This is a genomic window from Martinezella sp. CNPSo 3957 (assembly GCF_057784395.1).
Genome location: NZ_JBXSOU010000017.1, coordinates 1 through 112,603 on the forward strand (window position 1 = coordinate 1; position 112,603 = coordinate 112,603).

A 112,603-nucleotide genomic window follows, 5' to 3' on the forward strand; every position below is an offset into this window, starting at 1 on the left:
CCCTTCGGGTTCCAGAATGCAGCATTGCTCCGGCACCGGCACGAGCACCGCGCTGCTTCCAGCCGTCATCGGCTCCGATAAGGGGCCATTGGCGACGATGGCGCCGGCCGCCGTCTCACATTGATATTGATAGGCGCGGCCGAGATAAGTGCGTGTTCCCAGAACCGCCGCCAGGCCGTTGCCTTCGCGCCGAACCGAAAGCCCGTCCGCACGGCAGCCGAGAATAAAACTGTCCGGAATCGGCCCGAAATCATCCTGCGACAGAATGATCCTTGCGCCGCCTGTAACCTCGGCTGTGACGGAGGCACCCTGGCGCTCGACGACCCTCAACGGCAGCAGGTTTTCGAAGCCGACGAAGCGGGCCACAAAACTGTTGGCGGGCTTGCGGTAAAGTGTCTCGGGCGTATCGAGTTGCATGATGCGGCCGGCATTCATGATGGCGACGCGATCGGAGATCGAGAAGGCTTCCTCCTGATCATGCGTCACGTAGAGCGAGGTTGTGCCGTTGGCGCGCTGCAGCTGGCGGATCTCCACGCGCATGTCGATCCTGAGCTTCGCATCGAGATTGGAAAGCGGCTCGTCGAACATCAGGAGCGGCGGCTCGATGACGAGGGCGCGGGCGAGCGCGACACGCTGCTTTTGGCCACCTGAGAGGGCGCCGGGCAGGCGGTCGCCGAGGCCGGAAAGACCGACACGTTCCAGCATGGAGGCTGCCTTTTGCCTGCGCTCTTGTGTCGGCATGCGGCGCTGCTTGAGGCCGAAGGCTACGTTATCGAGCACCGTCAGATGCGGAAAGAGCGCATAGTTCTGGAATACCAGGCCGATATCCCTGGCATGCGCCGGCAGCGTCGTCAGATCGCGGCCGCCGAGCTTGATCGTGCCGCTCGTCGGCTTGAGGAAACCGGCGACCAGCCGCAAGGTCGTCGTCTTGCCGCAGCCGCTCGAGCCGAGCAGCGAGACCAGTTCGCCGGCCGCAACGGAAAGCGAAAGATCCTGCAGGACGGCGGTCTTGCCGTAATGCGCGCTGATGGAGTTGATAGAAAGCGATACGGTCACGGGCGGCTACTTTGTCAGGAAGGTGAGGCCCAGGGTGGCTTCGACGATCGCCATCACGGCGACGGTCACGAGCATCAACAGCACGGAGACCGAGGCGATGGTTGGGTCGAAGAACTGCTCCATATGGGCAAGGATCTGGATCGGAAGGGTGGAGATGCCTGGGCCGGTCAGGAAGACCGAAACGGAGACATCGTTGATGGAGGTGATAAAGGCGAGGATGAAGGCGGCGATGACGCCGGCGCGGATGTTCGGCAGCACCACGGTCAGGAAGGTCTTCAGGGGTGGGCAGCCGAGGCTAATGGCGGCCTCCTCGATCGAGAAATCGAAACTCGCGAGGCTGGCGCTGACGACGCGCACCGAATAGGGCAGCACCAGCAGTGCATGGCCGATCAGGAGGCTCGGAAAGATCGGCAGACCGAGCCCGATCGTGATCGATTTCATCAGCGAAAAGCCGAAGACGATTTCCGGAACGAGGATCGGCAGCACGAAGAGGGTTGAAAGCCAGCGCGGCAGTTCGACCCTGTAGCGGCTGATGGCGTAGGCCGCTGGAATGCCGATCAGCAGCGAAAGTGCCGTTCCGAGGAAAGCGAGCTCCAGGCTGGTGATTGCCGTCGTGCGGAAGGCTTGGATCTGAACGATGTTTGAGAACCAGTGCAGCGTCAGGCCCTGCGGCGGAAAGGTGAGATAGGTCGTGTCGCTGAAGGCGGCGCCGATGATGATGACGAGCGGCGCCAGCAGGAACAGGAAGACAAGGGCCGTGAAAGCGATGAGCGTGGGGTGGACGGACTTTGTCATGATCACACCGCCATCGGGTTCAGCCATCGTGCGAGACGACTCATGATTGCGACAATACCGATCGTGACCACTACCATGATGGCGGCGATCGTCGAGGCGCCGACCCAGTCGAAGGTGACCATGGCGCGCTGATAGAGGAAGGTGCCCATCATCATCTGCTTTTCGCCGCCGAGCAGCTGCGGCGTGGCATAGGAGGTGAAACTGCCGGTGAAGACAAGCACCGCGCCGACGATGAGGCCGGGTGTTGCCAGCGGCAGGATGACCTGGCGAAAGGTCGCGGCCGGCGTCGCGCCAAGGGACGTCGCCGCCTGAATGAGATCCTGCGGTATGCCTTCGAGCACGCCGACAAGGGTCAGGATCATCAAGGGCACGAAGAGATAGACCATCGCGACGATGACCGAGCCCTCGGTATAGAGCATCGATAACGGTTCGCTGATGACGCCGGCCGACATCAGGATGGTGTTGAGAATGCCGTTCTTGCCAAGAATGATCAGCCAGGCAAAGGAGCGCACGACAACGCCGGTCAACAGCGGAAAGACGGCGGCGATGATCATCACGCTCTTGGCGCGGCCCGGCATCTGCGCGATCGCATAGGCGGCGATGAAGCCGATGAACAGTGAGATCGCCGTCGTAATGAGAGCGATCTCGATTGTCCTGAAGAGCACGGTTCGGCGAAAACCGCTGGAGAAGAAAGCGACATAGGGGGAAAACACCCCCTTGGGTTCGCCGAAGGTCGCCGCGATCGTAATGACAACGGGAACGAGCAGGAAGAGCGCTACGGCGAGGATCGCCGGCGTCGCCAAACCCCATTTCATCAAATGCTTCATCAACTAAATTCCGTGAGAACGCCGCGAGAGTGTGCGGCATGCTCTGTTACATGCCGAAGATCTCGTTCCAGCGGTCGACCCAGTCCGATTGCGCTTCGATCAGCTTCTGATAGTCGATCCGGCTGAGCTTGGCGATCATCTCGGCGCCATAGGTCCAGAGCTTGGCCTTTTCCGGCGGCAGCGCCACCTTGGTCGAGACCGGGGCATCGACGCCCTGTTCGGCTTCCGCCTGCTGAACATCCTTCGACAGGACAAAATTGATGAACTGGTGCGCAAGCTCGACATTTTCCGAGCCCTTTGGAATATTGACCGTGTTGAGGACGGCGATATCGCCCTCTTTCAGGTTAGCCCAGGCCATCGTCGGGACGGCCGTGCGCAGGGATGACAGAACGAAGTCCTGCGTTATCGCCACCTTGGCCTCGCCTGTCGAGATCAGGTTCACCAGCTCGGAGCCGGTATTGTAATTCTTGACGACATTCGGCTTCAGCGCCTCGATGGCCTCAAACGCCTTTCCGGCATCGGCATAGGGATCGGCGCCTGCATGCTTGCCGGCTTGGAGCACCGTCAGCGGCCCACCTGTCGTGGTGATGCCGGGAAGCGAAATTGCGCCCTTCAGGTCGTCGCGCCACAGATCGTTCCAGGAGGTGATCGGCGGGTTCACCTTCGCCGTATCGTAGACGATGCCAATGCGGCCGATCGTGTAGGCGGGTCCGTAATTGCCCTGCGGCGCTTTGGCGATATCGTAGAGATCGGCAAGGTTCGGGATCTTGCTGCGGTCGACTTCCTGGAAGAGGCCTTGCTGGATGCCAAGCTGCGAATAGCTGTCCGTGAGATAGATGACGTCGACGCCCTTGCCGCCGCGCAGCTTCAGCTTGTTCAAGCGATCGGCATTATTGCCGGTTTCGAAAACGACGTCGCAGCCGCAGATCTTCTTGAAGGGCTCGATGATGTTGGCCTGCATCTTCTCGCCATTATAGCCCCACCAGGAAATGGTCAGCGTTTTTGCCTGGGCGAAGGCCGGCATGGCTGTTGCCGCGGCAAGGAAAGCAAATCCCGCGACGCGGGCAAGGGTGAGGCCTTTCATTCTCGAAATCCTTTTGGTGAGTGAAATCGGGCATATGTTTCAAGCTTCTAGGATACTATTTTTCGAGCACCGGCTTTACAAGCCCAACAAATGGGCAGGGCGGTGGTTTTTGCCTTTCATAAGATGAATATTCTTTGTCGTCGCGCACAATGCTGGCTTATGAAGTGCCTGAGATCATTAGGCTTCCTTGATCCGATTCGGTCGGCTTTACAGGCTCGTGCGTCATCTTTACCCTCGGCGGATCGATTTCACTGGCAGGCATGCGTCTCATGACATCCCCGAAAACAAAGCTTCCCGACGATTTGCTGATCAATGCGGCGGACGAAGTCCTCATTCGTCAGGATCTGACGCTGACCGCGCTCGGCCGCCGTCCGGCAGATCGGCTGCTGCGCGTCGGCAGGCTTTTGGATGTGCATAGCCGCACTTGGCTGGACGACCAGGAAATCGTCATCAAGGGCCGGCGCATCGCCTATGTCGGCCCGGCCGGCAGTTATCAGGGCGAGGTGAGCGAGCGCGTGCACGAGCCGCATCTCGCAGCGGTTCCCGGTTTCGGCGAGGCGCACAAGCATATCGAAAGCTCGCATCTGACTCCCGAATGGGAAGCGGCTCTGGTCATGCCGCATGGCGTCACCTGGACCTGTGAAGCAAGCCACGAATTCTCCAACGTCAATGGCGCCCGCAATCTGGAATTCTGGCTCGAGGCCCGCCGCCGCGGCTCGCCGATGAAGATATTTCCCCTGCCGGGATCGGCCGTACCGCCGACCGCTTACGAATGGGGCGGCGGTCATTTCGGCTATGACGAGCAGAAGTCGTTTCTCAATGAGAGCCTGATGGTGGCCGGCCTTGACGAGGTCATGGACTGGCCCTCGGTCAGCAATCCGGAGAATCCGGCTTACGATCGTCTCTGGGGCATGATCCGCGCGACGTTCGAGCAGCGCGGCGTGGTCGAAGGTCACGGCGCAGGCCTGCGTGATCTTGCGTCTATCAATGCCTTTGCCGGCGCAGGCCTCGCCTCCGATCACGAGGGATGGTTCCTCGACGAGATCTGGGAAAAGCTGACGCATGGCCTGTTCATCGAACTCAGACCGCATTCCCTACCCGAGGTCATCAAGGGCCTGATCGAGAAGGGATTGTCCGACTGGTCGCAGATCGCCTTCGTCACCGATGATCGCAGCGCCAGCGATACGCTGAAGATCGGTGCCACGGATTATAATGTCCGCCTGGCAATCGAGAATGGACTGGCGCCGGAAATCGCCATTCAATGCGTGACGATCAATCCCGCCCGCCATATGCGGCTGACACCATGGGTTGGCTCGATTGCACCGGGCCGCTTTGCCGATATCGTGCTGCTGGACGATGTGAAGACGCTGTCGATCGCCAAGGTCTGGGCAGATGGCAGGTCGGCATCCGAAGGCAAAGCCTTCGTCGGTGTTCGGCCCGAGATCGACTGGCCGGAATGGGCAACGCAGACTGTCCGCATCGATCGGACCGTGACGGCGGAAGATTTTCGCATAGCCGCCCCGTCGGCGTCTGACACGGCCAAGGCTGCACTGCTGCGGCCGTTCCACTGGGCCGATGATTTCGTCACCATGGATCTGCCGGTCCGCGATGGTGCCGTTCAGCGCGACCACGAACGCAATGTCACGAAATTCGCGATCGTCGATCGCTTTTCCGGGCAAGCCAAGGTCGCGCGCATGTTCTGGCTGGGCACGGGGCCGCGCACGCCGGATACCGCGCTCGGTGCCACGCTCGGTCACGATAAGCACAATATCTGGGTCGTCGGCTCCGCCGACGAAGCCATGGCGATGGTCGCCAATGCCCTTGAGGAGCAGCAGGGCGGCTGGGTGCTGGTCTCGGGCGGCAAGGTCGTCGCTCGCGTCCGTTATGAAGTCGGCGGCCTGATGACCGCACGCTCGGCTGAGGAGCTGGATGCGGAGATGCAGGCGCTGTATAAGGCCGGGGCCGAGATCGACTGGATGTATGAGCCGACCTTTTCGCCGCGCTGGTGGCCCGGCTTTCCTGAGCGTCTCTCCTTCGCGACGCTTACCTGCGCGCCTTGGCGCTGGGTGCTGGTCGCTCCCTCCGAAAGGGCGCCGGAAGGTTTCGTCAATGTCGCGACCGGCGAAACTCACCCGATCGTCTGGTAAGGATATCCGCGCAGCTTACGTCGAATATCCGCCCTTGCTCCATGGTAGGTCGATAAAGCCGCCTCTGGGGTAGAGCTGCGATCTACGCTTGACGGCGGAAGTCAGCTTCTTAATTATCCATCTGGTTACTTATGTCGGGCGGCAAGCTGTGGAGGCTGGACGTGCTCATTGGCACGTTGAGCGGCGGTAGCTGGCAAACAGGGCGGAGGAGCCTCTGATGGTGGCACTTGATAGGGACGTTCCGCGAATAACATCGGCATTTTCTACTCTGGGATGTGCGGAATTGGAACTGGTCGACGTCCTCGAACTGGCAGGGAACCACGGCATCGATGCGATAGAAATCCGAGCCCTTGGAGGTACCGTCGATCTCGTCACCTATTTCACCGAAAGATTCGGCTCTCCGGCGGGTCTGACCAAAGTGCTGGAAAGCTCTGCGGTAGGCGTCTGCGCTTTCAATACTTCGCTGCGTCTGGTCGGTGCGACAGCGCAGGCAAAGGAAGAGTTCCTGCGCTACCTTCCTTGGGCGGAGGCCGCCGGTGTTCGTTCGCTCAGGGTCTTCGACGGCGGGGAAACTGCCGATGAGGGCGAGCTGGCCGAGGCTCTGGCCACGCTGCAATGGTGGCGTGAGACCGCGGTGCGCGAAGGCTTTCGGGCCGACATGGTCATCGAAACCCATGATTTCCTTGCATTGCCGGACGCTATCCCGCGCTTCCTTGAAATAGCCCCAGATTGCGCGCTGATATGGGATACACATCATACTTGGCGCAAGGGCGGGCAGGATCCCGTCGAAACCTGGAAACAGGTTTGTCGCAATACGCACCATCTCCATGTCAAGGACAGCGTTTCCCGGCCGGGGCCTAGGCTGCCCTACAGTTACGTACAGCCCGGCACCGGCGAGTTCCCGATGGCGGCGCTGCGTTCGGTGCTCGACGCCGATGACTATAGCGGTATCGTGAGCCTCGAATGGGAAAGATTGTGGCACCAGGATTTGCCGCCTTTAGGTTTGGCTTTGCAGTCTGCGCAGCGAAGTGGCTGGTGGTCCCGCCCCAAATGGTGAATAATTATTGAAGAGCATTAATATTTTAATTTAGTTGAAAGGAAGAGTGCCGCACGGAGATTGACTTTTGCAGCGATCGTTAATTAGTCTATTAGCAATTATTAAATAACTATCTCGTACGCATATCCTCGCCGGTTGACTACGGTCTTCGGCGCAATATTTCCAGCTCGATGAAGGGAAGCCTCAATGATTGAGGTCGAGGGTGTCTGGAAGATGGAAGAGGCAAATTATAGCTATCTGAAGTCCCATGTTTGGGCGCGATATGCGCCGCGCTCGGTTGCTGCTTCCGGCTTCCCGATGCTTTGCCGCTTCGCCCCGAAAGGGAGGCCCGATGAACGGTAACGCAAGTCGCGAGGAAGAGGGGCACGGAGCCCTGATCTTGAAGGCGATTGCCGAAGGCGGGCTGGGTTTTGCTGCGCAGTGGATTCATGATGCCGCAAATCCCGGCAAGGTGTTCTATGCCGAAAGCCTGGCGCGCGTAACGGACTCGGACGGAACCGTGCATACGGCCGGCACCTTCGTTTCGCTCCTCGAGCGCCAGGATCGCTGGTTCGACCTCGACCTGCGTATTCTGGATATGGTGCTGTCCGACCTGGCGGCGGATGAGACGCTGGTTCTCGGTTTCAATCTCTCCGCCACCAGCCTGTCGCATTCGGATCGGTTCGCCGATGTGTTCGGCCGAATCAGCCGCCGTCCGGAGCTTGCCTCGCGGCTCATCATCGAGGTCACCGAGAGCTATCCCGTCGTCGGCGCGTCCATCGAACGCATGAAGATGATCCGTGCCCTTGGCTGTCGTATCGCGATCGATGATTTCGGATCTGGCTTTGCCACGCCGGAATCGCTGCTGCAGGTGCCGGCAGATATCGTCAAGATCGATGCAGCCTTTGTCTGGGATAACAGGCCTGGTCGCGACGGAAGCAATAGCCTCTCCCACATCGTCGGTTTTGCGTCCTGTTTTGCTCCTTTTGTCGTCGTCGAGGGGATTGAAACCGGCGCTCAGCTCAATGCCGCGCAGGAGGCGGGCGCAACGCATGTCCAGGGTTTCCTGCTTTCGAAGCCGGTTTCCCTGGCGCGGCTTCGACGTCATAAGCGCAAAGCTGTCTTGCGGGGGGTGGCATGAACAGTTGCGCACCGGAGCCTGTCGTTCTCGTTCTGCAGGTGATGCCATGATGCAGCGACTGGCTTTCACATCGGCCTATCAGATATCGGCGGCGCGTGCGGCGAGCGAACTCAAGACGAAGACATTGCTGCGCGCCCTGGTCAGCCGGCTTCGCATCGTCTTCTCCGGAAGCTGCGGTGAGCTGTCAGCCACTTTCGTCGGCGGAGCGGGCCCGCATGTCCTCATTTGCGATCAGACCGCCGAGGCGGTGGCCCGCGTCACCATCGATGCGGAGACGGGCCTCTATGTCTTGTGTGAACTGGGCGGTCATGCGGATGATGTCGTCATAGTGACCGCAGGTGAAAATCGATTGCTCGAGGAGATTGCTCTCCATCTTGGCGATGGCCAATCACTGCATGAACCCGTGGATGCCGCCGTCAAAACACTGGTCGGCCAGACGATGGAGGATGTCGAGCGCAAGCTCATTCTCCAGACTCTGCAGCATTGCGGCGGAGATCCCACTCACACGGCGTTCATGCTTGGCATGCCGCTCGTCACCCTTTGTAACAAGCTGGCGGTCTACTTCGCGGACCCTGCCGGCGAACTGCCGCAGTCTGCTGCGGATACGAGATAGGAGTCGAAAGCTACCGGCTGTAATTGCGCACGCATTTGATGCGGACGCATGGAACCCCGGTTATCGAACCGGGACAGCGCCCCGAAACAGGGCGCAAATCGAAACGGTGCGATGTCCGTCTGCGGATATCGTGCATGATGTAATTCGAGCGGGGCGGCGCACGAGGAACCAAATGAGATCCGGGAAAAGATCATGGATTCTTTCGAGACAAAAACCCCCGCTCCGCCGAAGCCTTCCTTATTCGATGGCTGTGTGAAGATCGTTTCGGCCTATGTCAGTCACAATGCCGTTCCCATCCACAGCCTTCCCAGGCTGATCAAGGATATCCATGAGGTGCTGCTGACATTGGATGGCTCGGCTACCACCGTCGATCGCGCCAATCTGGTGCCGGCCGTGGATTTGAAGAAATCGGTGACGAACGACTACATCGTCTGCCTCGAAGACGGCAAACGCTTCAAGACGCTGAAGCGTCATTTGCGCGTGCATTATGGCATGACGCCCGAGGAATACAGGCAGAAGTGGGGGCTTGCTCCCAACTACCCGATGGTGGCGCAGAATTATGCCAATCGTCGTTCGGAGCTTGCCAAGATTTCCGGCCTCGGTGCGAACGGCAACAAGAGGGAAACCGTCGACTGAGCAATTTCGGAACAGGCGTTTCGCACGCGCTTGACCGGCGCCGCTTGTGCGCTCCGTGAGAATTCGTCCGCACAATGCTGCAAACAAAATGGCGCCCCCGTCAGGGCGCCATCGTCTTCGGGAATAGTCTCCACTGTCGATCAGAAGACCTGGCGCAGCACGATGAACAGCACGAAGGCCAGCGTGATCGAAGCCGGAAGCGTCAGGATCCAGGCCATCAGCATGTTGCGCACTGTCGACCACTGCAGGCCGGAACCGTTTGCCGCCATGGTGCCGGCGACGCCGGAGGACAGGACGTGCGTGGTCGATACCGGCAGGCCGAGATGGTCGGCAGCACCGATGGTCAGCATGGCGACGACTTCGGCGGCAGCACCCTGGCCGTAGGTCAGGTGCGTCTTGCCGATCTTCTCGCCGACGGTCACGACGATGCGTTTCCAGCCGACCATGGTGCCAAGGCCGAGCGCCAGCGCCACGGCAACCTTTACCCAGAGCGGGATGAACTTGGTCGCGTGATCGACGGCGGCGTGATAGTTGGTCACGGCCTTCAGGTCCTCGGCGCTCATCGGCAGCAGCTTCTGCTTGTCGATCAGCTTCAGCGATTCACCGATCAGATAGATATCGTTACGGACGTTGCCGACGAGCCCGTTCGGCAGCTTCTCGACGCTTGGATAGGCCGCGATCTCCGCGCTCGTGGCATGAATATATGCTTGGAGAGCCGGCGTCGTCACGTCCGTCCAGGTCTTGGTCTTTACGGCGCTGCTGACAGTGGCCTTCGGATCGGCCGGTGCGGCGACGCCCGGCTTCACATATTTGCCGAGTACCGTCTCGACCTGCGTCGAGGCAGTTTTGTAAGCTTCGAGATAGTTGACGTCGGGCGTCTTGTTCAGCGCGAAGGCAGTCGGTACGAGGCCGATGAGGATGAGCATGATCAGACCCATGCCCTTCTGGCCGTCATTCGAACCATGGGCGAAGCTGACGCCGGTGCAGGTGAAGATCAGCAGGCCGCGGATCCAGAGCGGAGGCGGCGTGTTGCCCTTCGGCGCTTCATAAAGCTCCTTATTGCGGATCAGCACCTTGGCGACCAGCAGCAATATTGCAGCTGCGGCAAAGCCGATGATCGGCGACAAGAGCAGCGACATGCCGACGCTGCTTGCCTGCGACCAGTCGACACCGCTGGTGGCAGAGCCGGCGGGTGCCAGGAACTGGTTGGCGAGGCCGACGCCGATGATCGAGCCGACAAGTGTATGTGAGCTCGAGGCCGGCAGGCCAAGATACCAGGTGCCGAGATTCCAGATGATGGCGGCGGTCAACAGGGCGAAGACCATCGCGAGACCGGAGCCGGAGCCGACCTGCAGGATGAGCTCGACCGGCAGCAGCGCCAGGATGCCGAAGGCGACGGCGCCCGATGAGGTCAGAACGCCGAGGAAGTTGAAGAAGCCAGACCAGATGACGGCGAACTCCGCCGGCAGCGAGCGCGTGTAGATGACGGTGGCAACGGCGTTGGCGGTATCGTGAAAACCGTTGACGAATTCGAAGCCGAGCGCGATCAGCAGCGCCAGCCCGAGCAATATCCACGGAACTGCGGCGGCCTCTGCAAGGTCGCTGCCGAGAGCGTAGGCGACATAGACGAGGCCGGCCAGGACGACGATGCCGAAGAGCGGCAGAAACCATTTTGCCGAGCTGCCTGCGCCATGAATCGGATGGTCGGCATTGCCGCCTTCCGCATTGTTTGAAACGAGGTCGACCATCCCGAACTCCCTTATTGCAATGGATATTGCCGGTGTAAGCCTCGTTCATGAAACTCTCGTGACGCGGGAACAGGCTGCGGCGAACTGCAAATGCGGGCAGTGCCTAGCCCGTTCGACTGCCGGCAGGTTCTCGGGCTGATCTTGATTTGCCTCCAAAAGGCCATTTTCGGTTCAGCCGGCGTTCATACCTTCGGGGGTTAAATCCCCCATGTAAGGGACTTGGATAGAGGGCCATTAATATGAGATCGTCCGTGATTGCCATTGCTGCCTTGTTCGGCAGCCTGGTTGTATCTTCGGCAGAGGCAATGCCTATCCCGGCCGTTGGGTCAACGGCCTCCGTGCCGATTGTGAAAGTTGACTATGCCTGCGGTCGTGGCTGGCACCTGACGCGCTGGGGCGAATGCCGCCCCAATCGCTGGGGTCCGCCGCCCCGGCGCTGGGGTTACTACAGGCCGCCACCGCCGCCGCCATGGGGCTGGCACGGCCATCGCCATCATCGCGATGGCTGGGGCGACGGCCGCTGGCGCGATCGCCCGCACTACTGGTAAGATCAGAAGCACCGCCGCATCTTGCGGCGGTGTTTTGTTAAGGGCAGTTCCGATAAAAATGCGGTTCTTAAGGCTGAGCTTGCAGCCGCAACGCGCGCGCTCCGAGCCAGAGGCCTGCAAGAACGAGCAGGCTGGCCGATAAGATCGCAGCAAGGCTTTTCGCATGGAGTGCGATGTCGGCAAGGTTTGGCCGGATGAGATCGGCCGTATTGAAGCTCTCGCCGCTGAATTTACACAGGATGAGCGAGAGGCTGTTGCGCACGAGCGCGGCGTCGATATCGGAGACGAGATCGTCGACCGATGCCTTCTCCACTTTCATGACGCGCATCTGCAGCAGCACCGCCTTCGCTGCGGCGAGGTAGGCGTGGGAGCATTCGTTGAACGGGCTCTCCTCGTCGCTGACGTTGCCCGGCATCAGGCCCCATAGGCAATAAGCACGCTGTATCTGCGCGAAGTTCAAGAGACGGCGGAGGGTTTCGTCGGTATCCGATACGCTATCGGCAATCGAGATGATTCGCCCGTAATAAGGAGCGATCACTGCCATCTCGCCATGGGTAAGACTCGGAATCGGGATGCCAGCCTGGCTACCGGAGGAACTGCCATGCGCCGCAACCGAAGCCGGGCAGCCCGACAGCATGAGAAAGATTGCAAGCAGGATGGCACCTGGATGTTGGCGTAACCCGCGCATGTTGCCATGCGCGGGATGCGATCTACTTATCACGCTAGGCCCGGCGCAGGCTGGCATTGCGGTAGCGTGTCTGGGGCAGTTGGCGTTCTGCCCAGGCTCCAAAGGCAAGGCCGAGCGTCGTCCAGAGGATGGCGTGCATGCCGAGCGAGGTGATGCGGAAGCGCCAAAGCACGACGGCCGAGAATTGCTCGGGCACTTCGTTGATCGAGGGAAGCAGATATTGTATCAGCGCGATGAAGACGATGTAGCCGATGCCGGCAATGATCGTACCGTTCCAGGAACCATAACGCGCCGCCAGCCTGCGTCCGAATCCCACCGCGACAATCATGCCGACGATGGAGGCAACGATCATGATGAAGAACAGCTCAGTTCTCGCGCTGATCGTCTCGGGATTGCCGACGGCCGGCGGGTTTGCCGGATATTTGATGTCGGGCACGAGCGAAATCGTCACGAAAGCGGCGAGCGCGAGCAGTGCCGCCGTGCCGCGCGCACCCAGGGGGCTGATGCGGCCGTAGACGAACGAGAAGACCAGTGCGAACAATCCGCCTATTGCGGTCGAAAAGATCACGCTGCCCGTGAAAAGGCCGATGCCCGCCTGCGTGGCGCGGCTGACGATTTCCGGCTCCAGCGCTTCGCCGGCCGCCTGCGCGGCCTTTTCCTCAAAGCCGATAGCCCAGTCGACCAGCGGCTCGCCGAAGATGTGGGCGAATGCAAAAACGAAAATACCGGCAAGGGCCCCAACGATCATGCCGCGGAGCAAAAGACGTCCAACCATGTGCTTGACCCCTTAGTGGCAGGGGAAGCCGAGAAGGTGACGGGCATCATGCACGAATTCGTGCACATACATGCCCGAGATGAGCGAGGTCGCTCCTTCTTCTGCGCCGATGAAATAGATCGCGAGCAGCATCAGCAGGCCGGCGAAAATGGCCCAGGGCAGGATTTGGCCGAGTGGGATCGGCTGCGGAACTGCGGATGGGGCGAAAGTGGTGTCGGACATTGTATTTCCCTCGTTAAGAAAAGCGCGTTCCATTTGCGGAAGGGTTCTTGCGGGAAGGGTCTGGCTCTCGAGGGCGAAGTTTCCGTCATCGATTACAGTGGCGCGACCGCGCCGGGATTCCACCGGCTTCCACACCCGCAAGTGCAAGTTTATAGCTATCTGCAAATATGATTGTCAATCAAGCGCCACAGCGATGTGAAATCGCGACAAGAGCGCGCCAGGGGATGGAAATAGAGGAGTTTCATGAAAACGCGTTTGAGCTGGATTTGTCATGGGGCGACGCGAGCCCATCGGAACGGCTGCTTTCCGGATGACGAACCCTTGGAGGCTAAGGCGGCTCAGCAGGCTCAATCCTTGTCCTTCGGGCTCGGGGCAATCGACCGGGTCTGGGCGAGCCCGGCTTTGCGTGCCCGCCAGACCGCCGCCGTCCTCGGCCTCGATGCTATCCCGGACGTCGCCCTGCGCGAATGCGATTATGGCGATTGGCGCGGGAAATCCCTTGCCGAACTGCATGAAAGGGACGCGGAGTCCCTCACGCTCTGGATGACGGATACCTCGGTCGCCCCGCATGGCGGCGAAGCCCTGTCCTCGGTCATGAAGCGTGTCGGCGAATGGATGGGCAATCACATCGACGATACCGGTCACATCGTTGTCATCACCCATGCGAGCGTCATTCGTGCTGCTGTTCTGCAGGCCCTGCAGTCGCCGCCCGCAGCATTCTGGGCTGTCGATGTCGAGCCGTTCGGGATTGTCGAGATGACGAGCGACGGCCGACGCTGGCAGCTTCGTTTCCCGAAAATGACAATATAGAGCGGCGCCGGGAAGTGTATGGAGGAGTATGGTGCCCGGAACTGCGCGAAAACGCAGGGCAGAGCGCTTACTCTTCTGCAGCGGAAATGCTCCGGTGCTCAGTGAGCCGCTTTTGCCCGCTGCCTCTCGAAATAGACGAGATAGACGGCCAGCCCCAATGTCATGGCAGCCAGTCCATACCAGGTGATGGCATAGACGAGATGGCTGTTGTGGAAGGTAATCTGCGTTAGCCCGCCCACGGGCAATTCACCGGGATTTTTCGCATCGTCCGCATCGATGAAATAGGGCGCCACGTTCTGCAGCCCACGGGCCTCGGCAATGGCTGCCACGTCGCGTGAATACCAGCGCTCCTCCGCCGGCACGTTCGAACGCAGCAGCGTGCCTTTGGGCTCGCTGATCCTGAGCAGGCCGGTCACCGTAGTCTCCCCGGAAAGCTCGCCTTCGGCACGCGTCGTCGGATTGCGCTTCTCTGTGGGAACGAAGCCGCGGTTGACGATGATGATGGTGCCGTCTGCAAGTTTCAGCGGTGTCAGCACCCAGTAGCCCGCGCCGAGCGCAGTCGAGGCATAGACCTGTGCTTGCCTGTCGTTGAGGAAAGTGCCGCTTGCCTGGACATGCTTGTATTCGGAGTTTTCGGCCGTGATATCGGCCCATTGCGCCGGGCCGGGTGCCTGAACCGCCGGCGCATGCACGCGCGCATCGACCCTGGCGATCAGATCCAGCTTCCAGTACAGCCGCTTCACCTGCCAGGTGCCGAGGCCGGTGAGGAGGGCGGTCAGGAGCAAAAGCAGCGATACCCAGATGATAAGGTTAAGCGTCGAGCGCGGCTTGCCCTGAGATGTGCTCGAGGAAATGTCGGTCATGGCGCAGGTCTCCGGGGACGCGCTGACGCATGATTTCGGGCGGTTCGATACTCTTCGCTGAAGATCATGCGCGGTCGGGAAGATTTGGCTGCGGCTTCCGGCATTTCAAGCATGCACTGCGCAGCATCCGGCGGATTTCGCGCCGGGAGAGAGGGCGGGCCTTCGCTCGAAGGCCCGCCCTCGAATTTACGGCATGTTGCGCATCATCTCGGGCGACATGGGCATCATGTTCGCGTTGAGGTGATGCATGACCCAGAGCGAGCCGGACAGCGCGATGATGACGATCACGATCGTAAAGATCAGCGCCATCATGTTCCAGCCGCCTTCCGAGCGGGTGTTCATGTGCAGGAAGTAGATCATGTGCACGACGATCTGAATCGCGCCGAGGATCATGACGATCGCTCCGGTGACGGCCGGATCGGAGATGACCTTGCCCATGACCAGCCAGAAGGGAATGGCGGTCAGGATGACGGAGAGGATGAACCCCGTCATGTAGCTCTTGAAGGTGCCGTGTGATGCCTCGTGGCCGCCATGATGATCGTGGCCGTGGGCGTCCCCGGAATGATGCGAATGGTTTGCGTTCGAGCTCATCCGAGAACTCCCATGAGATAGACGAGGGAAAACACGCCGATCCAGACGACGTCGAGGAAGTGCCAGAACATTGAGAGGCACATCAGGCGGCGCTTGTTTTCCGGGATCAGTCCGTAGCGGCCGACCTGCACCATCAGCGTGATCAGCCAGACGATACCGGTGGTGACGTGCAGACCGTGCGTGCCGACCAGCGTGAAGAAGGCCGACAGGAAGGCGCTGCGCTGCGGGCCGGCACCGTCGAGGATCAGGTGATAGAACTCATAGAGTTCGAAGAAGATGAAGAGAGCACCGAAGATACCGGTGATCGTCAGCCATATCAGCGTGCCCGACTTGTTGTCCTTCTCCATCGCCAGCATGGCGAAGCCATAGGTGATGGAGGAGAAGAGCAGCATCGCCGTGTTGAGGGCGACGAGCGGCAGCTCGAAGAGGTCGGCCGGCGACGGGCCGGCCGCATAGCTGTGGCCGAGTACCGCGAAGGTGGCGAAGAGGACTGCGAAGATCAGGCAGTCGCTCATGATGTAGATCCAGAAGCCCAGCATGGTGCTGCCTTCCGGATGATGCTCCTCCTTCAGATAGAAGGCGGGTGTTTCGCCGTCCATGGGAGCTTGTGCAGAGTGGGTCGTCATAGTCTTACACCTGTCCTGCGAGCTGCTTCGTACGCTCGTTCTCGGTCTTGACGACCTCGTCGGCGGGAATGTGGTAGTCGCGCTTGTAGTTGAAGGTATGGCCGATCGTGATGACGATCATCGCGACGAAGGTGATGGCGGCGAGCCACCACATGTACCAGATCATCCCGAATGCAAAGCCGATGGAGAGCACGCCGAGGATGATGCCGGTGCCGGTGTTCTTCGGCATGTGGATCGGAATGAAGCCTTCGGTCGGCCGAACGTAGCCACGGTTCTTCATGTCCCACCACGCATCGTGATCGTAGACGATCGGCGTGAAGGCGAAGTTGTAGGCCGGTGGCGGCGACGAGGTGGACCATTCCAGCGTGCGGCCGCCCCAGGGGTCGCCGGTGTGATCGCGAAGCTCTTCGCGCTTCATGAAGCTGACGGCGAGCTGGATCAGGAAGCAGGCGATGCCGATGGCGATGAGGCCGGCGCCGAAGGCGGCGATGATGAACCAGATCTGAAGCGACGGATCGTCGAACTGGCTGACGCGACGGGTGACGCCCATCAGGCCGAGGATATAGAGCGGCATGAAGGCGAACCAGAAGCCGATCTGCCAGAACCAGAAGCTCATCTTGCCCCAGAAGGGGTCGAGCTTGAAGCCGAAGGCCTTCGGGAACCAGTAGTTGACGCCCGCGAACATGCCGAACAGAACGCCGCCGATGATCACGTTATGGAAGTGGGCGATCAGGAACAGCGAGTTGTGCAGCACGAAGTCGGCCGGCGGAACCGCGAGCATGACGCCGGTCATGCCACCGATGGTGAAGGTCACCATGAAACCGACGGTCCACAGCATCGGCGGCTCGTAGCGGATGCGGCCGTGATACATCGTGAACAGCCAGTTGAAGAGCTTCGCACCCGTCGGGATCGAGATGATCATCGTCGTGATGCCGAAGAAGGAGTTGACGCTGGCGCCCGAGCCCATCGTGAAGAAGTGGTGCAGCCAGACGAGGTAGGAGAGGATCATGATCACGCACGTGGCGTAAACCATCGAGGCGTAGCCGAAGAGGCGCTTGCCGCAGAAGGTGGCGACGACTTCCGAGAAGACGCCGAAGGCCGGCAGGATCAGGATGTAGACTTCAGGGTGACCCCAGATCCAGATGAGGTTGACATACATCATCGGATTGCCGCCGAGGTCGTTCGTGAAGAAGTTCGTGCCGGCATAACGGTCGAGGGTCAGCAGAGCGAGCGTGGCGGTCAGGATCGGGAAGGATGCAACGATCAGGATGTTGGTGCAGAGCGAGGTCCAGGTGAAGACTGGCATCTTCATGAAGGTCATGCCCGGCGCGCGCATCTTGACGATGGTGGCGATCAGGTTGATGCCCGAAAGCGTCGTTCCGATACCCGCGACCTGCAGGCCCCAGATGTAATAGTCGACGCCGACGTCGGGACTATAGGCGATGCCGGAAAGCGGCGGATAGGCCAGCCAGCCGGTCTTGGCGAATTCGCCGATGAAGAGCGAGATCATGATCACGATCGCGCCCGCCGTCGTCATCCAAAACGAGAAGTTGTTCAGGAACGGGAAGGACACGTCGCGGGCGCCGATCTGCAGCGGCACGACGAGGTTCATCAGACCGGTGACGAAGGGCATCGCCACGAAGAAGATCATGATGACGCCGTGGGCGGTGAAGATCTGGTCGTAGTGATGCGGCGGCAGATAGCCCTCGGATCCGTTGAAGGCGATTGCCTGCTGCAGACGCATCAGCAGCGCGTCGGAAAAACCGCGCAGCAGCATGATCAGCGCCAGCACGACATACATGATGCCGATCTTCTTGTGATCGATGCTGGTGAACCATTCCTTCCAGAGATAGCCCCAGAGGCGGAAATAGGTCAGCAGGCCGAGGAGCGCGATACCACCGATGGCGACGCCGAGGAAGGTCACGACGAGGATCGGCTCGTGATACGGAATGGAGTCGAGCGTCAGCCGACCGAAGATGAATTTGTAGAGGTCCGGGTTGGAAAACATGGATTGCCTCTGTCCCTTATGAATATCTTGTTATTGAGCGCACCGGATCAATGACCCTGATGCTGCGCCGAACCGGTCGACGAATCGGAAGAAGAGCCGTTGCCCATATCCATGCCCGGCATGGAGTTGTCGCCATGCTGCATGGTGTGGCCGGCGCCGCCGTCTGCCTTGACCGGGGTGACCTCGGCCGAGGCGCCGTCGCGGTTGTCATAGATCAGGCGCTCGCGGTTTTCGTGGCTTTCCTTGCCGCCGCCGCCCGTGGCGTCGATATGCATCATCTCGCTCATGCACATCTTGCTCGGATCGGCGCACATGTTGAGGATGGCGTTGTAGAGCCCGTCGTCGACGGCATTGAAGTAGCGTACCGGCTCGCGTTCGCTGGGCTTGGCAAGCGCCAGATATTCCGGGCGGCCGAGCGCTGTGCCCTGGCTCTTTGCCTTCTGGACCCATTGATCGAAACCGGCCTGATCCAAACCGTGGAACTTGAAGCGCATGTTCGAGAAGCCGGCGCCGCTATAGTTTGCCGACAGGCCCTGGAATTCGCCGGGATGGTTGATGACGGCGTGAAGCTTCGTCTCCATGCCCGGCATGGCGTAGATCTGGCCTGCCAGCGCCGGGATGAAGAAGGAGTTCATGACGGCCGAGGCCGTGATCTTGAAATTGATCGGACGGTCGACCGGAGCTGCCATCTCGTTGACGGTGGCGATGCCGTATTCCGGATAGAAGAAGAGCCATTTCCAGTCGAGCGCGACCACTTCGACCGTCAGCGGCTTCACGTCGGCGCTGAGCGGCTTGTCGGCGGCAATGCGGTCGAGCGGCCGATAGGGGTCGAGCTGATGCGTGCTGATCCAGGTCACTGCGCCGAGCGCGATGATGATCGCAAGCGGAGCGGACCAGATGACCAGCTCCAGACGTGTCGAATGATGCCAATCCGGCTCGTAGGTCGCTTGCGTGTTCGACTGGCGGTATCTCCAGGCGAAGAACAGCGTCAGGAAGATCACCGGAATGATGATGATCAGCATCAGCACGACCGAAATGATGATGAGGTCTCGCTGCTGCATGGCGATATCGCCGGAAGGATCCATCACCACCAGATTGCAGCCCGACAGCAGCAAAAACAGTGGGATGACAGACAAACGGCTGAAAATCTTCGATAGTCTTAGCACGTCTTAAAGCTCTTTTTGTTTCGACCCTACCGCGACTAAAGGACGGCGGTCATGAACGATATGAGGTGTTTCGTCGCACCGCAGCAAGATAGAGTGCATTGCGGTATGGAATGCTGTCCCACGTATCGGGAAAACCCTCAGAAATCCAGAAGGTTTTCTATTGAGCAATTCGCTTTTGCCGGCGCTAATATACCCGGATCGGAACAAATGGCTATCACCGGCGGTTGTTCTTCGTCCGGAACGCGGCGCCAAAGGCAGATAATGGCTCGACTGATTGCTAATTTGCGAATTATTTCATGCTGGATACTTGATATGTTCGCACGTTTGATCGACATTTTCATTACGCGCGAGTTCGTGGAGGAATTCGTGCTCGGAGAGGGAGGCTCCCGCGCATGGTCAGCGTAACGCATGAATCACTGAACCCCACATCTTCAACTCTGGAGAGCGATGCCCGCAGCATGCATGCGGGCGGCTCGGTCGCCCCCGGCAACATCGCCATCGGCGTGATCATTGGTCGCACGTCCGAATTCTTCGATTTCTTCGTCTATGCCATTGCATCCGTACTGGTCTTCCCGAAGCTGATCTTCCCCTTCGCAGACCCGCTGCATGGCACGATGCTTTCCTTCCTGGTCTTCGCGCTTGCTTTCATCGCCCGTCCGATCGGCTCGTTCATATTCATGGCGATCGATCGCACCTATGGCCGTGGCGTCAAGCTGACGATCGCCCTGTTTTTGCTCGGCGGGTCCACGGCATCCATGAGCTTCCTGCCCGGCTATTCCGAAGTCGGCGTCTACGCGATCATCCTGCTCGCCATCTTCCGCATCGGGCAGGGGCTTGCACTGGGCGGTGCCTGGGATGGTCTTGCTTCGCTCCTCGCGCTCAATGCCCCGACGAACCATCGCGGCTGGTATGCGATGATCCCGCAGCTCGGTGCCCCGATTGGCTTCATGCTGGCAAGCGCTCTGTTTGCCTATTTCGTCACAAGCCTCACGACGGCGGACTTCCTGGATTGGGGCTGGCGCTATCCCTTCTTCTGCGCCTTCGCCGTCAACGTCGTCGCGCTCTTCGCTCGCCTGCGTCTGGTGGCGACAGAGGAATTCGGCACGCTCTTGGAGCGCCATGAGCTCGAGCCCGTGAAGATGACGGAGCTGCTGCGCGTGCATGGCCGCGACGTCCTGATCGGCGCCTTCGTGCCGCTGGCAAGCTTTGCGACCTTTCATCTGGTCACGGTTTTCCCGCTGGGCTGGGTTACGCTCTACAGCGAGCAGAGTTCGGGTTCGTTCCTGCTGGTGGAATTCCTCGGCGCGATCTGCGGCATTCTCGGCATCATCTGTTCCGGTATGCTCGCCGATCGGATCGGCCGCCGCAATCAGCTCGCAATCGGCGCGGTGTTGATCGCCTGCTTCGCTTTCGTGGCACCCTGGCTGCTGGATGGCGGCGCGACCGGCCGCCACATCTATGTGGTCCTCGGCTTCACGCTGCTCGGCCTCTCCTTCGGTCAGGCCGCCGGCGCGAGTGCCTCGCGCTTCAGCCAGAACTACCGCTACAGCGGCTCGGCCCTTGTGTCGGATCTGTCCTGGCTGATCGGTGCCGGCTTCGCGCCATTCGTGGCGCTTGCCCTCTCCAGCCAGTTCGGCCTCGTCTACACCAGTCTCTATCTGCTGTCGGGCGTCGTCTGCACGCTGGTCGCAATCTTCTTCAGTAAGACGCTGGAGACGCGAGACAACTGAGACGGATCTTCGAATTCAGCGAAAGGCCGCGGCATGCAGATGCCGCGGCCTTTCGTTTTTGCCCAATGCTTGAGCGATGAGGAGCGATCCGCCAGTACATTCCTGACCGGGGTTCGGCCGCAAGGCGAGCTTTTTTGTTCCGATCGTGCCTGTCAGGCTTCGCGACGGTCGAAGATGAAATCTTGACTCCCATTATCAAACTTTTGTGATAAGCAGGCACCACCGTAAACTTGAAAAAAACGGTCAGGAAAAATATAGGCTACCGCATCGCTGCCCGATGACGGTGGCTTCCAAGCGAGAGGACTTAATGACTTTTTCCTTTTCTCATCTCACCAGCGCGCTGGCGCTTGCCGCAGGTCTTGCCGTCGCTCCGATGATGGCGCATGCCGCCGAATCCGATGGCATCGTCGTCTACAATGCCCAGCATGAGACGCTGACGCAGGCATGGGCGGATGGCTTCACTAAGGAAACCGGCATCAAGGTCACGATCCGCAACGGCAGCGATATGCAGTTTGCCAACCAGATCGTCCAGGAAGGCGCTGCCTCTCCGGCAGACGTTTATCTGACGGAAAACTCGCCGGGCATGGCTCTGGTCGATGCCAACAAGCTCTTCGCTCCGGTCGATGCCGCGACACTCGCCCAGGTGCCGGAAACCTTCAAGGCAGCCGATGGCAACTGGGTCGGCGTCGCCGCCCGTTCCACCGTTTTCGCCTATGACAAGACCAAGCTGAAGGAAGCCGATCTGCCGAAATCGCTCCTCGATCTCGCCGATCCCAAGTGGAAGGGCCGTTGGGGTGCTTCGCCGGCCGGCGCCGATTTCCAGGCGATCGTCAGTGCGCTGCTTGAGCTGAAGGGCGAGGACGCAACCCGCGCCTGGCTGAAGGCGATGAAGGAAAATGCGAGCTTCTACAAGGGCAACAGCGTCGCGATGAAGGCCGTCAATGCCGGCGAGACCGAAGGCGCTGTCATCTATCACTATTACTGGTTCGGCGATCAGGCCAAGACCGGCGAAAACAGCAAGAATGTCTCGCTGCACTATTTCAAGAACCAGGATCCGGGTGCCTTCGTCAGCATTTCCGGCGGCGGCGTTCTGGCGTCCAGCCAGCACCAGAAGGAAGCACAGGCTTTCCTGAAGTGGATCACCGGCAAGGGCGGCCAGGCCGTCCTGCGCGATGGCAACTCGTTTGAATATGCCGTCGGCAATGGCGAGGCTTCCAATCCGAAGCTCGTGCCGCTCTCCGACCTCCAGGCTCCGAAAGTTGAACCTTCGAAGCTGAACAGCAAGAAGGTCACCGACCTGATGACAGAAGCGGGTCTCATCTAACGCAAAAGCCCGCGCGCGAGCACGTTTCGCGGGCCTTCGCGTGGGCTCGGCTCTTGCATCCCGTCCGCCTGCCCTGCTAGGGCATACGAATGGCCGCAGGGTCGATCGATCGGGCAACCGCCGTCAGCGGCGGTTGCCTTCCTATTTCAGGGCGTGAAAGGCAGCTCGGATTTGCTGCAGAAGAACACATATGCCGGCGAGGCCGCCGCCATGCGAATGCCCCCGTTGACGGCTGCTCCCCGTAGCCGCGTTCGGCACGCATCCGTCGTCGCCCTTGCATCCGTCGTCGCGCTTCTGAGCCTGGTGCCGCTCGGCTTCATCGTCTGGATCACGATCGACACTGGCTGGACAGAAGTCGTTGCTCTGATTTTCCGTAGCCGCGTCGGCGATCTGCTCGTCAATACCGTCCTGCTCGAAGTCTGCACCATTCCGCTTTCCATCCTGCTGGCAGTGACGCTCGCCTGGCTGACCGAACGCACCGATATCCCCGGCGCGCGTCTCTGGTCCTGGCTGGCGGCCGCACCGCTTGCCGTACCCGCCTTCGTGCACAGCTACGCCTGGGTCAGCCTCGTGCCGAGCATGCGCGGGCTCTGGAGCGGCGTGCTGGTATCGGTGCTTGCCTATTTTCCCTTTCTTTATCTACCGGTCGCGGCAGCGCTGCGCCGGCTCGATCCGGCGATCGAGGATGCCGCAGCCTCGCTCGGCCTCGGCCCCTGGCGGGTCTTCTTCCGGGCGATCCTGCCGCAGCTTCGCCTCGCCATCTGCGGCGGCTCGCTGCTGATCGGCCTGCATCTCCTGGCGGAATACGGTCTCTACGTGATGATCCGCTTCGACACCTTCTCGACCGCCATCGTCGACCAGTTCCAGTCCGCCTATAACAGTCCGGCCGCCAATATGCTCGGCGGCGTCCTCGTCTTCTGCTGCCTGCTGCTTCTCGGCATCGAGGTATTGGTGCGCGGCAACGAACGCTATGCCCGCATCGGCTCGGGTGCCGCCCGGCCGGCCGATCGGCGCCGTCTCGGCTGGTTCGTCGTTCCCGCGGTCGCGCTGCCCATCGTCACCGCCGCATTGACGCTCGGTGTTCCCTTCGTCACCCTGGCGCGCTGGCTTTATCTCGGCGGCGCAGGTGTCTGGCGGATCGACACGGTCGGCTCGGCCCTGCTGCAGACCATTCTTCTCGCGATCGCCGGCGGCCTCCTCGCCACCATCGCAGCGACCCCGATGGCATGGCTGTCGGTACGCGCGCCCGGCCGGCTGCAGCGCATTCTCGAAGCCTGCCATTATTATGTCGGCTCGCTGCCGGGCGTCGTCGTCGCCCTGGCCCTGGTGTCGATCACCGTCCGGCTTGTCCTGCCGCTCTATCAGACGTTCGCCACCCTTCTGCTCGCCTATGTGCTGCTGTTCCTGCCGCGCGCCATGGTCGGTCTACGTGCCAGCATCGCTCAGGCACCAGTCGAACTCGAGCGCGCCGCCATGGCGCTCGGCCGTACGCCGGCGCAGGCGGTGCGGCAGATCACCATGCGGCTTGCCGCTCCCGGCTTTGCCGCCAGCGTCGCGCTCGTCGCGCTCGGCATCACCAACGAGCTGACGGCGACGCTGATGCTCTCTCCAAACGGTACGGAAACGCTGGCGACGAAATTCTGGTCGCTGACCAGCGAGATCGACTATGTTTCCGCAGCGCCCTACGCCTTCATGATGGTCGTCCTGTCGCTGCCGCTCACCCTTCTTCTCTACACGCAATCAAAGCGAACGGCCGGACAATGACCTTTCTGGCGATCAAGAATATCAGCAAGCGCTATGGTCCCGTGCAGGCGCTCGACAATATCGACCTCACGATAGCTGCCGGCAGCCGCACGGCCATCGTCGGCCCCTCCGGCTCCGGCAAGACGACGCTGCTGCGGATCATCGCCGGCTTCGAAACTCCCGATGCCGGTCAGGTAGTGCTTCAGGGCGAAACACTGGCGGATGGAGAGGCCATCGTACCCGCGCATCGGCGCGGCATCGGCATTGTCTCTCAGGATGGCGCCCTGTTTCCGCATCTGAGCGTATCGGAGAATATCGGTTTCGGCATGGAGCGCGGCGCGCGCGACCGCGACCAGCGCATCAACGCCCTCATCGACATGGTCGAACTCGATCGCGATATGCTCGATCGCCGCCCGCATCAGCTCTCCGGCGGCCAGCAGCAGCGCGTGGCGCTTGCCCGCGCGCTCGGCCGCAAGCCGCGGCTGATGCTGCTCGACGAGCCTTTCTCCGCCCTCGATACCGGCTTGCGCGAAAACATGCGCAAGGCCGTCGCCCGCGTGCTGCAGATCGCCGGCATCACGGCGGTCCTTGTGACGCATGATCAGGCGGAGGCCCTGTCCTTCGCCGATCAGGTTGCTGTCCTGCGCGAGGGCAGGCTCATACAGGCCGGCACGCCGCAGGCGCTCTATCTCAATCCGAGGGATCGCGAGACGGCACTCTTCCTCGGCGATGCCATCATATTGGCGGCCGATCTCGATCAAGGTCTGGCCAAATGTGTCCTGGGGCAGATCCTGGTCGATGCCGGGAACCGGCAGGGTCGCACTGATATCATGTTGCGGCCGGAGCAATTGCGCCTCCGGGCGATCGATGAAGCCGGCGCGGGTGCTGCCTGCATCGGCAAGGTGACCGAAATCGAGTTCGGCGGCGCCGTCTGCGCTGTTACGGTCGTGCTGTCCAACGGCTCCGAGACACTGAATATCAAGAGTTCCGGCTTCGGCCTACCCGAGGTCGGCAGCATGGTTTCGGTGAGCGTCATCGGAAAGGCACATGTATTCGACAGGCTCGATAGCTGAGCGTTAATTCGAGTTGAAGCAGGCGACGCTTTGGGGAGGATAAAGCATGACGCGCAAAAGTGTGCAGCGGTTTTGCGACAACGACATGCGTCAAATCAACGTCCTAAAGCGCAAGAAGCGAAGGATCGCGGTGCGCTTTAGGCACGCATCATCGTGCCCCATGCCGAAGGAATCTCTTCATGTCTTTTCCCCATGAGATCGAGCCGGATCTGCCTTTCCTCACCTCGCTCCGCCGCAATCTTCATGCGCATCCAGAACTCGGCTTCGAGGAGGAGCGCACCAGCGGCATCGTTGCCACCTTGCTGGAGGAAGCAGGACTGACCGTGCATCGCGGCCTCGGCAAAACCGGTGTTGTCGGCACGCTGCAAGTCGGCAACGGCACGCACCGTATCGGCCTTCGCGCCGACATGGATGCGCTCGCCATGCCGGAAAAGGCCAATCGTCCCTATAAATCCACGATCCCGGGCAAGATGCATGCCTGCGGGCACGATGGCCATACGACCATGCTGCTCGGTGCCGCCCGTCATCTAGCCGCCAAGCGCGGTTTTTCCGGCACGGTGCATTTCATCTTTCAGCCGGCGGAAGAAGGTCGTGGTGGCGCCAGGCGCATGGTGGAAGATGGCCTTTTCGATCTGTTTCCCTGCGATGCCGTCTACGGGCTTCACAATATGCCCGGTCTTGCGGTCGACGAGATGGCGGTTGTCGAAGGGCCGCAGCTTGCTTCATCGGATAGCTGGCGCATCACCTTCCGAGGCACCGGCACCCACGGCGCCAAACCGCATCTCGGCAAGGACCCGATCACGGCGGCGGCGACCTTCCTTTCCGCGTTGCAAACCATCGTCGGCCGCGTCGTCGATCCGCTGCAGCCGGCCGTCGTCAGTGCCTGCTCGCTGCAGGCGGGCGATCCCAAGGCGCTGAACGTGATACCAGATACGGTCGAGATCGGCGGCACGGCGCGCGCCTATACGCCGGAGGTCCGCGATCAGCTGGAAGAGGAGATCGGACGCCTGGCGCATGGGACTGCAGCCATGTTCAACATTGCCGTCGATTATCAGTTCGAGCGCCGCATCCCGCCCGTCGTCAACAATGCCGATGCCACGGCGCGGGCGCTGAAGGCTGCGACGGTTGTTTTTGGCGAGAATGTGCGGACCCGCTTCCCGCCATCGACAGCCGGCGACGACTTCGCCTTCTTCGGCCAGAACGCTCCCGGCTGCTATGTTTGGCTCGGCAATGGCCCGGCCGTTGACGGCGCCCTGCATCACAATACGGCCTATGATTTCAACGATGAAGCAATCGCCTCGGGTGTGGCTTTCTGGACGACATTGGTCGAGCAGGAATTGGGAGAGGGCTGAGGCAGGTCTCAACGTCCGTTACCGCGGTATCCCTCTGTTGCCGCCACTTCTCAGCGTTCAGCCTCTCGCAGCAATGCGTCGAATATGATCCGGCGTGCCCTTTCGGCGTCGATCTCCGCGGCGAAATGGGCATTGAATTGCCCATGCGAGGCGCGCGTTTCGACGACGGTGCGCCCACGCGTATGCTGTCCATGCAATTCCGCATCGATCCGGGCATGCCGAAGGGTGGCGATGTCAGGTTCGACGAAAATGGCGGCCGCTGTTGGATCGTAGATCGCCATGGCGGGTCTGCCGCGGCTGATGGCGATGTTCACATAGCCCTCTAGTAGATCCGCGAGCAGCTGCGCCTTTTCGCTGCCATTCTCACGGATGCGGGCGACATCCTCCGGCCAGGCCAAGACCTTGCGACAAATGTCGAGATCGATCATGCGCAACGGCAGGGCATGCGCCAACACAATGGCGAGCGCCTCGGGATCGGCAAAGGCGTTGAACTCAGCCGATGCCGTGTGATTGCCCGCAGTGACCCCGCCGCCCATCCAGGTCATCTCGTCGATGCGGGCGGCGAGATCCGGCCGTGCCAACGCCAAAGCGGCAATATTCGTGAGCGGCCCGAGCGCCAGGATGCGCTTCGGCCCGTCGCTGTCGGAAAGCCAGTCGCATAGCGCGGTAAATGCGTCGCTGAATGGAAGTGGATCGGCCGGCGGCAGGCTTCTGCCTGTGGTCGGAATGCCGGTCTGGCCGAGAATGTTCTGCGCCGTTTCCAGCTTGCGGAGAACGGGCAGCTCGCGGCCCGTATGGATCGGAAAGGTCCAGTTGAAGACGGCGGCAGCGCTCGCCGCATTGGCCTTAACGTGAGATAGGGGTGCATTGCCGCTGACGAGCGAAACGCCATCGATGACGAGATCCGAATGCGCCACCACCAGAATGGCAGCGATATCATCGAATCCCATATCGGTATCGATCCAGATTCCCATATTCTATCTCATCGGTCGCAGCGAAATGGCACGGCGGCGTTTCCTGCCGCCCTGGCGGGATGGTCGCGGGACGCGCGCAAGCGATGTTCGTCCCGCGGATCGCTTAGCTGGCTAGCGCATCAAGGATGCGGATCCAGGAACGAATGCCCTTGTGATAGGAGCGCAGCTCGTATTTCTCGTTCGGCGAATGGATGCGGTCGTCGGAGAGGCCGAAACCGACGAGCAGCGATTCCATGCCGAGCATCTTCTGGAAGTCGCCGACGATCGGGATCGAGCCGCCCATGCCGATGATGAGGGCTGGTTTCGGCCACTCGTTGGAAAGCGCCATCTTCGCCTTGGTCAATACCGGCGAATCGTAGGAAAGCTGGATGGCCGGCGAGCCGCCATGCTCATGAAACTCCACCGAGCAATCTCCAGGGATCTTGGAGCGCACATAGGCGCGGAAGCTCTCGCGGATCGCCGCCGGATTCTGCTGGCCGACGAGGCGGAAGGAGACCTTCGCCGATGCCTTGGCGGCAATCACCGTCTTGAAGCCGGCGCCGGTATAGCCACCCCAAATGCCGTTTACTTCCGCCGTCGGCCGCGCCCAGGTGAGTTCCATCACGGACCGGCCCTTCTCGCCCGAGGGGATCGACAGGCCGACTTCGCCGAGGAATTTTTCGGCCGTCATGCCGAGCTTCTCCCAGGAAGCCTTGATATTAGCAGGCGTTTCCTCGACGCCTTCATAGAAGCCGGGAAGCGTTATGCGCCCCGTTTCGTCATGCAGTCCGGCAAGGATGTCGGTCAGAATGTGGATCGGATTGGTGGCAGCGCCGCCGAAAAGGCCCGAATGCAGGTCGCGGTCAGCAGCGGTGATGACGATTTCCTCGCCCACGAGGCCGCGCAGGCCTGCCGAAATCGCCGGCGTATCGCCGTCCCACATGCCGGTATCGCAGACAAGGGCAAAGTCCGCCTTCAGCTCGGCAGCATTGGCTTCAAGGAAGGGCTTGAGCGAGGGCGAGCCGGATTCCTCTTCGCCTTCGAAGAGGATGGTGATGCGCACCGGCAGTGCGCCCCTCGTTTCCTTGTAGGCGCGCACCGCCTCGACGAAGGTCATCAGCTGCCCTTTGTCGTCGGACGTGCCGCGGCCGGTCAGGACCTTGCGGCCATTGCCCAAGTCCTTGATGGCGGGAGCGAAGGGATCGCTTTCCCAGAGCTCGAGCGGATCAACAGGCTGCACGTCGTAGTGGCCGTAGAACAGAACATGCGGTGCATCGGCGGTGCCGGCATCGTGATGGGCGACCACCATAGGATGGCCGGGCGTATCGCGCACGGAGGCCTTGAAGCCGAGCGAGTTCAGATAGGTGACCAGCCATTCAGCTGCCTTGCGGCATTCCGGCTTGTAGTCCGGGTCCGTCGAAATGGACTTGATGCGCAGCAGCTCGAAAAGGTTGTCGAGGCTGGAGGGAAGGTTCTGATCGGCGCGGTCGAGAACGGGCGATAGATCGGTCATATCCGACTCCTTACATGAGATTTGGAGCGACGATAGACCAAAGGCCAGCCGGTTTCGAGGCGTTAAAACCGAAAATTTACCGTAGCTTGCCTCTTTCGACGGGAGCCTGCTCTTATGTGATTAGTTGCGCATGTAGTTTACAAGTTTTTTAGATTATTAGAAATAACGTCAATCCAGAAGAGTATTCTGGAGACGCGTAATGTTTTCAGTGATTGCATGTATTCGCGACGCTCATGACTTCAGGCTTATTCTCGTGGCGGCAGCCATCTGCCTCATCGGTAGCCTTGCCACCATGCTTCTTTTTTCGCGTGCGCAGGAATGCGGGTCGCATCAGCGGCGCTACTGGATTGCGGCAGCGGCCTTTGCAAGCGGTGTCGGTATCTGGGCGACGCATTTCATCGCCATGCTCGCCTATGAGAGCAACCTTCCCATCTCCTACGGCGTTTCGCTGACCGCGCTTTCGGTGGTCTTTGCCATCGTCGGTTCATGGCTCGCGATTGCCGTTGCCTTCGAATGGGACAATCGCGCTTCCTTTACAGTCGGGGGCATGCTGATGGCATTTGGAATAGCCGCCATGCACTTCACGGGCATGCAGGCCATCGAGGCCTCGGCAAAGCTCTCCTTCGATATACCGCGCGTCGTCGCTTCAGTCGCGATCGGTGGCGTCTTCTCTTCACTGGCTTTCCTGGTATTTCGCAGCCTTCGTGGCTTCAGTCGCATCATAGTCGGCGCTCTTCTGTTGTTGCTTGCGATTTGCTCCCTGCATTTCACCGCGATGAGCGGCGTGACGCTGACGCCCGAAATTGGGATGCCGGGGCCCGCCCTCGCCATGGATCGAAGCATCCTCGCAGGCATCGTCATGGCTGCTGCGATGGGTCTGATTCTCATCGCTCTGGGCGCCATCTTCATCGATCGTCATCTGACCGACCTTCGCGGCTTCGCCAACGCTTCGCTCGAAGGCCTGCTCATCATCCGTGACGGCCGGGTTATCGATGCCAACGAGCGATTTTTCGCCATTTCCGGATGGTCGCAGCAGCAGGTGGTCGGTGCCTCGCCAGAAACCTTCCTGGCGATCGACATAGATGCCCAAAGTGATGCCGCCATTCCACTGGAGACAACGCTGTCCGGCTATGATGGCAACGCGATCCCCGTCGAAACCGTGCGTCGCTCCATCACCTATCGCGGCCACGAATGCAGCGTATTGGTCGTGCGCGACCTGACCGAGCGGCGTCAGGCGCAGCAGATGATCGAGCATCTGGCGCACCATGATATATTGACGGATCTGCCCAATCGCTCGCTGTTCGACCAGCGCATGCGTCAAGCGCTGCAGGTGGCCAACCGCAGGGGCGGGGAAGTCGCCATCTTCTGTCTGGATCTCGACCGCTTCAAGGCCATCAACGACGTCTTCGGCCATGCGGAAGGCGATCGCATCCTCTGCAAGGTTGCCGGCATCCTGCAGCGTGCGATCGAGGAGGGCGATACGGTGGCAAGGCTCGGCGGCGACGAATTCGCCATTATCCAGCCCAGGCGTCAGCAGCCCGAGGGGGCCACGCGTCTTGCCGAACGCGTTCTTTCGGAATTTGGCATGGAGATGGATACCGCCCGCGATCCGACGGCCGTCGGCGTCAGCATCGGCATCGCCATCTATCCGCGTGATGGCACGAGCGCCGAGCAGCTTTACGCCAATGCGGATATGGCGCTTTATCGCGCCAAGCATGCGGGCCGGGGCCACGCCTGCTTCTTCGATGCCGAAATGGACAAGGCCGTGCGCACCCGTCGCCAGCTTGAGAACGATCTGCGTCAAGCCATTCTGCGCCGTCAGCTCTTCCTGGAATATCAGCCGATCTACGATGTCGGCAGCGACGGTGTCAGCGGTTATGAGGCGCTGTTACGCTGGGCGCATCCGGATCGAGGCGTGATTGATCCAGAGACGTTTATTCCCATTGCCGAGGAAAGTGGATCAATCGTTGCGATCGGTGAATGGGTGCTGCAGCAGGCCTGCCAGGAGGCGACGCGCTGGAGCGAGCCTGCGAATGTCGCAGTCAACCTCTCGCCGCTGCAATTCATGATCCCGACCCTCTACGACCAGATCGAACGTATCCTGCGCAAAACCGGCCTCGATCCGCAGCGCCTCGAACTGGAAATCACGGAGGCGGCGCTGATGCGCGAACGAACGACTGTGATAGCGACATTGCAGCGGCTGCATCGCCTCGGCGTTCGCGTGGTCATGGATGATTTCGGCACCGGCTTTTCCTCGCTCAGCAATCTGCGTGCCTTCCCATTCGACAAGATCAAGGTCGACCGCAGCTTCACCGGCGCCCTCGAACACGATCCCGCAGCTCGCTCGATCGTCCGTGCCATCATCGGCCTCGGTCACAGCCTAAATATGCCTGTCGTCACGGAAGGGGTCGAAACGGAAACCCAGCGCCGCATCGTCATCGAGGAAGGCTGCGCCCAGCTTCAGGGGATATTCTTCGGCAAGCCCGATGTCGGGCCGAGCCAGTTCCAATCGGCTTTGAATAGGGTGGTCGGCCAGGGCTGAGGCGCGCTGCGCAAACGTATGAAGTGGCTTTGCGGAAAACCGCTGCATGCGTTTCCTGGGATTGCTCTAAAGCTGCCTGGCATTCTCCAGCACGCGCCGGATATATTCCAGCAGCAGCTCGCGTTCGAATTGCCGGAAATCCTTGAGAAGATCCGTATCGGCGGCCATGGCGGCCTCGATCGCTTCCGCCTGCATGGCCGCGGCCTTGTTCGTCAGGAAGACCAGTTGCGCCCGCTTGTCCGAAGGGTGCGGGCGGCGTTCCACCAGGCCGTCCCGTTCCATGCGCGACAGCGTATTGGCCATCGTCGCCTGTTCGATGTCGATCCTCTCGAGCAGCTGCTTTTGCGTCAGCCCGTCCTCGGACCACAATTCCAGCAGGATCGGAAACTGACCGGGGGAAAAGCCGAGCGTCGCCGCGCGTTGTTGTAGCGAGCGAGCGAATCCCTTCGCCATCTGACTGGCAAGGTAGGCGGCGGAGTCCATCCGATTAAATCCCATGATTGCAAATATGCCCATAATTCAGAAGCAAGACAATCAGCAATTCTTCGGGTAGATCCCCTCTGAAATAAGCAACTCAGGTGATTTTTTCACCTTTATAGGTTGCATTTTTTGATATGAAAAAGCCGCCATGGCCTGGAGGGGACGCCATGGCGGCTCATGAAAGAGGGACAAAGGCCCGGAGAGGGGATAGGCCTTTGTCCTAGTCTGACATGGCGGGGGACAGGCCGGTTGTCAGACCCGCGGCGTATCATCGCCGGTGAATAGGATTTGAGGTTTCGAATGTGGTTTTTCAAGGGAATGCGCAGATTAGATTGATTAAAAGTTAGTAACGTTTCGGTGAGAGATCTGGCCCTGTTACAACACTGCAAAACTGAAGTTTATATGGACGTTGGAAGTGCGTCACGCTATCCATGCTTCCATGAAAAAAGGTGATCATCTCTTCCTCGTCGACGGTTCCGGTTTCATTTTCCGGGCCTTTCATGCTTTGCCGCCGCTGACGCGCAAGTCCGACGGATTGCCCGTCGGCGCCGTCTCCGGTTTCTGCAATATGCTGTGGAAGCTGCTGACTTCGGCGCGCGATACCTCGGTCGGTGTGACGCCGACGCATTTCGCGGTGATCTTCGACTATTCCTCGAAGACCTTTCGCAAGGACATCTTCCCGGAATACAAGGCTAATCGCTCGGCGCCGCCGGAAGAGTTGATCCCGCAGTTCGGCCTCATCCGCGAGGCGACCCGCGCCTTCAACCTGCCTTGCATCGAAACCGACGGCTTCGAGGCAGACGACATCATTGCGACCTATGCCCGTCAGGCGGAGGCGGCTGGCGCCGATGTGACGATCATCTCGTCCGACAAGGATCTGATGCAGCTCGTCACCCCCATGGTCCACATGTATGACAGCATGAAGGACAAGCAGATCGGCATTCCCGACGTGCTCGAGAAGTGGGGTGTACCGCCGGACAAGATGATCGATCTCCAGGCCATGACCGGCGACTCGGTCGACAACGTCCCCGGCATTCCCGGCATCGGCCCGAAGACGGCGGCGCAGCTTCTGGAGGAGTTTGGCGATCTTGACACGCTGCTCGCCCGCGCCGACGAGATCAAGCAGCAGAAGCGCCGCGAAAACATCATCGCCAATGCCGAACTTGCCCGCATTTCGCGCCAGTTGGTGACGCTGAGGACGGATGTACCGCTGGAACTTGCGCTTGACGCGCTGGTGCTGGAGCCGCAGGACGGCCCGAAGCTGATTGGCTTCCTGAAGACTATGGAATTCACGACCCTGACGCGGCGCGTGGCGGAGGCCTGCGACTGCGATGCGGCGGCAATCGAGCCCGCCGTCGTCAAGATCGAATGGGGCGAGGGCGCTCATGGCCCCGATCTCGATGTCGGCGAAAATGTCGATCTCGTTGCCGGCAGCGTTGTCGAGGCCGAAGGGGCATCGGTTCCGGCGCCGTCGGCCAAGGCGCGTCTGGCTTTGGATGGCACCACAGAGCCCGAGGATCTCGCCAAGGCGCGCGCCGCAAGTTTTGCGAGCGCGCCGATCGACCATTCGAAATATGTGACCATCCGCGATATCGCCACGCTCGACCGTTGGATCGCGGATGCGCGCGAAACCGGTATCGTCGCTTTCGATACGGAAACGACCTCGCTCGATGCCATGCAGGCCGAGATCGTCGGCTTCTCGATGGCAATCGCCGACAACCGCAACGATCCCTCGGGTTCTTCCATCCGCGCCGCCTATGTGCCGCTCGCTCATAAGACCGGTATCGGCGATCTGTTGGGCGGCGGCCTCGCTGACAATCAGATCCCACTGCGTGATGCGCTGCCGAGATTGAAGGATCTGCTGGAGGATGCCTCCATCCTCAAGATCGCGCAGAACCTCAAATACGATTACCTGCTGATGAAGCGCTACGGCATCGATACGCGGTCCTTCGACGACACGATGCTGCTGTCTTATGTGCTCGATGGCGGCGCCAATGCCACGCATGGCATGGACAGCCTCTCCGAGCGCTGGCTCGGTCACAAACCGATCGCCTACAAGGACGTCGCCGGCAGCGGCAAATCCAACGTCACCTTCGATCTCGTCGATATCGACCGCGCCACGGCCTATGCCGCCGAGGATGCCGACGTGACGCTGCGCCTCTGGCTGGTGCTGAAACCACGACTTGCGGCAGAAAAACTTTCAGTCGTCTACGAACGGTTGGAAAGGCCGCTCGTGCCAGTGCTTGCTCATATGGAGGAGCGCGGAATCACCATCGATCGGCAAATCCTTTCCCGCCTTTCCGGCGAGCTGGCGCAGGGCGCCGCCGCTCTCGAAGACGAGATTTACAATCTGGCCGGCGAGCGCTTCAATATCGGCTCGCCGAAGCAGCTCGGCGATATCCTTTTCGGCAAGATGGGGTTGGCCGGCGGCAGTAAGACCAAAACCGGGCAATGGTCGACCTCGGCGCAGGTGCTGGAGGATCTGGCGGCGGCCGGCTTCGAGCTGCCGCGCAAGATCGTCGACTGGCGCCAGCTCACCAAGCTGAAATCCACCTATACGGATGCGCTGCCGAGCTATGTCCATCCCGAGACGAAGCGCGTCCACACCTCCTATTCGCTGGCCTCGACCACGACAGGGCGCCTCTCCTCCTCCGAGCCGAACCTGCAGAATATTCCGGTGCGCACGGCGGAGGGCCGCAAGATCCGCACGGCCTTCATTTCGACGCCGGGCCACAAGCTCGTCTCCGCCGACTACAGCCAGATCGAACTGCGCGTGCTGGCGCATGTCGCCGATATCTCGCAGCTCAAGCAGGCCTTCGAAGACGGTGTCGACATTCACGCGATGACGGCCTCCGAAATGTTCGGCGTGCCGGTGGATGGCATGCCGAGCGAGGTGCGCCGCCGCGCCAAGGCGATCAACTTCGGCATCATCTACGGCATTTCCGCCTTCGGTCTGGCGAACCAGCTCTCGATCGAGCGCTCGGAAGCTGGCGACTACATCAAGAAATATTTCGAGCGCTTCCCGGGCATCCGCGACTATATGGAGGGTGCCAAGCAGGCGGCGCGCGACAAAGGCTATGTCGAGACGATCTTCGGTCGCCGCATCCATTTCCCCGAAATCCGTTCGTCCAATCCTTCCGTCCGCGCCTTCAACGAACGTGCCTCGATCAATGCGCCGATCCAGGGTTCTGCCGCCGATGTCATCCGCCGCGCCATGATCAAGATGGAGCCGGCGCTGGCCGCAGCCGGGCTTGGCGATCGTGTGCGCATGCTCTTGCAGGTGCATGACGAACTGATCTTCGAAGTCGAGGATGCCGATGTCGAGCGCACCACGCCGATCATCGTCTCGGTCATGGAAAACGCCGCCATGCCGGCGGTCGACATGGCTGTGCCGCTGAAGGTCGATGCGCGCGCTGCTCACAATTGGGATGAGGCGCACTGAGGCTGCCTATCCGCCCCTGGCGTGCGGGAAAGCAAAATCAGCATTTAGCCGTCAGGCTAAGTGCTAGATTGTCCGACTTCATTTCCCAATCAGCGTTTCCAGTACCGAAATAATGGCGCGTTCCGCTTCTTCGAGCGTGCCGCTATTGTCGATATCGGCGACGTCGTAGCTGCCCTCAACGGTCAGCGAGCTTCTTTCCAGCCGCTTCAGCACGTCCTCACGGCTCTCGCGTCCACGCGCCATCAACCGCTCGGCCAGCACTTCGCGTGTCGCCGTGATGTTGATGACCTTCAGACGTGGAAATGCGCTCTGGAAGTGATACAGCGCCGAGCGTGAGCCATTGGCGATCACCAGATGGCCCTGCGCAAGCTCATCGAAGACGTCGGCCGGAATGCCGTATTTCAGGCCATGGGCTTCCCAGGAGACGGCGAAGGCGCCGGCCTGTTCCATCGCATCGAAATCCGCTTCGGAAACGCTTCTGTGGTCCTCGTTGCCCGCATCGCCATCGCGCGTGATGACGCGGCGAACGAAGTGGACATCCGGCCGGCCGGCAAAATGTCGGGCGGCCAGGTTCATCAGCGTATCCTTGCCGGCGCCGCTCGGGCCGACGACGACAGCGAGCGTGCCCGCTGTCGCATCCGTCAAGCCGAGATTAGCCGGCTCGAGATTGGCGCTTGCGCTCATGCCACCCGGCGTCCTTCCCGCCAGACGGAGCGCGTAACCGGAACGCCATGATCGCGACGGACGCGCACGAGATCAGCGCGCAGGCCCTCTGCGATGCGGCCGCGATCGTTCAGGCTAACGGTCCTTGCGGGCGTCGCCGTCACCATGGCAATCGCCTGCGGCAGCGAAATGCCCTCGACTTCGTCCGCGAGGATGAAGGGCGCATGCAACAGGCTGAGCGGCACGTAATCGGAGGAAAGCACATCGAGTACGCCGAGTTCGGCGAGGTCGCGTGCGGCGATATTGCCTGAATGCGACTTGCCACGCACGATATTGGGCGCGCCCATCAGCACGCTCATGCCGGCACCGTGGGAAGCCTTGGCGGCATCGATACTGGTCGGAAACTCCGCCAGGCGAACGCCGTAGTTGATGGCTTCGTCGACATGGGCGAGCGTTGCATCGTCATGGCTGGCGACCGTTATGCCGCGTTCGGCGCAGACCTTGGAGATCGCGTCACGATGCGGCGTGGCATACTTGGCCGATTCTTCCTGCCGCTTGGCAACGAACTTGGCAAAGGCCTCGTCGCTGAGCCCGCGCTTCTTCTGATAGTAGAAGATGTACTGATCCATCGTCTGGAACTGGCGCTGGCCCGGCGCGTGGTCCATCAGCGAGACCAGACGCACGTAAGGGTCCTTCTCGAAATCCTGGAAGTGGTCGAGAACATTGTCAGAAGAGACTTCGCAGCGCAGGTGGATCAGGTGATCGGCGCGCAGGCGGTCTTCACGCTGGGCCGCCTGGATCGCGTCGGCCATGTCGCGCATCTCGCCCTTTTCGAATCCGCCATCCTCGTCCGAGCCCATGCGCAGGCAGTCGAATACGGTCGTGATGCCCGAGGTGACGATCTGGGCATCATGCGCCTGGATCGCCGCCGTCTTGTTCCAGCGAACGCCCGGGCGCGGGGAATAATGCGCTTCCAGATGGTCCGTATGCAGTTCGACCAGCCCGGGGATCAGAAAATCGCCCTCGAAATCCTCGCCGATATCGGACTTGCCTTCGGAGATGGCGGCAATGCGACCGTCACGGATCAGCACGGAACCTTCGATGATCTTGTCTTCGAGGACGATGCGGGCGTTGGAAAGGACGGTTTCTTTGGTCATATCGGCTCTTTCATATTAGGCGCCGGCAAGCGGCAGCCAGGAACGGACGGTAAAGGGAGCACCACGCTCTTCTTCGACGAAGATGGCGAGGCCGGAAATATCGAGCGGCTTGCCGGTATGCTCGGCGAAACGTTCGCGCAACACCTCGTGCATCTCGGCCTGCCGTTCGGCCGGAACGCGTCCCGTCAGCGTCATATGAAAACGGAACTCGTCATTGACATAAGGATAGCCCCAGCGCAGCAGATTGGCGCGCTGCGCCTCCGTCAAGCCTTCCGGCTTACGCCTTGCGATGTCATGGTCTGAAAGCGGTGCGCGCAAAGGCTCGAAGGTCTTGACCACGCGTGAAGCGAAATCCTGTAACGGCTCGTAAACGGCGCTGGGCACGAGCGCGAAGAAATGACCGAGTTGGCCGAGCACCAGCTCCGGAATGGTGAAAGCCTTGGCCTGCCCGGCGAATTCGGCGGCAACTTCGAGGAGATCGCGCTCGGTCACCGAAGCGGCCAGCTCGAACGGCGCCTTCAGCGTGGCATGAAAGCCGTAGCGGCGCGGATCGGCCGTCAATTCGGCATGGCCTTCCGGCAGCGGACCCATGGCCTTGTCGGAAAAAATCTCACCGGAAAAAGCGTCGCGGCCAAGCCAGCGAGCGGCAAGCGATGTCAACGGATCGTCTTTTGGCGGCGTGAAGTAGAGAGCATAGCGCAAGGCTGCATTCCTTGGAAAAATCGGCTGCGCCGGACACTGTTGGGTGATTTGCTTCAAACCGCAAGAGCAGCAAGGCAGCAACGGTTCGAATCCGGCTAAAGCCGGCCTGACCGTTACGGTCTTGCCGGCCTGCGCTACCGGATTCCCGTGACAGAATGATGATGGGAAACGATTTTTTCCCGATCATTTTTATTTCGTTCGCGTGCCCATCAGGCGCGAGCGCAAGGCGTTGGATGCAGCGTCGAAAAGGAAGACGACGATGAGGATCAGCAGCACCATGTAAGCGACGTTTTCCCAGTTGGAATTGGTGCGCATCGCCTCCCAAAGCTTGAGGCCGATGCCGCCCGCGCCGACGGCGCCGATGATGGTCGCGCCACGCACGTTGGATTCCCACTGGTAGAGCGTCTGGCTGACGATGACCGGAACGATCTGCGGCACGATGCCATAGCGATGCACGAGAATGGTCGGCGAACCGGTAGATTTCACGCCCTCGCGCGGCTTGTTGTCGATATTCTCCAGGCCTTCGGAGTAGAGCTTACCGAGCGTGCCTGTCTCGGTGAGGAAGATCGCGCCGCTGCCGGCAAGCGGGCCGGGGCCGAAGGCGCGGGTCAGGAACAATGCCCAGATCAGCATGTCCACCGAACGCAGGAAGTCGAAGAGGCGTTTCAGCACCTGATTGAGCAACCGGTTCGGCGTGATGTTGCGGGCCGCCAGAAAGGCGAGCGGGAATGCCGCGAGCGAACCGAGCAACGTTCCGAGAAAAGCCATAACGATGGTCTGGAACAGCTTGGTCCAGACGTCGCCGTGCTGCCATGCGCTATTGTTCCAGACATTGTCGAATGCCAGCGAGAGATTGGATTGCGTAGGGTCCAGCCGCGGCCCTGAAACGATCAGGCTGATGACCTCACTCGCCGGCTTGTCGAAGAACGGCGAATGCGTATCGAAGACGAAGTTGGCCCAGCCGAGAAAGCGCTTGCGGATCTTCACGCGGTCGGTGGAAATGCTGGCATCGCCCGCAAAGCCGAGATTGACCAGGATATTGTCGTCATAGACCGTCATCCAGCTGGGAACGGGCTCGGAGCCGACGATTTTCGGCACATCGCCGGCAATATCGATCGGAATTGTGATGCCATGCGCCGTCACGATGGCCTGCGTCTTGGTGACGGTTACCGTGCGGCTCGTGCCGCTGACGGAAACCGTCATGCTGCCATCGGGGTTGGTCTTCACCCAGTCGGGATTCGGATTGTCGCCCAGCGGCGAAAAACGCGGATACTTGATGGTGATCTTGTCGCCGGAGATGCGGAACTCCGGCTGCACGTCATAGCTCACCCATTCGCTGAGGTAGATGCCGACGCGTTCCCAGCGTGCTTCCGAAATGACTTTCGGCAGATCGAAGAACCAGACTGCATAGATGCCGTAGAGGATGACGCCGAGGAATATCATCAGCGCACCGAAGCGCTGGCGGAAGGACCGGTGAAGAACCTCCGGGTAACGTGCTTCCATTTCCTGCATGCGGCTTGCGTCGATGATGGACATGGTCAACCTCAATGCTGCAAAAGGAAGGCATGTTCGCCGACCAGACGGCGGCGGAGCCATGCGGAAAACTGATCGACGGCGATGATCGTCAGGAAGAGAAGCAGCACCAGCGCCAATGTCTTGGCGCCAAAACCGCGCGAAATGGCAAGCTTCAGCTCCTCCCCGATGCCGCCGCCGCCGACGGCGCCGATGATGGTGGAGGCGCGAACATTGATCTCGAGGCGCAGCAGCGCATAGGACATGAAGTTCGGCAGCACCTGTGGCAGGGCGGCAAAGCGGACGCGCTCGCTCCAGCTCGCGCCGACGGCGCGCATGCCCTCGTCGGGTTTCATGTCGATATTCTCGACGACTTCATAGAAGAGCTTGCCGAGCGCACCGATCGTATGCAGGCCGACGGCGATGATGGCGGCGATCGGGCCGATCGACAGGATCGCCGAAAACAGTCCGGCGATGACAATCTCGGGAAAGGCGCGCAGGAATTCCATGATGCGCTTGGTCACCAGCCGGATCGGATTGGATGGCGAGATGTTACGCGCAGCGAAGAAGCTCAAAGGCACGGCAAAGACGAAGCCGATGATGGTCGATACCAGCGCCACGTTGATCGTGACGATCATCAGCTCGAAATATTCGGGAATGTAGAAATCACCCCAAACATAAACGCGGCCGAGCGGGAAATTGAACTCCTCGCCGCCGGCGCCATTGGCCCCGTTCGGGCTCTGCAGGTCGAAAAGCGCGCGGTAGACGTCCGCCCAGTCCTTGGGAATGAGCCAGCTCAGGAAATCGAAGAGATGCGGCAGGCGGTCGAAGAAATGACCGGCGTTGTTTTCGTCGGCAAAGCGCACCGAGCTGATGAAGGCGATGAGCAGGATCACGAGACCGATGCCGGTGTAGAGGCGGCGCTTGGCCACCATCTTGCTCCAGGCGTCGCCGATCTCCTTGGCGCTTTGCGGCGCGCTCGGCATGTTCGGATGCGTATCGGCGATCGTCATGAAATTCAGCCTTTGTGAATAGCAAAAGGGCGGCCGTTGCCGGCCGCCCCATTATCGGGATGCGGATCAGCCGCCGATGGCAGCCTTACGAACTTCGATAACGGCGTTGTAGAAATCCGGGGTAACCTTGATGTAGCCCTTGAAGTCGCCGCCTTCGATGGCGTTGAAGCACTTGGCGTCGGTGGTCGGCAGCTTCAGGAAGAAGTCGGCCAGCTTGGTCTGCCATTCGGTGCCGAGAGCGTTGCGAACAACGAGCGGGCCGTTCGGGATCAGCGGCGAACGCCAAACTTCGACGAGCTTGTTCGGGTCGACGGTGCCCTTGTCGACGGCCTTGCGGAAGGTGCCGGAGGTGAAGCCATCCTTGAAATTGCCGATGCCCGAGGAATCGTCGACAGCAACGTCGACCTTGCCGTCATAGGCGGCGAGCAGGTTGTTCTCATGGCCGCCGTTGAACTGGGTCGAGGCGAAGAACTTGTCATTCGGGGCGCCGGTGGTCTTCGGAATCTGCGTCAGCGGAACGAGGTAGCCCGACGTGGAGTCCGGATCGGCATAGCCGAGCTTCTTGCCCTTGGCGTCGGCGATCGTCTTGATGCCGGAGGACTTGAGAGCGAGGCCGATCGAATAGTAGCCGGTCGCACCGTCGGTCTGCTGCGTGGTCAGAATCGGGGTAACGGCCTTCGGGTCCTTGATGGCGACGGCTGCGTAGCCGGAAGCGCCGAGTTCTGCGAAGTCGAGCGTGCCGCCGAGCAGGCCCTGGATAACGCCGTTATAGTCGGCAGCCGGGAACAGCGAAACCTTCTCGAAACCGAATTCCTTCTTCAGGTGATCTGAAAGGCAGGCGTAGTTGCGCAGGCGGTCGGCTTCGTTTTCACCGCCGAGAATGCCGACGCGGAATTCCTTGAGATCTGCGGCGTTGGCAGCAGCGCCGACTGCGAGCGCAACGAGCGCCGTAGCGGCAAAGAGTGCTTTCTTCAACATGGGTTCGTCTCCTGATTAACCGGTGTCCCCGGATGTCTTCGGTCTGATAGAAGAAATGCGCCCTTGACGCGGGCCTTCGATCCCGGCCGTCCCTCTCAGAGACCGGCCAGTGCCAGCGGTTGCGGGCCGGCAGATTCAGTCGCCGCGGCTTGGGCGGCCGGATCGGCGATGTTGATGGGTGTCGACGTCATAGTCTCGTCGATGCCGGCGCCGTCCTTGTCGGTGCCGTAGATTTCCTTGACGGCGGCTGCCGTCAGATCGGTCGGCTTGCCGTCGAAGACGACTTTGCCACCTGCCATGCCGACGATGCGTTCGCAGTAATTGCGCGCCGTATCCAGCGTATGCAAATTGGTGATGACGGTGATACCTTCGCGCTCGTTGATATCCCGCAGCGCATCCATGACGATCTTGGCATTCAGGGGATCGAGCGAGGCGATCGGCTCGTCGGCCAGCATCATCTTCGGCTGCTGCATCAGGGCGCGAGCGATGGCGACGCGCTGCTGCTGGCCGCCGGAAAGCGTGCCGGCCATCTGCAGAGCCGTCTGCTCGATGCCGAGGCGCTCGAGTGCCGCGATGGCTTCAATGCGTTCCTCACGGGAAAAGACGGACAGCAGGCTCAGTACCGTCGAGCGCTGGTTGAGGCGGCCGAGCATGACGTTGGTAAGCACGTCGAGGCGCGGAACGAGGTTGAACTGCTGGAAGATCATGGCGCAATCGCGCTGCCAGCTGCGCAGCGCACGGCCGCTGAGCTTCGAAACCTCGGTGCCGGCGAAATGGATGGAACCGGAACTCGGATCGGCGAGGCGATTGATCATGCGCAGCAAAGTCGACTTGCCGGCACCGGATCGGCCTATGACGCCGACCATCTGTCCCTGCGGTATGTCCAAAGTCACGGAATCGACAGCGAGCTTGTTTCCAAACCGGCGCGAGACATTCCTGAGTTCGAACATAGTGCTTCCCTTTCGCGGCTGCCGGGCTGCAGAAATTTCAGCGGTACCGGTGCTAAGAATGGGCGCATGCCCCTGCCTCGAAGGGAGTTTCGACGGGGTCGGCGCCAATCACAAGGCAACCGATTAGTCCCGCTTCATGAAGCTCCGATGTCAGTTTTATGTAACTGCTGTTACAATTCCCGTCGTTTTTGCAAGATTAGCCGGCTGAGAGCTTTCCGTTATGTTTAGCCGTCAAACATGCCCGTCGGCAGGCCGTCCATGCTGAAGCTATTCTTCTCGCGCCGATATTCTTCAATGCCATCAGGACCCTTGGCTTTGGCCCACTGGTCGAGGCTCGGCCTCTCGCCTTCATAGGAAAAGAGCGGTACGCCGAAGCCGCAGGAGGTCTGCACGAGATCGAAGTCCAGCCATACGATCTGCCGTGCGCCGAGCGGCTCTTCGCCCGCATAGTGATCGTGCAGCAATTCCCGATATTCGGGTGTCGAGCGATGGATGATCCGGCCGCGGCCATAGAGGCGCAGGATCATCGGCGGCCCTTCGACGGCGCAGAACATGAGCGTCAGCCGACCGTCGGCCTTCATATGGGCCGATGTCTCATTGCCGCTGCCGGTGCGGTCGAGATAGATGGCGGTATTTGGGGAGATGATGCGCAGGCACAGTGTTTCGCGGGGCGAAACATTGACCCGGGACGCCGATGTCGCAGATGCCGTGAAGAAGATGTGCTGCCGCGCGATGAAATCGCGCAGCCGGTCGTCGATGCTGGAAAATTGCTTTGCCATGAAGAACTCCTCTCGATCCCGTCCTTGCAAGGATCATCTGAAAGCTGGATCGCTTGTCACCGCCTCGCAAGCCTGATGAGGGTAGAAAGCGTCCTCAGGCGTCGTAGCGATCCAAAAACTCTTCCGCAGACAGGGCGCGGAAATCGGCAAGCGCCGTGCGCAGGCGGTCGTGATTCCAATCCCACCAGGCAAGTCGATCCATGCGCGCACCGACTTCGGCGGTGAAGCGTTCGCGGATCAGCTTGGCCGGCACGCCGCCGACGATCGTGTAAGGCGCGACATCTTTGGAAACGACCGCGCCCGCCCCGATGACGGCACCATTGCCGACCGTCACACCCGGCAGGATGGTGGCACCATGGCCGATCCAAACGTCGTGACCGATGACGACCCGGTTGTCCCGCCGCCAGGTGAAGAAATCGGTCTCCATATCGGCATCCGGCCAATAGTCGGCGGCGCGGTAGGTGAAGTGGTGCAGCGTGGCGCGCCATGTCGGATGGTTGGTGGCGTTGATGCGCACGGCGGCGGCGATGTTGACGAACTTGCCGATCGTCGCGCACCAGACCGCGCCGTCCTGCATGATATAGGAATAGTCGCCGATCTCGACTTCATCGATACGGCAGCGGTCGGAGACTTCGGTATAGCGGCCGAGCGTCGAATTGCTGACGCTCGCCGAAGGGCTGATGAAGGGCGTTTCGCCCAATTTGCGGCTCATGCGGCAGCCTTCCGCGGCGAGAACTGCGAGACGTCGAGAATGCGGCTGCCGACGGCTTCACGCACTTCCTCATCATGGAAGATGCCGAGAAGTGCGACGCCGGCTTCCTTCTTCTGCTCGATCATGTCGACGACAACGGCCCGGTTGCGGGCATCGAGCGACGCCGTTGGTTCGTCGAGCAGCAGGATGGCGTGGTCGGTGATGAAGCCGCGCGCAATGTTGACGCGCTGCTGCTCGCCGCCGGAGAAGGTGGCAGGCGGCAGCTGCCAGAGTTCCTTCGGCAAGTTCAGTTGTGCGAGCAGTTCTGCGGCCCTGTCGCGGGCCTCGCTCACGGTCACGCCACGGCTGAGCAACGGCTCGGCAACCACATCGATGGCGGCAACGCGCGGCACGGTGCGCAGGAACTGGCTGACATAGCCCATGGTCTGGCGACGGACATCGAGTACGGTGCGCGGATCGGCAGTGGCGAGATCGACGATCCTGTCCCGGTGAGTAACAAGGATTTGGCCGCTGTCGACGGCATAATTGCCATAGATCATCTTCAGCAGCGAACTCTTGCCGATGCCGGACGGACCGCCGAGCACGACGCATTCGCTCGCGGCTACGGAGAAGGAGACATCGGCGACGACAGGCAGGCGAATGCCGTCGCGCAGATGCATGGTGAAGCTCTTGAAGACTTCGGAAACGACGAGTGGGGTTGCCATGTTTGTTCCTCAGACCTGCAGGATCGAAGAGACCAGCAGTTGCGTATAGGGTTCGCGCGGATCGTCGAGCACCCGGTCGGTCAAACCGTGTTCGATCACCTGTCCGTCCTTCATCACCATCATGCGATGCGACAGGAGGCGGGCGACCGCGAGATCGTGCGTGACGATGATGGCCGAAAGGCCGAGATCGTTGACGAGGCCACGCACGAGGTCGAGCAGGCGGGCCTGCACGGACACGTCGAGGCCGCCGGTCGGTTCGTCCATGAAGACGAGGCGGGGGCCGGTCACCAGATTGCGGGCGATCTGCAGGCGCTGGCGCATGCCGCCCGAGAAGGCGCGCGGCTGGTCGTCGATGCGGTCGGCATCGATCTCGACCCGCTCCAGCCAGTCGATGGCGGTGTTGCGGATATTGCCGTAGTGGCGGTTGCCGATCGCCATCAGCCGCTCGCCGACATTGGCGCCGGCGGAAACCGTCATGCGCAGGCCATCGGCCGGGTTCTGATGCACGAAGCCCCAGTCGGTGCGCATCAGGAAGCGCCGCTCGGCCTCGTTCATGCGGAACAGATCGCGATAGGTCTCGTCGCGCATGTGGTATTCGACGCTGCCCGTCGTCGGCAGCAGCCGCGTCGAGATGCAATTGAGCAGCGTCGTCTTGCCGGAACCGGACTCGCCGACAATGGCCAGTACTTCGCCGGGCCAGAGCTCGAAGGACACATCGCGGCATCCGATGCGGCTGCCGTAGAATTTCGAGACGTCCTTGACCTTCAGAAGGGGTGAGTCACTCATTCGGCAGCCTCCTGGTTGGGTGCCAGCATCGAGCCGATATGGCCGTGGGCGCGACGGTCTTCGCAGAAATCGGTATCGGAGCAGACGAACATGCGTCCGCCCTTGTCGTCGAGGATCACCTCGTCAAGATAGACCTGCTCGGCTCCACAAAGCGCGCAGGGCTTGTCGAAGCGCTGCACTTCGAAGGGATGGTCCTCGAAATCCAGGCTGACGACTTCGGTGTAGGGCGGCACGGCATAGATACGCTTCTCACGGCCGGCGCCGAACAGCTGCAGCGCGTCGGACAAGTGCATTTTCGGATTGTCGAACTTCGGCGTCGGCGAGGGGTCCATGACGTAGCGGCCGGCGACCTTGACCGGATAGGCGTAAGTCGTGGCGATGCGGCCGTTGCGGGCGATATCCTCGTAGAGCTTCACATGCATGAGGCCGTATTCCTCGAGCGCATGCATCTTGCGCGTCTCGGTCTCGCGCGGCTCGAGGAAACGTAAGGGTTCCGGGATCGGCACCTGGTAGACGAGCACCTGGTTGGAGCCAAGCTTGGCCTCAGGAATGCGATGGCGCGTTTGGATGATGGTCGCCTCTTCCGTGCGGGTGGTCACGGCGACATTCGCCACCTTCTGGAAGAAGGCGCGGATGGAGACGGCGTTCGTCGTGTCGTCGGCACCCTGGTCGATCACCTTCAGAACGTCCTGCGGACCGATAATGGATGCCGTCAGCTGAACGCCGCCGGTGCCCCAGCCGTACGGCATCGGCATTTCGCGGGAGGCGAAGGGAACCTGATAGCCGGGAATGGCGATCGCCTTCAGGATGGCGCGGCGGATCATCCGCTTGGTCTGCTCGTCGAGGTAGGCGAAATTGTAGGTGGCGAGTTCGGTCATTCGGCTGCCTCCGTCATGGGTTCCATGCCGCGATCGCGAGCGGCCTCGAAGTCGCGGCGCATGCGCCGCACCAGGTCGAGTTCGGCCTGGAAGTCGACATAGTGCGGCAGCTTCAGATGTTCGACGAAGCCCGTCGCCTGCACGTTGTCGGAATGCGAAATGACGAATTCCTCGTCCTGAGCCGGCGCAACGATGTCTTCGCCGAGTTCCTCGGCGCGTAGCGCGCGATCGACCAGCGACATGGCCATCGCCTTGCGCTCGCTCTGGCCGAAGACCAGGCCGTAGCCGCGGGTGAACTGCGGCGGTGCCTTGGCTGAACCCTTGAACTGGTTGACCATCTGGCATTCGGTCACCTGGATGCGGCCGAGCGAGACGGCAAAACCGAGTTCCGGTACGTCGAATTCGACCTCAACTTCGCCGATGCGGATTTCGCCGGTGAAGGGGTGGGTGCGGCCGTAACCGCGCTGCGTCGAATAGCCGAGCGCCAGCAGAAAGCCTTCATCGCCGCGGGCGAGCGCCTGCAGGCGAAGGTCGCGGGTCATCGGAAATTCCAGTGGTTCGCGCGTCAGGTCGCCGATCTCGTGATCGACGGGCATGGTGCCGTCACCTTCGATCAACCCTTCCTGATCGAGGATTTCGGAAACGCGCATGACGCGGCCGTCTTCCGCCGGCCGCTGCATCGGCTCGTCCACAGGCTCGTCGGTCAGAAGGCTCGGGTCGAGCAGGCGGTGCGTATAGTCGAAGGTCGGGCCGAGAAGCTGGCCGCCGGGCAAATCCTTATAGGTCGCGGAGATGCGGCGCTCGATCTTCATTGCTGAAGTGTCGAGTGGCTGGGAGTAGCCAAAGCGCGGCAGCGTCGTGCGGTAGGCTCTGAGCAGGAAGATCGCCTCGATCATGTCGCCGCGCGCCTGGCGAACTGCAAGTGCGGCGAGCGTCCGGTCATAGAGCGAGGCCTCGGCCATGACGCGGTCGACGGCGAGTGCGAGCTGCGCCACGATCTGGTCGATACCGACGGCCGGCAGCGAGCGGTCGCCGCGGCGGCGGTCGGCCAGCAGTCGGTGAGCATTGGCGATGGCGGCTTCGCCGCCCTTTACGGCAACATACATATGTTACATCTCCGTCGCAGTGATCTTGGTGGTGCGCGGCAGGCAAAGGAATTGCCGGCCCGCCGTCAGGATGAGATCGACGCCGCGCGGGAAAAGGGCGCGATTGTCGTTCCAGATGCGCAGCAGCGCATCCGGCAAGCCGATTGGCGCAATCATGGTGATGTCCTTGATCCCAGGGCCGGAAAGCGCCAGGTCCTTGCCGCCTTCCAGGCTTTCGATCTCAAGCACAATGGTCGTGGAACGGTCCGGATATTCCTGGGTGCCGATGCCGAACTGGCTGAAGGAGGAAAGCGCCATACCAGCTTCAAGAAAGGCAAAATGTGCCTCAAGCCGCTCCGATATGATGGGTGCGCCGGTATGGAATGCCAACCATTCCGGCAGGCTCGATCGCGCGAGACCATTGGAGAGCCAGACCGGCGTGTCGTGATCGCAAAGGGTGAGCCCGATGGCGCCGGCAGCGATGCCGAGCGGAGCCGGCGGCGCAATGTCGGCCGCAACGGTCTGCAGGGTGCCGGGATGCGCCATGGCGTCCATCGTCATCTTGAAGACACTCTGGGCGTCGAAAACCGGATCGGTGAAGCCGCCGGTCAGGGCTTCGTTGCCGAAGGTTGGGGTGCTGGAAAGGCTCATCAATCTTCTCCGCGAACCATGGTGAAGAAATCGACGCGAGTTGCTGCCGTCTCTTCGGCGCGCTTGCGGTCATAGTTTTCGATACGTTCGGTCACGGGCTGCAGGATCGCCTTTTCGACGAATTCCTTCGTGGCCGATTGCTGCCAGAGTGCATCGAAGATGGCCGAAAGGCGGGCCTTTTCGCGATCTGTGCCGAGCGCGTGCGCATGGCCGATCGTGTTGGATGCCAGCCGGACGGTAGCGCGTGTCACCGTGACTTCGCCGAGGTTAAAGGGGGAGCCGCCACCACCGATGCGGCCGCGCACCATGACCAGCCCGGTTTCGGGGCCGCGCACCGGCTGGACTGTCGGCTTGCTCGGCAATGCTTCCCAGGCCGCCTCTAGCTCGTCGCGTTCTGCCTGCGCCAAGAGATCGGCGACGCGCTTGCGTTCCCGCCGCTCTTGTGCCGACGCTTCCTGCCTTTGTGCTGAATTCATAGCGCCTTCCTCTAAATGTCTATTGATATAGACAACCATACAAGATATATTTATATCTATTAGTGAGTCGTGACAAGCGTGTGACAGGGCGAGTGGGCGAAATGGCAGGGCAGAAGATACAGAGGCAGACGGGCGTGGCGCTCTGGCGGCAGATTGCCGACCGGATTCGTACGTCCATCAATCACGGCGACTTCGACGAGACGGGCATGGTGCCGCCGGAAACGGCGCTGGCGCTGCAGTTCGGCGTCAACAGGCACACGATCAGAAGCGCGCTGGCAGCACTCGCCCAGGAAGGCATCGTCCGGGCCGTGCAGGGGCGCGGGACGCTCATCGAGCGCAAGGAGCGGCTGAGTTTTCCGATTTCAAGGCGCACGCGATTTTCGCAAGGGATCGGCGACCAGGTGCGCGAGACCCGCAGCGTACTGCTTGCATCAGGTGAAGAGGCTGCCAGCGCCGAATTGGCCAGGCAGCTGAAGATCAGGACCGGCACGCCGCTGATAAGGCTCGAAACGCTGGGTCAGGCGGATCATCGGCCTGTCTCGCGCGCCACCAGCTGGTTTCCGGCGGATCGTTTCGGCGATATCGCGGAGGTCTATCGGACGACCGGTTCGATCACCAAGGCATTCAAGGAGCTTGGCGTTCCTGATTACGTCCGCGTCGTCACCGAGATTACCGCGACGCATGCCGACGAAAGCGATCTCGCCGATCTGCAGCTATCCCCGGGCGCCATCGTTCTCGTCGCGCAGGCGCTGAATGCGGATCTCGACAATGTCCCGGTGCAATATTCCATCTCGCGCTTCGCCGCCGACAGGGTGCGCTTTACCGTCGAGAATTGAGAATGGGCGGTCCCACAGCCTTCCCTCCACCAACTTGTCGGGGCGAGGGCACGAAGGTAGTCCCCTCTCTCCGCTTGCGGGGAGAGGGCTAGGGTGATGGGCTTTCCAACCCAAATAAATTGCGCTCAATGCGCGCCGGACATGTCGCCGAGGACTTCCTTCGAGGCGACGGTGGAATCGGCCTTGAGCTTGTAGACCATCGGCACGCCGGTCGCGAGGTTGAGTTCGAGGATCTGCGCCTTGCTCAGGCGATCGAGAACCATGACGAGCGAGCGAAGCGAATTGCCATGGGCGGCCACCAGCACATTCTGGCCGGCAAGCACGCGCGGCAGGATTTCGGTCAGGTAATAGGGCCAGACGCGGGCGCCGGTGTCGCGCAGGCTTTCGCCACCGGGCGGCGGGACGTCGTAGGAGCGGCGCCAGATGTGGACCTGCTCTTCGCCCCACTTGGCGCGGGCGTCATCCTTGTTGAGGCCGGAGAGATCGCCGTAGTCGCGCTCGTTCAGCGCCTGATCCTTGATCGTTTCGAGGCCGGGTTGGCCGATTTCATCGAGGATGATTTTCAGCGTGTGCTGGGCGCGTGTGAGTGCCGAGGTAAAGGCGATATCGTACTTGATGCCGTAATCGGCCAGAGCCTTGCCGCCTGTCTTGGCTTCTTCGACGCCAAGCGCCGTCAGATCGGGATCCTTCCAGCCGGTGAAGAGATTCTTCAAATTCCAGTCGCTCTGGCCATGGCGAACGAGGACGAGAGTGCCGCTCATAAAATTTCTCCTTAATGAAGCAATTCCAGGAAAAGTGTGTAGCGGTTTTCCGTCCGGAATTGCGAGACAATAAAAGGCCGGAGCGGGTCGGCAGGGACCTGCCGATCCGCTCCGGGTTCGGATCAACGTGTGGAGAGCCCGAGAACATCGAGCATGGAATAGAAGCCGGGCTTCTTGTCTCGCGCCCAGAGCGCTGCCTGCAGCGCGCCGCGGGCAAACAGAGAGCGGTCGCCAGCATTGTGCGATAGCGTCAGCCGTTCGCTTTCGCTGGCGAAGATCACCGAGTGATCGCCGACCACGCCGCCGCCGCGCAGGGTCGCAAAGCCGATCGTGCCCACAGGACGCGCACCCGTATGGCCGTCGCGCACGCGCACGGAATTGTCATTGAGATCGATGCCGCGGCCCTTCGCCGCCGCCTGGCCGAGCAGGAGTGCCGTGCCCGAGGGCGCATCGACCTTGTGGCGATGATGCATCTCCAGCACCTCGATGTCCCAATCGTTCGAAGGCAGTGCCCGCGCCGCCTGTTCGACAAGCACGCTCAAAAGGTTGATGCCGAGGCCCATATTGCCCGATTTGACGATGCGGGCATGGCGCGCGGCCGCCTTGAACTTCGCCTCGTCCTCCTCCGAGCAGCCTGTCGTGCCTATAATATGGACGATGCGTGCCTGTGCGGCGAGGCCGGCGAAGGTGACGCTGGTTGCCGGCGTCGTAAAATCGATGACGCCTTCGGCATGCAGGAAAGCGGCCAGCGGATCGTCGGTGACGGGAACGCCGATCGGTCCAAGCCCGGCGATCTCGCCCGCATCCTTGCCGATGAAGGCGGAGCCGGGACGCGCGACGGCGGCATGCAGAGTTACGCCGTCGGTTGCATGAATGATGCGGATGAGAGCCTGTCCCATGCGGCCCGCCGCGCCAACCACCACCAGCTTCATCGCATCGTCGCTCATGTCGTCTCTATCGTCTATTTGCGGGAACTGCTTGAAATCGCCGGTAGCTGCAGGTTGTTGAGCCGAGCGTAGATGCCATTATCGGCCGTCGCAAGCGTCTCATGGTTGCCCTCTTCGACAACCCGGCCGTTTTGCATGACGACGATCTTCTCGGCGCGGACAACCGTCGACAGGCGGTGGGCGATGACGACGACCGTGCGGCCACTCATTGCTTCTTCCAGAGCCTTCTGCACGGCTGCTTCGGATTCCGTATCGAGCGCGGAGGTTGCCTCGTCGAGAAGCAGAATCTTTGCGTTGCGCACTAGCGCGCGGGCGATCGACAGGCGCTGCCGCTGGCCGCCGGACAGCGTCACACCGTTTTCGCCGACGGGCGTATCGTAGCCCATCGGCTGCGCCTCGATGAAATCATGGGCATAGGCAAGGCGCGCTGCCTCTTCGATCTCGGCATCGGTCGCTTCTGGGCGCCCATAGCGAATATTGTCGCGGATCGTGCCTTCGAAGAGATAGGGCTGCTGCGAAACATAGGCGAGCTGTTCTCGCAGCGACTGTTTCGTCACATGCGCGATATCCTGCCCGTCGATAAGGATGCTGCCGGCTTTCGGATCGTAGAAGCGCGGAATGAGGTTGATGACAGTGGATTTGCCGGCGCCCGAAGGGCCGACCAGCGCCGTCGTCTGTCCGCCTTCCGCCGTGAAGCTGACGCTGCACAGAACCGTCTCGTTGCCATAGGCGAATTCCACATCGCGGAACTCGATACGGGCATCGGTCACTTTAAGCGGCTTGGCATCCGGCAGGTCGCGCTGGCGCGGCTCCATGTCGAGCAACTCGTAGATCATCCGCGCATTGACGACCGCACGCTCCAGCTGCACCTGCAGCTTGGCGAGACGACGGGCTGGATCATAGGCGAGTAACAGCGAAACGATGAAAGAGAAGACGGCGCCCGGTGGTACGTTCTGGTAGATCGAGCGATAGGCGGCATAGGCGAAGACGCCCGCTACGGCAAAGCCGGCGACCGTTTCGATCAGCGGGCCATTGCGCTCGGAAATACGGGCAATGCGGTTTTGGCGGTTTTCTGCCGCGGTAATCAGCTTGTCGACCTTGCGCTCGAGTTCGCGTTCCATCGTGAAGGCTTTGACGATGGAAACGCCTTGTATGGTTTCCTGCATCGCGCCAAGCACACGGCTATTGAGAACGACGGCTTCGCGCGTGACGGCGCGCAGGCGTCTGGAAATGTGGCGCAGGGCTAGAAAGACCGGCGGAGCGATGACGAAGAAAATAAGGCTCAGCATCGGGTCCTGATAGACCATATTGCCGAGCAGGAAGATGAACGACAAAAGGTCTCGCGCCGTGGAAGTGATGACGAGATTCATCACGTCGCGAATACCGGACACGTTCTGGCTGACCCGGGCTGCGATCTGAGCAGACCGCGCCTCGTTGAAAAAGCCGACCGAAAGCGTCATCAGATGCGCATAGAGGCGCCGTTGATAGCGGGCGATGATGTCGTTGCCGATCTTCGACAGAATGACCGACTGAAAGTAACCGGCAAAACCGCGCGCTATGAAGGCTGCGAGAATTGCGAGGCAGATCAGCCACATGACCTCGGCGCGGCGCTCATAGAAGGCGCCGTTGACGATCGGCCGCATGACCGCAGCCATTGTCGCCGTGGATGCAGCGACGACGATTAGGCAGAATATTGCGACCGAATAGCCCCAAATATGCTCGCGGCCGTTCTCGGAGATTATGCGCTTCAGCATGCCGGTAATGGCTTCGCTGTCGACGTTTTTGCTTTTCGGGTCAGGCAATTTCAATAATCGGCTTCCTGTCTTGAACCAAGCGAGCCGCATCTGGCACGTGCTTTCGCGGCTCTATTAAAGAGTTAGCACGGCTTTGGCTAGACATGGCTTGCCGCGCTGGTTAAGGCCGATCACGGAGCCGGGCCCATTATAGAGGAAGGCGGCCTCTTCAAAAAGGTAGGCGCGCCGGCTGTTTTGGCGCGCCATGAGCTGTTTGGTAAGCGTTAACGCCGCCAGCGACGGCCCTCCGTCGCAAGGCCGAAGCTGGTGGATTTGCGAGCATAGGTCGCAAGTCCGGAAAGAGCTGCCAGCGGATTGACGACCACGTGCGTCGGGATCGTCTTCATCATTTCCGTGTGCGGCGCCTTGTCCTCGAAGGCTGCGCGGAATTCCGGCTTCTGAAGCGCCGGCAGGATCTTCTGCGGGATTCCGCCGGAAAGGTAGACGCCGCCACGCGCCATGAAGATCATGGCGATATCGCCGGCAACGCGGCCGAGATAGGTGACGAACAGCGTCAGCGTCTCCTCGGCCTGCCTGTTGGTGCCGGCGAGCGCGTGGTTGGTGATGTCGGCCGGCTCCTTCAAGCTCGGCTCGATGCCGTCGGCCGTGCAGATCGCATGATAGAGGTTCTGCAGGCCGCGGCCGCAGATCACCTGCTCGGCCGAGATGCGGCCTTCGATCGGATCCAGATGCGGCCAGATCTGCAGGTCGCGTTCCGTACGCGGTCCGAGATCGATATGCCCGCCTTCGCCCGGCACGGGCACCCATTGATGCTGGGTATGAACCAGAGCGCCGACGCCAAGCCCGGTGCCCGGCCCAAGCACGACGCGCGATGCGGTCATGTTCCCGGATGCTTGGCCGATGGTTTGGCGATGCTCGTCGGAAATCTCGGCAATCGCGAGCGCCTGCGCCTCGAAGTCGTTGATGACGAGCACGTCCTCGATGCCGAGATTGGCGATCATCGTCTTCGGACGGATCACCCAGGGGCAATTGGTCAGGGGAATCTCGTCGCCCTGTACCGGCCCCGCCATGGCGAGAATTGCCGAGCGCGGCTGAACCTTGCTGTTTTCGAGGGCGAGTTTGATCGCATCGTCGATCGTGGCGAAATTCGCCGTCTGCACGACCGGGAAGTGCTCCTGCTCGGAGTCCGCATCGGCAAGGATCGAGAAGCGTGCATTGGTGCCACCGATATCGCCGATCAAGATTGGGAAAGGCAAGGGGGCATCACTGTGATTGAGCTCGGGCATGGCCAGGTCCGTGGTCTGCCGCCGGCAAGGCGGATTAATGGTTCAGTGTTTTGATCAGCCGCTCGGCGGTGGATTCGTTGAGCGCCATCGGAATGTCGTAGAGAACGGCAAGCCGCGTCAATGCCTTCACGTCGACGTCGTGCGGGTGCGGAGTGAGAGGATCGATGAAGAAGACGAGCATGTCGATCTCGCCGGTGGCGATAAGCGCGCCGATCTGCTGGTCGCCACCGAGCGGGCCGCTTTTCAGACGGGTGACCTTGAGGTCGGGGCAGGCATCCAGCACGCGGCCGCCCGTCGTACCCGTGGCGACGATATTCCAATTGGCAAGGGCGGCCTCGTTGCGCCGTGCAAATTCTGCCATCGCATCTTTTTTCTGATCATGCGCGATCAGTGCGATGCATTTGCTGCCGGCCATGAAATCTTTGCTCCGCCTGATGCTTTCAATCGATTTACCCGCCTTCTATACCAAGGGGGCGCGTTTTGAAAGACGCCTCCGGCAAGGACGATCCAGGATCTATTGCTGCGGAATCTGACCCGGCGGCGTATCGCCCGAAACCGGCATCGCATCCGTCTCCGCAGAAACGCCGGCAGTTTTGGCGCCAGAGGCAGCCGGGCGTGCGGAAGCAATCGAAGGTGCTGCCAATACGGCCTGGCAAGCCTTGGGAAGATCTGCGACCATGACCTCGCGCGGCTTGACCGGCGGCTTTGTGCTGGGCTTCGGCTTGGCCCAGGGCTCGGGTCCGAACCACCAGGCAAGCGACTTGTCGCAGCCATCGCCGGCGGCGACCGGCGCCTGCCCTGTGCAGCCGACGGAGCCGGCGGGGCAGCGAAGACGGATATGGAAATGCGAGTCGTGCCCGTATTCCGGCCGCAGCTTACCGAGATTGCTGCGATCGCCCGTCCAGGTCTCGCACATCTTCTTCTTGATCGCCGGGTTGACGAAGATACGCTCGACCTCGGGATAGCTCGCCGCGCGCATCAGCAGGCGCGCATGAGCTGGCGTCCAGACCTTGTCATTGATCGACAGGAACTTGTCCTTGGCGAGCATCGTGGTGAAAGGCATGGCTTCGCGCTCTTCCGCCGTTATCTTGCGCCGTGGCATCGGCGTCAGCCAGACGTCGGCATCAAGGCCGATCTGATGCGAGGCGTGACCGTTGATCATCGGGCCGCCGCGCGGCTGCGAGATATCGCCGACGAGCAGGCCCGGCCAACCGTCATTCTTCGCCGCATCACGCGACAGCCGCTCCAATAGGCCGATCGTTTCCGGCCGGCCCCAACGGCGATTGCGCGACAGGCGCATCGCCTGCCAGGTCGGGCCGTCCGAGGGCAGGGCGACGGCGCCCGCAAGGCAACCCTTTGCATAGAAGCCGATCGATTGCGGCGCTCCCTGCGTCGGTAGCGTCACGGCGCCGAAAACAGCCTTGGCGCTGCCGGGCGAAGGGGTGGCCTGCTGCGCCAGCGCATCGCTGGCGACAAGGCCCATCCCGATCGAGGTTGCGAGGGAAAGTTTGCCGATCGTTCGAAAGGCGCGAGCCAGAAGTGAAGCCATGCATATCCTTGAAGGCGGTCGGCATTAGCCGAAGTGATTTGCGGCGAGACTATCCTGAAATGGGATGGAAGTGAATCCGCGGCAATCGCCGGTGGCCGATGGGCGGCCGCCTTTCCTCACACGGGCTTTGTTTCGGACGGATCAGTTCGCCAGGATTTCCGCCGTCTTGCGGATACGCGACAGCCGCGGCAGCACTTTCGTGCAGGCGAAATCCTGCATATCCTGCGAGAGCGTCGTCACGGCATCTTCGGCAACAATGACGGCGTAATTTGCCGCGTGGGCATCGCGCACGGTGCCTTCCACACCGAAATTGGTGGCGACACCCGTCACGATCAGCGTTTTGATGCCACGGCGGCGCAGCTGCAGATCGAGTTCCGTGCCATAAAAGGCGCTCCACTGGCGCTTGACGATGGCGACATCGGGCGTCAGCGCTGCCATCTCGGCCGGAGCTTCGAGCGCGGCCGGCGGCAAACCTCCTGGGGGAAGCGGGAAGCTTTCGTCTGTCGGCTGATTGACAGCGTCGGCATAGTCTGCGGAAAATCCGACCGTCACGAACACGGTCGTCCCGCCTTCGGCTTTCAGCCTGTTTGCGATGGCGACCGTATTGGCAATGATCTGCTGGGCGGAGTAGGGCGCAAGCGGGCGGCTGAGCACGAGGCCTTGCAGGTCGATGGAAACAAGAGCGGTGGTCTTGGGATCGTAAAGTGACATCTGGGGGCTCCGAGAAAACATGAGGGTATCCTCACAATGGAAAATATGAGGATGACCTCACAAAAATCAAGTGAAGAATTGAAGACGCGCGCGCCGAAGCGGCAGCGAGGCCACGATCGCGTTGCCGTTCTGCTCGAAGCAGCGGCGAAAGTCTTTGCGCGCAGGGGTTACGATGCGGCAACGATGACGGAGATCGCGGCGGAGGCGCATTCATCGATCGGCTCGCTCTATCAGTTCTTTCCGACAAAGCCGCTGCTCGCCGAGGCGCTGCATATCGATCGCCTGGAGCGCCTTAAGGCTGGGCTTCGTGACATGGCGGAACGGAGCATCGGGCTTTCCGCCGCCGGTAGCGGTGAGGCAATCTTCGATGCGCTCGCCGCTTTCATCGAGCAATATCCCGAGTTTCCCGTACTAGCCGGGCGTCGCGATATTCCCAAGGACCGCAAGGCGCGCTCGCGCGCGGAGTTGCGAGAGCTGATTGCCGCCTTTCTGCGGCAGGCCCATCCGCCGATCACGGACGATATCGTGCTGATGGCGGGCATCGTGCTCGAATTGCTGCGCATTGCTGTCGTCGTTTCCAGCGACCCGGATGCCGCCGAGGACCGGCGCGTCTTCGCGGAACTGCGGCTGATGCTGCGCAAACGTCTTGAGGATGCTACGGCAAAAAACTGAGCCTCGGACACGGTTTTCAGCCTTTGCAACGAGATGAGTTGTTGCGTCCTGCTTTTTGCCCTCATTTGCCGTATGCTGATTCCTCAGACATCATCAGGAGATCATGAATGGCATTGTCGCGGTTGAAAGCAGGCTTGGTCGTTTCTCTTTTTTGCCTGCTGGCAATGCCTCTATCCACGAAAGCCGAAGAGCCGCAATTCCGCATCGGCACGGCTATTCTTGGCGACTTGAAATATCAACCCGGCTTCAAGCATTTCGATTATGTCAATCCGGATGCGCCCAAGGGCGGCGAGGTGAAGCTGTCGAGCAACGGCACCTTCGATACGTTGAATCCAGTATTGTACAAGGGCAATTCGGTAGCGGGTATAAGTTCGTTAGGAGCCGGTCTCGTCTTTGACAGCTTGCTGAAGTCGGCTGATGACGAGATTTCCTCCTCTTACGGATTGCTTGCGGAAGGCGTCTCGTACCCAGACGATATTTCCAGTGCTACTTTCCGCCTGCGACCCGAAGCCAAATGGGCAGACGGACAGCCGGTGACGCCCGAGGATGTCGTCTTCAGTTTCGACAAGGCGAAGGAACTCAACCCGCTCTTCACCAGCTACTACAGCCATGTGGCGCGCGCCGAGAAGACCGGCGATCGCGACGTGACCTTCTATTTTGACGAGAAGAACAATCGCGAACTGCCGTCGATTCTTGGCCAGTTCCCGATCGTGCCAAAGCACTGGTGGGAAGGGACGGGGCCGGACGGTAAACCGCGCGATATCTCCCGCACCACGCTCGAGCCCGTTATGGGATCCGGACCGTACAAGATCGTTTCGGTCTCGCCCGGTTCCACCATCCGATACGAATTGCGCGACGACTATTGGGGCAAGGACTTGCCCGTCAACGTTGGCTTGAACAATTTAAAGACGATCTCCTACACCTACTTCGCCGATAATGATGTAGAATTCGAAGCCTTCCGCGGCGGCACTATCGACTATTGGCAGGATAACGTCGCAAGCCGCTGGGTCACCGGCTACGATTTTCCCGCCGCCAAGGACGGTCGCATCAAGCGCGAGGAAGTGCCCAATCCGCTTCGCGCCACCGGCGTTATGCAGGCGCTCGTACCCAACATGCGTCGCGAACAGTTCAAGGACGAGCGTGTTCGTGAGGCGCTGAACTATGCTTTCGATTTCGAAGAGCTGAACCGCGCCATCGCTTTCAACCAGTACAGCCGCGTCAATAGCTTCTTTTTCGGCACGAAGCTCGCTTCGTCGGGCCTGCCGGAAGGTAAAGAGCTCGGCGTTCTCAATGAAGTGAAGGATAAGGTTCCGGCTGAAGTCTTCACGACGCCTTATACCAACCCGGTCGGCGGCGATCAGCAGAAGGCCCGCGACAATCTGCGTAAAGCACTCGATCTGTTCAAGCAGGCGGGATACGTTCTGAAGGGCAACCAGATGGTGAATGCTCAGACGGGCAAGCCCTTTTCGATCGAGATTTTGCTCGGCAGTCCTTTCGTGGAAAAATGGGTTCTACCCTATGCCCAGAATTTGAAGAAAATCGGCATCAACGCTACCGTCCGCACGGTCGACTCATCGCAATACATCAATCGCGTTCAGAACTTCGACTATGACATGATCTGGACGGTTTGGGCGCAAACGTTGAATCCCGGCAACGAGCAGATTGATTTTTGGGGATCTGCGTCTGCCAATCGTAAGGGTTCACGCAATTTTGCCGGCATTTCTGATCCAGGCATCGATGCTCTTGTCAACAAGGTCATTTTCGCCAAAGACGTCGAGGAGAAGGACGCCACCGCCAAGGCGCTCGACCGTGTATTGCTCGCCCATCACTACGTGGTTCCGCTCTTTTACACCACCAACTTCCATATCGCTTATTGGGACAAGTTCGCGCATCCGGCCCAACTGCCCGAATATTCCATCGGCTTCCCCGATGTCTGGTGGTCGAAAGGCGCCGGAAAGTGAGCCTCTCTTGCAATGAGGGGCCTGCTGGCTCCAAATGCAGAGGGCTGATTCGGGTAGTTTCAAACTGATATGACTGCGCCGGTCTCGATCCGGCGGAAGGGAATGTGATTTTGATCGACGGACGGATTGAGGCGAGGCGGAACATACCCCTCTTCGAGGGAGCGGCGGACTGATGGGCGCCTATATTCTGCGACGTCTCCTGCTGATGATCCCGACCATTGTCGGTATCATGGCGATTTCCTTCACCATCGTGCAGTTTGCGCCGGGCGGTCCGGTCGAGCAGGTCATCGCGCAGCTGACCGGGCAGGGCGACAATGCCAATGGCCGCCTGTCGGGTGGCGGTACGGACCTGGCTGCCCAGCAATCCCTGGACGATAGTAGCTCGAAATATCGCGGCGCGCAGGGGCTCGATCCCGAGCTGATCGCCAAGCTCGACAAGCAGTTCGGCTTCGACAAGCCGCCGCTGGAGCGTTTCGGCCAGATGATGTGGAACTATATCCGCTTCGATTTCGGCGAGAGCTTCTTCCGCAATACCACCGTCATAGACCTGATCGCCCAGAAGCTGCCGGTGTCGATTTCGCTCGGCATCTGGATCCTGATCTTCTCCTATGCCATCTCCATTCCGCTCGGCATCCGCAAGGCGGTACAGGACGGATCGACCTTCGATGTCTGGACCTCGGGCATCATCATCGTCGGCTATGCCGTCCCGAGCTTCCTGTTCGGCATCATGCTGATCGTGCTGTTTGCCGGCGGCTCCTTCTTCGACTGGTTCCCGCTGCGCGGCCTCGTCTCGGATAACTTCGCCGATCTCAGCTGGTGGCAGAAGATCCTCGATTATCTCTGGCATCTGGTGCTGCCGCTGATTTCGCTGTCGCTCGCCGCCTTCGCCACCACGACGCTACTCACCAAGAATTCCTTCATCGAGGAGATCAAGAAGCAATATGTCATCACCGCCCGCGCCAAGGGTCTTTCCGAACGGCGCGTGCTCTATGGCCATGTCTTCCGCAATGCCATGCTCATCGTCATCGCCGGCTTTCCCGGCGCCTTCATTTCCGCCTTCTTCACCGGCTCGCTTTTGATCGAAAACATCTTCTCGCTCGATGGCCTGGGGCGCTTGAGCTATCTCTCCGTCGTCCAGCGCGACTATCCGGTGGTGTTTGCGACACTCTTCATCTTCTCGCTGCTCGGCCTCGTGGTCAGCCTCGTCTCCGACCTGATTTACACCTGGATCGATCCGCGCATCGACTTCGAGCGGAGGGACGTGTGATGGACGCAGCCAATCAGCAGACGCTTCCGACAACGGTGAAGCCGCCGCGCAAGGGGCTGTTCTCGCCGACCAATGTCCGCCGCTGGGAGAACTTCAAGGCAAACCGCCGCGGCTACTGGTCGCTCTGGATCTTCCTGGTGCTGTTCGTCCTCAGCCTCGGCGCCGAATTCATTGTCAACGACCGGCCGATCCTCGTCTCCTACAAGGGCGAGATCCTGGCGCCGGTCTTCGTCGATTATCCGGAGGAAAAGTTCGGCGGCTTCCTGGCGCAGACGGATTATCGCGCTCCGGATATTCAGGATGAGATCAATGCCCATGGCTGGATGATCTGGCCGCCGATCCACTATTCCTATCAAACCGCCAACTCCAATCTTCCCAAGGGCATGTCGGCGCCGACGCCGCCTTTCTGGGCGATGAGCAGGGAGACACGCTGCTCGGGCTATCCCGGCGGCGTTGCCGATCCGAATTGCAACTGGAGCAATTTCAACTGGCTCGGCACTGACGATCAGGCCCGCGATGTGCTCGCCCGTTTGGTCTACGGCTTCCGCATCTCGGTGCTGTTCGGCCTGGCGCTCACCATCTGCTCGGCCGTCGTCGGCGTCTGCGCCGGCGCGATACAGGGCTATTTCGGCGGCTGGACCGATCTCTTGATGCAGCGCTTCATCGAGATCTGGTCGTCTATGCCGGTGCTCTATATCCTGCTGATCATTGCCTCGGTGCTGCCGCCGGGTTTCTTCATCCTGCTCGGCATATTGCTGCTGTTTTCCTGGGTCGGCCTCGTCGGCGTCGTGCGTGCCGAATTCCTGCGGGCGCGCAATTTCGAATATGTGCGCGCCGCCCGCGCGCTCGGCGTCAACAACCGTACCATCATGTATCGCCACCTGCTGCCGAACGCGATGGTCGCGACGCTGACCTTCGTGCCCTTCATCCTGTCAGGCTCGATCACCACCCTGACCTCACTGGATTTCTTGGGCTTCGGCATGCCGCCCGGCTCGCCGTCGCTGGGTGAAATGATCGCCCAGGGCAAATCCAATCTGCAGGCTCCCTGGCTGGGGCTTTCGGCCTTCTTCACCATGTCGATCATGCTGTCGCTGTTGATCTTCATCGGCGAGGCCGTGCGCGACGCCTTCGATCCGAGGAAGACGTTCCGATGAGCGAAAATTCCACTCCGCTGCTGTCAGTCCGCAATCTCTCCGTCGCCTTTCATCAGGGAGGGCAGACGTCGATTGCCGTCGATGGCGTCTCCTTCGACATCCGCAAGGGCGAGGTGCTGGCGCTGGTCGGAGAATCCGGCTCAGGAAAATCGGTTTCGGCCAATTCGATCCTGAAGCTCTTGCCCTATCCGTCCGCAAGCCATCCTTCCGGCGAAATCCTGTTCAAGGGCAAGGATCTGCTGAAGGCATCGGATAACGAGCTGCGTGCCGTGCGCGGCAACGACATCACCATGATCTTCCAGGAGCCGATGACCTCGCTCAATCCGCTCCACTCCATCGAAAAGCAGATCAGCGAGATCCTAGCCCTGCACCAGGGTATCGTGGGCGAGGCCGCGCGCAACCGCACGCTGGAACTCTTGAACCAGGTCGGCATCCGCGAGCCGGAAAAGCGCCTCAAGGCCTATCCACATGAACTGTCCGGCGGCCAGCGCCAGCGCGTGATGATCGCCATGGCGCTCGCCAATCGCCCGGAATTGCTGATCGCCGACGAGCCGACGACCGCGCTCGATGTCACCGTGCAGGCGCAGATTTTGGAATTGCTGCGCGACCTCAAGGGCACGCATGGCATGTCGATGCTGTTCATCACCCACGATCTCGGCATCGTCCGTAAATTCGCCGACCGCGTCTGCGTCATGACCAAGGGCAAGATCGTCGAGACTGGCACGGTGGAGGACGTCTTCACCCGGCCGCAGCATGACTATACCCGTCATTTGTTGGCAGCCGAGCCGCGCGGCGAGCCGCCGGCGAGCGATGCGAACAAGCCGGTGGTGATGGAAGGCAGCGATATTCGCGTCTGGTTCCCGATCAAGGCTGGCTTCATGCGCAAGGTCGTCGATCACGTGAAGGCGGTCGACGGCATCGATCTGAAGCTCAGGGCCGGCCAGACGCTCGGCGTCGTCGGCGAATCCGGCTCAGGTAAGACCACGCTTGGTCTCGCACTCGCCCGGCTTATTTCCTCCAAGGGTCGTATCGCCTTTGTCGGCAAGGATATAGCCGGCTATTCGTTCCGCGAAATGCGGCCGCTGCGCAACCAGCTGCAGGTGGTCTTTCAGGACCCCTACGGATCGCTGAGCCCACGCATGTCGGTCGGCGAAATCATCGCCGAGGGGCTCAAGGTGCATGAACGCTCGCTTTCGGCCGATGAGCGCGACAAGCGCGTCTGCTGGGCGCTGGAGGAAGTCGGCCTCGATCCATCCACCCGCTGGCGCTTCCCGCATGAGTTTTCGGGCGGCCAGCGCCAGCGCATCGCCATTGCTCGCGCCATGGTCTTGAAGCCGCGTTTCGTCATGCTCGATGAGCCCACTTCGGCGCTCGACATGAGCGTGCAGGCGCAGGTGGTCGACCTGTTGCGCGACCTGCAGCAGAAGCACGATCTTGCCTATCTCTTCATTAGCCACGATCTGAAAGTGGTGAAGGCGCTCGCCAACGAGCTGATCGTCATGCGCTTCGGCAAGGTCGTCGAGCAGGGCGCATCCGCCGATATTTTCCGGGCGCCGAGAGAGGACTACACCAGGGCGCTGCTTGCCGCCGCCTTCAACATCGAAGCGGTTCCGACCGCCGCCATTCAGCAATAGAGACCACCATCATGCCGGCCAAAAGCCCCGTTCTCGTCGACCTCAAATTCGATCCTGTGTCCGTTGCCAAAGCGGTTGAGACGGCCTTTGCCGATCGCGGCAGCATCAATCTGGCCGATCCTGCCAATAAAAGCGCTGATCTCTCCCATGTCGACTACGCGCTTTTGTGGAAGCCGGATGCCGATCTTTTCGAGCGCGCACCCAATCTCAAGGTCATCTTCTCGGGCGGCGCCGGTGTCGATTCGATGATGTCGATTATCGGCCTGCCTGACATTCCCGTCGTCCGCTTTGTCGATCGCAGCCTGACGGTGCGCATGAGCGAATGGGTCGTGATGCAGTGCCTCATGCATCTGCGCGATGTGCAGGGGCATTTCAGGAATCAGCGCCAGCACGTCTGGGCGCAGCAGAATGGCCCTGAAGCCGCCGAAGTTACCGTCGGCGTGATGGGGCTCGGTGTTCTCGGCTGCGATGCCGCAGCCAAGTTGAAGGTCATGGGCTTCAATGTCATCGGCTGGTCCCGCAGCAAGAAAGAGATCGACGGCATGGAAACCTTCGATGCCGCCGGGCTCGATGCATTCCTGGCGCGCACGGACATCCTGGTCGGCCTCCTGCCGCTGACGCCGGAGACGACGGGTATCTACAACGCCTCGCTTTTTTCCAAGCTGCACCGCGGCGGTCCGCTCGGCAAGCCGGTCTTCATCAATGCCGGCCGCGGCAAGAGCCAGGTTGCGGCCGATATCGCTTCGGCTGTTCGCACCGGCATTCTCGGCGGCGCCTCCCTCGATGTTTTCGCCGTCGAGCCTCTGGCTGCGGACGATCCGCTCTGGGACTTGGAAAATGTCATCATCACGCCGCACGATTCCGCCATGTCTGACGAAAGGGCACTGATGCGCCATGTCGAGGAGCAGATCGCCCGCTTCGAACGCGGTGAACCGCTGCAGCATCTGGTAGATCGCAACCGGGGTTACTAAATCCGGTAGGATGCGGGGGAAGTTGCGGCGCTTCACTTCCGCCGGCAAAATGCGACCCATTTGCCCTGGTATCAATTTTCTTTCAGCGACTGGACTTTCGCTCAACATTTTTTGATAACAGGGCGCTACAACCGCATGCCGGCAGGATGGTCGGCGGCGAGCATGACGTCCGTAGGGCAGGAGACGGGGCAGGAACGACATGACCAAGACGGATATCGCCACCCGCGTCTATAACCATACCTGGAAGCTCGATCCGATCATCCGCAGCTTGATCGATACGGATTTCTACAAGCTTCTGATGCTGCAGATGATCTGGAAGCTCTATCCGGATGTCGATGCCACCTTCTCGCTTATCAATCGCACCAAGAGCGTTCGCCTTGCCGAAGTGATCGACGAGAAGGAATTGCGCGAGCAGCTCGACCATGCCCGCACGCTCCGCCTCTCCAAGAAGGAGATGATCTGGCTGGCGGGTAACAGTTTCTACGGCCGCGCGCAGATCTTCGAACCGGAATTCCTCGCCTGGCTGTCGAATTTCCAGCTGCCGGAATATGAGCTCTCGAAGCGCGACGGCCAATATATTCTCGACTTCCACGGTTCGTGGAAGGAAACGACGATGTGGGAAATCCCCGCACTCGCCATCATCAACGAGCTTCGCTCCCGCTCCGCGCTGAGGGCGCTCGGTCCCTTCACCCTCGATGTGCTCTATGCCCGCGCGAAGGCCAAGATGTGGGGAAAGGTGGAGCGGCTGCGGGAACTGCCGGGCCTGCGCATTTCCGATTTCGGCACCCGCCGACGCCACAGCTTCCTCTGGCAGCGCTGGTGTGTCGAGGCGCTGAAGGAAGGCGTGCCGCATGCCTTCACCGGCACGAGCAACGTGCTGCTTGCCATGGACTCTGATCTCGAAGCGGTCGGCACCAATGCCCATGAACTGCCGATGGTTGCCGCAGCGCTTGCCAAAAACGATGAAGAGCTGGGCAAGGCACCCTACAAGGTGCTGCGCGACTGGAACCGTCTCTATGGCGGCAATCTGCTTGTCGTGCTGCCCGATGCTTTCGGCACGGCTTCCTTCCTGCGCAACGCTCCGGAATGGGTGGCCGACTGGACCGGCTTTCGCCCCGACAGCGCCCCACCCATCGAGGGCGGCGAGAAGATCATCGAATGGTGGAAGAAGATGGGCCGCGATCCGCGCCAGAAGCTGCTGATCTTCTCTGACGGCCTCGATGTCGATGCCATCATCGACACCTACAAGCATTTTGACGGCCGCGTTCGCATGAGCTTCGGCTGGGGCACCAACCTCACCAACGATTTCGCCGGCTGCGCTCCGACCGAACTCAAGGGCCTTAACCCTATTTCGATCGTCTGTAAGGTCATCGAGGCAAACGGCAGGCCGGCTGTGAAGCTCTCGGACAATCCTCAGAAGGCGACGGGTGAGCCTGCGGAGGTCGAGCGCTATCTGAAGTTCTTCGGCGCAGAGGATCGCGTCGATCAGGAAGTGCTGGTTTAAGGCGTTTCCAGGAAAAATGCCTAGCGCAGTTCCAGCAAAAGTGCGAAGCGGTTTTCCGTCCGGAATGCGTAAAACGTCTAGTGGCGAATGGCCGCTTCTATCCGGGTGACGCGGCGAAATAGCGTCCAACGGCCATTTTCCCAGCGATATTGATCCGGCGAAATAACGTAGGGCACGTCGCTGAGATCGGCGCTGATCAGCTCCAGAAGCTGTAGGCCTTCAATGTCGTTCTCATGCGTGAAGAACACCTTGTCGCGCGACAGGAAGGCGGCGATCGGCGCCGCGCCGCCGGATTGCTCCTGCACCTGCGCCCAGAAATTCGGCAGAAAGGCGATGCTGGATTCGAACTGGCCGTCCACCTCGACATATTGGAACCGGCTGCGTTTGGCGATCTGGACGCCGGTCTTGGCAAGGAACTTCTGCAGGTTGGCCTGTGCCATTTCGGCGAGTTCCCGGACATCGATGCCCCAATCGTCGAGTGCTTCGGCCATCACATAGTTGACCGTCGTCTCGCCGTTGACGACGAAGAGCTTGATCAGGTTTTCTGCTTCTTCGAGGTAGACAAATTGCGGCGGATTGGGCTCGTCCTTGACGGCCTGCATCATCTGCTGCCGCGCAACCTCGACGAAATCGCGCGCTTTCAGGACCGGCAGGACCTTGGCGAGCTCGCCGCTGTCGACCATGGCCTCCGTCATGTTGAGATAGTTGAGGAGCGCCTGCGCGCGCGCCGGCCCACGCTTTTCCCGCAGCGCCAGCAGCGCATTGCTCAGGAATTTTGTCATCGTATCACCGTTGCGGCTGTGCAGCGTCAGGCTGCCGGCCGCAGGATCGTAGTCGACGCGGATCAGGTCACCGAAGAACGGCAGGCGTTCCTGCAGATAGGCGGCGAAGGCCGCTTCATCCTGCAAGGCTTCGTCGGGAATGTTGAGATCGAGAGTTTTGGCAGCCGCTGTGTTCTCTGACTCCTGCATTGGGAAGGCTCGGCCGGTGCGCACGTCTGCGCGCTCGCCTCTGCCGAAGAGCCTTTTCAGGAAATTGAACACGCGCATCCCCGAGTACCGAACGGTATTGCAGCAGAACCTAGCGCGACAGCCGTTGCGGGGCAATGGCGACATGATCGGGATTGGGAGCCGTAAGTGCCTGCTTGCCCGTGTCAAAAACGCGTATAGTCTGCAGGAGCGGGCCGGATGGTCCGATGGCAAGAAGGGCAGCGCAGATGAAGAATGTCAGGGGCGGCAGGTGGACGATCGGAGGCCTGCTTTTTTGTCTTTTCGCACTGGCTGTGCCCATGGCGGTCTTCGCGCAGAATGCGGCCGTAACGCAATCGGTAACGCCGCCGCCCGACAAGGTTCGCGAGCTGATGCAGCTGCTGAACGAGCCCGATGTCAGGCAGTGGCTTACCACGCAGCTCAACACTCAGCCTGCGTCCGCCAGCGATAAACCCGCACCCGCCAGCGATCCGGCTCCGGCCGACGGCAATCAGATGTCGGTTCTGTCAGGCATGCTCGGCCACACGCGGCATCACCTCGAGCTGGTCTCTGGCGCTGCGATGACTTTGCCCTACGAGGTCATGACCGCATCGGAAAAGCTGGAGGGGGAGGGCAAGTCGGTCGGCCTCGTGCGCATCATCGTTCAGATTGTCCTTCTGTTCTTCCTCGGATTGGTGGCCGAACTCGCCGTTGCCCGTTTCATCAACACCAGGCATATGCAGCGCACCGAGAGGGCTGCCGGTACCGAGACGGAACTGCAGGCAGCGCGCTTCCAGTTTCTGGGCGGCGTCGTGCCCGCCATCATCCATGGTCTGGTGACGCTTGTTCCGCTTCTTGCCTTCGACTGGCCGCCGGTCATCGAAAACTTCGCCATCGCCTGCGTCATCGCGATGGTATCGATCCGGCTCGCGATCTCCATCGGCAAGCTTGTCATGGAATTGATCGCGATGCGTCGCGCCAATGACGTTCTGGATGAGGACGGCGGTGTCGCCCGCATCGCCGAACGGCGGCGCGTGGCCTATTACTGGTATCGGCGATGCACGCTGTTTGCCATTTATTTCGCCTGCGGCTGGGCGGTCATACAGGCCGTCACGTCGCTGGACTTTTCTGCCGGCGCGCGCGACCTCATCGGCTACACGCTCGGCATCGGTTTGTTCCTGATCGCCACGGCTGCCGTGTGGTCGAGGCCACTCCCGCCGGAAAAGCGTGGGGCGAAGACGGTTTCCTGGCTGTTGACGATTTTCTTCGTGGCGCTCTGGTGCCTCTGGGTAGCCGGTTTCGACGGTCTTCTATGGATCGGCATCTATGCGATATTGCTGCCGCGCGTCCTCTCGGTATCGACAAAGGCAATCGACGCTCTGCATGATGCGGCCGACGGCATTTTTGGTGCCGGCAAGATCGCGGCCGTGCTGCTCGACCGCGGCGTGCGCGCGCTGATTATCACTTTCGCGGCTTTGTGGCTCGGCAAGATGCTTGGAGTCGAGGCGCATGCGATGATGAGCGGCAGCGAATCGGTCGTTGGCCGCATCGCTCGCGGCATTCTCGGTGGCATCGTCATCCTGCTGGTCGCCGATCTCGTCTGGCAGCTCGCAAAAACCTATATCGACGGCAAGGTAATGGAAGCTCTGCCCGCCGCCGGCGAATCCGACGAGATAAGGGCAAGCCGCGCCCGGCTGCAAACGCTGCTGCCGATCTTCCGCAACATTCTTGCCGTCGTCATCGGCATCATCGCCGTCATGATGGTGCTGTCGGGCCTCGGCGTTCAGATCGGCCCGCTGATCGCCGGCGCCGGCGTCGTCGGCGTCGCTGTCGGCTTCGGTGCGCAGACCATCGTCAAGGACGTCATCAGCGGTGTCTTCTACCTCTGGGACGACGCCTTCCGCATCGGCGAATATATCGAAAGCGGTCATTACAAGGGCGTAGTCGAATCCTTCAGCCTGCGCTCGGTCAAGCTGCGCCACCAGCGCGGCCCGTTGGCGACGATCCCCTTCGGTTCGCTCGGTGCGGTCAACAACATGAACCGCGATTGGGCGATCGACAAGATCATCGTCAAGGTCACCTACGATACCGATCTCGTCAAGCTGAAGCGCATCGTTAAGGATATCGGCCAGCGCCTGCTTGAAGACGAGGATCTGAAGCCAAGTATCATTCAGACGCTGAAGATGAAGGGCGTCGAGCAGTTCGGTGATTTCGCGATCGAGATCAGACTGGCGATCACCGCCAAGCCCGACGAGCTCTCCGTCATCCGCCGCAGCGCGCTGGCCTTGATCAAGCAGTCCTTCGACGAAAACGGCATCCAGTTCGCCTTCCCGACCGTACAGGTGGCAAGCGACAAGGACGCCGCAGCCGCAGCCGCCCGGCAGCTTATCGAGATGCGGGCGGCAAATGTGGATGGCGCGCAGCAGGCGAGCTAGATCCGGTCAGGTCGCGGCGCCGCCGTGCTGCCGCGCACGATCAGCGTGACGCCGATCATCTCGCGCTCAGCCGGTACGGCATCGTGAAGAACGGCCTGCACCGCGCGTTCGGCGATCTCGGCAAAGGGCTGAGCCATGGTCGTCAGGCCGGGCTCCACCATTCCGCCTTCCGGCACGCCGTCGAAGCCGATGACGGAGACGTCCTGCGGCACTGCGAGACCTCGCGCCCGCAACCAGTTGATCGCCAGAAGCGCGATGTTGTCTGACATGGCGAGGATCGCCGTCGGCGGGTCGGGCAGGGAAAACAGGTAGTTCAGCCCGGCTTCAACGCTTGGCTTGTCGTTGAGCGTCTCATAGATCGGCACGTCCTCGCGGCCAATCCCGAATGCTTCGAGCGCCTGCCAATAACCGAGTGCGCGATTGCGGGAGGTGGAATAGATCCCGCGTTCGATCTCTGCAATTCCGACCGGCCCCACATTGTCGTCCGAAAGTTCCGTTGCGAGCACGCCGAAACGCCTGTGGCCCAATTCCGCCAGATGCCGCGCCGCAACGGCCGCGCCTCCCACGTTGTCGACGCTGATCGCAGGGATCGAGGGGTCCTCGTCATTCAAGGCGAGAGCGATGAAGGGCAATTGCCGCTCGCGCGTCAACTGAACCAGTTTCTCGCCCCCTTCCACGCAGAGCAGGATGAAGCCATCCACCAATGCGCTCTTGATGTTCCAGTCCACCGTCTGCCGGTCCTTAGCCGAGACCAAAGCCAAGCCGGTGCCGCTGGCATCGCACACGCGGGAAACCGCGGCCAGGAGAGCCCTGGCCCATGGGTCATTGAAGAAATAGGCAATCGGCTCGACCGCGGCGACGCCGATCGCATTGACCTTTCCCGCCCGCAGCAGCCGGCCCGTCAGGCTCGGCCCGGCATAGCCGAGCCGCTTGGCTGTCTCGAGCACATGCTCACGCACTTCCTCGCGCACCACTTCGGGCCGGTTGAAAACATTAGAGGCGGTCCCCTGCGATACGCCCGCCGCCTTGGCGACATCCGCGAGCCTGATGGTGCCCTTGGCCAATGAAATGCTCCTTATGTTTCCGGCAGATACTAGCAACGAAGTTGTATCGGTTCAATTCTTCTTGACGGCGGAGTTTTAAGGCGTATCATTGAACCGATTCAACAAAAGAGGCCCGAGCAATTACTGAATCGATTCAATATCGAGGAGAAACCAATGCTGACCAATTATCTCTTCAAGGATCTCTATGATGATCGATGGGGCGATCCGCGCAATCCGGATGCAGTCGAGCCGCCTTCACCGGAGGACAAGGGCGGAGCCGGCCGGCAAGGTTTGCTGGGTCGACTGGCAAACATTTTTCGCCGCCGCCGGAAACATCCGTCGGCATGGTCCTTCACGATTCCAAGCGACACGTCTGACACCGAAAACGAAGCCGAGATCCGGCATCGTAATGGGCTAGAAGATCCGAAGTTTCTCGCAATCGCCAAGGCTTTGTCGCGGAATTGCTAGAGCTACGCCATGGAGCGCACGAAATTTCGAGCGTCAGAAATTTTCCTTGTAGGGACGCAGATCGAGCTCCTGCGTCCAGGCCGAAGGATGCTGACGATGGATATGCCAGTAGCTCTCGGCGATGGCGTCGATATTCAACAGCCCATCGGCATCCACATCCGGCCGACGCGAGCGCAGCCGCTCTCCGTCGATGCCGCCATCGATGATGGTGTGGGCGACATGAAGGCCGAGAGGACCGAATTCACGCGCCATGCTTTGGCTGATCATTCGAAGGCCGGCCTTGGCGGCGGCGAATTGCGCAAAGCCGGCCTTGCCGCGCAGGCTCGCGGACGCGCCAGTGAAGATCACGGTGCCACGGCCGAGCGGCGCCAGATGCCGCGCCGCCTCGCGCCCGACGAGGAAACCGCCGAAGCAGCAGATGCGCCAGAATTCTTCGAATTGGGCGGCCGTCAGATCGCGGAAGCCGATCTGGCGATTGATACCAGCGTTGAAGACGACCAGATCAGGCTGAGCGATGTCGTCCCGAGCGGTAAAGGCGTGCTCGAATAGCCGGATGACCGCAGCTTCATCCGTCGCATCCGTTTCGATCGCCTCGGCACTGCCGCCGGCTGCCTGGATGGCAGCGGCCACCTGATCGATCTTCGCTGCGGTCCGGCCGGCAATGACGACATGATAGCCCTTGTCCGCGAGAAGCCGGCAGAGCGCCGCACCCAGACCCTGCTCGGCACCCACTCCGACAATAATTGCGCTTGGCGTGCTCATTCGGCGGCCTCCCTGGCGTTCAGCGTCGGATAGTCGGTGTAACCCTCGGCACCGCCGCCATAGAAGGTTGGGCGATGATAGGGATTAAGGGGAGCACCGAGACGAATGCGCTCCGGCAGATCGGGATTGGCGATAAACAGGCGACCGAAGGCGATGGCATCGGCATGGCCCGCGGCAAGTGCGGCTTCAGCCGTATCAGGCCGGAAATTGCCCGCGGCGATCAACGTGCCGGACCAGGCCGGCCGAAAGAGTTCCGCAGCCGACGGCACGTTCTTGTGGTCGACCTCGGCCTGGCCGGCACCGCTGGCGCGCGGCTCGATCAGATGCAGATAGGCGAGGTTGAGGCGGTCCAGCTCGCGAATGACATGGCCATAGAGGCGCAAAGGATCGTCCTCGCCGCTGTCATTGGCGATGCCGAAGGGCGAGAGACGGACACCGACGCGATCCGACCCCCAGACTTCGGAAACCGCCTCGACTACCTCGAGCAGCAGCCGCGTGCGGTTCTCGATCGAGCCGCCATATTGGTCGGTGCGCTGGTTCGTGCGGGCCTGCAGGAACTGTTCGATCAGATAGCCGTTGGCGCCGTGGATCTCGACGCCGTCGAAGCCGGCTTGCTTGGCATTGGCAGCGGCTTGAGCATAGACGTCGATCAAAAGCGGCATCAGGTCGATATCGATCGCCTGCGGCGTCTCGAAGGGCACGCGCTCGAAGGAGGCCGTGAAGGCTTGTCCCTGGGCGGCGATGGCCGAAGGAGCAATCGGCAGAGCGCCATCGGGCTGGTGCGAGGAATGGGAGATGCGACCGACATGCCAAAGCTGCAGGAAGATCTTGCCGCCCTTGCAATGAACCGCATCCGTCACCGCCTTCCAGCCGGCGATCTGTTCGGCCGTGTGGATGCCCGGCGTTGCCGGCATGCCCTGTCCGGCGCGTGAAATCTGCGAACCCTCGGAAATGATCAGGCCGCCCTCGCTGGCTCGCTGAGCATAATATTCGGCGTTCAAAGCCGAGGGTACATTGCCGGGCTGGCTCGCCCGCATGCGGGTCAGCGGCGCCATGACGATGCGATGCGCAAGCTCATAGGGGCCGATGGAAAGAGGCGAAAACAAAGTGGCTGTCATAAAATTCTCCTGCCTGGAGCCAAATTGCTCCCCGGGGCGGAAGGGCCTGTCAGCGGCGATTCGGTCTCGGGAGTTCGAATAAGATGATGGTCATCATTTATCCGAACGATTGGATGCGCGCAACTGAATCTGCTGTCAGGCTGAAATCGCTGCAAGAAAATCGAGCAAGGCGATGTTGAACTGCGCCGGCCGCTGCAGCGGTGCGAAATGGCTGACGCCGGGCAGAAAGATCAATTCCGCCCCGGGAATATGCCGCACGAGATAATCGGCGTGTTCACGCTTTATGAACTCATCGTGCTCGCTGTGCACGATGGCAACAGGCACATTGATCTCGGCGAGATCGGCGATGGTGTAGTTCGGCTCGGTCCGTTGCATCAGGCCTACAGCCTCGACGAAGGCATCGAACCTATCCGGCGTGGCGGAAAGGGCTGCGTAATCCTTCGTATGACGGGCGAAGCAGCGCTCGATAATCGGCGTCGCCACGAATTCTTTCGTGCCGCTCGGGTCCATGTTGCAGGCAAAGAAAAAGACGCCGGCAACACGCTCCGGATGGGTTTTTCCCAGCACCATGCCGATGCAGGCGCCGTCGCTCCATCCGGCTATGACAGCCTTTTCGATCTTCAGCCTGTCCATAACGGCGAGAACGTCGGAGGCCATGAGCTCATACGTGTATGGTCGCTCGTCGCGCGTGCTGCGGCCATGGCCGCGGCTGTCGATGACGATAACCTGATGGCCTGCGTCGATCAGCGCCGGCACCTGGTAGCCCCAATTGCCGCTGTTTCCGAGCCCGCCATGCAGGAGGATCACCGGTGCGCCGCTGCCATAGGAGGCGTACCAGATACGCGCGCCATCATGATCGACATGGCCTTCCACCTCGGTTTGCGGCAAGGGCGCGGCCCCTTCGGCTTCGAAGCGATGAAGCTCATCGTCGTGAAATTCCATACCCACCTCCCATTGCGCCGTCTCCTCCCGACAGCCATGCGGGAGACTAGTCGATCCCAACGCGTCTTTTCAACAGGTCGGGGTCATCTCGTTGCCAGATGTTCGAAAAGATCGCGAGCCGGTGACGGAAGGTCTTCGAGGGAGCGTGTGCAGACCGAAAGCCGGCGCGTTGCCCATGGGTCGGTGAGGCGAAGGGCCGCAATTTTTGCGGATCGGCTGCAGCGACGTGCTGCCGTTTCCGGCACGATGCCGAGGCCGATGCCTTGGCCCACCATCTCGCAAATGCTTTCGAATGTCCGCATGCGTACCCGCATTTTCAATCGACTGCCGAGCCGGGTGGCCTTCGCGTCGATGTGATTCTGCAGTGCTCCGCCGGCAAGTCCGACAAAATGCTCATGCAGGATGTCCGCAAAAGCAATCTGCTTTGCCGCCGCAAGCGCATGATCGCGAGGCATCACCACCACCAACCGGTCGACTGCGAAGGGTTGCAAAAGCAGGCCCGCGGTGTCGACGGCATCCGAGAGGATGCCGATCTCGGCCAGCCCGGCTGACACAGCTCGGGCAATCTCGATGCTCTGGCGCTCCTTGAGATCGATGTCCGTTCGCGGGTTTCTGGCCATCCATTCGGCAAGGCGAGGCGGCAGATATTCGGCGATCGCCGCGGTGTTGGCGAGAAGCCGGACGGTTGCGCGCAGGCCACTTGCATGTTCGCCAAGCTCGCCGCGCATCTGTGTCAGTTGCCGCTGGATCAGCCGGGCATGATGCGCCAGCGCCTCGCCGGCGGACGTCGGGCTCACGCCGCGTCGCCCGCGCTCCAGCAGCTTTACGCCGCCATTCGCCTCCATGTCGCGCAGCCGCTCGCTGGCGGCCGGCAGCGAAAGCCCGACATCGGCAGCTCCATGCGTGATGCTGCCGGCATCGACGACGGCGAGGAACAAGCGAAGGTCGGTCAGATCGAAGCGCATGGAGTTCAGGTTACCGCATCTTCAGCCTTCGGAAAAGCCGAAGGCTGGCTTCCCATCATCCGCATTGTGCCGGTCTTTGTCTCTGCTACTGAAAAGGCATGATGGATCATTCGATATGGCTCGTCGCGGCGATCTTCGCGACCTTCTTCGTCGCCGGCATGGTCAAGGGCGTCACCGGCATGGGGCTGCCAACCGTGGCGATGGGCGTGCTGGGCGCGCTGATCTCGCCGCTCTCGGCAGCGAGCCTGCTGATCGTGCCTTCCTTCGTCACGAATGTCTGGCAGCTTCTGTCAGGTCCGAGTTTTGGCACGCTTGCCCGTCGCTTCCTTCTATTGGGTCTTGCCGTGGTCATCGGAACCTTCGCCGGCTCATATCTGCTGGCTGCCGGCGATACGCGTCTGACGACCGCTGCGCTGGGTGCGGCGCTCATCGTCTATGCCGGCCATGCTTTGCTCGCCCGTCAACTGCATGTGCCCGCAAGGTTCGAGCGGCTGCTATCGCCGTTCGTCGGCGGGGTCTCCGGCTTGCTCACAGGAGCGACCGGTGTTTTCGTCGTGCCGGCAGTACCCTATCTGCAGTCGCTCGGACTGGAGAAGGAGGAGCTGGTTCAGGCGCTCGGCCTTTCCTTCACCATGTCTACCGTGGCACTGGCTGCGGCGCTTGCCTGGCACGGCGCCTTCCGCACCGACAATCTCGCGCTCTCTACCCTCGCGATCGCCCCGGCACTTACCGGCATGTGGGCCGGCCAGATCATTCGCAATCGCGTCAGCCCCACCACTTTCCGCCGCTGGTTTCTGATTTGTCTGCTGGTGCTTGGCGCAGAGATGGTGATGAAGGCCTCTTTCTGAGGCAGTCTTGCCGGGCTGCCCGGTGCGCACCCATATGGAGTTTGTTTCATGGCAGGATCTGAAGGATTGATGGAAGAAGAGCAGCGAGAGATTTCCGATAACAATCCATTGGCCGATGCCCTGCTGGTCGTCGATGTCCAGAATGCCTTCGTACAAGGCCCAAGTGCAGTTCCGGGCCACGTCATGTTGAGGTCGGCGGTTGAGGCCCTGCTACACAAGGCGCGGTCAGCATGGGCCCGTGTGATTTTCCTGCAAAATGATGGTCCGTCAGGCGCGCTGGATGAGCCGTTTCAGCCGGGATGGAAACTCTATTATCCGCCCCTTTTCGGCGAAGTGGTCATCAGGAAAACGGAGGATGACGGCTTCGACGGCACCGACCTTGACGCCATTCTCACAGCCTTCGGCGTGAAGGATCTGGTGATATGCGGCATGCTCTCGGAAATGTGCGTTGCCGCGACGGCGCGAGCGGCGCTTGAGCGCGGCTATGGTGTACTGCTGCCGCATGATGCCCACGCCACCTATGATGTTCCCGCCGGTCCAGGCTCGCAGGGCGTGCCCGCAGCTATGGCGGCAAGGGCGGCGGAATGGTCTCTTGGCGACGAGATCAGGATTTGTGCTTCGGCACGCGAAGTTCGTTTCAAAGAGCGCGCTTAGTCGCAGCCCTCGCCTCATCTATTCCGCTTCCGGCACCTTCACGATGAACGCTTCGTCCGGACCGATCGCCCTGCCGTCCTGCGCCCGGATTTCAAGCTGCACCGGCTGGCCTGTGGCGCGATCCACCAGCAGCGAATGCTCTTCCGCCGGCGCAAAGAGATGGCGTTCGCCGAATTGGCGCAGCGCCACCATCACCGGAAAGAGATCCTTTCCCATCGCTGTCAGCCGATATTCCATGCGTATGCCGCCTTCGCTTGTCGGTACAAGCTCCAGAATACCGCTTGCGACAAGCGCCCGCAGTCGCTCGGTCAAGATATTCTTGGCAATGCCAAGGCTCTTTTGAAACTCCCCGAAGCGCGTCAGCCCGTCGAAGGCGTCGCGCACGATCAGCAGCGACCACCAGTCGCCGATCACGTCGAGCGACCGTGCGCTCGGACAATAATCACCCTTCAGGCTTTTCCGCGCGACCATCGCCTTAGCCCTTCCGGTCCTTTGTTAGTAGAAATGGTTGCATGATTAAACCAATAATGTTACTCGATCGTTGGTTTCATTATTAAACCGAAGAATCGGGAGTTTTGCAATGACGATCGATCAGGACGCGCCGCCAGCCGGCAGCGCGAAGGACATTCTGCGCCCTCATCCCTCGCGCGCGAGTTCGTTTAAGAGCGCCCAATACTCTGAAGAGGCCAATTCGCCGCTGACGCGCGCAACGATTTTCCTCTTTGCCGTCGCGAGCGGCGTCGCCGTTGCCAATGCCTATTTCGCCCATCCGCTTCTCGATGTCATGGCCGACGATCTCAAGCTGTCGCGCACGGTTGCCGGCCTGATCGTCGGTGCGACGCAACTCGGCTACGGGCTCGGCCTGATCCTGCTGGTGCCGCTCGGCGATCTCGTCGATCGGCGCAAGCTCATCATTGTGCAGTCGCTCTTGAGCGTAGCCGCGCTCATCTGTGTCGGCTTTTCCTCAAGTGCGGCGATGCTGCTCGCCTCCATGGCCGCGGTCGGCTTTCTGGCCGTGGTCACACAGGCGCTTGTTGCCTATGCGGCGAGCCTGGCGCATCCCGCCGAGCGCGGCCATATCGTCGGCGTGGTCACCAGCGGCATCGTCCTCGGCATCCTTTTAGCGCGAAGCATCGCGGGCACGCTGACCGATCTCTCCGGCTGGCGGACCGTCTACATTGTCTCGGCCGCGCTGACGCTGGTAATTGCGCTTCTCCTTTGGCGCGCTTTGCCGCGGCAGGAGAAGCCGAGGAGCGGACTCTCCTATTTCGGACTTATCCGCTCGCTCGGCACCCTGCTTGTCGAGGAGCCGGTGCTGCGCATCCGTGCTGTGATTGCCATGCTGATCTTCGCCAATATCACCACACTGCTAGCTCCTCTGGTGCTACCGCTGACCGCCCCGCCTTACTCCCTGTCCCACACGGAAGTCGGCTTGTTCGGCCTTGCCGGAGCGGCAGGTGCACTCGGTGCCGTTAGGGCAGGGCGTTGGGCCGACCGTGGCCATGGCCAGCGCACGACGGGTATTGCACTCGCGCTGATGCTTGCTGCCTGGCTGCCGATTTCCATGCTGGACCGCTCGATCCTATGGCTGATCCTCGGTGTCCTCGTTATCGATTTCGGTCTGCAGGCGGTGCACGTCACCAATCAGGGCATGATATATCGCGTCAGGCCGGATGCGCAAAACAGGCTGACCGCCGCCTACATGATCTTCTACTCCATCGGCAGTGCCGTCGGCTCCTCGACATCGACGATCATCTATGCCCATGCGGGCTGGAGCGGCGTCAGTATCTCCGGTACCGCCATAAGTCTCGCAACGCTGCTCTTCTGGGCGCTGACCTTGGGAACAACGCCTGAGGTGGCGATGCAGAGCGTCGATCGGAAAAAATAGCTAGCTTTTCGGCGGGGAGGCCGTGCCGAGCTGCTCCTCCAACAATGAAAGCACCATCCGAATCCGCGGAGGAAGCGGCCTTATCGCCGGGTAGAGCGCATTGAGATCGAAGCCCGGCACGGTAAATCCTGGCAACAGGCGGATCAGGTTGCCATTGGCAAGATCCTCCGCGCAGACCGGCTCCTGGAGGACACCGATGCCGGCGCCATTCAGCAGCAGGCGGTGCAGTGGCCGCCAATGGCTGGTGCTGAGCACAATGTCGACAGCAGCAAGTTCGGTCCGCCCGTCCGGGCTGATCAACGGAAGCTGCCCGCTGTTGAACAGGCCGGAAACCCGCAGGAAGGGGTGGTCGGCAAGCTCGCCGGGCATAGTTGGCGTCCCATGCTCATTGAGATAGGCGGGCGAGGCCACGAGTACGCGGCCGACATGGCCGAGCTGGCGGGCAATGAAGCTGCCTTCGCCAAGATCGCCGAGACGCAGCGAGATGTCGACGCCCTCCGTCACGGGATCGACGATCCTGTCGTTGAGGATCAGCTCGATTTTGAGCAGCGGATGACGCTTGCGCATCTGCAGCAGGATCGGCGGCAGTATGATCTCGCCGACGCCATGCGGTGCTGCGATCCTGAGCGTACCGCGGAGCGACTGATCGCCATTCGCGACCGTCAGGGCATCGTCGGCACTTTCGAGCACCTGCTTGCTGCGCTCGTAGAAGGCGGCACCGACATCGGTGACGGAAAGCTTGCGGGTATTTCTGAGCAGCAGCCGCGCTCCGAGATATTGCTCCAGCCGATCGATCCGCTCGCTGACGGCAGGCTGGCCCATGCCAAGATCGCGGGCGGCAGCCGACATGCTGCCCCTTTCCACCACCCGCACATAGACGCGCATCGCAACCAACAGATCCATGGGCGCCAATATATCGGCACAGCCGATAAATAAAAGCGGATGATGCCGCCTAGTGGCAGAGGCTTAGATCACCGAAAACGACGCGTGTTTCCGCACCCAATCGCAAATCAAAGGTCAGGTTCATGTGCGACATCAGGCTTTATATGTTTCAATCGGGCACGCAGCGATGCAAGGCCCACGACATCAGGATGAACCAGGGTGGTGACGCCGATTACCAAATCCCGGTTCCCTGGTTTCTGCTGACGCATCCGAAGGGCAATGTCGTCATCGATGGCGGGCTGGCAGCAGAAGGTCTGGCCGATCCGCGCGGCTATTGGGGCGATGTCGTCGACAGCTATCAGCCTTTCATGATCGAAGAGCAAGGATGCGTCGCGCAGCTAGCAAAGCTCGGCATATCCGGTGAAGACATCCGCTTCGTCGTGCTGTCCCACCTGCATTCCGACCACAGCGGCGCCATCGGCCGCTTCCTGAACGCGACCCATATCGTCCAGCGTAGCGAATATCATTATGCTTTTGCGCCGGATTGGTTCGCCGCCGGCGCCTATGTCCGAAAGGATTTCGACCGTCCCGGCTTGAAGTGGCACTTCCTGGAGGGCGCCGCGACCGATGGCTACGATCTCTATGGCGACGGCGTGCTGCGGATGATCTTCACGCCGGGCCATAGCGTCGGTCACCAATCCTTTCTCGTGCAGCTGCCGAACGCGGGTGCGATATTATTGGCCATCGATGCCGCCTATACGCTCGATCACTGGAACGAAAGAGCGCTCCCCGGTTTCATGGCGTCCGCCGTCGACACAGTGCGATCCGTCGGCAAGCTGCGTGCGCTTGCCGAACAGACCGATGCCCTTGTGGTCACGGGGCATGATCCCGAGGCGTGGCCTCGGTTCAAGCACGCCCCGGCCTATTATGATTGAAGGCGCACCCCGCCGATCAGCCTCGGCGTGATGGCGCGTGTTCCGTATCGAAGAACTGTGCCCGATGCTGGCGGATCCATTCCTCGATGCCTGTCGGCTGGAAATCCTTAAGGCTGGCTTGCGGCTTGAAGGGCTCGGCCAGCATCCCATCCGCATCTTCCGGATGCGACGCGAAGAAGCGGAATTTCGAGGCGACGCGGCGCCCTGTTCCTGGCCCCATCGCCGCATCGACATCCCGCTCGAATTCGTCGAGCGGCTGCTGGCGATAGACAATCCGGCGACCAAGCCCCGCACCGATGTGCGTGACAAGCTCGTTTCCATCAACGCTCTCCGGCCCGGCGATGCAATGGTCGCCGGATGTAATGCCGCGTTCCAAAAGAGTGACGGCGGCGCGGGCGCAATCGTCGACCGAGGTCCAGGCGATACGCTGGGATTCGGCAATCGGTGGCGCAAAGATCCCATGTTCGACGATGTCCTTGCGCGCGGATGGTTTCAAGAGATTGTCGAGGTACATTGTGGGGCGAACTATGGCAAAGGGCAGGCCTGACGCGCGAACGACATCCTCGATCATGGCGCTGGCGACGAAGCTCGGTTCCTCGCAAGGCGCTGGTCGGCTGGCGCTCGCAAGCTTGAGGACAATGGATTTCATACCGCAGGCGAGCGAAGCCGATACCGCATTGTCGGCCTGGATACGCATGTCGCCCTGTGATCCGATTGGAATCTGCAGCACGGCATGGCTGATGCCGGTGCTGGCGGCGCGAAGCGAGGCGGCATCGCGAAGATCCCCTTCGGCAAGTTCGACACCGAGGGCTGAAAGCGCCGAAGCGCGCCTTCGGTCTCGCACAAGCGCCCGAACCTTGAGGCCACGCTGCAACGCGGCGCGAATGACTGCGCTGCCTTGGACGCCGGCGGCGAGATAGACAAGGATGGGCTGGGATTGATCGATAGTGAACATGGTATGACTCCTTCGAACATGGTCTGCCGAGGAAGCATCGTCAAATGGCTACCACCGCGCAGACCCGAGACGCGCACGAGGCGCAGGGACTGTCGGGGTATCCGCGCGAGCGCGGAAAAGAGCTTCTCCGTCCGAGGAGAAGGGCCTGGGCCTACCGAGACCAAGCCAGCCATTTTCGACGGACAATATTTAGGTCGGCTTCACCGATGCTGTCAATGGATAGATGCGCGCGGACACGCGCGTCACGCTATTTGCCTTACGGCTGAGGCAGCAGCGATCTGATCCGCTCGGCATCATCAGGCGTTGCCGGATTGTAGACGATCATGCTGAGATCCGTTCGGCCGTCGACCGAAAAGGCCGAATACTCGAATGCCAGCGGGCCGAGGATGGGATGGCGTATATGTTTGACGGCCTCAGTGTGGGTGCCGGGAACGTCGTTTTCGCGCCACATGGCCCTGAATTCCGGGCTGATGCGGCAAAGTTCCGCCACGAAAGGCTCGATCTCACTCGATGCGCCTGCGCGTGCCGCATCGACACGGAATGCACCCAGAGCGAAACGGGCGACGCTTTCCCAGTCATATTGCACGGCGCGGGCGCGTGGATCGAGAAAGATATAGCGCAGAATGTTGCGTTCTTCTGGCGGCAGCGATCCGTAATCGATCAGCATCACGGGTGCTGCCCGGTTCCATGCGATGACGTCCCAGGTAGCGGTCCGGATGAGGGCAGGACTCGGCTCCAGCGCATCGAGCACACGCTGCAGCCGCGGCGTCACGCCATCATTCTTGCGATAGCGCGCTTCCGGCGGGCGGCCGAGGCCGAGCAGGAATAGATGCTCGCGCTCCACTTCCGTCAGCATCAGCGCGCGGGCGATCCGGTCAAGCACGTCGGCGGAGGGCGCACCGCCGCGTCCCTGTTCCAGCCATGTGTACCAGGTCGGGCTTATATTGGCGCGCTGCGCCACTTCCTCGCGCCGAAGCCCGGGCGTGCGCCGCCGCTCGCCGGCAAATCCCAGGGCGGATGGGTCGAGTTTTGCGCGGCGGTCCCTCAGATAGGTCCCGAGCACGTTTTCGGTTTCAATGAGATCGGTCATCGTGTTAGTGTCTTTACTATGATAAGGTCACTACTTTACCAGAATAAACGATAGGCAGAGATTTGTCTCCGACGAAATAAGGAGACAGTGCATATGCGTATATTCGTTACCGGTGCGACCGGAAATGTCGGCTCGCATGTCGTCAGGGAGTTGATCGGCGCCGGCCACCAGGTGCTCGGCCTTTCGCGCTCGAAGGAAAAGGCGGTCGCGCTCGCCGCTGCCGGCGCCGAAGTCCTTAACGGCACGATCGAGGACGCGGAAATCCTGAAAAGCGGCGCCTCGCAATCCGACGGCGTCATCCACCTTGCCTTCAACCATGATTTCTCGAGATTCGTCCAGAATTGCGAGGATGACCGCCGGGTCATCGCAACGCTGGCGTCGGCGCTTGCCGGTTCCGCCCGTCCGCTGGTCATTACCTCGGGCACGCCGATCGCCAACACGGTGCCGGGCGAGCCCGCCAAGGAAGACAATCCGATCGTCCGCTCCGACAGGCATCCGCGTGCCGCCACGGAGGAAGCGGGGATATTGGCGAGCGAAATCGGCGTCAATGTCTCGGTCGTGCGGCTGCCGCAAGTACATGATCCCGTCAGCCAGGGGCTTATTACTCCCTTGATCCAGATATTCCGGGAAAAGGGTGTTTGCGCCTATGTCGGAGATGGGCTCAGCCGCTGGCCGGCGGCGCATTTTACCGATGTCGGCCGCCTTTACCGCCTCGTGGCCGAGCGCGCCGAGCCGAATGCCAAATATCACGCCGTTGCCGAAGAAGGCGTCCCCTTGCGCGATATCGTGGAGACGATCGGGCGGCGCCTGAACCTCCCGGTCAAATCGATCACCAAGGAAGAGGCGCAGGATTATTTCGGCTGGCTCGCTCTGTTTGCCGGCCACGACATGCCGGCCTCCAGCGCCAAGACCCGACAGAAGCTGGGTTGGGAACCCAACGGTCCGACACTGCTTCAGGATCTTGCCGAGCTGCAGGTTTCCGCGGCGTGATGCCGGTGCCATCGGCCACGATCCGCGGATGGTCGATGGTCTGACTGACCACGTATTCGAAAACCCGGCCGACCCTTCGGTCGGGTTTCATCTTTCAGGCTGCGATTCAGAAAGCTTCGGAGTCAGACATACGGCGTCCCGGCAAGAGCAGCGTCGACGCCGGCAAAACCTCGGTCCAGGACGCTCGCCAGCGCTGCCTCGGGCCTTCGGTTTTCGCGAAAGGCGCGAAGCGCCTCGCCATAGGCGGTCACCAGCGTCGCCATCAGCATGGTGCCGGCGAGCCGCGCCTCGGGATCGGAAGCGGGCCGGCCCACGGCGTCGGACAGCATTCCCGAGAGATCGCCGGCAAGGCTCACCTGCAGTCCGCATGCATGCGCCGTCAGCGCCGGGCTTTCCGCGACCATGCGCCAGAATGCGATTGGCCGCTCCGTGATCCTGAACAGGGGATGCTGCGTCTCCAGCAGTTCACGCATCAGCGCCTGGAAGGCGCGGAGCGGCGGCGCTCGGCCGCGATCGGCAATCGCCTTGCGCGCCAGTTCCCGCACCTCGTCCTCGCGATCGAAAACCAGATCCTCCTTGCGGCGAAAATAGTTGAACACCGTCTTCCTGGCGACCTCCGCTTCGTCAGCGATGTCGGCGACGGAAACCTTGTCGAAGCCATGTTCGACAAAGAGGCGTGTTGCGACATTGGAGATCGCCTGACGCGTCATCTCCTTCTTGCGGTCCCGGAGTTTGATTCGGTTTGACATGGAGATATTTATACCATAAGTAAATTTATACCGAGTGTAAAAATCGTATCGCGATCACGAAATCGATGCAATCGGCACAGGTTTTACGACTGTTCCTGTGACCGGCCCGTCGCCCGCTCGAATGGAGATGGGCATTTTCCAACGAGACTTGCGCCAGCTGGGGCTTCTGGAAGCCGGAATGTCTGGGGCCCTTGCGGCGCCGCTCGCTTGAGGAGTTCTGTCTTGATTTATGATGTCCCGATTGCCGGCGGCGGACCTGTCGGCTTGTTTCTCGCCTGTGAGCTGGGTCTCGCCGGTCTCTCCGTATTGGTGCTGGAGCAGGCCGAGGATCCGCGCTCGCCCCTGAAGCGCCTTCCCTTCGGCATGCGCGGCCTTTCGGCGCCGACCATCGAAGCCTTTTATCGTCGCGGCCTGCTGAAGGACATCGCGGCGGCGCAGCCCGCCAAGAATGGATCGGGCGACAGCGGCGCTTCATCTGCCGCGCACTGGATGCACCAGCCGCGCCGCCCGGGCGGCCATTTCGCCGGCATCCAGTTCTTCCATGACAATATCGATGCCTCGAAATGGCCCTACCGCCTGTCGAGTCCGGCCGGCACCAGCATGATGATCGAGATGGAAAGCCTCGAAACGATCCTGGCCGCTCGCGCCGAGGCGATGGGCGTCGAGATCAGGCGCGGCTTCGGCGTCGAGAGCTTCGAGCAGTCGGATGAAGGTGTCTCCGTCTGCGCCGGAGGCGAGATCTTTCGCGGACGCTGGCTTGTCGGCTGCGACGGCGGCCGCAGCACCGTTCGCAAGGCCGCCGGCTTCGATTTCGTCGGCACCGATCCCGAGTTCACCGGCTATTCCGCTGAGATCGAGATGGCGGAACCGGACAAGCTACGTCCCGGCCGCCATTATACCGCGACGGGCATGTACACTTTTTCGCCGCCCGGGACGATCGCGATGGTCGACTTCGACGGCGGTGCTTTCCACCGGACCCAGCCGATCACGCTCGAGCATGTGCAGTCGGTGCTGCGCCGTATCTCCGTCACCGAAGTCACTCTAACGGCGCTCAAGCTTGCCACCACATGGACGGACCGCGCCTACCAGGCGACCAGCTATCGCAGAGGGCGCGTTCTGCTTGCCGGCGATGCCGCGCACATCCATTCCCCCTTGGGCGGCCAGGGCCTCAACCTTGGTCTGGGCGACGCGATGAACCTTGGATGGAAGCTTGCCGCCACGATCCGTGGCGATGCGCCGGACGGCCTGCTCGATACCTATTCCAGCGAGCGGCATCCCATTGGGGCGAAGGTGCTTGATTGGTCACGCGCCCAGGTCGCACTCATGCGGCCAAGCCCGAGCTCGCGTGCCCTCGAAGCCATCATCCGCGATCTGATCGACACGCGTGATGGCGCGACCTATTTCGCTGAACGCGTCTGGGGCGTTTCTCTCCGCTATGATCTCGGTGGCAACCATCCGCTTGTCGGCCGCAGCGCTCCTGATTTCGAATTGGCTGATGGGAAAAGGGTCGGCGATCTCCTCAAGACGGACAAGGGCCTGCTTCTGGATTTCGATGCCTGCCCATCGCTCGAAGCGCTGGCCGATCGTTGGAGTGACCGAATCGCCTATCTCGCCAGTGACGTCAAGGATAGGCTTGGCTTGGGCGCCTTGCTCGTGCGGCCCGATGGCGTGGTTGCCTGGGTCTGCGAGACAGAGCCGGACGTTGAAGCCGCCGCCGATGCCGCATCTCGCTGGTTCGGGGAAGCGTAGCTCCTCGGCCGAACTCGGCCCGCTCTTTCATCATCCATTCTTGACAACGCCAACGATCCATAATTATACAACGTATAATTATGGAGATGCGATGATGAGCGGCCATGTTTTCATTGCAACCAGCTTGGATGGGTTCATCGCTCGTGATGGCGGCGACATCGAATGGTTGCTCAGATATGACGCTTCCGGCGAAGACCATGGCTACGATGATTTCATCGAAGACATCGACGCCATCATAATGGGCCGGGGCACCTTCGATGCAGTCCGCGACATGAAGCCCTGGTTCTATACGCGCCCGGTGCTCGTTCTTTCCGCCACCCTCGCGGAACAGCCGGTTCCGTCCGAGCTTGCCGGCAAGGTCCGTTTCACGCGGAAGTCGCCGAACCAGGCGATGGCCATGCTCGAAGCGGAAGGGTGTCGCCGCGTCTATGTGGACGGCGGGCGGATCATCCAGTCCTTCCTCCGGGAGGGCTTGATCAGCGATCTGGTCATCACGCGCGTTCCGATACTGCTCGGCAGCGGCCGCCCCCTGTTCGGCCCGCTCGCGCGTGACGTTCATCTCACGCATGTCAGCACTCGTCCGTTTCCCTCCGGGTTGGTGCAAACGACATACACAGTTGTGAAATGACCAAGCGAAGCCGAGGCCGGCCACGCGCCGATGAGAACGGCGTGTCGCCGACAAAAATTCTTTCGGAGGCTTTGGCTCTCCTGAGCAGCGAGGGTTTTGAAAATCTGACGATGCGGGCGGTCGCCACGCGCGCGAATGTCAACCCGATGACGATCTATCACCACTTCCAGGACCGGGACGGATTGATCAAGGCACTGGCGGAGAGCGTCTATGCCGACGTTGCTGCCCCTCCGGAGGGAACGGTTCGGTCTCGAATAGAGGGCTTGCTGAAGGCGTATCGGGCAAAGGTGGTGCGCTATCCAGGTCTGACCCTTGCGATCTTCAACCGGCCAGCCGTATTTCCAGACCATGCAAGGCGGATCACCGACAACCTGACGGATCTGCTGAAAGAACTTGGCCTTTCGCCGTCGCAAGCTCTGCTGTGGGTGCATATTCTTGTCGATTATACGCACGGTGCAGCGCTTGCCGTGGCGACGGACGCGAATGGCCCACAGCCGGCAGCAACGGACCCGGAGCATGCGAATTATGAACGCGCGATCTCTGAATTACTGGACCGTCTAGTAGCGTAGAGTAAACGGTTGTAAATGGCGGACAAGGTGGGATTCGAACCCACGGTACGCTTTCACGCACACACGCGTTCCAGGCGTGCGCCTTAAACCACTCGGCCACCTGTCCATCTGCACTTTCGCATCCGATAAAGGAGCTATTGTGGGAACGGCGCGATATATACCGATGAATTTTCTAGGATCAACCCGAATCTGACAGTTTTTTGACTTCTGGACAAAAAACTCTGCATCTCATCCCCATTGCGCTTATTTCGCGTTCCACTTATCTAAAGAAATGGATGAGGCGGCATAAGACCGGTCGGCCTACAAAGGCTGGACGTAGTGAGTATCCGGAGGAGTTCATGCGTTTCCTGTTGCGTTTTTCCAGCCTTGTCGCGCTGGTGGTGGCCGTGATCGCTGGCACCATCGATTCCATTCAATCCGTTGCGGCCTCCGCCGTGGTCATGACCCCTATGGGGGATGCGTGGAACGATGTCAGCCCTTCGTCGCTGGCAAGCCTTCGCGCGACCATCGCCTATTATGTTCATCCCCGCTTCTATGACTTGGCGATGCAATGGCTGCTGTTTCAGCCGGCCTTTGCGGTCTTTCTGGTGATCTCGCTGCTTCTGTGGATGGTCGCCTATAAGCGCCAGCCCGTTGCCGGACGCTTCAGCGCCTGAAAGGGGCTGCGTTTCGCTCTGTGCCATTTGGGGATTTTGGTGACGTTGAAGAATGTCTGGCGATGGGCTTGCAGCTATGCCGTGGTGCGCAAAACTGGCGACTGCGGAGAGCTGACCGGCAGCTATTCTGACCAATAAAATTGCAGTTTTGGCCCGAAATTGTTTAAAAAAAGGGTGGTTTGGATGGGTTTTCACCAATTCCCACAAATCTTTACCAACTGAAAAATTTCTCGTGAATTTTTCATGCAGCCATGCAAGGATGCGCGCCAGCTTGGCCTCGGGGAGGTCGGCGGTTCCGCAGACTTGCCCGGTCAACGGGCTTGCGGGAGGACCCAACAAGATAGAAACAATAGGGCTGCACCACATGAAAAAATCCCTTTTGACCCTTTTCGCTCTGGCTGCCATGTCGGCAACGGCGCTTGCGGCCGATATCAAGCCGGCAATCGTTTACGGAACCGGCGGCAAGTTCGACAAATCCTTCAACGAAGCTGCCTACAACGGCGCCGAAAAATTCAAGAAGGAAACCGGCATCGCTTACCGCGACTTCGAGCCGACGGGCGACACTCAGGGCGAACAGGCGCTGCGCAACTTCGCCAGCAAGGGCTTCAATCCGGTTATCGCCGTTTCCTTTGCCTGGACCTCCGCGCTCCAGAAGGTTGCTGCCGAATACCCGAAGACCGAATTCGTCCTGATCGACGACAGCCTTGACCTGCCGAACGTCCGCTCGGTCAAGTTCAAGGAAAATGAAGGTTCCTATCTCGCTGGCGTCATGGCTGCCATTGCGTCGAAGTCCGGCAAGATCGGCTTCGTCGGCGGCATGGACATTCCGCTGATCCGCAAGTTCGAATGCGGCTACGAGCTCGGTGCGCGTGCCACCAATGCGAAGATCGAAGTTTTCCAGAACATGACAGGCACGACCGGCGCTGCCTGGAATGACCCGGTTCGCGGCGGCGAACTCACCAAGAACCAGATCGACCAGGGCGCAGACGTTGTTTACGCAGCTGCCGGCGCGACCGGCCTCGGCGTGCTGCAGACCGCCGCCGACAACAAGAAGCTGTCGATTGGCGTCGATTCGAACCAGAACTACCTGCATCCGGGTTCCGTTCTGACCTCCGTCGTCAAGCGCGTCGACCTCGCCGTTTACAATGCCTTCAGCGACGCCAAGAACGGCAAGTTCACGCCTGGTACGCAGGAACTCGGCCTGAAGGAAGACGGCGTCGCCGTCGCTATGGACGACAACAACAAGTCGCTCGTCACTCCGGAAATGCAGGCTGCTGTCGACAAGGCCCGGACCGATATCGTTGCTGGCACCATCAAGGTCCACGACTATCTGACCGACAACGCCTGCCCGAAGAACTGATATGAAATAAGGGCGTATGACGGAGCAAAAACGTCATGCGCCCTTTTCTTATCCGGAAACCGGTTTCTGGAGCCCCTATAGTGAGCCAAATCTCTGCCATCGAGCTCGTGGGCATCGACAAGAAGTTCGGTGCTGTCCACGCCAATAAAGATATCAACCTGACCGTCGCCAAGGGCTCGATCCACGGGATCATCGGCGAAAACGGTGCCGGGAAATCGACCCTCATGTCGATCCTCTACGGATTCTATCAGGCCGACGGCGGCGAAATCCGCATCAACGGCAATCCCATCGCCATCCGCGACAGCCAGACGGCAATTGCATCCGGTATCGGGATGGTGCACCAGCATTTCATGCTGGTTGACAATTTTACCGTCCTTGAAAACGTCATGCTGGGCGCCGAAGGCGGCGCGCTTCTCGCCAAGGGGGTAGCGGCCGCACGCGCCGAGCTCAACCGGCTGGAGAAGGATTATGGCCTGGAAGTCGATCCGGATGCGATGATCGAAGAGCTTCCCGTCGGTCAGCAGCAGCGCGTCGAGATCCTGAAGGCGATGTATCGCGGCGCGGAAATCCTCATTCTCGACGAACCCACCGGCGTCTTGACGCCGGCCGAAGCGGACAATCTCTTCCGCATCCTTCGCGTCCTTCGCGATCAGGGCAAGACGATCATACTCATCACCCATAAGCTGCGCGAGATCATGGCGATCACCGATACGGTGTCGGTCATGCGCCGCGGCGAGATGGTTGCCACGCGCAAGACGGCGGAAACCACCGTCGAAGAGCTGGCAGAATTGATGGTCGGCCGCCGCGTGCTGCTGCGCGTCGAAAAGGGCGCCCCCAATCCGGGCGATATCCTGCTGTCGGTGCGCAATCTCACCGTCAAGGACGGCCGTGGCGTCACCATGGTCGACAATGTCTCCTTCGATGTCCGTGCCGGCGAGATCGTCGGCATAGCCGGTGTCGCCGGCAACGGCCAGTCGGAATTGCTGGAGGCCATCGCCGGTATCCGTAAGCCAGCCTCGGGCGAGATCCTTCTGCATGGCAAGCCGATCGGCAATGCCGATCCCGCGGCACTTCGCGACCTTGGCCTTGCCCATATTCCGGAAGATCGCCATCACATGGGCCTCGTCCTCAAGTTCGAGGAGTATGAGAATTCCATGCTCGGCTACCATCGCGACCGCAAATACGGGCGCGGCGGCATGCTCGATCTCGATGCCATGCGCAAGGATGCCATCGAGAAGATCGAGAAATACGATATCCGCCCGCCGAACGCGCGGCTGAAAACAGCCAATTTTTCCGGCGGCAACCAGCAGAAGATCGTCGTCGCCCGTGAGATCGAGCGCGATCCGAAGGCTCTGCTGATCGGCCAGCCGACGCGCGGCGTCGACATCGGCGCCATCGAATTCATCCATCGTCGCATCATCGAGATGCGCGACGCCGGCAAGGCCATCCTACTGGTTTCGGTGGAGCTGGATGAGATCCGTGCGCTTTCGGACCGTATCCTCGTCATGTTCGCCGGCCATATCGTCGGTGAAAAGTCGGCTGAGGCCGGTGAACAAACACTCGGCCTGATGATGGCCGGCATTGCCGCGTGAGGCGTATATGAGCACGGCTTCCGTTCCGCTCCCCAATTGGATCACCTACGGTCTGATCCCCCTTCTCAATCTCATTGTTGCCTTCCTGATCTCCGGCCTCGTCGTCTGGTTCATCGGCGAGAGCCCGCTCGATGCGCTTGTCCTGCTGCTGCAGGGCGCGCTTGGCAGCGGCGAAGGCATCGGCTTCACGCTGTATTATGCGACAAGCTTTATCTTCACCGGCCTGTCGGTCGCCGTCGCCATCCATGCCGGCCTTTTCAATATCGGTTCGGAAGGCCAGGCCTATGTCGGCGGTCTCGGCTGCGCCCTGGTGGCGCTGACCCTCGACCACTATGTGCCCTGGTATGTGACGATGCCCTTTGCCGTCATCGGCGCGGCAATCTTCGGGGCGCTCTGGGCCTTCATTCCTGCCTGGCTGCAAGCCAAGCGCGGCAGCCACGTCGTCATCACCACGATCATGTTCAATTTCATCGCATCGGCGATGATGAACTTCCTGCTGGTGCATATACTGATCGTTCCGGGCAAGATGGCCCCCGAAACCCGCACCTTTCTGGAGGGCGGTCAGCTGCCGAAGCTCGGCTGGTTGATGGATATGTTCGGCTCGACCATCGGTGCGGCACCGCTCAATGTGTCGTTCTTGATCGCGCTGGTCATGTGCTTCCTGGTGTGGGTACTCGTCTGGCGCACCAAGCTCGGCTATGAAATGCGCACGTTGGGCCTCAGCCCCACCGCTGCGGTCTATGCCGGCATTCCCTATGCCCGCACGGTCGTTATCGCCATGCTGCTTTCCGGCGGCCTTGCCGGCATGATGGCGCTCAATCCCGTCATGGGCGCTTCAGCGCGCCTGCAGGTCGAGTTCGTGCTCGGTGCGGGCTTTGTCGGCATCGCCGTGTCGCTGATGGGCCGCAATCATCCGCTTGGCATCATCGTGGCGGCGATCCTGTTCGGCATTCTCTATCAGGGCGGCGATGCGCTCTCCTTCGACATGCCGAACATCACGCGCGACATGATCGTGGTGATCCAGGGTCTCGTCATCCTGTTTGCCGGTGCCCTCGAATATATGTTCCGACCTGCGCTCGTGCGCATCTACCAGACATTCGCCAGGACGTGAGGATCGGACGATGGACTATTATGATCTTCTCATCAGCATACTTGGTTCGACGATCCGCCTGTCGATTCCGCTGATCTTCACGGCGCTGGCGGGCCTGTTTTCCGAGCGCGCCGGCATCTTCGATATCGGCCTTGAAGGCAAGATGCTGGCCTCGGCTTTTGCTGCCGCCTGCGTCGCCTCGATTAGCGGCTCAGCCTGGGCCGGTCTTGGCGCGGGCATTGTTGTCTCGGTCGTCGTCGGCCTGTTGCACGGTTTCGCATCGATCACCAATCGTGGCAACCAGATCGTTTCGGGCGTCGCGATCAACTTCCTGATGGCCGGCCTGACCATCGTTCTGGGTCAAGCCTGGTTCGGTCAGGGTGGCCGCACGCCCACTTTGCCTGCCACCGCACGTTTTTCCGGCATCACGCTGCCCGGCGCCGATGCCATTCGCGACGTTCCGTTCATCGGGCCGCTCTATGCGAATGTCATCTCCGGCAACAATATCCTGACTTATCTGGCCTTCCTGACGGTGCCGATTTCCTGGTGGATTCTCTATCGCACCCGTTTCGGTCTGCGCCTGCGTGCCGTTGGCGAAAATCCCGGCGCCGTCGATACCGCCGGCATCTCGGTCGAATGGCTGCGCTATCGATCGCTGATAGCAGCCGGCATTCTCTGCGGCTTCTCCGGCACCTATCTCGCCATCGCCCAGTCGGCCGCCTTCATCAACAACATGTCCGCGGGCAAGGGCTATATCGCGCTTGCCGCACTGATCTTCGCAAAATGGAAGCCTGTGCCGGTCATGTTCACCTGCCTTCTATTCGGCTTCCTTGATGCCTTCGCCAATTTCATGCAGGGCAAGGCGGTTCCGGGCATCGGTGAGGTGCCGGTACAGATTTTCCAGGCGCTGCCCTATATCCTCACCTGCATCCTGCTTGCAGGCTTTATCGGTGTCGCCAAGCCCCCGAAGGCCGGTGGCGTGCCCTATACCAAGGAGCGCTAGTCTATGTCGCATGATCTGTTCGAGGCCGCGCGCGGCGCGATGGCGTTCGCGCATGCTCCCTATTCGAAGTTTCCTGTTGGCGCGGCGATCCGCGCCGAGGACGGCAAGATCTATACCGGCGCCAATATCGAGAACCTGTCCTTCCCGCAGGGCTGGTGCGCCGAACCCACAGCGATCGGCCAGATGATCATGGGCGGCGCCAAGAAGATCGTCGAGATTGCCGTCATCGCCGAGAAGCTGCCGCTCTGCCCGCCCTGCGGCGGCTGCCGGCAGAAGATCGCCGAATTTGCCAGCAAGGAGACGCGCATCTATCTTTGCGACGAAACCGGCGTGAAGAAGACCATGACCATGGACGAAATGTTGCCCTTCAGCTTCGAAACGGAGGTGCTCGGATGAGCGCGGCCGTCGATATCCTCACCGAGAAGCTTGGCGAGCTGAAGCCGCGCTATGGCATCATCCTGGGTTCCGGCCTCGGCTCTCTCGTGGATGAGGTCAAAGACGCGCTGCGCATCCCCTATGCCGATCTGCCCGGCTTCCCGGTCAGCGCAGTATCAGGCCATGCCGGCACACTGGTCGCAGGCAAGCTCGGCGATGTCCCCGTCATCATGCTCTCCGGCCGCGTACATTACTACGAAAAGGGCGACGCCAACGCCATGCGCGCGCCGATCGAGACCCTGAAGGCGCTTGGCGTCGACACGCTGATCCTGACGAATTCGGCGGGATCGCTGCGGGAAGAGATGCCGCCGGGCTCGGTGATGCAGATCACCGATCACATCAACTATTCCGGCATGAACCCGCTGATCGGCGAGGAGAGCGACAGGCGCTTCGTCGGCATGACCAGCGCCTACGACCTCGACCTCATCATGCGCATGCGCAAGGCGGCGGAAAAGGCCGAGATCAAGCTGTCACATGGCGTCTATATGTGGTTTTCCGGCCCGAGCTTCGAAACGCCGGCCGAGATCCGCATGGCGCGTATCCTCGGTGCCGATGCCGTCGGCATGTCGACGGTGCCGGAAGTCATCCTGGCACGTCTTTTCGGTTTGAGGGTTGCCGCTGCCTCCGTCATCACTAACTATGGTGCTGGCATGACCGGCGGCGAGCTCTCGCATGAGGAGACGAAGGACATGGCTCCGGTCGGCGGCGCGCGGCTTGCCGCTATCCTGAAAGAAATGATCGCGGACGAAGGAGATCCACAATGACCGGCCATTCGCTGAGAGAAACGGCAGCCGTTGCGCTTTCCCTTCTCGATCTCACCAATCTCAAGGATGACTGCACCCCGGCTCAGATCGAGACGCTGTGCGCCCGTGCGCAATCGCCCTATGGCAATACGGCCGCCATCTGCATCTGGCCGCGTTTCGTCGCACAGGCGCGCGGCATTCTCGGTGTCGATCATGTCATAAAAATCGCGACCGTGGTGAATTTCCCGGCCGGCGACATGGAAGTGGCAGATGTTGCTGCCGAAGCGCGCGAAGCCATTGCCGATGGCGCCGACGAGATCGATCTGGTCATTCCCTATCGCGCCTTTCTGGCGGGCAATGAGCAGGCCATCACCGATATGGTTGCCGCGGTAAAGGCCGAATGCAAAGGTCCGGTCCTTCTGAAGACCATCCTTGAAACCGGCGAAATCAAGGATACCGCTCTCATCCGGCGTGCGTCGGAACTCGCGATCGATGCCGGCTCCGATTTCATCAAGACGTCCACCGGCAAGGTTGCCGTCAACGCGACGCTCGAAGCCGCTGACATCATGCTGCGCGCCATCCGCGACAGCGGTCGCAAGGTCGGCTTCAAGCCGGCCGGCGGCATCGGCTCCGTTTCCGATGCGGCTCTGTATCTCAGCCTGGCCGAGACCATCATGGCGCCCGACTGGGCTATGCCGTCGACCTTCCGCTTCGGGGCGTCGAGCCTGCTCGACGATATCTCGAACGTGCTGGCCGGCGGCGAGTCCAAGACGGCGTCTTCAGGCTACTGATCCATGATCCCGCAGGAGATCATCCGTCAGAAGCGTAACGGCGCCACCCTTTCGGCTGCCGATATCGATGCGTTTATCGGTGCTTTGGGGCGGGGCGAACTGGCGGAAAGCCAGATCGGCGCTTTTGCCATGGCCGTCTGGTTTCGCGGCATGACGCGGGAGGAAACGGTGGCGCTGACGCTCGCCATGGCCCGCTCCGGCGATATCCTCTCCTGGCAAGGCATCGGCAGGCCGATTGCCGACAAGCATTCGACTGGCGGTGTCGGCGACAATGTCTCGCTGATGCTCGCTCCCATCGCGGCCGCCTGCGGCCTCGCCGTGCCGATGATCTCTGGTCGCGGTCTCGGCCACACCGGCGGCACGCTGGACAAGCTGGAATCCATTCCCGGTTACGGGATCACGCCGGATGCCGCCCGTTTCCGCAAGGTGGTCGATGAGGTCGGCTGCGCCATCATCGGTCAGACAGGCGCGCTGGCGCCCGCCGACGGCAAGCTTTATGCGGTGCGCGATGTCACCGCGACCGTCGATTCCGTACCGTTGATTACCGCCTCCATCCTGTCGAAGAAACTGGCGGCTGGGCTGGAAACGCTGGTGCTCGACGTCAAGATCGGCAGCGGCGCCTTCATGACTTCGCTGGAAGAAGCCGAGACGTTGGCGCGCTCGCTGGTGGAAGTGGCGAATGGCGGTGGGGTCAAGACCTCGGCCCTGATTACCGACATGAACCAGCCCCTGGCCGATGCGGCCGGCAATGTGGTCGAGCTTCGTAACTGCCTGGATTTCCTGAAGGGCAACAAGTCGGGCACGCGGCTCGAGACGGTCGTGCTGGCCTTCGCATCCGAAATGCTCGTTCAGGCCGGCATTGCCGCGAACGCTGCCGATGCAGAGACTAGGGCGCGTACGGCTCTGGCATCCGGCAAGGCGGCAGAGATCTTCGGCCGTATGGTGCATGCGCTTGGCGGCTCCGCGGATCTGCTCGAACATCCCGATCGCTACTTGGCGAGTGCGCCGGTGCAAAAGCCCGTTCTCGCCGCCGCCGATGGCTGGCTTGGCGCCTGTGATGCGCGGGAGATAGGCATGAGCGTCATCGATCTCGGCGGCGGCCGTCGCCGCCCGCAGGACAAGATCGATCATCGCGTCGGCTTCACAGATATTCTGCCACTCGGAACAAAGATCAGCAGGGGCGATCGTATCGCCACCGTGCACGCCGCCGACGAGGCAAGCGCGCAAAAGGCCGCAGGCGATTTGTCGGCTAACTATCGTATCATGGATGCGGCGCCCGCTTTGTCGCCCGTCATTGTCAGACGGATTTGATCTGAAGGCGCCAGTCGGCCGCTTCGCAGTCTCGGGAAGGCCTTCTATCCTATTGCTTCAGAAGCAATGTGCCGTTCTGAACACCATAGGAGTTCAGCTTCTTCATGAAGCTCATGCCGATCAGCGTCGTACCGAGTGCGTTGTCCTTTGCTACCACAGCCTCGATATCGCGGACCCGGATCGTGCCGATCTCCAGGCGATCGAGTTTGATGTGGGCGACCTTTGACGTGCCATTCGCGGTCTGGACCGTGTAGCGATAGTCGAGATCGACGCCGCTGAAGCCGAGGCTGCGCGCGGTGCTTTCGTTCATTGCCACATAGGTCGCGCCGGTATCGATCATCCCGTGCACAGACCGGCCATTGATGGTGAAATCGCCTTCATAGTGGCCGCCCGCATTGGCGCGCAGCTGAACGCTGCCAAAGGAAACGGCAGCTTCCGCCTTCGGAGGGGTAAGCGAAACCGCCTCGACCGGTGCGGGTTTCGCGGCATGTTCGCCATAGCTGCTCACCAGCATCGGCACCTGGGTCGCCGCAACGGCGATGACACCGGCAAAGGCAAGAATACGAACGAGCATCGGCAAGGCCCCTCCTGCGGACCATGCCATTTATAAGCCGAGAGTACTGAAAGGATGCTAAAGCAATCAATAAAAAGCCCGGCAGTCGAATAACTGCCGGGCTTCCTGAAAAGTATTAGAGCGGATTTACTTGGTGCCGTACATGCGGTCGCCGGCATCGCCGAGGCCGGGGACGATATAGCCCTTTTCGTTCAGGTGGCTGTCGATGGCGGCCGTGAACACCGGAACGTCCGGATGCGCCTTGCGGAAATTGGCGATGCCTTCGGGAGCCGCCAGCAGGCAGAGGAAGCGGATATTGTGCGCACCGCGCTCCTTCAGCTTTTCGATCGCGGCAATCGAGGAATTGCCCGTCGCGAGCATTGGATCGACGACGATGATCAGGCGCTCGGAGATATCCTCTGGCGCCTTGAAGTAATATTCGACCGGCTGCAGCGTTTCATGATCGCGGTAGACGCCGATATGCGAGACGCGGGCCGAGGGCACGAGATCGAGCATGCCTTCGAGCAAGCCGTTGCCGGCGCGCAGGATCGAGGCGAAGACCAGCTTCTTGCCCTCGAGGATCGGCGCATCCATCGGCTGCAGCGGCGTCTCGATGGTCTCGATGGTCAGTTCGAGGTCGCGCGTCACTTCGTAACAGAGCAGCGTCGAAATCTCGCGCAGCAGCCGGCGGAAGCTTCCCGTCGACGTGTCTTTCTTGCGCATGATTGTGAGCTTGTGTTGCACAAGCGGGTGATCGATGACAGTGACGCCGTCCATGGTTTCAGCCTTCCAGTAATTCCGCGATATAAGATGGTTCTTCCACGGAAATCGCCTCTGGTGCAAGAAAATAGGCCACTTCTGGAGATTTCATCCCCAATCTGCGGCCAAAACCACGCTTTTAGAGCTTCGCTAGCAATGCCGCCCGTGTCGCCTCGTCCACAAACGCCGCCTCGATCGCCGTGCGGGTCATCGCATTGATCTCGTCGTCGCTGAAGCCGAAGGCTGACGACGCAAGCTCGTATTCTCGCTCGAGCGAGGTGTGGAAGAAGGGCGGATCGTCGGAGCTGATTGTGATCTTCACGCCGGCGTCGCGCAGCTTGCGCAGCGGATGCGACTGGAAATCCGGAAAAACCTTCAGCGCGATGTTGGAACCGGGGCAGACTTCCAGCACGGTGCCGAGATCGGCAAGGCGTCTGACGAGATCCATATCCTCGATGGCGCGCACGCCATGGCCGATACGCTGTGGACGCACCAGATCCACCGCGTCGGCGACGCTAAATGCACCACACACTTCGCCGGCATGGATGGTGATGCCGAGGCCCGCCTCGCGGGCGACGTCAAAGGCGCGGGCGTAATCGGCGACGCGGCCCATGCGCTCCTCGCCGGCCATGTTGAAGCCTGATATCAGCGGATTATCGCTCTTGGCGGCATATTCCGCCGCCTTCACCACGCGCTCCGGGCCGAAGTGGCGTTCGCCTGTCACGATCAGCCGCGCCTCGATGCCCGTTTTTGCCTTCGCGGCACGGATGCCGGCCGAAACGCCGGCCATATAGGCGTCAGCGCCGAGGCCGATGCGGTCGCCATGGTCGGGCGAGACGATGAGTTCGCTATAGATCGTGCCGATGCCGGCAAGCTCTTCCAAATAGGTTTCCGTCAGCAGCGCATAGTCTTCCTCGGTGCGGTAGACCTCGGAAACCTTGTCGTAGCAGACGAGGAATTCGGCAAAATCCTTCCAGAGGTAAACGCCGTCCTTGAGGAAGGCACTGGTATCGACTCCGTATTTCTCCGCTTGTGCGAGCGTCAATGCCGGTGGAGCCGCGCCCTCCAGATGGCAGTGCAGCTCCACTTTCTTCAAATGCGATGTCAAAGGAAGCTCCTCCCGTGCGGCCCTGCCGCAATTCCCAAATGTTTCGCAACCGTCTCGCCGATATCCGCATAGGTCTGACGGACGCCGATGGAGCGCGAGCGAATGCCCGGCCCGTAAGCCATGACGGGCACGCGCTCGCGTGTATGATCGGTGCCGCGCCAAGTCGGGTCGCAGCCATGATCGGCGGTCAGAATGACGAGATCGCCGGCCTTCAGCTTCTTGTGCACTTCAGGCAGGCGCGCGTCGAAGGCCTCGAGCGCTGCGGCATAGCCCGGCACGTCGCGGCGATGGCCATAGACCATGTCGAAATCGACGAAATTGGTGAAGACCAGATCGCCGTCCTCGGCTTCGTCCATGGCCTTCAGTGTCGCATCCATCAGCGCCATGTTGCCATTGGCCTTGATGACTCTGGAGACGCCCTGATGGGCAAAGATATCGCCGATCTTGCCGACGGCATGCACCGTGCGTTCGGCCTTGATCAGACGGTCGAGCAGCGTCGGCTCGGGCGGCAGAACGGAAAAGTCCCGACGATTGCCGGTTCGTTCGAATGTCGCCACCGTCTCGCCGATGAAGGGGCGGGCTATGACGCGGCCGATATTGTAGGGATCGAGCAGCGTGCGTACGATCTTGCAGAGGCCGATCAGCCGGTCGAGGCCGAAATGCTGTTCGTGCGCCGCAATCTGGAAGACGGAGTCGGACGAGGTATAGCAGATCGGCTTGCCGCTGCGGATGTGCTCTTCGCCGAGTTTTGCGATGATATCCGTGCCGGAGGCGTGGCAATTGCCGAGAATCCCCGGCAGATCGGCGGCCTCGCAGATGGCCTTCACCAGCTCCGGCGGAAAGGCATCGCCCTCGGCCGGAAAGTATCCCCAGTCGAACATGACGGGCGTTCCGGCGATCTCCCAATGGCCCGAAGGTGTGTCCTTGCCGTGGGAGACCTCATTGGCGCAGCCATAGAGACCATACAGTTTTTCCGGTAGCGGCATGCCGGCGGGATAGTTGCCCGTTGCCGCCTTGGCGATCTCCAGCAGGCCGAGGCCAGATAGGATCGGCAATGTCAACGGGCCTTGGCGCAGGCCTGCCCGATCGGCCGCGCCCGCAGCGCAGAATTCCGCGATATGGCCAAGCGTGTCGGCGCCTTCATCCCCGTAGCTTGCCGCATCGGGGCCGCCACCCACGCCGAAAGAATCCAGAACGAAGAGAAAGGCGCGCGCCATAGATCACCCGATAGAATACCGTCACCCCGGGGAGGTCTTCCGGGTCATTGGACGTCACCCATATAACGGAGGCATCGACTTGGCAATTTTCCGTTTTGGTGCGGCACTTCGGGCGTGGTTTTGACGGCCGGGCTCTCAGCAGTCGCTGCAGCTGATCGAAGTGCCGACACGCTGGCGATAGTAATACTGCCGGCTGATGGTGATCTGGTTTGTGCCGCTCGGCAGGAAATTGGCACCAAAGCTGAGGAGCTGATAGGGGAGGGTAAGTTCGCTGCGGACGAGGAATGTGCTTGCCTGGTTCATGTTGGTCGGCAAAGTGACCGTCGAGCCAACCGTAAATGGCCTGGTTCCGTCCTGTGCCCAGGACCATGCCACTGTCGCCTTGCCTGAGGCGTCGATGGTGATGCCGGTAATCTTCAGCGTCAGGCCGGTGGTGTTATAGGGTGCGAAGATGGCGCCGGCGACTGAGGGCATTGTCGCAAGCACGGACTTTGTGATCGACGATTGCTGCGAGACGATATCGGCTATCGAACCGGCCGAGCGGCTGGCTCGTTTCGAGGCGCTGAGGCCGACGGTAAGCTCGAAAGCACCGAGATAGAGCATCAGCAGTACGGGAAAAAGAATGGCGAATTCGATGGCGCCCACGCCGCGCTCGTCGCGAGCGAATTGCCGCAATATGCCCGAGGGCGCACTTTCTTTCGCGGTCACGCTTGCGGCCCTGCTCACGGATAATTCTCGTTCTGAAATGCCGCCGTGGCGACGATGAGATAGACTGAGGCCGAACCGTCGGTCGGGTGCACGTTGGTCAGATAGGGGCGCAGCAGGTCCGTTATGATCCCCCAGCGATAATAGGCGCGCACCATGTTCAGCGACTTGGCCCCGCCTGGTGTGAAGGCGAAACCTGTGGTGCTGAGGTCGGAATAGGGGTCGGTTGAGGACTTGCGAGGGATTGTTGTCGGCATGGATGCGAAGCTCGAATAGCTCTGCACATCGAGGTAAAGGTTTGTCGGCGTCTGTAATTCGGAAGATGAGCAGGTAATGAGCACGGAAATCTGATTGCAAAATGCCTGCCGGAATTGCTGCGAGCTGGTATTGGCCGCAGTAATCTGCCCGGTTCTGATCTGACGCGATAGAGTATCGACGGCGTTCGAAACGACCTGTTCCGCAGTAAAGGCGACAAAGGTTTCGATAATGGCGAAGATGATCAGAAAATAGGGAATCGCAAGCAGAGCGAATTCGATCGCTGCCGTCCCATCGCGAGAGCGCACGAATTCGCGCAATTTACCCCGGGCATGCTGCCGTGCAGGGCTTGTATTGGCGAGAAGCGCGTTGTCTGGCGTCATAGGTCATCCGCAATGTTTAAACGCGGAGGACACTAGAGTTGCTTTCTTGATAATCCGTTTCTCTTCTCTATTCATATTTAGAGGAAGTCGGGATTATCGATCGCAATTCAATTCTTCGGAAGTACTTTAGAATATTTGCGTTATCGAATGTTATTGTGGCCCTGCGGCGGCGGTCGGTGTCGCCGTATTGTTTTGCTGGGCGTGCTGTTCGCAATTCGGCGTACATGACAGCACGGCGCGATCCGTCTGGCGGAAAACACGGACCGTATTGCCTTCGTCGATCGACACCAGGATCTGCTCGTCTACGATCGCATTGCCGTCGGTATCGAGCAGGATGATATTTGTCGTGCCGAAGCTGCGGCCTGTCAGTACGATGGTTTTCGGATCGGCGACCGTTGCATCGGCAACCTGCGAATTGCCGACGATAACCTTGCTGACAGGGCGGTCCAGCTTCAATACGCGCGCGTGATCCATATAGACGCGCAGCATGCTTTCTCCGGCGGCGTGGGAAAGCTGCGGCATCATGCCGGCCACGGCAACAATGCAGGCAAGGAATGCTGTTCTGCCGCCGACTGGCATGGCTTGGCCTCTTGGAACGCTATGGCGAAAAGAATTCCGGATAGAATGGGAAAGAATGGTGAATGAACGATTAAGCTAATCCGGTATCGTTCGATTATGGCTCCGATGTCTCATTCGACCACCATATCATCCCATCATTGCGAAAATTGTGTATTGTTTCAAGACAAATCGTATCTCGCGCTAATATTCACACGTCTAATAATTTCAATTTGGCTGAAAAACTTCTTTAAAACGGAAAGAAGAACATAAAACTTGCATTAACTATTCTATTTTCGCTTTTGTATTTACTGCGTATTAACCTCATTCTTTAAAGCGATGGAAACGGCGGGAAGCTACCGTGCAGTCCATCCGATCAACGGCAACAGTTGGCGGACGTGCTGTCAACAAAGTGGAGTTAAACTTATGTCCAAGCTTTTTTCGCGTTTTTTGAAGGATGAATCCGGCGCGACCGCAATTGAATATGGCCTGATCGCCGCCCTGATCTCTGTCGCCATCATCACCGGCGCGACGACCCTCGGTGGTACGCTGAACACCACCTTCCAGAATATCTCGGCGCACATGACCACTGCTGCTGCGGTCAACAAATAAGCCCAGCACATATTTAGTGCGGCTTCTCGGCGAAAACCGCTCGGTATAGTGAGCGGTTTTCGATATTTTTACTTTCGCAACAGGCGATCTATCTTCAATGCTTGAAGCCTCAACATTGTTAATATTTCCGCTCTGCATGTCGATCGCGGCGATCTCCGATCTGCTGACGATGACGATCCCCAATCGCGTTTCACTGGCACTCGCACTCGCATTTCTGTTACTCGCGCCGATCTTCGGCTTGTCGTTTGCGGAAATCTGTATTCATTTCACCGGTGCCGTCGCCGTCTTCCTCGCCTGCTTCGCATTGTTCGCGTTGAATGTCATGGGCGGCGGTGACGCGAAGCTTTTGGCCGCGGCAACGCTTTGGTTCGGCTTTGATTCGTCGCTGGTGGAATTCCTCGTCTATGTCGCATTTATCGGCGGCATCCTCACCTTCGTGATCGTTCTGCTTCGCTCGCAAGCAACGAGCATCATGGCAATCGGCCTTCCATTGCCAAATTCATTATTGATTGCAAAAAAAATCCCTTACGGCATTGCCATCGCCATCGGCGGCATCATGGCTTTTCCATCCTCACCGCTTTTGATTGCCGCGACGCACGGCATGTCTTGAGCCAGCGAGTAAAAATCCAACTCTCACATATATAATCTCTAATATACACCAAGTAATCATGGTTAAATAACAATAAATGTAACCACCCATTAACCATAATTACACCAATTGCCGGTCATTCTGCAGGGCGAAGAATCCTGTTCCTCAAGGAATGACCATGAAACCCGCTCGCATAATGATACTCGCAGTGGCAGCCGTCGCGGCCGGGATGGCCGGTCTGCTCGCGATGCGCCTGGCGGGTTCGCGCGATATCGTTCCCCAGCAGATCGCAGCGGTCGTGGAGAAGGAGGCGACGGTCAACGTCCTCGTTGCCGGTGCCAATCTACCTGTCGGTTCGCGCCTCAACGAACAGTCGATCCATTGGATGCCTTGGCCCGAAAGCGGTCTCGTCAAAGGCCTCGTCACCGAACGCGAACGGCCCGACGCTCTGAAAGATCTGGCCGGCGCTGTTGTTCGTCTGCCGATCTTCGAGGGCGAGCCCATCCGCGAGGAGAAGATTGCCGATTCCAACAGCCGCATCCTTTCGTCCTTGCTGCCGGCGGGCAAGCGGGCCGTCGCCACGGAGATTTCCGTCGCCACCGGCGCAGGCGGTTTCATTCTTCCGAATGACCGCGTCGACGTCATCATGGTGCGTAAGGGGTCGCAACAGCAGCTCGTCACGGAAACCGTGCTCAGCAACGTTCGCGTTCTGGCAGTCGATCAGCAGATCGAGGAAAAGCAGGATGGAAGCAAGGCCGTCGTCGGCGCAACCGCGACGCTGGAGCTGACGCCGGACCAAACGAAGGTCCTGGCGGTCGCCCACCAGATGGCCGATCGCCTGACGTTGGCATTGCGCTCCATTGCCGACGCGCAGCAGTCCGATACGACGGCCGCCGATTATCTTCTGGCCGGCGACAATGGCGGCAGCATGATCCAGGTCATAAAATCCGGAGCAATCGTGACCGACGGCCCGACCGGGCCGAAGCCGCAGTGAGAAGGGGCGAGACCATGTTCAAGACAAGCAACAAAGCCAGCCTCTCCCTTGGTGTAAGCCTCTCCTTCTCGATCGCCTTTGCCGGCCTGCCCTTGGCAGACATGCCGGCCTTTCTGCGCACGCCTGCGGCCTTCGCGGGCGGCTCGGACAGTATCGTGACGATAGCCGGCCTGGGCACGAAGCGCACATTGAAGCTGGGTCTGAACAAGGCTCTTGTCGTCGATCTGCCGGCCGATGCCCACGATATCCTTGTCTCCGATCCCAAGATGGCCGATGCGGTGACGCGAACATCGCGCCGCATCTATCTTTTCGGCAAGACGGTCGGCCAGACCAACATCTTCATCTTTGGCGCCGACGGTAAGGAGATCGTCAGCCTCGATCTGCAGATCGAGCGCGACATTACCGGCCTGCAGGCCAACCTCAAGCGCTTCATTCCGGACTCCGACATCAATGTCGAGATCGTTTCCGACAACATTGTCATGACCGGTACGGTGCGCACGCCCCAGGATGCGACACGGGCCGAGCAGCTTGCGCAGGCCTTCCTCAAAGGTGGCGAGGCGACGACTCGAAACCAGACTGCCTCGGGCAGCGGCGACAACAATGCGGTCGCCATTTTCGCGGAAAACCGGCAGACGTCGCAGATCGTCAACATGCTGCAGATCGAAGGCGAGGATCAGGTGACGCTCAAGGTGACCGTCGCAGAAATCAAGCGCAGCGTGCTGAAGCAGATCGGCTTCGACAATCTCGTCAGGAATTCTTCCGGCTTGACGGTTGCCCAGCTCGGCAGTCCTAGCGCGGATGGGACTGCGGCGGCCGGCGGCGGCGGCCTGGCCAGCTTGTTCAAGACCGCCATCGGCAAATACGATATCAGCACCTACCTCAATGCTCTTGAGCAGGCTGGGGCCGTCCGTACGCTGGCTGAGCCGACGTTGACGGCGATCTCCGGCCAGGCAGCGACCTTCAATTCAGGCGGTCAGACCCTGTACGCCGTCACGAACAAGGACGGGACCGTCACGGTCACGCCCTTCACCTACGGTATCAGTTTGGCCTTCACGCCTGTCGTGCTGTCTGCCGGACGAATCGCCCTGCATGTGCAGACCCAGGTCTCCAATCCGGTTGGCACGGCCAACGCCGGCACGGCAACCTACAACCAGCGCGCCGCCGATACGTCGGTGGAGTTGCCGTCGGGCGGCTCGATCGCTTTGGCCGGTCTCTTGAGCGATACCATTCAGCAGACCACCAACGGCACGCCGGGCGCCTCGAAGATTCCGATTCTCGGCGCTCTGTTCCGTCAAAAGAGCTTTCAGCGCGATGAAACTGAGCTGGTTATCATCGCGACGCCTTATCTGGTGCGGCCGGTCGCCCGTAGCCAGCTTGCCCGCCCCGACGATAACTTCTCGCCGAGCAACGATATCAGCGGCGTCTTCATGAATCGTGTCAACAAGATCTACGGCCGCAAGGACGGCCCGCCGGTCGCCGATGCCGATTTCCACGGCACTGTCGGCTTCATCTACAAGTGAGGAGAGACCGATCATGACGCGCGCCTTTTCAACCGGATCAACGAAAGATCCCAAAATGGCCAGCCTGGAGCACAAAGCGCCTCGCACCGGCCGGTCGCGTTCCCTCGGGCTGGCTCTGATTGTGCCGGCCCTGATCGTGACGGCTGCAACTATCAGCAGCTGCGCCGATTCACGTGATCGCATGACCACCAGCGCGATCAATGACGATTATCGGCAACGTCATCCGATCGTGTTGACGGAGAAAGAACACAGTCTCGATATCCCGGTTGCCGCCAGCGACCGTCGCCTGACGACGGGAATGCGCGATACCATCCGCGGATTTGTCCAGGATTACCGCACTCGTGCGAGCGGTACGGTCGAAATCCTTGCCCCTAGGGGATCGATGAATTCGTTGGCGGCATCTGCGTTGCGTCAGCAGATCCGCAGGGAGCTGGTTGCGAACGGCATTCCGTCGGCCCGCATCGTGGACAGCTACTATGGGGCTGGTGACCCAGGCGATGCGGCTCCGATTCGTCTGCGCTTCACTGCGACGACGGCGCTCACCAACACATGCGGTCAATGGCCGGACGATCTTTCGGACAACGCCTTCGACAACCAGAACTACTACAATTTCGGCTGCGCGACACAGCATAATCTGGCGGCGCAAGTCGCCAATCCGACGGATCTGATCTCGCCGCGCGCCGTGTCGCCGATCGATACCGATCAGCGCAGCAAGGTGATCGACAATTATCGCAATGGCTCGGTCCCGACGAGTACCGCCACGGTTGGCGGCTTCAGTGGTTCCGGCGGCTCGGGCCAATGAACATGAGAGTTACGCGCCGGCGGAACAGGATGAAATCATGAACGCCATCGAATATGATATCGGCTCGACTGCCCCGGAAGCGGAGGAGGTTTCGCGCTCGGCCAATCTCGACAGTCTACGGCCGCTGCCGCGTATTTCCATACATGCCTTCTGTGAAAGCGAGCAGCTGCAGCAGGTGATGGATCAGTGTGCCAACGATCGGCGCATGTCCAAGGTTAGCCTCCGCATCACCAGCGGTGGTGTCGCAGCGGCAGCAAACATGTTCGCCTCGGCGCCGACCCCTAATCTGATCATCCTGGAGACGCGCGCCGGTCCGCGCGGCCTGTTGGCGGAACTCGAACCGCTCGCCGCCGTCTGCGATCCGAGCACCAAAGTCATCGTCGTCGGCTATCACAACGATATCGGCCTTTATCGCGAACTCATCCGCAACGGCATCTCCGAATATATCGTCCAGCCGACCGATATGGTCGATCTCTTAACTGCGGTGGCGGCGATCTTTATCGATCCCGATGCCGAGCCGCTCGGGCGCAGTATCGCTTTTATCGGCGCCAAGGGTGGGGTAGGCGCATCGACCATCGCCCATAATTGCGCCTTCGGAATTTCCAGCCTTTTCTCCACCGAAACCATTCTTGCAGATCTCGATCTGCCCTACGGCACCGCCAATATCGATTTCGACCAGGATCCCGCGCAGGGTATCGCGGAAGCCGTCTATGCCCCTGAGCGGCTTGACGAGGTCTTCCTCGACCGGTTGCTGACCAAATGTTCCCAGCATCTCTCGCTGCTGGCGGCTCCCTCGATGCTGGATCGCGCCTATGATTTCGAAGGGCAGGCTTTCCTGCCGGTGCTGGACGTCCTTCAGCGCAGTGCTCCGGTCGCGGTTCTCGATGTGCCGCATGTCTGGACGGAATGGACACGCTCGGTGCTTGGCGCGGTAGACGAGGTCGTCATTTGCGCCGCGCCCGATCTCGCCAATCTGCGCAACGCCAAGAATCTGATCGACGCGTTGCGCAAGCTGCGGCCCAACGACAAGGCGCCGCACCTCATTCTCAATCAGGTCGGCATGCCGAAGCGTCCCGAGATCAATCCTTCGGAGTTCTGCGCACCGCTTGAGACGGATCCGATCGCTATCATCCCCTTCGACATCAACCTGTTCGGCAATGCCGCCAACAGCGGGCAGATGATCGCCGAAACCGATCCGAAGTCGCCGACCGCGGAGACTTTCTCGCAAATATCGCACATCGTTACCGGACGTGTCGCTTTGAAGAAGGCCAGAAAGGGCGGTTTGCTGGGCCTTCTGAAGCGAAAATGATCGTTTGATTTCGCACGGACTTCCGAAGGCCGATTTTCATGGAGGCCGTGCAGCAGCATTAGAATTGGATCAGAAAGATGTTTGGCAAGCGCGGAAATGAAGGTCCTGCAAAGAGCGGCGCGATGTCTCCGCCGCCGGCGCGCGTGCCCGCCGTTGGCAATGGTCCGACGGCACCGGCCGTGCTGATAGAGCCGTCCCATGATTCCACGCAGCCGCGTCAGCAGGTCGCGCCTCCCTCGATGCAGACGCCCAGCCGCCGTCGCGTGGCGCGCACCGAAGAATATTACGATACGAAATCGCAGGTCTTCTCCGCGCTGATCGACACGATCGACCTTTCGCAGCTTTCCAAGCTCGGAAACGAGGCCGCACGCGAGGAAATCCGCGATATCGTCAACGATATCATCACCATCAAGAATTTCGCGATGTCGATCTCCGAGCAGGAGGAACTGCTCGAGGACATCTGCAACGATGTGCTCGGCTACGGTCCGTTGGAGCCGCTGCTCGCCCGCGACGACATTGCCGACATCATGGTCAACGGTGCCGGACAGACCTTCATCGAAGTCGGCGGCAAGACCGTCGAATCCGAAATCCGCTTCCGCGACAATTCGCAGCTTCTTTCCATCTGCCAGCGCATCGTCAGCCAGGTCGGCCGCCGCGTCGATGAATCCAGCCCCATCTGCGATGCGCGCCTGCCCGATGGATCGCGCGTCAACGTCATCGCACCGCCGCTCGCGATCGACGGTCCCGCGCTGACCATTCGTAAATTCAAGAAGGACAAGCTTACCCTCGATCAGCTCGTCCGCTTCGGCGCCATCACGCCCGAAGGCGCGACGCTTTTGCAGATCATCGGCCGCGTGCGCTGCAATGTCGTCATCTCAGGCGGTACCGGTTCGGGCAAGACGACGCTTCTGAACTGCCTGACCAACTACATCGACCGCGATGAACGCGTCATCACCTGCGAAGATACCGCCGAACTGCAGCTGCAGCAGCCGCATGTGGTGCGTCTCGAAACCCGTCCGCCGAACATCGAAGGCGAGGGCGAGATCACCATGCGCGATCTCGTCAAGAACTGCCTGCGTATGCGCCCCGAACGCATCATCGTCGGCGAAGTGCGCGGACCCGAGGTATTCGACCTGCTGCAGGCGATGAACACCGGCCACGATGGTTCCATGGGAACCATCCACGCCAATACGCCGCGCGAGTGCTTGAGCCGTATGGAATCGATGATCGCGATGGGTGGTTTCAGCCTGCCGGCCAAGACCGTGCGCGAGATCATTTCCAGCTCCGTCGACGTCGTCATCCAGGCCGCTCGCCTGCGTGACGGTTCGCGTCGCATCACCCAGATCACCGAGGTGATGGGCATGGAAGGCGATGTGATCATTACCCAGGATTTGATGCGCTACGAGATCGAGGGCGAAGATGCGAACGGCCGGATTATCGGTCGGCACGTCTCCACCGGCATCGGCAAGCCGCATTTCTGGGATCGTGCCCGCTACTACAACGAGGAACGGCGCCTGGCAGCCGCCCTCGATGAGATGGAACAGAAGGCGCAATAGGATTTACGATGTTCGGTATCGATCCAATAGTGCTGTTGATTGTGCTGCTGGCGGCGGTTTCCGCCGCGGCAGTCTGCTATGGCGTTCTCTATTCGCGGATCGAGATCCAGAAGAAGGCGGAAGGTCGTGTCAACCGCGTCAAGCAGGCCGAAACCGATCGCGTCAAGGTCAAGGCAGCGCGTGATCGCGTCCAGGAAATGTCGAAGCGGCGCAAATCCGTGCAGGATTCTCTGAAGGATCTGGAACGGCGCCAGTCCGAAAACACGAAAAAGAGGCAGTCCCTGAAAGCGCGCCTCGCGCAGGCCGGTCTGTCGTTGACGCCGGCGCGCTTTTACATCTTCAGCGTGCTGTTCGGCCTTTTCGTCACGTTGGTTCTTTTCATTGTCGGCGCCCCGCTGCTGGCGATTCTAGGCATATTCTTTGCCGCTGCTTTCGGCCTGCCGCGCTGGGTCGTCCGCTTCCTCATCAAGCGCCGGCAAAGCAAATTTCTGGAGGAGTTTCCGAACGCACTCGATGTCATCACGCGTTCCCTTCGCTCAGGCCTGCCGCTCAATGATGCGATTCGGCTGGTGGCCGGTGAGGCACGGGAGCCCGTCAAGACGGAGTTCCGCCGGGTGGTCGAAGCGCAACAAGTCGGTTTCAGCATGGCGGATGCCTGCGCGCGCATCTCGAACCATATGCCCCTGCAGGAGGTAAATTTCTTCTCGATCGTTATCGCGATCCAGGCCCAGGCGGGCGGTAACCTGTCGGAAGCTCTCGGCAATCTCTCGAAGGTGCTGCGCGAGCGCAAGAAGATGAAGGCGAAGGTCAAGGCATTGTCGATGGAAGCCAAGGCATCCGCCGTCATCATTGGCACTCTGCCCTTCGTGGTGATGCTGCTGGTCTATCTGACGTCGCCGCAATACATGATGATCCTGTTCGCCGATCCGCGCGGTCATCTGATCTTGCTTGGCGCCGGCATCTGGATGTCGATCGGCATCTTCATCATGCGTAACATGGTCAATTTCGAGATCTGAGCGGGAAGGAGCCGCGTAGCCCATGACCGATCTCGCTGCCCGTCTAACCGATCCCGGCACTCTTCTTGCCGTCGTGGTCGCCATTGCCGTCTTCGCGACTTTCTACACGATTGCGATACCGCTTTTGGAACGCGGCGATCTCAGCAAGCGCATGAAGGCCGTGTCGACGGAGCGCGAACAGATCCGTGCGCGCGAGCGGGCACGGCTGAATGCGGACGGCGGGAAGGCATCGCTGCGCAGCCACAACAATCGAAACGTCAGACAGATCGTCGATCGGTTCAACCTGCGCAACGCGCTGGTCGACGCCAATACCGTCAATCGCTTGCGGGCCGCGGGCCTGCGATCGGAAAATGCGCTCAACATGTTCCTGGTGGCGCGATTCCTGCTGCCGTTCCTGTTTCTCGCGGTTGCGATCGTCGTCGTCTTCGTTCTCGGCTGGTTCGCCGCAAAGCCCCTGCCGATCCGTCTGCTCGGGGTCATCGCTTTCGCTTATCTGGGCTTCTATACGCCGAACATTTACATCTCCAATCTCGTGAGCAAGCGCCAGAAATCGATCAAGCGCGCCTGGCCCGATGCCCTCGACCTGATGTTGATCTGCGTGGAGTCGGGCATTTCAATCGAGGCGGGTATGCATCGCGTGTCCGAGGAAATGGCCGAGCAATCCCCGGCACTTGCGGAGGAAATGGTGCTGACCACGGCCGAGCTTTCCTTCCTGCAGGATCGCCGTACCGCCTTCGACAATCTCGCCGCCCGTACGCAGATCGATCTCGTCAAATCGGTGACGCAGGCGCTCATCCAGGCCGAACGCTATGGTACGCCGCTCTCGCAGGCGCTGCGCGTCATGGCGCAGGAGGGCCGCGACGAACGCATGAACGAGGCGGAAAAGAAGGCTGCCGCGCTGCCGCCGAAGCTGACAGTGCCGATGATCATCTTCTTCCTGCCGGTCTTGATGGCCGTGATTCTCGGCCCGGCGATCATCCAGGCCATGGACAAGTTCTGAATTGCCTGCTTGCCCGCCACGCGGAGACATGGTTAGTTGTATCCAATGTCGTCGATTGCGTCTGGCGTGTGTTCCGGCAAGCGGAAGTCATTCGCGCCGAGCGTCTTTGGAGGTCTCGCATGTCATCCCTGGCAATATTTTTCAGCGTCATGGCTGCCGTTTTCATCGGTGCGGTCAGTCCCGGCCCCAGTTTCGTGCTCGTTTCGCGCATTGCTGTTTCGCGTTCCCGTAAGGCGGGGCTTGCCGCAGCCTTCGGTATGGGAACCGGCAGCGTCATTTTTGCGACCTTGGCCTTGTTTGGCCTCAGCGCATTGCTGATGAAAGTCGAATGGCTGTATCTCGCACTGAAAATCGGCGGCGGCCTCTATCTGATCTATGTCGGCATTAGGATCTGGCGCAGCGCAGCGGACGATCTTCCCATCGACGCGCCGGCAACGCCGGCAGAGGGCGGCGTGATGCGCAACTTCCTCTTTGCGCTCGGCACGCAGCTCAGCAATCCAAAGACAGCCATTTTCTACGGCAGTATCTTCGCCGCACTCCTGCCGGCTGCTCCGCCTCCGTGGCTGCTCTTTACGGTTCCGCCCGCAGTCTTTCTAGTCGAGGCTGGCTGGTATACCGCGGTGACGCTTGCCTTCTCCTCCAACCGCCCGCGCGCCATGTATGTTGGATCAAAGCTCTGGATCGACAGGGTGGCGGGCGCCGTTATCGGCGCGCTCGGAGCGCGGCTTGTCGCCGAGGGGCTGCCGCGCCACATCTGGCGTTAAGTGCCTCGAGCTGCCGGGATCCGGCTGAATTGGCACGCGGCCGGCTTATCTGTGCGAGAGGTGCGCAGGCAAGCCCTTATGGCCGCTCCCGCTGGCCCTATTGTTGGGCGACTTTCCTGCCGTTGCCGCTGACGGCAAGCTTCTGCCAGGAGTTCTGCTGCGCCAGCATGCCGCGCAGATAGGCAACGTTGGCGTTCGCCTGTTGCGGCGTCAGTTCCTGCCGCGCAATTTGTTCGGCTTCCGCAAACCGGCCCTGCAGACCGACGACCAGCGCCAGATTCTGCCGTACGCGGCTATCGGAGCCCGGCTGCGAGATGGCCGTGCGGAGATAGTTTTCCGCATTCTTGAGATCGCCGGTCAGCACATAGGACATGCCGAGATTGGAAAGGATGGTCGGCTCGTTTGGAGCCAGCACCAGCGCATCCCGATATTTGGCGCGCGCATCTTGGGAGCGCCCAAGCTGATCGAGGATTGCGCCCTGCGCCGAAACCAGGCGCCAGTCCGGCCGATCCGGAAGCTGGGCGCGGTCAATGGTCGAAAGCGCCTCGTCGAGCTGGCCTGCCGCCGCCTGGGCTTTGCCATAGGCCGCCAGCACGCCGCGGTCGGTCGGATTGGCGATTGCCACCTGCTGCATGACCGCAAGCGCCTGATTGTTGCGGCCGCTCATGCGCAGCGCATTGGCGTAGTTGACGCCGGCATCGCGATCCTTGGGATTGGCATCATAAGCCTTGCCAAACGTCGCGGTCGCCTGAGCCAGCTCCGTGCTGTTCATCGTATCGACAGATTTCGAAGTCTTGGGGATCGAGCCCGTCGTCATCCTGTCCTGTCCGGTCGTCGAGCAGCTTGCGAGCGTGAGCGCCAGAAGTGCGACGGAAGCTCCCTGCAAAAGAAAGGTTCTGAATGAAGACGCAGCTGCGACGGCGGGCATGACGCTGATCCCTGAATTCCTATAGTCTTGCGCCCGGCCTAGAATCGGAACAGGGAAAGGTTCGACGCAATGTTCGCTCCAGCAATAATCTGTTAACCCTAACAGACGGTTAACTCTCGATTCCCCTCAGTCATTGCCGAAGGATAGTCATGGCCCCCTTTCAATTCATCGAGCGCGCGACGCCTTTCAATTCGAAGGGTGGCGCGACCCTGCCGATCTTTGCTGTCACCCCCGCGCATATCGAGACGGGCACCATCGATCCCATCGCGCTCGATTGGGCACGCAAGGCGGGTTACAAGGCAGAGAGCGGCTCGCTGTTGTTGATCCCGACCGCTGAAGGGCATCTGGGCGGAGCTCTGTTCGGCCTCGGCTCCAATCCGTCCGAACAACCCTTCCTCACAGGCAAGCTGGCACGCAGCCTGCCGGCCGGCGCCTGGCATATTGAGACGGCGCCGCTGACGGCGAACCGGCTCTCGCTTGGTTTCGGTCTCGGCAGCTATCGCTTCGACCGCTACAAATCCGAAAAAGCCGCGGCGCCGACATTGATGATCCCGCGCGATGCCGATGCTGCCGATATCAAGCGCCAGCTGGCAGGCGTCTTCCTCGCCCGCGATCTCATCAACACGCCGACCAACGACATGGGTCCGGAACAGCTCGAAGCCGCCTTTCGGGCGCTGGTCGAGCACTACAAGGCTGAGATGTCCGTCATCATCGGCGATGATCTCCTGAAGGAGAATTTCCCGCTGGTCCATACGGTGGGACGTGCGAGCGCCG

General features: G+C 60.7%; 110 protein-coding genes and 1 tRNA gene (1 of these 111 cut by a window edge). 53 read left to right on the forward strand and 58 right to left on the reverse strand.

Annotation, left to right across the window (positions count from 1 at the left end; translation table 11 throughout):
- The 4 genes from AC13QE_RS27550 to AC13QE_RS27565 form a co-directional block, all read right to left on the reverse strand.
- Window positions 1-1,056, reverse strand: a 1,056-nt coding sequence (locus AC13QE_RS27550) for an ABC transporter ATP-binding protein (RefSeq protein WP_488486104.1), incomplete at its 3' end; no start/stop codon positions are given.
- Between the two features lie 6 nt (window positions 1,057-1,062).
- A complete protein-coding gene (locus AC13QE_RS27555) occupies window positions 1,063-1,851 on the reverse strand; it encodes an ABC transporter permease (protein WP_488486105.1) in 789 nt (262 codons plus the stop codon).
- A gap of 2 nt (window positions 1,852-1,853) precedes the next feature.
- Window positions 1,854-2,678, reverse strand: a complete 825-nt coding sequence (locus AC13QE_RS27560) for an ABC transporter permease (RefSeq protein ID WP_488486106.1) — start codon at window positions 2,676-2,678, stop codon at window positions 1,854-1,856.
- Window positions 2,679-2,724: 46 nt separating this feature from the next.
- Window positions 2,725-3,762, reverse strand: coding sequence for an ABC transporter substrate-binding protein (locus tag AC13QE_RS27565; RefSeq protein WP_488486107.1), 1,038 nt, complete (start codon window positions 3,760-3,762; stop codon window positions 2,725-2,727).
- 260 nt (window positions 3,763-4,022) lie between these two features.
- Here AC13QE_RS27565 and AC13QE_RS27570 point away from each other — a divergent pair, with 260 nt between their 5' ends.
- The 6 genes from AC13QE_RS27570 (at window position 4,023) to AC13QE_RS27595 (ending at window position 9,335) form a co-directional block, all read left to right on the forward strand.
- Window positions 4,023-5,909 carry an adenine deaminase gene (locus AC13QE_RS27570; RefSeq protein ID WP_488486108.1) on the forward strand — a complete coding sequence of 629 codons (1,887 nt, stop codon included), beginning with the start codon at window positions 4,023-4,025 and terminating at the stop codon, window positions 5,907-5,909.
- 217 nt (window positions 5,910-6,126) lie between these two features.
- Window positions 6,127-6,966 (forward strand): sugar phosphate isomerase/epimerase family protein, encoded by an 840-nt coding sequence (locus AC13QE_RS27575; protein ID WP_132721018.1) that lies wholly within the window; start codon window positions 6,127-6,129, stop codon window positions 6,964-6,966.
- A 186-nt stretch (window positions 6,967-7,152) separates the two neighbouring features.
- A complete protein-coding gene (locus tag AC13QE_RS27580; RefSeq protein ID WP_488486109.1) occupies window positions 7,153-7,308 on the forward strand; it encodes a hypothetical protein in 156 nt (51 codons plus the stop codon).
- A complete protein-coding gene (locus tag AC13QE_RS27585) occupies window positions 7,298-8,086 on the forward strand; it encodes an EAL domain-containing protein (RefSeq protein WP_488486110.1) in 789 nt (262 codons plus the stop codon). Before AC13QE_RS27580 ends, AC13QE_RS27585 begins: the two co-directional genes overlap by 11 nt.
- 46 nt (window positions 8,087-8,132) lie before the next feature.
- Entirely contained in the window at window positions 8,133-8,699 is a 567-nt protein-coding gene (locus AC13QE_RS27590; RefSeq protein WP_488486111.1) for a helix-turn-helix domain-containing protein, read from the forward strand.
- Window positions 8,700-8,891: 192 nt separating this feature from the next.
- Window positions 8,892-9,335 (forward strand): Ros/MucR family transcriptional regulator, encoded by a 444-nt coding sequence (locus tag AC13QE_RS27595; protein ID WP_132721021.1) that lies wholly within the window; start codon window positions 8,892-8,894, stop codon window positions 9,333-9,335.
- 140 nt (window positions 9,336-9,475) lie between these two features.
- Here the strand turns inward: AC13QE_RS27595 and AC13QE_RS27600 are convergent, their stop codons facing one another.
- Window positions 9,476-11,083, reverse strand: a complete 1,608-nt coding sequence (locus tag AC13QE_RS27600) for an inorganic phosphate transporter (RefSeq protein ID WP_488486112.1) — start codon at window positions 11,081-11,083, stop codon at window positions 9,476-9,478.
- Between the two features lie 239 nt (window positions 11,084-11,322).
- Here AC13QE_RS27600 and AC13QE_RS27605 point away from each other — a divergent pair, with 239 nt between their 5' ends.
- Window positions 11,323-11,631 (forward strand): GCG_CRPN prefix-to-repeats domain-containing protein, encoded by a 309-nt coding sequence (locus AC13QE_RS27605; RefSeq protein WP_015338331.1) that lies wholly within the window; start codon window positions 11,323-11,325, stop codon window positions 11,629-11,631.
- Between the two features lie 67 nt (window positions 11,632-11,698).
- On the opposite strand, the gene AC13QE_RS27610 is transcribed toward AC13QE_RS27605, so the two are convergent.
- The 3 genes from AC13QE_RS27610 to AC13QE_RS27620 are packed head-to-tail and all read right to left on the reverse strand — an operon-like array spanning window position 11,699 to window position 13,316.
- Window positions 11,699-12,319, reverse strand: coding sequence for a hypothetical protein (locus AC13QE_RS27610; protein ID WP_488486113.1), 621 nt, complete (start codon window positions 12,317-12,319; stop codon window positions 11,699-11,701).
- 34 nt (window positions 12,320-12,353) lie between these two features.
- Window positions 12,354-13,094 (reverse strand): CbtA family protein, encoded by a 741-nt coding sequence (locus tag AC13QE_RS27615; protein ID WP_488486114.1) that lies wholly within the window; start codon window positions 13,092-13,094, stop codon window positions 12,354-12,356.
- Window positions 13,095-13,106: 12 nt separating this feature from the next.
- Complete coding sequence (locus AC13QE_RS27620; RefSeq protein ID WP_015338334.1) at window positions 13,107-13,316, reverse strand: CbtB domain-containing protein; 210 nt, start codon at window positions 13,314-13,316, stop codon at window positions 13,107-13,109.
- Window positions 13,317-13,559: 243 nt separating this feature from the next.
- Here AC13QE_RS27620 and AC13QE_RS27625 point away from each other — a divergent pair, with 243 nt between their 5' ends.
- Window positions 13,560-14,126 (forward strand): histidine phosphatase family protein, encoded by a 567-nt coding sequence (locus AC13QE_RS27625; RefSeq protein WP_488486115.1) that lies wholly within the window; start codon window positions 13,560-13,562, stop codon window positions 14,124-14,126.
- A gap of 98 nt (window positions 14,127-14,224) precedes the next feature.
- On the opposite strand, the gene AC13QE_RS27630 is transcribed toward AC13QE_RS27625, so the two are convergent.
- The 5 genes from AC13QE_RS27630 to cyoA all read right to left on the reverse strand — a co-directional run bounded on the left by AC13QE_RS27630 (window position 14,225) and on the right by cyoA (window position 19,380).
- Window positions 14,225-14,989, reverse strand: coding sequence for an SURF1 family protein (locus tag AC13QE_RS27630; RefSeq protein ID WP_488486116.1), 765 nt, complete (start codon window positions 14,987-14,989; stop codon window positions 14,225-14,227).
- 186 nt (window positions 14,990-15,175) lie between these two features.
- On the reverse strand, window positions 15,176-15,580 hold the full coding sequence (cyoD, locus tag AC13QE_RS27635; RefSeq protein WP_112338512.1) for a cytochrome o ubiquinol oxidase subunit IV: 405 nt from the start codon (window positions 15,578-15,580) through the stop codon (window positions 15,176-15,178).
- On the reverse strand, window positions 15,577-16,206 hold the full coding sequence (gene cyoC, locus AC13QE_RS27640; RefSeq protein WP_132721027.1) for a cytochrome o ubiquinol oxidase subunit III: 630 nt from the start codon (window positions 16,204-16,206) through the stop codon (window positions 15,577-15,579). Before cyoC ends, cyoD begins: the two co-directional genes overlap by 4 nt.
- Before the next feature lie 4 nt (window positions 16,207-16,210).
- Window positions 16,211-18,214 carry a cytochrome o ubiquinol oxidase subunit I gene (gene cyoB / locus AC13QE_RS27645; RefSeq protein ID WP_075856461.1) on the reverse strand — a complete coding sequence of 668 codons (2,004 nt, stop codon included), beginning with the start codon at window positions 18,212-18,214 and terminating at the stop codon, window positions 16,211-16,213.
- A gap of 47 nt (window positions 18,215-18,261) precedes the next feature.
- Complete coding sequence (gene cyoA, locus AC13QE_RS27650) at window positions 18,262-19,380, reverse strand: ubiquinol oxidase subunit II (RefSeq protein WP_488486117.1); 1,119 nt, start codon at window positions 19,378-19,380, stop codon at window positions 18,262-18,264.
- Window positions 19,381-19,772: 392 nt separating this feature from the next.
- On the opposite strand from cyoA, the gene AC13QE_RS27655 reads away from it, so the two are divergent.
- The 5 genes from AC13QE_RS27655 to AC13QE_RS27675 all read left to right on the forward strand — a co-directional run bounded on the left by AC13QE_RS27655 (window position 19,773) and on the right by AC13QE_RS27675 (window position 26,602).
- Window positions 19,773-21,110 (forward strand): MFS transporter, encoded by a 1,338-nt coding sequence (locus tag AC13QE_RS27655; protein WP_488486118.1) that lies wholly within the window; start codon window positions 19,773-19,775, stop codon window positions 21,108-21,110.
- 307 nt (window positions 21,111-21,417) lie between these two features.
- Entirely contained in the window at window positions 21,418-22,434 is a 1,017-nt protein-coding gene (locus AC13QE_RS27660) for an iron ABC transporter substrate-binding protein (protein ID WP_015338342.1), read from the forward strand.
- A 210-nt stretch (window positions 22,435-22,644) separates the two neighbouring features.
- Complete coding sequence (locus tag AC13QE_RS27665; RefSeq protein ID WP_488486188.1) at window positions 22,645-24,198, forward strand: ABC transporter permease; 1,554 nt, start codon at window positions 22,645-22,647, stop codon at window positions 24,196-24,198.
- Window positions 24,195-25,250 carry an ABC transporter ATP-binding protein gene (locus tag AC13QE_RS27670; RefSeq protein ID WP_488486119.1) on the forward strand — a complete coding sequence of 352 codons (1,056 nt, stop codon included), beginning with the start codon at window positions 24,195-24,197 and terminating at the stop codon, window positions 25,248-25,250. Before AC13QE_RS27665 ends, AC13QE_RS27670 begins: the two co-directional genes overlap by 4 nt.
- A 179-nt stretch (window positions 25,251-25,429) precedes the next feature.
- Complete coding sequence (locus tag AC13QE_RS27675) at window positions 25,430-26,602, forward strand: M20 aminoacylase family protein (protein ID WP_488486120.1); 1,173 nt, start codon at window positions 25,430-25,432, stop codon at window positions 26,600-26,602.
- A gap of 50 nt (window positions 26,603-26,652) precedes the next feature.
- Here the strand turns inward: AC13QE_RS27675 and AC13QE_RS27680 are convergent, their stop codons facing one another.
- Together AC13QE_RS27680 and AC13QE_RS27685 are read right to left on the reverse strand one after the other, a co-directional pair.
- Window positions 26,653-27,576, reverse strand: coding sequence for a nucleoside hydrolase (locus tag AC13QE_RS27680; protein ID WP_488486121.1), 924 nt, complete (start codon window positions 27,574-27,576; stop codon window positions 26,653-26,655).
- A gap of 103 nt (window positions 27,577-27,679) precedes the next feature.
- Window positions 27,680-29,068, reverse strand: coding sequence for a M20/M25/M40 family metallo-hydrolase (locus AC13QE_RS27685; protein ID WP_488486122.1), 1,389 nt, complete (start codon window positions 29,066-29,068; stop codon window positions 27,680-27,682).
- 199 nt (window positions 29,069-29,267) lie between these two features.
- On the opposite strand from AC13QE_RS27685, the gene AC13QE_RS27690 reads away from it, so the two are divergent.
- Window positions 29,268-31,610 (forward strand): bifunctional diguanylate cyclase/phosphodiesterase, encoded by a 2,343-nt coding sequence (locus AC13QE_RS27690; protein ID WP_488486123.1) that lies wholly within the window; start codon window positions 29,268-29,270, stop codon window positions 31,608-31,610.
- A gap of 66 nt (window positions 31,611-31,676) precedes the next feature.
- Here the strand turns inward: AC13QE_RS27690 and AC13QE_RS27695 are convergent, their stop codons facing one another.
- Window positions 31,677-32,093, reverse strand: a complete 417-nt coding sequence (locus tag AC13QE_RS27695) for a MarR family winged helix-turn-helix transcriptional regulator (RefSeq protein ID WP_112338499.1) — start codon at window positions 32,091-32,093, stop codon at window positions 31,677-31,679.
- 436 nt (window positions 32,094-32,529) lie between these two features.
- Between AC13QE_RS27695 and polA the strand changes: the two genes are divergently transcribed.
- Window positions 32,530-35,532: a DNA polymerase I gene (polA, locus tag AC13QE_RS27700; RefSeq protein WP_488486124.1), complete on the forward strand. Its 3,003-nt coding sequence runs from the start codon at window positions 32,530-32,532 to the stop codon at window positions 35,530-35,532.
- 78 nt (window positions 35,533-35,610) lie between these two features.
- On the opposite strand, the gene phnN is transcribed toward polA, so the two are convergent.
- The 15 genes from phnN to phnG form a co-directional block, all read right to left on the reverse strand.
- Complete coding sequence (phnN, locus tag AC13QE_RS27705) at window positions 35,611-36,216, reverse strand: phosphonate metabolism protein/1,5-bisphosphokinase (PRPP-forming) PhnN (RefSeq protein WP_488486125.1); 606 nt, start codon at window positions 36,214-36,216, stop codon at window positions 35,611-35,613.
- Window positions 36,213-37,352, reverse strand: a complete 1,140-nt coding sequence (locus AC13QE_RS27710) for an alpha-D-ribose 1-methylphosphonate 5-triphosphate diphosphatase (protein WP_132721037.1) — start codon at window positions 37,350-37,352, stop codon at window positions 36,213-36,215. Before AC13QE_RS27710 ends, phnN begins: the two co-directional genes overlap by 4 nt.
- A gap of 15 nt (window positions 37,353-37,367) precedes the next feature.
- Complete coding sequence (locus AC13QE_RS27715) at window positions 37,368-38,054, reverse strand: DUF1045 domain-containing protein (protein ID WP_488486126.1); 687 nt, start codon at window positions 38,052-38,054, stop codon at window positions 37,368-37,370.
- 189 nt (window positions 38,055-38,243) lie between these two features.
- Entirely contained in the window at window positions 38,244-39,590 is a 1,347-nt protein-coding gene (gene phnE / locus AC13QE_RS27720) for a phosphonate ABC transporter, permease protein PhnE (RefSeq protein ID WP_488486127.1), read from the reverse strand.
- 8 nt (window positions 39,591-39,598) lie between these two features.
- A complete protein-coding gene (phnE, locus tag AC13QE_RS27725; protein WP_488486128.1) occupies window positions 39,599-40,579 on the reverse strand; it encodes a phosphonate ABC transporter, permease protein PhnE in 981 nt (326 codons plus the stop codon).
- Between the two features lie 66 nt (window positions 40,580-40,645).
- Complete coding sequence (gene phnD / locus AC13QE_RS27730) at window positions 40,646-41,557, reverse strand: phosphonate ABC transporter substrate-binding protein (protein ID WP_488486129.1); 912 nt, start codon at window positions 41,555-41,557, stop codon at window positions 40,646-40,648.
- A 95-nt stretch (window positions 41,558-41,652) separates the two neighbouring features.
- Window positions 41,653-42,507 (reverse strand): phosphonate ABC transporter ATP-binding protein, encoded by an 855-nt coding sequence (phnC, locus tag AC13QE_RS27735; protein ID WP_488486130.1) that lies wholly within the window; start codon window positions 42,505-42,507, stop codon window positions 41,653-41,655.
- Window positions 42,508-42,731: 224 nt separating this feature from the next.
- Window positions 42,732-43,286, reverse strand: a complete 555-nt coding sequence (locus AC13QE_RS27740) for a pyridoxamine 5'-phosphate oxidase family protein (RefSeq protein WP_488486131.1) — start codon at window positions 43,284-43,286, stop codon at window positions 42,732-42,734.
- A 94-nt stretch (window positions 43,287-43,380) separates the two neighbouring features.
- On the reverse strand, window positions 43,381-43,998 hold the full coding sequence (locus tag AC13QE_RS27745; RefSeq protein ID WP_488486132.1) for a DapH/DapD/GlmU-related protein: 618 nt from the start codon (window positions 43,996-43,998) through the stop codon (window positions 43,381-43,383).
- A complete protein-coding gene (gene phnL / locus AC13QE_RS27750; protein ID WP_132721045.1) occupies window positions 43,995-44,702 on the reverse strand; it encodes a phosphonate C-P lyase system protein PhnL in 708 nt (235 codons plus the stop codon). The genes AC13QE_RS27745 and phnL overlap by 4 nt, the downstream gene beginning before the upstream one ends.
- A 9-nt stretch (window positions 44,703-44,711) precedes the next feature.
- On the reverse strand, window positions 44,712-45,488 hold the full coding sequence (gene phnK / locus AC13QE_RS27755; RefSeq protein ID WP_015338361.1) for a phosphonate C-P lyase system protein PhnK: 777 nt from the start codon (window positions 45,486-45,488) through the stop codon (window positions 44,712-44,714).
- Window positions 45,485-46,366, reverse strand: a complete 882-nt coding sequence (locus AC13QE_RS27760) for an alpha-D-ribose 1-methylphosphonate 5-phosphate C-P-lyase PhnJ (protein WP_132721046.1) — start codon at window positions 46,364-46,366, stop codon at window positions 45,485-45,487. The genes phnK and AC13QE_RS27760 overlap by 4 nt, the downstream gene beginning before the upstream one ends.
- Window positions 46,363-47,472 carry a carbon-phosphorus lyase complex subunit PhnI gene (locus AC13QE_RS27765; protein ID WP_112414834.1) on the reverse strand — a complete coding sequence of 370 codons (1,110 nt, stop codon included), beginning with the start codon at window positions 47,470-47,472 and terminating at the stop codon, window positions 46,363-46,365. Before AC13QE_RS27765 ends, AC13QE_RS27760 begins: the two co-directional genes overlap by 4 nt.
- Window positions 47,473-47,475: 3 nt before the next feature.
- On the reverse strand, window positions 47,476-48,102 hold the full coding sequence (gene phnH, locus AC13QE_RS27770) for a phosphonate C-P lyase system protein PhnH (protein WP_488486133.1): 627 nt from the start codon (window positions 48,100-48,102) through the stop codon (window positions 47,476-47,478).
- Window positions 48,102-48,578, reverse strand: coding sequence for a phosphonate C-P lyase system protein PhnG (gene phnG / locus AC13QE_RS27775; RefSeq protein ID WP_488486134.1), 477 nt, complete (start codon window positions 48,576-48,578; stop codon window positions 48,102-48,104). Before phnG ends, phnH begins: the two co-directional genes overlap by 1 nt.
- A gap of 101 nt (window positions 48,579-48,679) precedes the next feature.
- On the opposite strand from phnG, the gene phnF reads away from it, so the two are divergent.
- Window positions 48,680-49,414 (forward strand): phosphonate metabolism transcriptional regulator PhnF, encoded by a 735-nt coding sequence (gene phnF / locus AC13QE_RS27780; RefSeq protein ID WP_488486135.1) that lies wholly within the window; start codon window positions 48,680-48,682, stop codon window positions 49,412-49,414.
- A gap of 125 nt (window positions 49,415-49,539) precedes the next feature.
- Here the strand turns inward: phnF and AC13QE_RS27785 are convergent, their stop codons facing one another.
- The 7 genes from AC13QE_RS27785 to AC13QE_RS27815 all read right to left on the reverse strand — a co-directional run bounded on the left by AC13QE_RS27785 (window position 49,540) and on the right by AC13QE_RS27815 (window position 56,422).
- A complete protein-coding gene (locus AC13QE_RS27785; protein WP_004127995.1) occupies window positions 49,540-50,175 on the reverse strand; it encodes a 2,3-bisphosphoglycerate-dependent phosphoglycerate mutase in 636 nt (211 codons plus the stop codon).
- A 122-nt stretch (window positions 50,176-50,297) separates the two neighbouring features.
- Entirely contained in the window at window positions 50,298-51,122 is an 825-nt protein-coding gene (gene dapB / locus AC13QE_RS27790; protein WP_488486136.1) for a 4-hydroxy-tetrahydrodipicolinate reductase, read from the reverse strand.
- Window positions 51,123-51,136: 14 nt separating this feature from the next.
- Window positions 51,137-52,876, reverse strand: a complete 1,740-nt coding sequence (locus AC13QE_RS27795; RefSeq protein ID WP_488486189.1) for an ABC transporter ATP-binding protein — start codon at window positions 52,874-52,876, stop codon at window positions 51,137-51,139.
- Between the two features lie 263 nt (window positions 52,877-53,139).
- Window positions 53,140-54,162, reverse strand: coding sequence for a glucokinase (locus AC13QE_RS27800; protein ID WP_132721052.1), 1,023 nt, complete (start codon window positions 54,160-54,162; stop codon window positions 53,140-53,142).
- Window positions 54,163-54,196: 34 nt separating this feature from the next.
- The gene (locus AC13QE_RS27805; RefSeq protein WP_015338371.1) at window positions 54,197-54,577 is read right to left on the reverse strand and encodes a methylglyoxal synthase; all 381 of its coding nucleotides are present in this window, start codon (window positions 54,575-54,577) and stop codon (window positions 54,197-54,199) included.
- A 99-nt stretch (window positions 54,578-54,676) separates the two neighbouring features.
- On the reverse strand, window positions 54,677-55,711 hold the full coding sequence (mepA, locus tag AC13QE_RS27810) for a penicillin-insensitive murein endopeptidase (RefSeq protein WP_488486137.1): 1,035 nt from the start codon (window positions 55,709-55,711) through the stop codon (window positions 54,677-54,679).
- A 141-nt stretch (window positions 55,712-55,852) separates the two neighbouring features.
- Entirely contained in the window at window positions 55,853-56,422 is a 570-nt protein-coding gene (locus AC13QE_RS27815) for an isochorismatase family protein (RefSeq protein WP_488486138.1), read from the reverse strand.
- A gap of 36 nt (window positions 56,423-56,458) precedes the next feature.
- Between AC13QE_RS27815 and AC13QE_RS27820 the strand changes: the two genes are divergently transcribed.
- From AC13QE_RS27820 to pncB, 7 genes are all read left to right on the forward strand, one after another.
- Window positions 56,459-57,094, forward strand: a complete 636-nt coding sequence (locus tag AC13QE_RS27820; RefSeq protein WP_488486139.1) for a TetR/AcrR family transcriptional regulator — start codon at window positions 56,459-56,461, stop codon at window positions 57,092-57,094.
- Window positions 57,095-57,201: 107 nt separating this feature from the next.
- On the forward strand, window positions 57,202-59,055 hold the full coding sequence (locus tag AC13QE_RS27825) for an extracellular solute-binding protein (RefSeq protein ID WP_488486140.1): 1,854 nt from the start codon (window positions 57,202-57,204) through the stop codon (window positions 59,053-59,055).
- A gap of 172 nt (window positions 59,056-59,227) precedes the next feature.
- Window positions 59,228-60,322, forward strand: coding sequence for a microcin C ABC transporter permease YejB (locus AC13QE_RS27830; protein WP_113366799.1), 1,095 nt, complete (start codon window positions 59,228-59,230; stop codon window positions 60,320-60,322).
- On the forward strand, window positions 60,322-61,476 hold the full coding sequence (locus tag AC13QE_RS27835) for an ABC transporter permease (protein ID WP_132721059.1): 1,155 nt from the start codon (window positions 60,322-60,324) through the stop codon (window positions 61,474-61,476). The genes AC13QE_RS27830 and AC13QE_RS27835 overlap by 1 nt, the downstream gene beginning before the upstream one ends.
- Window positions 61,473-63,110, forward strand: a complete 1,638-nt coding sequence (locus tag AC13QE_RS27840; protein ID WP_488486141.1) for an ABC transporter ATP-binding protein — start codon at window positions 61,473-61,475, stop codon at window positions 63,108-63,110. The genes AC13QE_RS27835 and AC13QE_RS27840 overlap by 4 nt, the downstream gene beginning before the upstream one ends.
- A gap of 11 nt (window positions 63,111-63,121) precedes the next feature.
- Entirely contained in the window at window positions 63,122-64,081 is a 960-nt protein-coding gene (locus AC13QE_RS27845) for a 2-hydroxyacid dehydrogenase (RefSeq protein WP_488486142.1), read from the forward strand.
- Window positions 64,082-64,280: 199 nt separating this feature from the next.
- Entirely contained in the window at window positions 64,281-65,585 is a 1,305-nt protein-coding gene (pncB, locus tag AC13QE_RS27850) for a nicotinate phosphoribosyltransferase (RefSeq protein WP_015338380.1), read from the forward strand.
- 77 nt (window positions 65,586-65,662) lie between these two features.
- On the opposite strand, the gene AC13QE_RS27855 is transcribed toward pncB, so the two are convergent.
- Window positions 65,663-66,556, reverse strand: a complete 894-nt coding sequence (locus AC13QE_RS27855; RefSeq protein ID WP_488486143.1) for a DUF1444 domain-containing protein — start codon at window positions 66,554-66,556, stop codon at window positions 65,663-65,665.
- A 224-nt stretch (window positions 66,557-66,780) separates the two neighbouring features.
- Between AC13QE_RS27855 and AC13QE_RS27860 the strand changes: the two genes are divergently transcribed.
- Window positions 66,781-68,988, forward strand: a complete 2,208-nt coding sequence (locus AC13QE_RS27860; RefSeq protein WP_488486144.1) for a mechanosensitive ion channel family protein — start codon at window positions 66,781-66,783, stop codon at window positions 68,986-68,988.
- Here the strand turns inward: AC13QE_RS27860 and AC13QE_RS27865 are convergent.
- Window positions 68,985-70,052, reverse strand: coding sequence for a LacI family DNA-binding transcriptional regulator (locus tag AC13QE_RS27865; protein ID WP_488486145.1), 1,068 nt, complete (start codon window positions 70,050-70,052; stop codon window positions 68,985-68,987). The two genes, AC13QE_RS27860 and AC13QE_RS27865, sit on opposite strands and share 4 nt — an antisense overlap.
- Window positions 70,053-70,205: 153 nt before the next feature.
- Here AC13QE_RS27865 and AC13QE_RS27870 point away from each other — a divergent pair, with 153 nt between their 5' ends.
- Window positions 70,206-70,499: a hypothetical protein gene (locus AC13QE_RS27870; RefSeq protein WP_488486146.1), complete on the forward strand. Its 294-nt coding sequence runs from the start codon at window positions 70,206-70,208 to the stop codon at window positions 70,497-70,499.
- 33 nt (window positions 70,500-70,532) lie between these two features.
- Here the strand turns inward: AC13QE_RS27870 and AC13QE_RS27875 are convergent, their stop codons facing one another.
- The 4 genes from AC13QE_RS27875 to AC13QE_RS27890 form a co-directional block, all read right to left on the reverse strand.
- On the reverse strand, window positions 70,533-71,261 hold the full coding sequence (locus AC13QE_RS27875) for an SDR family NAD(P)-dependent oxidoreductase (RefSeq protein WP_132721064.1): 729 nt from the start codon (window positions 71,259-71,261) through the stop codon (window positions 70,533-70,535).
- Window positions 71,258-72,379, reverse strand: coding sequence for an alkene reductase (locus AC13QE_RS27880; RefSeq protein WP_488486147.1), 1,122 nt, complete (start codon window positions 72,377-72,379; stop codon window positions 71,258-71,260). The genes AC13QE_RS27875 and AC13QE_RS27880 overlap by 4 nt, the downstream gene beginning before the upstream one ends.
- Window positions 72,380-72,514: 135 nt before the next feature.
- Window positions 72,515-73,321: an alpha/beta fold hydrolase gene (locus AC13QE_RS27885; RefSeq protein ID WP_488486148.1), complete on the reverse strand. Its 807-nt coding sequence runs from the start codon at window positions 73,319-73,321 to the stop codon at window positions 72,515-72,517.
- Between the two features lie 83 nt (window positions 73,322-73,404).
- A complete protein-coding gene (locus AC13QE_RS27890; RefSeq protein ID WP_488486149.1) occupies window positions 73,405-74,286 on the reverse strand; it encodes a LysR family transcriptional regulator in 882 nt (293 codons plus the stop codon).
- A 98-nt stretch (window positions 74,287-74,384) separates the two neighbouring features.
- Here AC13QE_RS27890 and AC13QE_RS27895 point away from each other — a divergent pair, with 98 nt between their 5' ends.
- Together AC13QE_RS27895 and AC13QE_RS27900 are read left to right on the forward strand one after the other, a co-directional pair.
- Window positions 74,385-75,134, forward strand: a complete 750-nt coding sequence (locus AC13QE_RS27895) for a sulfite exporter TauE/SafE family protein (protein ID WP_488486150.1) — start codon at window positions 74,385-74,387, stop codon at window positions 75,132-75,134.
- Between the two features lie 48 nt (window positions 75,135-75,182).
- Window positions 75,183-75,788 (forward strand): isochorismatase family protein, encoded by a 606-nt coding sequence (locus AC13QE_RS27900; RefSeq protein ID WP_488486151.1) that lies wholly within the window; start codon window positions 75,183-75,185, stop codon window positions 75,786-75,788.
- An 18-nt stretch (window positions 75,789-75,806) separates the two neighbouring features.
- Here AC13QE_RS27900 and AC13QE_RS27905 read toward each other — a convergent pair whose 3' ends face one another.
- Window positions 75,807-76,259 (reverse strand): winged helix-turn-helix transcriptional regulator, encoded by a 453-nt coding sequence (locus AC13QE_RS27905; RefSeq protein WP_488486152.1) that lies wholly within the window; start codon window positions 76,257-76,259, stop codon window positions 75,807-75,809.
- Between the two features lie 109 nt (window positions 76,260-76,368).
- Between AC13QE_RS27905 and AC13QE_RS27910 the strand changes: the two genes are divergently transcribed.
- On the forward strand, window positions 76,369-77,676 hold the full coding sequence (locus tag AC13QE_RS27910; protein ID WP_488486153.1) for an MFS transporter: 1,308 nt from the start codon (window positions 76,369-76,371) through the stop codon (window positions 77,674-77,676).
- Here the strand turns inward: AC13QE_RS27910 and AC13QE_RS27915 are convergent, their stop codons facing one another.
- Complete coding sequence (locus AC13QE_RS27915; protein ID WP_488486154.1) at window positions 77,677-78,579, reverse strand: LysR family transcriptional regulator; 903 nt, start codon at window positions 78,577-78,579, stop codon at window positions 77,677-77,679.
- Window positions 78,580-78,701: 122 nt separating this feature from the next.
- Between AC13QE_RS27915 and attM the strand changes: the two genes are divergently transcribed.
- Window positions 78,702-79,493 (forward strand): AttM family quorum-quenching N-acyl homoserine lactonase, encoded by a 792-nt coding sequence (attM, locus tag AC13QE_RS27920; protein WP_488486155.1) that lies wholly within the window; start codon window positions 78,702-78,704, stop codon window positions 79,491-79,493.
- A gap of 16 nt (window positions 79,494-79,509) precedes the next feature.
- Here the strand turns inward: attM and AC13QE_RS27925 are convergent, their stop codons facing one another.
- Window positions 79,510-80,448: an SDR family oxidoreductase gene (locus AC13QE_RS27925; protein WP_488486156.1), complete on the reverse strand. Its 939-nt coding sequence runs from the start codon at window positions 80,446-80,448 to the stop codon at window positions 79,510-79,512.
- Window positions 80,449-80,704: 256 nt separating this feature from the next.
- Window positions 80,705-81,538, reverse strand: coding sequence for a helix-turn-helix transcriptional regulator (locus tag AC13QE_RS27930; RefSeq protein WP_488486157.1), 834 nt, complete (start codon window positions 81,536-81,538; stop codon window positions 80,705-80,707).
- Between the two features lie 93 nt (window positions 81,539-81,631).
- On the opposite strand from AC13QE_RS27930, the gene AC13QE_RS27935 reads away from it, so the two are divergent.
- Complete coding sequence (locus AC13QE_RS27935; protein ID WP_488486158.1) at window positions 81,632-82,528, forward strand: SDR family oxidoreductase; 897 nt, start codon at window positions 81,632-81,634, stop codon at window positions 82,526-82,528.
- Window positions 82,529-82,650: 122 nt separating this feature from the next.
- On the opposite strand, the gene AC13QE_RS27940 is transcribed toward AC13QE_RS27935, so the two are convergent.
- On the reverse strand, window positions 82,651-83,277 hold the full coding sequence (locus tag AC13QE_RS27940; protein ID WP_132721075.1) for a TetR/AcrR family transcriptional regulator: 627 nt from the start codon (window positions 83,275-83,277) through the stop codon (window positions 82,651-82,653).
- 222 nt (window positions 83,278-83,499) lie between these two features.
- Here AC13QE_RS27940 and AC13QE_RS27945 point away from each other — a divergent pair, with 222 nt between their 5' ends.
- From AC13QE_RS27945 to AC13QE_RS27955, 3 genes are all read left to right on the forward strand, one after another.
- On the forward strand, window positions 83,500-85,026 hold the full coding sequence (locus AC13QE_RS27945; RefSeq protein WP_488486159.1) for an FAD-dependent monooxygenase: 1,527 nt from the start codon (window positions 83,500-83,502) through the stop codon (window positions 85,024-85,026).
- 91 nt (window positions 85,027-85,117) lie between these two features.
- Complete coding sequence (locus tag AC13QE_RS27950; protein ID WP_488486190.1) at window positions 85,118-85,654, forward strand: dihydrofolate reductase family protein; 537 nt, start codon at window positions 85,118-85,120, stop codon at window positions 85,652-85,654.
- Window positions 85,655-85,695: 41 nt separating this feature from the next.
- Window positions 85,696-86,223, forward strand: a complete 528-nt coding sequence (locus tag AC13QE_RS27955; RefSeq protein ID WP_488486160.1) for a TetR/AcrR family transcriptional regulator — start codon at window positions 85,696-85,698, stop codon at window positions 86,221-86,223.
- Between the two features lie 16 nt (window positions 86,224-86,239).
- Here the strand turns inward: AC13QE_RS27955 and AC13QE_RS27960 are convergent.
- A tRNA-Ser gene (locus AC13QE_RS27960) sits at window positions 86,240-86,329 on the reverse strand.
- Between the two features lie 232 nt (window positions 86,330-86,561).
- Here AC13QE_RS27960 and AC13QE_RS27965 point away from each other — a divergent pair.
- From AC13QE_RS27965 to deoA, 9 genes are all read left to right on the forward strand, one after another.
- Entirely contained in the window at window positions 86,562-86,879 is a 318-nt protein-coding gene (locus AC13QE_RS27965; RefSeq protein WP_015338400.1) for a hypothetical protein, read from the forward strand.
- A gap of 364 nt (window positions 86,880-87,243) precedes the next feature.
- Window positions 87,244-88,239 carry a BMP family lipoprotein gene (locus tag AC13QE_RS27970; protein ID WP_041677159.1) on the forward strand — a complete coding sequence of 332 codons (996 nt, stop codon included), beginning with the start codon at window positions 87,244-87,246 and terminating at the stop codon, window positions 88,237-88,239.
- A gap of 35 nt (window positions 88,240-88,274) precedes the next feature.
- A complete protein-coding gene (locus tag AC13QE_RS27975) occupies window positions 88,275-89,831 on the forward strand; it encodes an ABC transporter ATP-binding protein (protein WP_488486161.1) in 1,557 nt (518 codons plus the stop codon).
- Between the two features lie 7 nt (window positions 89,832-89,838).
- Window positions 89,839-90,942: an ABC transporter permease gene (locus AC13QE_RS27980; RefSeq protein WP_112338447.1), complete on the forward strand. Its 1,104-nt coding sequence runs from the start codon at window positions 89,839-89,841 to the stop codon at window positions 90,940-90,942.
- Window positions 90,943-90,952: 10 nt separating this feature from the next.
- Complete coding sequence (locus AC13QE_RS27985) at window positions 90,953-91,924, forward strand: ABC transporter permease (RefSeq protein WP_132721081.1); 972 nt, start codon at window positions 90,953-90,955, stop codon at window positions 91,922-91,924.
- Between the two features lie 3 nt (window positions 91,925-91,927).
- Window positions 91,928-92,320 carry a cytidine deaminase gene (locus AC13QE_RS27990; RefSeq protein ID WP_015338405.1) on the forward strand — a complete coding sequence of 131 codons (393 nt, stop codon included), beginning with the start codon at window positions 91,928-91,930 and terminating at the stop codon, window positions 92,318-92,320.
- Window positions 92,317-93,123: a purine-nucleoside phosphorylase gene (locus tag AC13QE_RS27995; RefSeq protein WP_132721082.1), complete on the forward strand. Its 807-nt coding sequence runs from the start codon at window positions 92,317-92,319 to the stop codon at window positions 93,121-93,123. Before AC13QE_RS27990 ends, AC13QE_RS27995 begins: the two co-directional genes overlap by 4 nt.
- Window positions 93,120-93,893, forward strand: coding sequence for a deoxyribose-phosphate aldolase (gene deoC, locus AC13QE_RS28000; protein ID WP_132721083.1), 774 nt, complete (start codon window positions 93,120-93,122; stop codon window positions 93,891-93,893). Before AC13QE_RS27995 ends, deoC begins: the two co-directional genes overlap by 4 nt.
- A gap of 3 nt (window positions 93,894-93,896) precedes the next feature.
- On the forward strand, window positions 93,897-95,204 hold the full coding sequence (gene deoA, locus AC13QE_RS28005; protein WP_488486162.1) for a thymidine phosphorylase: 1,308 nt from the start codon (window positions 93,897-93,899) through the stop codon (window positions 95,202-95,204).
- Window positions 95,205-95,253: 49 nt separating this feature from the next.
- On the opposite strand, the gene AC13QE_RS28010 is transcribed toward deoA, so the two are convergent.
- The 7 genes from AC13QE_RS28010 to AC13QE_RS28040 form a co-directional block, all read right to left on the reverse strand.
- A complete protein-coding gene (locus tag AC13QE_RS28010) occupies window positions 95,254-95,778 on the reverse strand; it encodes a TIGR02281 family clan AA aspartic protease (protein WP_488486163.1) in 525 nt (174 codons plus the stop codon).
- 126 nt (window positions 95,779-95,904) lie between these two features.
- Window positions 95,905-96,534, reverse strand: coding sequence for a uracil phosphoribosyltransferase (gene upp / locus AC13QE_RS28015; protein ID WP_015338410.1), 630 nt, complete (start codon window positions 96,532-96,534; stop codon window positions 95,905-95,907).
- 121 nt (window positions 96,535-96,655) lie between these two features.
- Window positions 96,656-97,624, reverse strand: coding sequence for an adenosine deaminase (locus AC13QE_RS28020; protein ID WP_488486164.1), 969 nt, complete (start codon window positions 97,622-97,624; stop codon window positions 96,656-96,658).
- On the reverse strand, window positions 97,621-98,841 hold the full coding sequence (locus tag AC13QE_RS28025; protein ID WP_488486165.1) for a phosphopentomutase: 1,221 nt from the start codon (window positions 98,839-98,841) through the stop codon (window positions 97,621-97,623). Before AC13QE_RS28025 ends, AC13QE_RS28020 begins: the two co-directional genes overlap by 4 nt.
- Window positions 98,842-98,976: 135 nt before the next feature.
- A complete protein-coding gene (locus AC13QE_RS28030; protein ID WP_488486166.1) occupies window positions 98,977-99,549 on the reverse strand; it encodes a TadE/TadG family type IV pilus assembly protein in 573 nt (190 codons plus the stop codon).
- A gap of 14 nt (window positions 99,550-99,563) precedes the next feature.
- A complete protein-coding gene (locus tag AC13QE_RS28035) occupies window positions 99,564-100,184 on the reverse strand; it encodes a TadE/TadG family type IV pilus assembly protein (RefSeq protein WP_132721088.1) in 621 nt (206 codons plus the stop codon).
- A 150-nt stretch (window positions 100,185-100,334) separates the two neighbouring features.
- Window positions 100,335-100,763 carry a pilus assembly protein N-terminal domain-containing protein gene (locus AC13QE_RS28040; RefSeq protein WP_488486167.1) on the reverse strand — a complete coding sequence of 143 codons (429 nt, stop codon included), beginning with the start codon at window positions 100,761-100,763 and terminating at the stop codon, window positions 100,335-100,337.
- A gap of 402 nt (window positions 100,764-101,165) precedes the next feature.
- Between AC13QE_RS28040 and AC13QE_RS28045 the strand changes: the two genes are divergently transcribed.
- The 10 genes from AC13QE_RS28045 (at window position 101,166) to AC13QE_RS28090 (ending at window position 110,901) form a co-directional block, all read left to right on the forward strand.
- A complete protein-coding gene (locus AC13QE_RS28045; protein WP_488486168.1) occupies window positions 101,166-101,351 on the forward strand; it encodes a Flp family type IVb pilin in 186 nt (61 codons plus the stop codon).
- A 97-nt stretch (window positions 101,352-101,448) separates the two neighbouring features.
- Window positions 101,449-101,961 (forward strand): A24 family peptidase, encoded by a 513-nt coding sequence (locus tag AC13QE_RS28050; RefSeq protein WP_488486169.1) that lies wholly within the window; start codon window positions 101,449-101,451, stop codon window positions 101,959-101,961.
- 157 nt (window positions 101,962-102,118) lie between these two features.
- Window positions 102,119-102,934 carry a Flp pilus assembly protein CpaB gene (gene cpaB / locus AC13QE_RS28055; RefSeq protein ID WP_488486170.1) on the forward strand — a complete coding sequence of 272 codons (816 nt, stop codon included), beginning with the start codon at window positions 102,119-102,121 and terminating at the stop codon, window positions 102,932-102,934.
- Window positions 102,935-102,948: 14 nt separating this feature from the next.
- Window positions 102,949-104,454 (forward strand): type II and III secretion system protein family protein, encoded by a 1,506-nt coding sequence (locus AC13QE_RS28060; RefSeq protein WP_488486171.1) that lies wholly within the window; start codon window positions 102,949-102,951, stop codon window positions 104,452-104,454.
- A 13-nt stretch (window positions 104,455-104,467) separates the two neighbouring features.
- Window positions 104,468-105,256: a CpaD family pilus assembly protein gene (locus AC13QE_RS28065; protein WP_488486172.1), complete on the forward strand. Its 789-nt coding sequence runs from the start codon at window positions 104,468-104,470 to the stop codon at window positions 105,254-105,256.
- A 37-nt stretch (window positions 105,257-105,293) separates the two neighbouring features.
- Window positions 105,294-106,565 (forward strand): CpaE/TadZ family protein, encoded by a 1,272-nt coding sequence (locus AC13QE_RS28070; protein WP_488486173.1) that lies wholly within the window; start codon window positions 105,294-105,296, stop codon window positions 106,563-106,565.
- A gap of 77 nt (window positions 106,566-106,642) precedes the next feature.
- The gene (locus AC13QE_RS28075) at window positions 106,643-108,121 is read left to right on the forward strand and encodes a TadA family conjugal transfer-associated ATPase (RefSeq protein ID WP_132721095.1); all 1,479 of its coding nucleotides are present in this window, start codon (window positions 106,643-106,645) and stop codon (window positions 108,119-108,121) included.
- An 8-nt stretch (window positions 108,122-108,129) separates the two neighbouring features.
- The gene (locus AC13QE_RS28080; RefSeq protein WP_488486174.1) at window positions 108,130-109,137 is read left to right on the forward strand and encodes a type II secretion system F family protein; all 1,008 of its coding nucleotides are present in this window, start codon (window positions 108,130-108,132) and stop codon (window positions 109,135-109,137) included.
- 22 nt (window positions 109,138-109,159) lie between these two features.
- Window positions 109,160-110,137, forward strand: a complete 978-nt coding sequence (locus AC13QE_RS28085; protein ID WP_488486175.1) for a type II secretion system F family protein — start codon at window positions 109,160-109,162, stop codon at window positions 110,135-110,137.
- A 119-nt stretch (window positions 110,138-110,256) separates the two neighbouring features.
- A complete protein-coding gene (locus tag AC13QE_RS28090; RefSeq protein WP_488486176.1) occupies window positions 110,257-110,901 on the forward strand; it encodes a LysE family translocator in 645 nt (214 codons plus the stop codon).
- A gap of 97 nt (window positions 110,902-110,998) precedes the next feature.
- Here the strand turns inward: AC13QE_RS28090 and AC13QE_RS28095 are convergent, their stop codons facing one another.
- A complete protein-coding gene (locus AC13QE_RS28095; protein ID WP_488486177.1) occupies window positions 110,999-111,829 on the reverse strand; it encodes a tetratricopeptide repeat protein in 831 nt (276 codons plus the stop codon).
- Window positions 111,830-111,978: 149 nt separating this feature from the next.
- On the opposite strand from AC13QE_RS28095, the gene AC13QE_RS28100 reads away from it, so the two are divergent.
- Window positions 111,979-112,603, forward strand: the 5' end (the start) of a protein-coding gene (locus tag AC13QE_RS28100) for a leucyl aminopeptidase family protein (RefSeq protein ID WP_488486178.1). It continues 767 nt past the right edge of the window; 625 of the gene's 1,392 nt are visible here — the first part of the coding sequence; its start codon is at window positions 111,979-111,981; the stop codon falls past the right edge of the window.

Bases quoted from the DNA above. Each gene is read 5' to 3' on its own strand.
- AC13QE_RS27555 (WP_488486105.1), bottom strand. From the start codon at position 1,851: ATGACAAAGTCCGTCCACCCCACGCTCATCGCTTTCACGGCCCTTGTC.
- AC13QE_RS27560 (WP_488486106.1), bottom strand. From the start codon at position 2,678: ATGAAGCATTTGATGAAATGGGGTTTGGCGACGCCGGCGATCCTCGCC.
- AC13QE_RS27565 (WP_488486107.1), bottom strand. From the start codon at position 3,762: ATGAAAGGCCTCACCCTTGCCCGCGTCGCGGGATTTGCTTTCCTTGCC.
- AC13QE_RS27570 (WP_488486108.1), top strand. From the start codon at position 4,023: ATGCGTCTCATGACATCCCCGAAAACAAAGCTTCCCGACGATTTGCTG.
- AC13QE_RS27575 (WP_132721018.1), top strand. From the start codon at position 6,127: ATGGTGGCACTTGATAGGGACGTTCCGCGAATAACATCGGCATTTTCT.
- AC13QE_RS27580 (WP_488486109.1), top strand. From the start codon at position 7,153: ATGATTGAGGTCGAGGGTGTCTGGAAGATGGAAGAGGCAAATTATAGC.
- AC13QE_RS27585 (WP_488486110.1), top strand. From the start codon at position 7,298: ATGAACGGTAACGCAAGTCGCGAGGAAGAGGGGCACGGAGCCCTGATC.
- AC13QE_RS27590 (WP_488486111.1), top strand. From the start codon at position 8,133: ATGATGCAGCGACTGGCTTTCACATCGGCCTATCAGATATCGGCGGCG.
- AC13QE_RS27595 (WP_132721021.1), top strand. From the start codon at position 8,892: ATGGATTCTTTCGAGACAAAAACCCCCGCTCCGCCGAAGCCTTCCTTA.
- AC13QE_RS27600 (WP_488486112.1), bottom strand. From the start codon at position 11,083: ATGGTCGACCTCGTTTCAAACAATGCGGAAGGCGGCAATGCCGACCAT.
- AC13QE_RS27605 (WP_015338331.1), top strand. From the start codon at position 11,323: ATGAGATCGTCCGTGATTGCCATTGCTGCCTTGTTCGGCAGCCTGGTT.
- AC13QE_RS27610 (WP_488486113.1), bottom strand. From the start codon at position 12,319: ATGCGCGGGTTACGCCAACATCCAGGTGCCATCCTGCTTGCAATCTTT.
- AC13QE_RS27615 (WP_488486114.1), bottom strand. From the start codon at position 13,094: ATGGTTGGACGTCTTTTGCTCCGCGGCATGATCGTTGGGGCCCTTGCC.
- AC13QE_RS27620 (WP_015338334.1), bottom strand. From the start codon at position 13,316: ATGTCCGACACCACTTTCGCCCCATCCGCAGTTCCGCAGCCGATCCCA.
- AC13QE_RS27625 (WP_488486115.1), top strand. From the start codon at position 13,560: ATGAAAACGCGTTTGAGCTGGATTTGTCATGGGGCGACGCGAGCCCAT.
- AC13QE_RS27630 (WP_488486116.1), bottom strand. From the start codon at position 14,989: ATGACCGACATTTCCTCGAGCACATCTCAGGGCAAGCCGCGCTCGACG.
- cyoD (WP_112338512.1), bottom strand. From the start codon at position 15,580: ATGAGCTCGAACGCAAACCATTCGCATCATTCCGGGGACGCCCACGGC.
- cyoC (WP_132721027.1), bottom strand. From the start codon at position 16,206: ATGACGACCCACTCTGCACAAGCTCCCATGGACGGCGAAACACCCGCC.
- cyoB (WP_075856461.1), bottom strand. From the start codon at position 18,214: ATGTTTTCCAACCCGGACCTCTACAAATTCATCTTCGGTCGGCTGACG.
- AC13QE_RS27655 (WP_488486118.1), top strand. From the start codon at position 19,773: ATGGTCAGCGTAACGCATGAATCACTGAACCCCACATCTTCAACTCTG.
- AC13QE_RS27660 (WP_015338342.1), top strand. From the start codon at position 21,418: ATGACTTTTTCCTTTTCTCATCTCACCAGCGCGCTGGCGCTTGCCGCA.
- AC13QE_RS27665 (WP_488486188.1), top strand. From the start codon at position 22,645: ATGCGAATGCCCCCGTTGACGGCTGCTCCCCGTAGCCGCGTTCGGCAC.
- AC13QE_RS27670 (WP_488486119.1), top strand. From the start codon at position 24,195: ATGACCTTTCTGGCGATCAAGAATATCAGCAAGCGCTATGGTCCCGTG.
- AC13QE_RS27675 (WP_488486120.1), top strand. From the start codon at position 25,430: ATGTCTTTTCCCCATGAGATCGAGCCGGATCTGCCTTTCCTCACCTCG.
- AC13QE_RS27680 (WP_488486121.1), bottom strand. From the start codon at position 27,576: ATGGGAATCTGGATCGATACCGATATGGGATTCGATGATATCGCTGCC.
- AC13QE_RS27685 (WP_488486122.1), bottom strand. From the start codon at position 29,068: ATGACCGATCTATCGCCCGTTCTCGACCGCGCCGATCAGAACCTTCCC.
- AC13QE_RS27690 (WP_488486123.1), top strand. From the start codon at position 29,268: ATGTTTTCAGTGATTGCATGTATTCGCGACGCTCATGACTTCAGGCTT.
- AC13QE_RS27695 (WP_112338499.1), bottom strand. From the start codon at position 32,093: ATGGACTCCGCCGCCTACCTTGCCAGTCAGATGGCGAAGGGATTCGCT.
- polA (WP_488486124.1), top strand. From the start codon at position 32,530: ATGAAAAAAGGTGATCATCTCTTCCTCGTCGACGGTTCCGGTTTCATT.
- phnN (WP_488486125.1), bottom strand. From the start codon at position 36,216: ATGAGCGCAAGCGCCAATCTCGAGCCGGCTAATCTCGGCTTGACGGAT.
- AC13QE_RS27710 (WP_132721037.1), bottom strand. From the start codon at position 37,352: ATGACCAAAGAAACCGTCCTTTCCAACGCCCGCATCGTCCTCGAAGAC.
- phnE (WP_488486127.1), bottom strand. From the start codon at position 39,590: ATGTCCATCATCGACGCAAGCCGCATGCAGGAAATGGAAGCACGTTAC.
- phnE (WP_488486128.1), bottom strand. From the start codon at position 40,579: ATGACGATCGCCGATACGCATCCGAACATGCCGAGCGCGCCGCAAAGC.
- phnD (WP_488486129.1), bottom strand. From the start codon at position 41,557: ATGTTGAAGAAAGCACTCTTTGCCGCTACGGCGCTCGTTGCGCTCGCA.
- phnC (WP_488486130.1), bottom strand. From the start codon at position 42,507: ATGTTCGAACTCAGGAATGTCTCGCGCCGGTTTGGAAACAAGCTCGCT.
- AC13QE_RS27740 (WP_488486131.1), bottom strand. From the start codon at position 43,286: ATGGCAAAGCAATTTTCCAGCATCGACGACCGGCTGCGCGATTTCATC.
- AC13QE_RS27745 (WP_488486132.1), bottom strand. From the start codon at position 43,998: ATGAGCCGCAAATTGGGCGAAACGCCCTTCATCAGCCCTTCGGCGAGC.
- phnL (WP_132721045.1), bottom strand. From the start codon at position 44,702: ATGGCAACCCCACTCGTCGTTTCCGAAGTCTTCAAGAGCTTCACCATG.
- phnK (WP_015338361.1), bottom strand. From the start codon at position 45,488: ATGAGTGACTCACCCCTTCTGAAGGTCAAGGACGTCTCGAAATTCTAC.
- AC13QE_RS27760 (WP_132721046.1), bottom strand. From the start codon at position 46,366: ATGACCGAACTCGCCACCTACAATTTCGCCTACCTCGACGAGCAGACC.
- AC13QE_RS27765 (WP_112414834.1), bottom strand. From the start codon at position 47,472: ATGTATGTTGCCGTAAAGGGCGGCGAAGCCGCCATCGCCAATGCTCAC.
- phnH (WP_488486133.1), bottom strand. From the start codon at position 48,102: ATGAGCCTTTCCAGCACCCCAACCTTCGGCAACGAAGCCCTGACCGGC.
- phnG (WP_488486134.1), bottom strand. From the start codon at position 48,578: ATGAATTCAGCACAAAGGCAGGAAGCGTCGGCACAAGAGCGGCGGGAA.
- phnF (WP_488486135.1), top strand. From the start codon at position 48,680: ATGGCAGGGCAGAAGATACAGAGGCAGACGGGCGTGGCGCTCTGGCGG.
- AC13QE_RS27785 (WP_004127995.1), bottom strand. From the start codon at position 50,175: ATGAGCGGCACTCTCGTCCTCGTTCGCCATGGCCAGAGCGACTGGAAT.
- dapB (WP_488486136.1), bottom strand. From the start codon at position 51,122: ATGAGCGACGATGCGATGAAGCTGGTGGTGGTTGGCGCGGCGGGCCGC.
- AC13QE_RS27795 (WP_488486189.1), bottom strand. From the start codon at position 52,876: ATGCTGAAGCGCATAATCTCCGAGAACGGCCGCGAGCATATTTGGGGC.
- AC13QE_RS27800 (WP_132721052.1), bottom strand. From the start codon at position 54,162: ATGCCCGAGCTCAATCACAGTGATGCCCCCTTGCCTTTCCCAATCTTG.
- AC13QE_RS27805 (WP_015338371.1), bottom strand. From the start codon at position 54,577: ATGGCCGGCAGCAAATGCATCGCACTGATCGCGCATGATCAGAAAAAA.
- mepA (WP_488486137.1), bottom strand. From the start codon at position 55,711: ATGGCTTCACTTCTGGCTCGCGCCTTTCGAACGATCGGCAAACTTTCC.
- AC13QE_RS27815 (WP_488486138.1), bottom strand. From the start codon at position 56,422: ATGTCACTTTACGATCCCAAGACCACCGCTCTTGTTTCCATCGACCTG.
- AC13QE_RS27820 (WP_488486139.1), top strand. From the start codon at position 56,459: ATGGAAAATATGAGGATGACCTCACAAAAATCAAGTGAAGAATTGAAG.
- AC13QE_RS27825 (WP_488486140.1), top strand. From the start codon at position 57,202: ATGGCATTGTCGCGGTTGAAAGCAGGCTTGGTCGTTTCTCTTTTTTGC.
- AC13QE_RS27830 (WP_113366799.1), top strand. From the start codon at position 59,228: ATGGGCGCCTATATTCTGCGACGTCTCCTGCTGATGATCCCGACCATT.
- AC13QE_RS27835 (WP_132721059.1), top strand. From the start codon at position 60,322: ATGGACGCAGCCAATCAGCAGACGCTTCCGACAACGGTGAAGCCGCCG.
- AC13QE_RS27840 (WP_488486141.1), top strand. From the start codon at position 61,473: ATGAGCGAAAATTCCACTCCGCTGCTGTCAGTCCGCAATCTCTCCGTC.
- AC13QE_RS27845 (WP_488486142.1), top strand. From the start codon at position 63,122: ATGCCGGCCAAAAGCCCCGTTCTCGTCGACCTCAAATTCGATCCTGTG.
- pncB (WP_015338380.1), top strand. From the start codon at position 64,281: ATGACCAAGACGGATATCGCCACCCGCGTCTATAACCATACCTGGAAG.
- AC13QE_RS27855 (WP_488486143.1), bottom strand. From the start codon at position 66,556: ATGCAGGAGTCAGAGAACACAGCGGCTGCCAAAACTCTCGATCTCAAC.
- AC13QE_RS27860 (WP_488486144.1), top strand. From the start codon at position 66,781: ATGGCAAGAAGGGCAGCGCAGATGAAGAATGTCAGGGGCGGCAGGTGG.
- AC13QE_RS27870 (WP_488486146.1), top strand. From the start codon at position 70,206: ATGCTGACCAATTATCTCTTCAAGGATCTCTATGATGATCGATGGGGC.
- AC13QE_RS27875 (WP_132721064.1), bottom strand. From the start codon at position 71,261: ATGAGCACGCCAAGCGCAATTATTGTCGGAGTGGGTGCCGAGCAGGGT.
- AC13QE_RS27880 (WP_488486147.1), bottom strand. From the start codon at position 72,379: ATGACAGCCACTTTGTTTTCGCCTCTTTCCATCGGCCCCTATGAGCTT.
- AC13QE_RS27885 (WP_488486148.1), bottom strand. From the start codon at position 73,321: ATGGAATTTCACGACGATGAGCTTCATCGCTTCGAAGCCGAAGGGGCC.
- AC13QE_RS27890 (WP_488486149.1), bottom strand. From the start codon at position 74,286: ATGCGCTTCGATCTGACCGACCTTCGCTTGTTCCTCGCCGTCGTCGAT.
- AC13QE_RS27895 (WP_488486150.1), top strand. From the start codon at position 74,385: ATGATGGATCATTCGATATGGCTCGTCGCGGCGATCTTCGCGACCTTC.
- AC13QE_RS27900 (WP_488486151.1), top strand. From the start codon at position 75,183: ATGGCAGGATCTGAAGGATTGATGGAAGAAGAGCAGCGAGAGATTTCC.
- AC13QE_RS27905 (WP_488486152.1), bottom strand. From the start codon at position 76,259: ATGGTCGCGCGGAAAAGCCTGAAGGGTGATTATTGTCCGAGCGCACGG.
- AC13QE_RS27910 (WP_488486153.1), top strand. From the start codon at position 76,369: ATGACGATCGATCAGGACGCGCCGCCAGCCGGCAGCGCGAAGGACATT.
- AC13QE_RS27915 (WP_488486154.1), bottom strand. From the start codon at position 78,579: ATGGATCTGTTGGTTGCGATGCGCGTCTATGTGCGGGTGGTGGAAAGG.
- attM (WP_488486155.1), top strand. From the start codon at position 78,702: ATGTGCGACATCAGGCTTTATATGTTTCAATCGGGCACGCAGCGATGC.
- AC13QE_RS27925 (WP_488486156.1), bottom strand. From the start codon at position 80,448: ATGTTCACTATCGATCAATCCCAGCCCATCCTTGTCTATCTCGCCGCC.
- AC13QE_RS27930 (WP_488486157.1), bottom strand. From the start codon at position 81,538: ATGACCGATCTCATTGAAACCGAAAACGTGCTCGGGACCTATCTGAGG.
- AC13QE_RS27935 (WP_488486158.1), top strand. From the start codon at position 81,632: ATGCGTATATTCGTTACCGGTGCGACCGGAAATGTCGGCTCGCATGTC.
- AC13QE_RS27940 (WP_132721075.1), bottom strand. From the start codon at position 83,277: ATGTCAAACCGAATCAAACTCCGGGACCGCAAGAAGGAGATGACGCGT.
- AC13QE_RS27950 (WP_488486190.1), top strand. From the start codon at position 85,118: ATGATGAGCGGCCATGTTTTCATTGCAACCAGCTTGGATGGGTTCATC.
- AC13QE_RS27965 (WP_015338400.1), top strand. From the start codon at position 86,562: ATGCGTTTCCTGTTGCGTTTTTCCAGCCTTGTCGCGCTGGTGGTGGCC.
- AC13QE_RS27970 (WP_041677159.1), top strand. From the start codon at position 87,244: ATGAAAAAATCCCTTTTGACCCTTTTCGCTCTGGCTGCCATGTCGGCA.
- AC13QE_RS27975 (WP_488486161.1), top strand. From the start codon at position 88,275: ATGCGCCCTTTTCTTATCCGGAAACCGGTTTCTGGAGCCCCTATAGTG.
- AC13QE_RS27980 (WP_112338447.1), top strand. From the start codon at position 89,839: ATGAGCACGGCTTCCGTTCCGCTCCCCAATTGGATCACCTACGGTCTG.
- AC13QE_RS27985 (WP_132721081.1), top strand. From the start codon at position 90,953: ATGGACTATTATGATCTTCTCATCAGCATACTTGGTTCGACGATCCGC.
- AC13QE_RS27990 (WP_015338405.1), top strand. From the start codon at position 91,928: ATGTCGCATGATCTGTTCGAGGCCGCGCGCGGCGCGATGGCGTTCGCG.
- AC13QE_RS27995 (WP_132721082.1), top strand. From the start codon at position 92,317: ATGAGCGCGGCCGTCGATATCCTCACCGAGAAGCTTGGCGAGCTGAAG.
- deoC (WP_132721083.1), top strand. From the start codon at position 93,120: ATGACCGGCCATTCGCTGAGAGAAACGGCAGCCGTTGCGCTTTCCCTT.
- deoA (WP_488486162.1), top strand. From the start codon at position 93,897: ATGATCCCGCAGGAGATCATCCGTCAGAAGCGTAACGGCGCCACCCTT.
- AC13QE_RS28010 (WP_488486163.1), bottom strand. From the start codon at position 95,778: ATGCTCGTTCGTATTCTTGCCTTTGCCGGTGTCATCGCCGTTGCGGCG.
- upp (WP_015338410.1), bottom strand. From the start codon at position 96,534: ATGGACGGCGTCACTGTCATCGATCACCCGCTTGTGCAACACAAGCTC.
- AC13QE_RS28025 (WP_488486165.1), bottom strand. From the start codon at position 98,841: ATGGCGCGCGCCTTTCTCTTCGTTCTGGATTCTTTCGGCGTGGGTGGC.
- AC13QE_RS28035 (WP_132721088.1), bottom strand. From the start codon at position 100,184: ATGACGCCAGACAACGCGCTTCTCGCCAATACAAGCCCTGCACGGCAG.
- AC13QE_RS28040 (WP_488486167.1), bottom strand. From the start codon at position 100,763: ATGCCAGTCGGCGGCAGAACAGCATTCCTTGCCTGCATTGTTGCCGTG.
- AC13QE_RS28045 (WP_488486168.1), top strand. From the start codon at position 101,166: ATGTCCAAGCTTTTTTCGCGTTTTTTGAAGGATGAATCCGGCGCGACC.
- AC13QE_RS28050 (WP_488486169.1), top strand. From the start codon at position 101,449: ATGCTTGAAGCCTCAACATTGTTAATATTTCCGCTCTGCATGTCGATC.
- cpaB (WP_488486170.1), top strand. From the start codon at position 102,119: ATGAAACCCGCTCGCATAATGATACTCGCAGTGGCAGCCGTCGCGGCC.
- AC13QE_RS28060 (WP_488486171.1), top strand. From the start codon at position 102,949: ATGTTCAAGACAAGCAACAAAGCCAGCCTCTCCCTTGGTGTAAGCCTC.
- AC13QE_RS28065 (WP_488486172.1), top strand. From the start codon at position 104,468: ATGACGCGCGCCTTTTCAACCGGATCAACGAAAGATCCCAAAATGGCC.
- AC13QE_RS28070 (WP_488486173.1), top strand. From the start codon at position 105,294: ATGAACGCCATCGAATATGATATCGGCTCGACTGCCCCGGAAGCGGAG.
- AC13QE_RS28075 (WP_132721095.1), top strand. From the start codon at position 106,643: ATGTTTGGCAAGCGCGGAAATGAAGGTCCTGCAAAGAGCGGCGCGATG.
- AC13QE_RS28080 (WP_488486174.1), top strand. From the start codon at position 108,130: ATGTTCGGTATCGATCCAATAGTGCTGTTGATTGTGCTGCTGGCGGCG.
- AC13QE_RS28085 (WP_488486175.1), top strand. From the start codon at position 109,160: ATGACCGATCTCGCTGCCCGTCTAACCGATCCCGGCACTCTTCTTGCC.
- AC13QE_RS28090 (WP_488486176.1), top strand. From the start codon at position 110,257: ATGTCATCCCTGGCAATATTTTTCAGCGTCATGGCTGCCGTTTTCATC.
- AC13QE_RS28095 (WP_488486177.1), bottom strand. From the start codon at position 111,829: ATGCCCGCCGTCGCAGCTGCGTCTTCATTCAGAACCTTTCTTTTGCAG.